We start from the raw sequence: 115343 nt of genomic DNA on the forward strand, positions 1-115343 counted from the left end.
CCAGAGGCGGCAGTGCAGAATGCGCTTTTCTCTGCGGAACTTTCTCTCGATGGAAACTGCCGTCCGATCAGCGGCATTCTCCCGATGGCGATTACGGCGCGGGAACATGGTCTCACAGAGTTTTACGTTGCACCGTCCAATGCAGATGAGGCACTTCTTATTGACGGACTGAAGGTCTATGCGGTCGAGAATCTGGCGCAGCTTGTGCGTCATCTGGCGGGCACGGAGAAGTTGACTCCTGCTGTGCCACACTCGACAGAGCAGAAAACGGATGCAGCCTTCACCGATGACTTTGCGGATGTGCAGGGACAGTATCAGGCGAAGCGTGCGCTTGAGATTGCAGCGGCGGGAGGGCATAACGTCCTAATGGTCGGCGTACCCGGTTCGGGCAAGACGATGCTGGCACGTCGGATGCCTTCGATTCTGCCGGAGCTGACGAAGGAAGAAGCCATCGAGATCACGAAGATTTACAGCATCTCGGGGCTGCTCGGAAAGGATACAGGGCTTGTGACGACGCGCCCCTTCCGCAGTCCGCATCATACATCCTCGACGGTGGCGATGATCGGCGGCGGGAGCATCCCGCGCCCGGGCGAGGTGACACTCGCGCATCACGGCGTGCTCTTTCTCGATGAGCTGCCGGAGTTCAGCAAGAAGACGCTCGAGGTGCTGCGCGAGCCGATTGAGGATCGCCAGATTACGGTATCGCGTGCGAATGCGACGCTGACCTTTCCCTCTAGTATCATTTTGGTAGCGGCAATGAATCCTTGACCGTGCGATTAACAGATACGGGTGATTCTCCAAAAACATAATGAACTTTGAGCGTTAAACCGTCCTCCGTAGAGATGGCAGTTATCTTTTTTATGAGTGTGTGGAAAATCTCAAACTTGAGATCGAGGCTAACAGTGGATGAATCTGTTAGCTTTTTTTTTATTTCGTTTAAAATCTCCAATGTAGTCTCCTGTTGGTCGAATGTCGCCGATGCTTCGCCACGGCTTTTCAGTGCGGATAGTTCAAATTGTACCGTGCTTTTCTTGTCTGCGACTTTTCTAAGCTGCTTTTCTACCTCTTCAAATGTAATCAGTTTTGCACGGTACACGTCCATAACGCGCTCGCGTTCGTTCTCACATTCTGCGAGCTGCATCTCTAACAGGTGTATTTGCTTGGCTGATTCTGTGGCCTTGCCTCGGTTTGCCGCTATCGCTTCGACAACCATGTTGGGATTGTTGATGTACTGCATACAATCTTCCCATACTTCACTTTCAACCCAGTCCATATTGACAGCTAAGGCGGTACATTTTTCTCTCCCCAGTTTTTTATACATGCGCTTTCCGTTGCATGTGTAATATCTTGTGCCCTTGTCGTTGACTCCGACATAGGTGCTGCCACATGCCGCACACTTAATAAGCCCGCGCAACAAGTATTTCGTTTTCGCGTTACGCATTGCAGTGAGCTGATTGTTGTGCATCACCTCCTGCGCCTCATCCCATATTTCCTTTGAGACGATGGCGGGTACTTCACGTTCAATCAGTTCTCTCCCGTGTGGAGAACGTTTGCCGTACCGATGCACGCCGTAATACGTTGTGTTTTTTGCGATACACAGGACGCGTCCCGTGAACCAAATACCGCGCGTATGATTGTGTCGCTTTCCTTTTATTCCACGAAGTACATAGGAAGGCGGGATTCCTAGACTATTAAGGCGGTGCGCTACTGCTATCGACGACATTTTTTCTTCGGCGATCAGATGGAAGATCAGACGGATAACATCCGCCTCGGACATCCCTGTTCCCGGAATCTCTGTTTCGTTGACTTCAAGGAACCGATCACCGTTGACAATGTATCCGTAGGGGACAATCCCGCCTAACCATTTGCCGGCCGCAGCGGCTCGGTTTGTTCCCAGCTGCATGCGTTGCAAGATATTGCTGCGCTCTAAGTCTGCGACTCCAGCGAGAATCGTCAACAAAAAGCGACCAGATGGGTCGCTTGTATCAAACGGCTCTGTCATAGACTTTAGCTTTACGCCGTATTGCTCAAGTTCATATATTGCATTGATGATTATGCGAGTTACACGGCCGAGACGGTCTAGCTTGAACACAAGGAGGGTAGAGAAAAGCCCCTCTTTTGCGTCTGAGAGTAGCTCTGTTCCAGCTGGACGCTCTTCGATCGGGAGCGTTCCTGTGATTCCGTCATCTTTGTAAATTTTGACGATGCGGATGCCGTTGAGATCACAGTACTTATTGGCGTACTCGATCTGTGATTCGATTGTTCCTCGTTCCGCCTGATCGTCTGTTGAGACACGGCAATATACTGCGGCTTCTTGAATTTGATTGGTGAAGTTCATGATGCGTGCTCCGTCTCAAATTACGTCCATAAAAGAGGAAATCTGTGGAGTTAATTCTTGTTAAGTCCATAAAACATATGATTTTGGTTCTTAGTGCACTGGGAAGAAATAGCGATATTTTCCTACTTAGAAAAATAACTAGGAAAAAACAGCCGATTTTTCCTAGTTATACATTCCTTGATCGAGTCAAGACATAGAGATAAAACAGAAGCGATAGGAGAACGCCAGTCAGTAGCACCACGGTTATGCCAACCAAGACAATATGCCATGTCTCTATGGGTATCAAGATGTTTCCAACACAGGAGATCAGCGTGTATGTAACGAGCATTTTTAGGCGATAGAGGTGATTGAGTACGCCCGCTTTTTTGAGCGTGACTGTGATGATCGTGGAAAGGAGCAAGAACAGGAGTGTTTGTCCTGCGCTTGCTCCAAGCAAATCAATCATGGGTTAACATCCACAAGTGGGGCTGAAGGTTCCGTCGCAGCACTTCGTCCGTCCGTTCTCGCATCCACATACACCTTTGTGGTGACTGCAGCAACCACGTTTGAGGTATATCATGCGATGGTTATAGGTGCCGACAATGGAGCCAAGCTCCGGTGGTGCCGCTTCAGAGGCAAGGACGAAGTTTGCAATAGATCCTTCTTCTGCTTGTGGGACTGCGGCAAATACTGTATGGGATAACAGCGCCACAAGCAATGTTGTGAGAATAGAGATGCATTTCATTATTCTTTCTCTCCCTTCATATCTACCATCGGCAGGCGACCTTTTTCAATATGTTTTGCGGCGTCTTTTAAGACCTTGACGTTCGTAAACCCATTTTGAAATAGAATCTGCGCTGCACGAATAGAATAACCGTCATCGGGGCATGAGCAAAAGATCATGTAAGCCTTTGCTTTATCTTGCTCAGCAATGAAGTCATCAAGAGGTTTCTTCTTGTATGGGTTAATCCATATCTCTCCGGGGACTTCTTTCTTACTCCGCGCTCTGCTCTGCTCGGAACGGACATCAATTACCTGCACGGCTTCTGGAGCTTTTAAGTATTCCTTTATCGTTATGAACGAATACTCAACTTGCTCCTTTTGTTGTGACTGCTCTGCTGATATAACACTGGCGTTCAGCAAAACGAGCAATAACATAATGGAGATGCGTAATAGGTTCATTTTCTTCCTCCCTTAGATAATGATGTAGAAGTCTGACATCACCTTTTGTTTAACTGCTTACGCAGATTGTATAGGTCTGATTCTAGGAGGTTGACTTTTCTCTCTAGATCAAAGCTGCTTGCCGTTACAGAAGAATCTACACTGTCGACATTATCCTCTAGGTTTGCAACTCTGTCATCGAGATCGTCGGTCTTCCCCTCGAGATCTAGGAGGTTGCTCTCTAGATCGCTGATTGAGGATTCCATGCTATCCACTTTCTTCAGGAGTTTTTTTGAGGGCGTGTTGTTCTTTTGAACGATCTCATGGAGGGACTTGATATAGTTTTGCTGCTGATAGGTGATAAAGCCGAGGATGATAGAGGATAGCAGAGAGAGCGAAGCGATGTAAAGGCAGATTTTATTGGTTTTATCCATGATGAAATTTTCCTAGTCATATATTGGGGCTAAAATCATAAAATCTGGAGTTGTGAACCAATTTGTCATGGAATAACTCCGCATAAAAGGAAATACCATAAGCAACAACGGTTCCTCGTGAATCAGGTGTTATCTTGATTACCATATTGATTTTGTCATCATTGAGAATATCTCCACGTTGGTTGTAGTATATAAATCGACGATAAGTCACTGTGTTTTGGATAATATCATATGTTTGCAATGTAAGAGCATAGTCTAACTCATTAAATCGGCTATCACCAACACGTTTGGCATATTCTTCTGCCCCCTCTTTAGTGAACACTTCCTTTTCCCAATATGTAATTTTTGTAGTATCCACCGTTTTTTTAGAATGTTCCATTGGATCGTTCTTTAACTCATAATGAATATCATCGAGATTGAAATAGATTGTGGATTTTTCGGTTTCCGACAGTTTCTCCCATGTAGCCTCCGCATATCCAACGTTTGCTGAGAGCATGACAAAGATAGTAATAACAAAGAAAAGTACTAACTTTTTCATGGTGATTACCTCCCTAATTAACCCCTACATAACTTAATCCAAAAAACTAAGGATGCCAGCCCTCAGCGAGAAAACGACTTACATAATATTCGCCTAAATCGTAACGATAGGACATGAGACACTCGGCAAATTCGTTTGCCTCATCCTCTATCCTACTGCTGGAAAAAGAAATGATATGCATGGAGAATGCAGCATATCCAGGGTGGCAAACGACATGACCAAGCTCATGGCAAAGTACTGCCGATTGCTGCCATTCTGCAAGATTTTCATTGATCATAATCAGCTTGCGACGCAAGATTCGTTTCCAGAACCCATTAACGGTCATAGGAAGATCAGAAAAAAGAACGACGCAATTAAGTTCTTTTGCCAGCCGATATGGGTCTGAAGTATCATACCGATCGACAAGGTTTCTCACTCGTAAAGGGATGTTCAGAGACAACAAACACACCTCCCTACATTTCTCTCTCGTTCCCTTATTTTTTATGCCGATTCTTCTCTTTGATATCCCAGAAGGCAAGCTCAAGTGCTTTCCTTACTCTTTCTTTGTCCTCTGCGTTTAGCACTACGCCGTTATATGTAAGTTCGTCGTCTTCAAGAATCTTTTCGAGCTGACGACGCGTGCGGGAATCCATGTGGGGGCGTGGGCGAGCTGGAGAAGATGAATTTTCCTTAATTAATTCTTCGACAGGGATACCGAAAACTCCGGACAGGACAACAATATCATCTTGATTAATTGTTGTAGTATAGCCACGCTCCCAGTTGGAGATAACTTGAGGGGACTTGTTGATCTTAAACCCAAGTTCTTTCTGCGTGAGGCCGTTTTCTTTACGGTAATATTTAATCCTTTCGCTGATGTTCATGGTTTCACCTCCGAAAAATATTTTACTTAATTATAGCATATATAACGGATTCTGTTATAAAAACTAACCGAATTTGAGATAAAAATTTAAAAACAACTTGACAATAACGGAATCCGTTAGTATTATATGAACAGTGGACTGTGTTTAAGGAGGTGATATAGTGTCTGTGAACGAAAATATTGGTCGTATTCGTCGCGCAAAAGGCGTTACTAAAACTCATGTAGCGAAAGCTTTGGGGATGAGCCTCCAAGGCTACCGTTATATTGAGAACGGTGATGTCCGGCTTGACGTCGAACGAATGAAGAAAATAGGAGATTCGTTGGGGGTGGATAGCACTGTTTTTTTGGATGATGAACTAACGGATTCCGTTATAGACGGGCAAAGGAGAAAATATGAAGGAGGTTAAGAAGACGCGAAAACCTCGCAAGCCGAGGCACAAGCTCACTCTCGTGAGCGAGCCCGGAACTGGCTCACCCGCTGAGATGTGGGAGAAGCTGGCGAAGATTGTCCTCGGGCGGGACGTGAAGTTCGTGGACAAGAGGAAGGAAGTGTGCAAATGAACGGATATGCTGAAGATATTATCCTCATGGCGGTTAAGGGCATCATCAGAACTGCTAAACAGATAGAAGATGTGCACTCGCATGAACTCGTAAAACGTGCTGCTGTCACATTACATGAAATCGCAGAGCTGATGGAGGCGGCGGCAAAAGAAAAAGCGCCCGAGGCGGCGGCAACCGCTCTGAGCGCAGAGAAATAAGATTTACACCGTGAGTATATCACGGATGAGGAGGAATAGCAAACATGAGATACAGGGTAAATTTCCGTATTGAGGGGGCTGTCGAGGTAACAGCCTCATCTGAGGAGGAGGCAGAGGAGATCGTCGAGGATATGGAGCGTAGCAAGATGCTCGAGCTTTTCGACTTCGATGAGCAGGGATTCTCGGCGGCGGCGTATGAGATGGATGAGGAGGAGTGATGGCTAAGCTGATTATGTCCGTCGCAGAGATGACGGACGAGAAGAAGTGGCTTGAAGCACGGAGCACAGGAATTGGCGGCAGCGATGCCGCTGCCATCGTTGGTCTCAACCGCTGGAAGTCGCCCTTTCAGCTCTGGCTTGAAAAGACAGGCAAGGCAGAGCCGGATGATCTCTCTGAGAACGAATACGTCTACTGGGGCAAGGTGCTCGAGGAGGCGGTCGCAAAACGATTCTGCGAGCTGACAGGAAAGAAGGTGCAGCGGCGCGGGCTCTTGCAGATGGATGGTTGTCCATACATCATAGCAAGCGTCGACCGTATGGTCGTCGGCGAGAACGCGGGCCTTGAGTGCAAGACTTGCAACGGCTTCGCGGCGAAGGAGTGGGAGGACGACGAAGTCCCCGCCGCCTACTATGTGCAATGTCAGCACTACATGATGGTCACGGGCTGCGAGCGGTGGTACATCGCGGTGCTCATCGGCGGGAATAGGTTCGTGTGGAAGGAGATTCCACGCAATGACAAAGAGATTGATCTCCTGTTCCAAGCAGAGACTGAGTTCTGGCATAAGGTGCAGGAGGGCATCATGCCGGAGGTGGACGGAAGCGAGAGCTGCAAGGATGCCCTCGTCGCAGAGTTTCAGGGCGGCATCGCTGAGCCGTTAACGCTTCCAGGCATGGCAGTGGGGATCATCGAGCAAATCCGTAAAATCGAGGATGCGAAAAATGACCTCGAAAACAACAGCGAGTTCTATAAGAATCAGCTCCGCAAGATGATGGGGAGCTACGAGCTCGGATATGCGGGAGATTACAAAGTCTCATGGAAGGCACAGGCGGGGCGCACAACCATCGACAGTAAGGCACTCAAAGAAAAGGAGCCGGAAATCTACGCCAAGTATGCCAAGCAGGGCAAGCCAACCCGAGTACTGCGGATCAGCTGACAGATAAAGAAGGGAGAAATCTATCATGGCAAGTGTAAAAGGCGGCGCAATCCAGAAAGCGCAGGAACAGAAGACCGTAGCGGCACAGCAGCAGAAGTCAATCAAAGACCTCATCATTTCGATGGAGGGGCAGATCGCGAAAGCACTGCCCTCCGTCCTTACTCCCGAACGCTTCACGCGCATGGTGCTCACGGCACTCAGCACGAATCCAACACTGCGTGAGTGTACGCCGGCCAGTTTTCTCGGAGCGATGATGCAGGCGGCGCAGCTGGGCGTTGAGCCGAATACACCGCTCGGACAGGCGTATCTTATCCCGTATAAAAACCACGGGACAATGGAGTGCCAATTCCAGCTCGGTTACAAAGGGCTTCTCGACCTTGCGTATCGGAGCGGTGAGGTCGTCATCATCCAGGCGCACGAAGTCTACGAAAACGATACATTTGAGTATGAGTTCGGGCTTGAACCGAAACTCAAACACATTCCGGCAACGGGAGAGAAAGGTGCGGTGACGCACTACTACGCTATGTTCAAGACCAAGAGCGACGGATATGGATTCCATGTCATGAGTCGCGCTGAAGTAGAGACTTTCGCGCAAAAGTACAGTTTCGCGTACAAGAAGGGCTATACATCTCCGTGGACGACAAACTTTGACGAGATGGCAAAAAAGACCGTTCTCAAGGCGTGCCTCAAATACGCACCGATCAAGACCGAGTTCGCGCGTACGCTGAGCGCCGACGAGACCATCAAGACATCGATCGCAGCGGATATGGTCAGTGAGGCGGACGAGACGGACTACATCGATGCTGAAGCCGTTGAAGTCGAGGACACACCCACTGAAGATTCGCCGAAGCCAAACAAGTTTATGAGTGCGGCAAAGGATGCGCCAGATAACGTTGACCCGGAGACGGGCGAGATCAAATGATTCTGGTTGGCAGCGTTGTCGGGGAGACGGACAGAGGTATTAATATCTTCGTCCCCTTCCCGGAGCGCATAGATAAGCTCTATGGCTGTCATGAGAGTGTTAGCGTCGAATTCGTGGACAAGCGGCGTATCAGTGCAGACCAGCGTAAGAAAGCCTATGTGCTGATCTCCTACATCGCTGCATGGTGGGGATATACCCCGCTGGAATGCATGAAGGAAATACTAAAGCTCATGTTCATCGGTGAGGCGGAAACGCTGCGAAGGTCATTCTCACTCTCGAACTGTGACATGACGACGGCCCGGCTGTTTATTACGTATCTCATCGACTTCTGTCTGCTTCACGGCGTGGACGTGGGAGAGCCGTTGTATCAGCTCTCAGAGGATATCCCACGCTATGTGTGGGCGTGCCTCATGAACAAGCGGTGCGCGGTGTGTGGGAGGAAAGCGGAACTGCATCACGTCGATGCGGTGGGTATGGGACGCAATCGCAAGGAAATATGCCACATTGGTATGCGGGCGCTGCCTCTTTGCAGGGAGCATCATACGGAGATACATGCAGTAGGGCGGGAGGATTTTCTAAGGAGGTACATCCTTGAGCCGGTGAAGATTGACGAGCGGATCGCGGATGTGTACCGATTGTGGAAGAATAGGAGGTAAAGATATTGTTTATCGTTAAAGACTTGGAACGGCTGAGAGAGTATGGATTTAAACCATTGGGATATAAAAATTCCAAGGGACTTGAAATCTATCAGAAGGAGATAGGTGTATCCAAATATGATGGCGCAATCGCAACTCTAGAACTTATTGTGAATGCTCAAGGGGCAAGAGAGAATGAAGTTATGATTTGCTGTGATGCAGATTTTGTCTCAAGTTTAGATGATACTCGCGCTGTCATGTGGGACTTTGAAGAAATTTCTGAGATGCTGAATGATGATGTGATTGTGTGGAGCAAGCTCCCTAGACCATAGAAAAGCGAGGTGAATGGTGTGTTGACGCTGATTGATCGGTTCAGAATGTTTGCGAGAGCTGCATCGGCGGACGATCGAATCGGCTCCATCGAAATAGCGGTTTATACAATGCTGCTGAGCATTGACAATGACCTGTTGTTTCAGGAGTGGTTCGGGTGCTCTGATCGTCGCTTGCAAGATATGACCAACGTCGGAAGCGTGAATACCATCACAAAAGCAAAGAATAGGTTGAAGCAGCTCGGGTGGATTGATTTCAAGACGGCCGGCAAAAAGACAACCTTGTATAAATTGACTACCCCTGTTGCGACAGTATGTGAGACAGATACTGAGACAGTATGTGAGACAGATACTGAGACAGTATGTGAGACAGATACTGAGACAGTATGTGAGACATTAATAAGACAAGACAAGACTGCTAGACAAGACAAGACTGCAGCAGCTGCAACGCGCGCGCGCGAGGAGGGCAACTCTCTCGCAGAGGTGGTGCAGGTGTTCGAGAATAACATCCACCCCGTCGCAGGGAAGATCGAGCAGGACGCTCTTGTTGACCTCACGGACGAATACAGTGCTCTCTGGGTGACAGAGGCGATCAAGGAGGCGGCGTTATCCAACGCACGAAATCTGCGTTATATCACAGCGATTCTCGAGCGGTGGAAGCGTGAGGGATTCAAGGCACCTCGGAAAGGAGTGAAGAGCAGTGGAACAGGCAGGAGCAATCGTCCAGCGGTTGATGCAAGCCGGTATCAAGATTTCATCGAGGCCGACAAAAACTATACCCCTCCGTGGGAAGTACGACCTAACGACGGAGGAGATACAGCGGCATCGGGATGAGATCGCGGACATCGAGGCAGCGCAAGATCTCTGTCGGGGGTGCAACGGTGAGAGCTGCAAGCAGCCGTCACGGGGGATGATTCCGGTCGTGGACACGTCCTATGGGCGATTCTGCCATGCTCTCCGTCCCTGCAAGCATGAGCGCAATCGGCGGGAGCGTATGCGGATTGCGCGGCTCTTTGCCTCTGCGCGGATTCCTCGGGCATACGAGGGAGACACGTTCGCGGATTATGACATCATGGACGGCAACAAGGGCGCGGTAGCTGCGGCACACCTCATGATCGCGGGGGAGATTGGCGGTCTGTTCATCCACGGTGTCCGTGGCACAGGCAAGACCAAACTTGCGGCGATCATTGCCAATGAGCGGGCAAGGGCGGGGCATCCTGTGCTCTTTGCTTCCGTGCCTGATCTGATGGCAGATATTCGCGGCTCGTTCAAGGACGGCAGTACTTCGGAGACGGTTCAGGCGGTCAAGGAGACGCCCTTCTTGGTTTTGGATGACCTCGGGAGCGAGAAGATGAGCGAGTGGGTCGGCGAGCAGCTCTTTTGCATCGTCAACTACAGGTACAACGAGCGCTTGCAGACGGTTGTCACAAGTAATTACAGCCCGACACAGATCATCGCGCACATGGCAACGGTGGACAGGGACGGCAACGTGATTGACGATATGCAGGGGCAGCGCATCATGTCCCGTATCTACGGGATGTGCGAGAGGGTAGAGATCAAGGGCGCCGACTGGCGCATGAAAGGAGCGTGCTGAGATGGCAGAGATTGACATGACAAAGCCGCAGCCGTGCAACATGTTTGACGTTGTGGATGGTGAGGCGTGGGCAAAGGAACTGGGCAAGCACATGTATGATGTCGTTAGAGATGTGATATACATGGATCAGTTCTTTGATTGTATAGAGCGTGCGGATGAAGAGGCTCTCGCCGAAAAACTCACGGATATCATCACGGTCTGCACGTCGTGGCTTGCCGCGCTCGGCTATGACGAGGAGATGCGCGGTGAGCTTCAAAAGCGAATCAACGAGAAGAACAAGGCGCGCGGGTATTTCTGAATGCGTGTCGGGTTGATCGATGTGGACGGGACAAAGTTCCCAAATATAGTGCTCATGAAACTATCGGCGTGGCACAAACAGCAAGGTGACAGTGTTCGTCTGCTGCGCCCCGAAGACGTTCTGCTCGGCGGTGATCTGTTCGGCGGCTATGACAAGCTCTATGCTGCGTGCGTATTCACGGCAAACGCTGAGACAGCGCAGCGGCTTGAGGACATCGGTGCAGAGGTCGGAGGGACGGGAATATCTCATGCGATCACTTTGCCTCACGAGATTGAGCACGTCTATCCCGATTATGCCCTCTACGGTGACACAGCGACCGCCTACGGATTCCTTACACGAGGATGTCCAAGGGCGTGTCCCTTCTGCATTGTCGCAGGGAAAGAGGGGAGGGAGAGCCGCAAAGTGGCAGACCTGAGCGAGTTTTGGAGCGGTGAGAAGACAATCAAGCTGCTTGACCCGAATTTGCTTGCAGCATCGGAGCACATGGAACTCCTCGGACAGCTTACAGAGAGTGGCGCGTGGGTGGACTTTACACAAGGGATAGACGCGCGGCTCCTCACGGCGGAGAATATCGACCTGCTGAATGTGTGCAAAGTCAAAATGCTCCATTTCGCATGGGACAATCCGCGTGATGAGATCGTTCCTCGTATGCTTCGGATGTTCGCGGAGAAATCGACGGTGACGGACTACCGCAAGCGTAAGGTGTACGTCCTCACAAACTATTGGAGCACGCACGCGGAGGATTTACGGCGGGTGTACTGGTTGAGAGAGAATGGCTATGACCCATACGTTATGATCTACGACAAGCCGCACGCGCCGAAAGAAACAAGGCAGCTGCAACGGTGGACGAACAACAAGATCATCTTTCGAAGCTGTGAACGATTTGAAGATTATCGGAGGTGAAGAACATGGATGAGTATCATCCCTGCAAGAAGCCTGACCCGACGGCGCGGGAGGCGATTGGGAATGTGATGCGGGCACAAAAACAGGAGACCGCAGGGGAGCGACGCCGGAAAGCTGTGCCGAAGGATATGCGCCGTGAGGTCTATGAGATGTACGACGGGCACTGCGCGTATTGTGGTAAGGAGATCGACATCAAGGACATGCAGGTCGATCATGTGCAATCCGTCAAACTCGGCGGCGCGGATGAGATCGAAAACTACCGCCCCGCGTGCCGCTCGTGCAATTTCTACAAGTCCACGATGAGTGTTGAGGGCTTGCGTGAACAGCTGGGACTTATCATCGGGCGGCTCGAAAAATTGTTGACGTTCCGCCTTGCTCTTGCACACGGTTTGATTCGGCTCACAGGCAGACCCGTCAAATTCTATTTCGAGGAGTATGACCGATGATTCTGCATACACGCAGGAAGCCAAACAAGTACAACGCACGCAAGACAACGGTCTATAGGCGCACCTTTGACAGCAAGCGCGAGGCGGAGTGGTATATGATGCTCCGCGAGAAACTGAGACTCGGCGAGATCAAGCACCTTGAGTGTCAGCCAACGTACACCTTGCTTGAGGGGTTCCGGGACAACCAAGGCAAGCCGCAGAAACCAATCACCTATACACCGGATTTCCTCGTCGAGTATGATGATGGCCGGCGCGAGGTGATCGAGGTCAAGGGTGTGCGGACGCGGGACTATCAGCTGCGAAAGAAGCTCTTTCTCCACATGATGCGGGAGACAGATATTGTTTTTAGGGAGGTACGGTGATGACGCTCGGTAGCTTGTTTGACGGAATCGGCGGATGGCTCCTTGCGGCGCGTCATGCAGGGGTAACACCTGTATGGGCAAGTGAGATTGAGCCGTTTCCGTGCTCTGTGACGGCGCGGCATTTCCCGAACGTGAAGCAGTTCGGGGACATTACGCAGATTGACCCAGACGAGATAGATCCTGTGGACATCATCTGCGCGGGCAGTCCATGTCAAGATTTGAGTATTGCCGGGAAAAGAAAGGGGCTGGATGGTGAACGCAGTGGCTTATTCCGAACAGCAGTTGAGCTTGTTCGAAGAATGCGAATACGCACGGGGGGGCGGTATCCTCGTTTCTTTGTCTGGGAGAACGTGCCTGGAGCATTCTCGAGCAACAAGGGCGCTGATTTTAGAGCCGTGCTTGAAGAAATCGGACAGATCGAGATTCCAATGCCTTCAAATGGGAAATGGGCGAACGCAGGACTGGCAGAACTGCCTAAGTGTGACATTGCATGGCGCGTCCTCGACGCTCAATATTGGGGAGTCCCCCAACGTCGCCGTAGAATCTTCCTTGTCGCGGATTTTGCAGCCGATGGAAGACGTGCCGGAGAAATACTATTTGAGTCCGAGGGCGTGTCTGGGGATACTGCGGAGAGCACAGAAGAGAGGAAAGGAACTGCCGGAGGAACTGCGGATTGCGCTCGAACGTCAAGCGATGCTGTGATGCCATTTGACACAACACAAATCACATCCCCTCTGAATGGCAATCGCCCACAATACGGAGATCCATGTCATCCACTGTGCGCTACCGCCCATATTCCCGCTGTTGTTATTAAGACGGCAGGTTTTATCGGGAAAGCTGCTCCCTCTGCGGGAAACATCGGCTATGCAAAAGAACTCGCCCCGACCCTGCTTGCAGGGAAAGAAATGCACGTCGCAGTCTACGACATGACGCACGCGGATGAGGTCATGCGTCCCGTCAAAGATGGCATTGTCCCGACGCTCAACGCGCGTATGGGAACAGGCGGGAATCAAGTCCCCGTGGTAAACGCTTACTGCATCGCAGGAAATACCATTGACCGCAAGATAGAGAACGGCGGTAACGGGAAGGGCGTACTTGTAGAGACAGCATACACGCTGAACACAGTTGACCGTCATGCGGTCGCAGAAATCTACGGAGCGAAGTCCTATAGCGAATACGAAGCGGGAAAAGTCGCAACTCTGCGTGCATCGGGGGGCGCATATGGCGGGGGCAGCGAAAACCTCGCGCTATCATACTCCATCGTGCGCCGCCTCACACCAACCGAATGCGAACGGTTGCAGGGACTAGAGGACGGATACACCGATGGCGGTAGCGACACAGCCCGCTACAAGGCACTCGGAAACGGCATGGCGCAGCCGTGCGCGGATTATGTGATTCGACGGATTGTTGAAGAGACGAAGGAGGCATGAGAAAAATGGCAGAACAGAAATATCCGCAGGACGAGGAACAGAACGAATACCGCTACATTTCGGCATCGTGGCTGGATGAAATTGCCAAGGGACTGACAAAGGGAGCAGCAAAACATCCGGGTGAAACGTGGCGAACCATCCCATCGGACGAACACCTTTCCCGTGCTATGCGTCACATCAACCTCTACCGAATGGGGGATAGGACTGAACCGCATATCATCAACGCGAGTATGCGCTTGATGATGGCGTTTTGCACTACACTTGATGATGATGTGATTCACGCACACAAGAGCAAGCATTATCACGAGGAGTTATCCAAACATTATTTACGTGAGATAGAGGAGAGCCGTGAAACAGATACTTGACGCTTGCTGCGGATCCAAAATGTTCTGGTTTGACCGCGAGCATCCGGCAGCCGTGTTTATGGACAATCGCAGCTTTGCAAAGACGCTATGTGATGGGCGCCGATTCGAGGTCAAGCCCGATCTGATCGCGGACTTTCGAGAGATTCCATTTCCCGACGGGAGCTTCCGGCTTGTTGTATTTGATCCACCGCACCTGTGCAGAGCTGGAAAGAGTTCATGGCTCGGCATCAAGTACGGTGTCCTCGATAGTACGTGGCAGGATGACCTGCGCCGGGGATTCGAGGAGTGTATGCGTGTACTGAAACCTCATGGGGTATTGATCTTCAAGTGGAGCGAAGATCAGATCAGCACAGCGGATGTATCGCAAAAATCTGGTTGAAGTTGCTGAATATCAACCAAAAACGGGAAATATGACACTTATCTACGCGGAAAACGAGATGAAGGAGCAAAGAACATGAATAAGAAATACGCCTACATCTACGACCTTTACGGGGAGGGGTATTGGACGGGATTTGCAAGCGTTGCGGAGGCTCTTGCGGCGGCGCGAGAGCGCGAACCTGATGCATTGATTGTCTACATCACCGAAACAGAAGAGTATGTGCCGCGTGTCTGGTATGACAGCGTGATCGACAATTTGCAAGAGGCGTGTGATGATGAGTGCGCAGGATGCTATGAGGGGTATCTTGATGACGCGTCCGAAAAAGACAAAAAGGAACTGGGTGATATGCTCACGGCTACATTCGTACAGTGGGCAAAGGAACGCGGTATCAAGTATTGGGTAGATATTCCTGCCACGAAAAAAGGTGTCCTGTATGATCTGCAAACAGGAAAGCCCGTAGAGGAGGAATCCGAATGAATCACTTTGTAGGAATCGGACGGCTCACGCGAGACCCGAATGTAAAGTACACGCAGAGCGGGAAGGCTTACGCCTCGTTTACGCTTGCGATTGACCGCTTCGCCTTTCGCTATGCTCTGCCCCGACAATCCTATGCGCTGTCTCTCGTGTCCGATCTCGTCCTGCGGCGCGTGGATGAGTTTGAGGATTGGCAGTTGCGAGATATGATTGGTGAGATCGAGGCACATTGGGAGGAGAACAATGAGATCCACCCGATAGACCGAGATGTGCAGCGGCTCTTTCGAGATCGGCTGCGAGGAGCACTTTTGGAACGCGGTGTAGCACAGGCGGTATAAGAAAAAAGAGCGGCACATAACCGCTCTTTTGGTGTGTAGACAGGAGGAAACAGAGTGAGAGAGTACGGCGACTATATCAGGGAGACAAAGCGGCTTTTGCAGAACTATGCAAAGATGAAGGTCGCCGTCACGAATCTCACAGAGGAGATTGAGGCACAGGAGATGATCTTGCGTGACGAATCCATATCCTCTATCCAATACGGAGATGACCGTATCTGTGGAGGTACAAGGGAACTGACGATTACGGAGGCGGCTGCTGCACGGCGCATTAAGTTAGAGGGGCATATCGCTGATATGCGGATCCGCAGAGATGAAATAGAGCGCACAATACGCGCGATCGATCGAGCCTTTGAGTCGCTGGATGATGCGGATATAGAGCTATTACGGGAGCGGTATATGCGCGGGCAGTCGTGGGTAGAGATTGCTGAGGCGCTGAGCTATACGGAGAAGTGGGTGCGTGATAAAGGCGGGAAGGCTCTCCGTGATGTAGCGCTCATGTTGTTTGGAGTTATTGTGACACCTGCACAATTGAAAATAGGATTTTGATATAATAGAATATAGCTTGTATATTGGAGGGGATTAAAATGATATATGTTTTGATTATTGCTGTGATATTTTCTTTCATGTGTTACAGAAACAATAGATCAGATATCGAAAGATGTATTACAGGGATATTGCTAATAATTTTTTCTATGGCGATTTATTTATTATGCTTGAATTTTGGAGCATATCTTTTTTCTAAAGATAATTTCTATATACTTGTGGGGGCCATTTCGGCATTTATGGTAACAATATCTAAATATTTATTTTCTGAATATCCACGAATATGGTATCCGTTATTAATGAGTGTTTCCTTTGGATGGGGAGCTTATTTCATATGTATTATATTTAATAAAGCTGACCTTGTTAGAGCTTTTTCTGGGTTATCAATAGGTTGTTTTGTTTGGTTTGTGGAATTATTAACAAAACTAATAGCTAAAAGGATAACATCAAGGCGTAGATGACTTATAAAGAACCTTCAACATACATTTTACTTCCGTTTTTGTTCCGTTTTACTTCCTTTTTTTCGATGGAAAATGTGATATGATACTATCATCGAAAACTGAACACAAGGGCATTGCTTGCGCGGTGTCCTTTTTGTATGCAGAGATTGTATCTATACATGGCAATTTTGACAGCAATAATGCATATTGCTGGTGCGAGATATAAATTTCTGCGATTTTTTATACTTCGTATTCGTGAAATGTAAAATATCCGGATTTTTTATAAGTAAGGAGGTGAGTATATGCAGCAGCTGCAGGAGAATTTTTGTGTGGAATTTGTACGTTGTGGAAGCAACGCGGAAGCCTACAAGAAAGCGGGTTACAAGGTCAATTCAGATAAAGCTGCTGCTGTTTGTGCTACCAAATTGCTAAAAAAGGCTAATATCCAAGCCCGAATTGCTGAACTTCGCAAAGAATTTGCTTCCAGCAAAATCATGGATGCGGCAGAAAGGCGTGAATTACTTACGCAGTTTGCCCGTGATGAGGAGACGGCAAAGCCGGATCGTCTCAAAGCAATGGATTTGCTCAACAAGATGGATGGGGTATACATCAACAAAACGCAGGTGAGCGGTACAGACGGTGGCCCCTTGACATTCCGATGGGAGGGCGGCACATGAGCGAGATTGTGATACCGTACACGCCGCGTCCGATCTGGAAAGACACGATTCATCCTGCACTCTCCAAGAATCGTTTCGCGGTGCTTGTCTGTCACAGGCGATTCGGAAAGACGGTCGGCACGGTCAATGAGATGATACGTAAGGCGATACTCAATGACAAAAAAGCGCCTGTATACGCCTATGTTGCACCATATCGCAATCAGGCAAAGCGTGTGGCGTGGGAGTATCTCAAGTACTACACGAACCCTATACCGGGGCGAGTAGTGAATGAATCGGAGCTCTATATCGAACTGCCGACACGGCACGCAAGATCACCGGGGGCAAGGCTCTATATCATCGGCGCAGATCATCCCGACGCATTGCGCGGCATCTACCTCGACGGTGTTATCCTCGACGAGTACGCAGACATCAAGCCAGAACTCTGGGGCGGTGTTATCCGTCCTGCGCTTGCTGATCGGCAGGGCTGGGCGGTATTTATTGGCACGCCGAAGGGGCAGAATCAATTTTATGAGATGTACCAGCACGCGGAGAAATCGGCGGGTTGGTACTCTTGCATTTATAGGACTGATGAGACAGGTGTGCTTCCTGCCGAAGAGCTCAAGGACATGCAGGCGCAGATGACAGAGATGGAGATTCGGCAGGAGCTTTTATGTGACTTCACGGCGTCTGCATCTGATGTGGTTATCCCGATTGACCTTGTTACGGCCGCCGCAAACAGGCTGCTCAAGGATGATGATGTACTCGGACAGCCTGTGATCCTCGGCGTGGATGTAGCGCGGTTCGGCGATGATCGTACCGTTCTTTGTGTGCGTCAAGGGCTATGGCTCAAAGAGGTGCGCACATTTACGGGGCTTTCCACGATGGAGACTGCAAGCCGTGTGATTGACTGTATCAATCAGCATCATCCGCATGCGACATTTATCGATGCGGGGGCGATGGGTGCAGGTGTGATTGATCGTCTGCGGCAGCTGCGCTATCAGGTGTCGGAGGTCAACTTCGGCGAGATGGCGATGGATGCGGCGCGTTACGCCAATATTCGCGCGGAGATGTATTTTAAGTGCCGCGCATGGCTTGAGGCGGGCGGCGCAATCCCGCAGAATGCGGAGCTCAAGACAGAGTTATCCACGGTAGAGTACAAGTTCAATCCGACTGGGCGCATCATTCTGGAGCCAAAAGACAAACTCAAGGAACGGACGGGGAAAAGCCCTGATCTTGCCGATGGGTTTGTTCTGACGTTCGCCCGACCGGTTTATATAAATCCGTCTGCGGGAGGGATTGGAGACGATGCCTCATCGGCAGAATACGATCCGTTTGCGGATATGTGACCCTTGAAAGGAGGAATGTGGTATGAAGTTTGATTTGCAGTTGTTCGGCGGCAGTGGAGGCGGTGGCAGTGCTCCGCCAGTGAAACAGAGTGCGCCGGGTTCTACTGCTGCTGCGACGATTGACAGCGCAACTGCGGGAGAGCGTCAGTCGATCCACGATAAGCTTGCAAAAGCAAGAGGTCGCGCGTCAACGGACAAGACGGGTGGCCTTTTTGGCGGGATGTCGGATATGATGAGCAACATCAAAAAAGCTCTGCTGGGTGAGTGATCTCTATGGCACAGATGCCAAAAGCAATACAGGAGATGCTGCGCGACAGCGATGCCATCCGCCGCAAGAAAAATCTTGTTACACAGATGATGACCGAGCGTACGCAGTTCGAGAGTACATGGAAACAACTCAGTAAGTATATCAATCCGACGCGCGGACGTTTTGACGATGAGGACAAGACACAGGACGGCAGACGCCGCGATTATTTCCTGCTTGACCCATATCCAATGGAGGCGAGCGGGAAGTGCGCAGCAGGGCTGCATTCGGGGCTTACGTCACCGTCTCGTCCGTGGTTTGCACTCGGACTTCAGGACAAGGAGCTCGCGGAGTATCACACGGTCAAGCTGTGGCTTGAGGAGTGTCAAGATGTGCTCATGGGAATCTATGCCAAGAGCAATATCTATAACATGCTGCTCAACATCGAGGCGGAGCTTACGCAGTTCGGCACGGGTGCAGCACTTCTTCTGGAGGACTTCAACACAGGCGTTTGGGCACGTCCCTACACCTGCGGTGAATATGCTGGCAACGTGGATGCACGCGGGCGCGTGGTGCAGTTTGCGCGAAAGTTCAAACTCAATGCGTGGCAGATGGTGGATGAGTTTGGGGAGGATGTTGTGAGTGATGCGGTGCGCAATGCGTATCGCGCGAAGAATCTCAAAGACTATTTCCCTGTGACAATGCTCATCGAGAAGAACGCCGACTATAACCCCGATTCAAATGCCCTGCTCAACTTCAAGTACAAGTCCTACTATTTCGAGGATTCGCAGACAGATGTGTTTTTGAAGGTCAGCGGGTATCACGAAGTCCCGTTTCTGATGCCGCGCTGGACGGTGATCGCCAACGGGATTTACGGCGTTGGACCCGGACACAATGCGCTCGGAAACTGTATGCAGCTACAGAAGATCGAGAAGATCAATATGCGTCTTTTGGAGCATCGCTCCGACCCCGCGTTGATTGTCCCGTCCTCGGTTGGCAAGGTCAACCGTCTGCCGGGCAAAGAAACACTTGTGCCGGATAGCATGATCAATGGGATTCGCCCGCTCTATGAGGCGACAGGTGATCGCGGAGAGGTCATGCAGACAATCCAGTACAAGCAGCAGCAGATCGGCGCGGCATTTTACAACGACCTCTTTGTGATGCTTGCACAGCAGGACAATCCGCAGATGACTGCCCGCGAAGTTGCGGAACGGCACGAGGAGAAACTTTTGATGCTCTCTCCTGTATTGGAGCAGATGCACAACGAGGTTCTTGCACCGCTCACACGGCGGGCGTTTGAAATTTGTTACCGCAACGGGCTTTTGCCACCGTTGCCGGAAGAACTGAGGGGACAGGAGGGGAGTATCAAGGCGGAATTTATTTCGCTTCTTGCACAGGCCCAGAAAGCAGTTGGAACAAACGCAATGGAGAAAACCCTTGCGATTGCAGGGAATCTCATGGGTGCGTCGCCTGAGATCATGGACAACCTTGATCTTGATGCGGCAATCCGCGAGCATGCGCAGATGTCCGGCACGCCTGAAACAATCATGCGTGATGAGCAGGATGTGCAGAAGATGCGACAGCAGCGTGCGCAGCAGATGCAGCAGGAACAGCAGATGCAGCAGGCGGCAGCGATGGCAAAGCCGCTGAGAGACAGCGTAGAGGCGGCAAGGCTTCTCTCCGAAACGCCGGTCAATGAAAACACGATTGGCAGCATTCTGGGGGGAGGTTGATGTATGGATTTAGATACACTCGAAAACATTATGCGGCGTCCGGAAGGGCGTCGTTTTGTTTTGGAGGTACTTGACCTCTGCGGCGTAGATCAACACTACACCACAGGAAACGGGCGTGAGGACATATTCTCCAACGGGCGGCGTTCGGTTGGTGATGAAATCCTGCGCTGCATCCGCCGCATTAAATCCGGCAATGAATCAACAGATGGTCTTGCGTTGGAATATGCCATGCGCCGTGAGCATCAAAGAAGAATGGAGGAATTAGAACATGGACGAGATGACGACGACTGACCCGCAGGGAGGAGAGGGCACACCACCCGCACGGCCGCTGGAGACACCCGCTGCGCCGCCGCAGAATCCGCCGGGTGGACAGCAGGACACACCTCCTGCAACACCCCCTGAAAATCCGTTTGGCTTTCAGCAGGAGGAGCCTGTTATTCCCGATGTGTATGAGTTCAATCTTCCCGAAGGTTTGACAGTCTCGGATGAGCAGAAAGAAGCGTTTACGGCCGTCGCAAAGGAAGCAAGGATGACGCAGGAGCAGGCAAACAGCCTGCTCAAGATGCATGCAGACATTGTGATGGAGCAGCAGCGGCAGGCGGAAGAGATCAAGAACCAGTGGATGAATGAGTGCGCTAAGCAGGGGCTCAATACCCCCGAGAATCTTGCGGCGGCAAAGATCGCTGTGGATACGTTCGGCGGCGGCGATGCCATGAACGCCTTGATTGAATCCGGTGCTGCGTATCATCCGGCGGTACAGGCGTTCTTGCAGCGCATCGGTCATCTTCTGAAGGAGGACAATGCGCCTGACGGCAAGGCGGCGACACAGCCGTCGGCAGCAGATGTGCTTTTTGCGAACAGTAAGTATTAAGAATTGGAGGAACAAAACATGAGTGATTGCGTAACTTTGCATGAGTGGGCGGCGCGTTTCGGTGCGCAGGGACAGCTTAAGGAGCAGAAGATCATCGAACTGCAGAGCAAAACCAACCGTATTCTGGACGTGATGCCGTTCAAGCAGTGCAATACAAAAACAATGGAGGAGGCTCCGGTTCGCGCAGAGCTTCCGGATGTGGCATGGCGTATCATCAACAAGGGCGTAAAGCCCAGCCACTCCAAAAGCAAGATGGAATCCTTCACGTGCGGTGGCATGGAGGCCCTTGCGCAGATTGATGAGAAGTTGATGCAGATCAACGGAAATGACAACGCATGGCGTCTTTCTGAGAACATTGCGCATCAGGAGGCAATGAACCAGGAGATGGCGGCCACCTTCTTCTACGGAGACGAAAAGGTCACCCCGGCGAAGTTCACGGGGCTTTCTTCCTACTATTACAGCAAGACAACACAGGATCGGATTTGGGCAGACCAGATCATCGACGCGGGCGGCACGGGAAGTGCCCTGACATCTCTGTGGCTCGTTGGCTACAGTATGGATACTATCTACGGCATTTTCCCTGAGGGTACGAGTGCTGGATTTAGGTATAAGGATAACGGTCGGCAAGCCCTGTTCGATAAGGAAGGGAATAAGTATTACGGCTACGAATCGCAGTACAACTGGGATATGGGGCTCTGCGTGCGTGACCCGCGCTATGTTGTGCGTGTTGCCAACATTGACACGAGCAAGCTTGCAGGGACGGAAGCAGATGCATTTGTCGAAAACCTCATTCGTGCGTACAACCAGATTGAGAATCCCGACAAGTGCACGATGGCATTCTTCGGCAATCGCGCCGTCCAGACGTATCTTGACATCCTCGCGTCCAAGAAGACAAATGTGCGTCTCTCGATCGACGAGTTCGGCGGCAAGAAGATCACGCATTTCTGGGGCGTCCCGGTTCTGCGTTGCGATGCAATCCTGAACACTGAGAGCAAGATTGACTAAGGAAGGAGTATAGGTTATGGCTTATATTGATAACGAATTGATCTTTTGCAATGACGTTGCAACGGCGGCATCCGTTACGAGTTCGGTGCTTGACATCGGGCTCGGCGGTGCGTTCGTACATCCGCTTTTTATCGACGTTAAGCTTACCGCGCCAGTCACGTCGGGCAAGGTGGAGACGATCACGGTTCAGTCCTCGGCGACGTCGGCGTTTGCTTCGCCGGTTACTGAGATGAGTGTAACTGTGCCGACCTCTATCAACCAGACGAAGAAGGCGGCGACGCTCGCGCAGTTCTATGCACCGATTCGCACGGGCAATCGTTATGTGCGCCTTGTGATTGCAGGAACTACGCCGACGGGCGGTAAGCTTACGGCGTACATGAGCTCTGGAACGGCGGTGAATCTCTAATGCGATATCGCGTGAATACGACCTGTCAGTTTCGCAACAGGCTCTATGAGAAAGACGAGGTTGTTGATCTTCCTGCGGAGGTGGAAGTGCCTCCGTATTTTGATGCGTTGGAAGAGGTTGCGCCGCCCGTGCAGGATACTCCGAATGAGGGCGATGTGAACGACGATACGCCGCCCGTGCAGGAGATTCCGACGACGGCAAAGAGAGGACGCAAGAAATAAGGAGTGGGGCTGATGTATGGGGACAAGTGTTTTCGTGCGTCAGCCCCTTTTCTCTTTAAGGAGGTGGAATGATGGATAAGATCGATGTTTGCAATCTCGCACTCTCGCGAATTGGGATTGATACAGTCGAGGCACTCACAGAAGCAAGTGAGCCGGCGCGTGTATGCAGTCAGTTTTACGATCATTGCCGCCGCGTCGTATTGCGAAAATATCCGTGGACGTGGGCAACGCGTCGAGTGCAGCTTGCAGAGCTCACGGATAAGCCGCAGGGCTATTCCTACGCCTATCGTTATCCTGCGTCATGCGTTGCGCTGCGCAAGCTCTATAATGGTCATTTCGACAACATCCCTGCGTATACGGGGTATCAGATTGTCAGTGACAAAGAAGGGCGCGTCATCTATACCGATGTAGCGAATGTCTCGGCAGAGTATACGGCAGACATCGAGGACACAGGTCTTTTTGATGATCAGTTTGTCGAAGCCCTCAGCTGGAAACTTGCTGGAGCTATTGCATTTAAACTCACAGGAAATGCACAGCTTCCGGGATATTGCGAAGAACAATATACGGCGCTCTTTCTGGATGCTGTGGCGAACAATGAGGACGAGCAGAATGCGGAGGAGAAAGAACCGTATACGCTCATTGCGGCGCGTTTCGGGGGTGACTTCTGATGGCGGGCGGGCAAATGTATCCCCTAAAGCCGAGTTTTGCTGGCGGCGAACTCACGCCTGCACTCTACGGGCGGACGGATTTACAGAAGTATGATGTAGGTGCGTCGACATTAAAGAATATGATTGTCCTACGCTATGGCGGGGCGACACGCCGCCCGGGCTTTCGTCATGTGGCAAAGACGCAGGGCGGGAAAAGGGCGCGCCTGATTCCGTTTCAGTATTCGACGGAACAGAGTTATGTGCTTGAGTTCACCGCTGGATGTATTCGAGTGTTTACAAAAGGTGGGATTGTTGTTAAGGATGATGCTCCTCTTGTGATCCCCACATCGTACACAGAGGCTGATCTATCGGATATCAAGTATACGCAATCTGCAGACGTGCTCTTTCTCGTACACGTCAATCATCCGCCGATGACACTCACACGCTATGGGGTCACGGATTGGAAGTTCGAGCGGATGGATATTGCGGGCGGACCGTTTGAGGATCCCAATACAAAAGATGGCTTAAAGATCGGAGCATCAGGTGTGCAGGGTGAAATCACGTTGAAGGCAAGCGTTGACTATTTCACAGAGGATATGGTCGGCAGTCTCATTCGTCTTGGGCATACAATGAGCGGACAACTTAAGTCAGGTATTCCAACCACACCGCTTGTCGTGCGATGCGTTCCGAGTGGAACAGTCTACGTGGAATCGTTCGGCTTCTGGAACGGCAGTTTTATTGTGGAGAAACATGATAAGTCCACGGATACATGGATTGCATTGCAAGAACAGCATGCCAACCGCACGCAGAACTACACACTCAACTATACAAACAAAGGTGATGATATCGTCGAGTATCGTGTGCGTAGTGAAAAGTTTGATACATCTGTATGGAGCAACGAGAACGAGCGGCAACGGGGATATGTGACCATCCAGACATTTGCGCAGGACTATTATGGCGTTGCGCGAATTACGGCAGTCAACTCCGCAACAAGCGCTGCGGCAACAGTAACGAGAGAACTTGCAGACACGGAGGCGACGAATGATTTCTCTCTCTCGGCGTGGAGCGCGAAAAAAGGCTATCCGCAAGCGGTGAGCTTCTTTGAAGACCGCCTTGTCTTTGCAGGGAGCAGAGCGAAGCCGCAGACCTATTGGGCATCGCAGTCGGGGGACTATTACAATTTCTGGGTCAATACCCCGCAGCAGGACAGTGACGCAATCACTGGAACGCTCTCGGGCGGGCAGATGAACGGTATTCGTGCCATTATCCCATTTGGTGAAATGCTCATGCTCACCTCGGGCGGCGAGTATAAGGTCGGCGGTGGCAACGAGACGTTCACGCCGACGAATCAAAAGGCAGAGCCCCAGGAGTATCGTGGCATCAACAATCTAACTCCGGTCGTCATCGGCGGGCGCATCGTCTATGTGCAGCATCAAGGCAGTGTTATCCGTGACCTCACATATAGTTATGATGTGGACAAGTACACGGGAGATGACGTATCTCTCCTTGCTGCGCATCTCTTTGAGGGGCATACGATTGTTGCGCTCGCCTATCAGCAGACGCCGAACACGGTTGTTTGGTGCGTACGGGAGGATGGCGCGCTACTGGGCATGACCTACATCAAGGAGCAGGACGTATACGCGTGGCACAAGCATACGACGGCGGGGAAATTCACGGATGTGTGCACGATCTCGGGCGATCGTGAAGAAGAACTTTGGGCGGTTGTAGAGCGTGACGGCGCGCATTATGTCGAGCAGATGGCTTCTCAGATACGCAATACCGCGCCTGAGGAGCAGTTCTATGTAGATGCAGGATATATTTATCACGGCACGGCAAAAGATACGCTTACGGGACTGCAGTGGCTCACTGGGAAGACTGTCTCCGTGCTTGCCGATGGGAATGTCCTTGCGGATATGCGTGTGAATGAGAGTGGTGTTCTACAACTGCCGAAAGCGTTCAGCAAGATTACAGTTGGTTTGCCCTTTGAGAGCACGATTCAGACAATGCCAATTGAGTTCAGCGTGCAGGACGGCTCCTATATGGGGCGCAAGAAACGCGTCTCACGTATGACAATCCTCTTCCGCGATACACGCGGTGGGCTCTATGGCGTGGGGGAAAAGAGACTTGATGCGATCAAGTGGCGCAGCACTGAGAAGTATGACAGCCCGATTGCACTTTACAGTGGGAAACGCCATGTCGTCATCCCGAGCGCAAGCTATGAGGATACAGTATATCTGACGATCAAGCAGACTGACCCGCTGCCGATGACGATCCTGTCCATTGTGCCGGAGGTGGAAGCGGGTGGCTAAGTTTACCTACCATGCGCCGACGGATGACGATCTCAGATATCTTGCCGCACATCTGCGCCCGGAGGATCGTCGCGAGATCGTCGGTATGACAGGACCAAATGTCGAAGCGGAGGTCATGCGCTGTTATTATAACAGTACGGCGGCGTACGCCTGTTACTGCGATGAGGTGATCATCTCGGCGTTCGGTGTCATTGAGACAAACCCGTTCCTGCGGCATGGTATCATCTGGATGCTTGCAACGGAGGAGACGGCAAAGCACAAAGTCTATACAGGAAAGAAGACGCGCGAAGGAATCCGCGCGTTTTTGCATGATTGGGAATATCTCTATAACTACGTCGACAAGGGGAATGATGCGACGATTGCATGGCTCAGGTGGCTTGGCGCGGTCGTCCATGAACCACAGCCGATGGGCCTCTATGGACTTCCCTATCACCTGTTCGAGTTTTTCAAAAAGGAGTGATGATATATGGGTGTAGTGCCAATGGTGATTGGAACGCTCTTTACCTCATGGATGCAGGGGCGTGCGCAGCAGGCGCAGGCAGAAGCGGCCGCTCGGCAGTCCGAACAGAACGCGCAGATCGCGCAGATGAACGCCGATAAGGCACAGGAGACCGCAGAGCGACAAGATGAAAACAACAAGATCAATGTCGAGAATGAACGGCGTAGGGCGCTCCTGCGGATGGGACAGCAACGGGCGGCAATCGGAGCGAGCGGGGTCACTGCCTCGGGCAGTGCTGCGGCGGCTCTTGCGGATACAGGATATGCGATCAACGAGCAGACAGGCATGGGCCTCTACAATGGTCGTCAGCAGGTCGATAATATGCTGCAGCAGTCGACAGACTTTCAGAATCAGTCCAATTTCCACAGTACAAACGCACGCAATTATCGGGCCGCCGGCAAGCGTGCAATGATGAACAGTATGCTCACAGGCGCATTCACTCTCGCGAGTAATCTCTATACAGGTGTAAGTTCTGCAGCACAGGAGACCGCAGAGGCGGCAGGCACACAGGTCGGTTCGTTCGGCGGAAAGGATTGGAGCACGGGATTCCACGGATGGGGCGGCAAGGACACGAGTTTCGGGCGTCACATCGGAAGTTATACCACGCGTGGTTATGGGATGCCGCGTCAGAGCACATTTTTTCAAATGAGATAAGAGGAGGTTTGCTTCATGGATTTTTCACCGTTTCAAAACAAAGAGGGCGTTGGTTCGCCTGCGGCACAAATTTCACGTGTGCAGTACAGTAACCAGGGGGAACAGGCACTTGTACAGGCGCAAGGTGAGACCGCCAACGTGCTTACCAAGGGCTTTACGGCGATGAAAGATCAGGTGGAGCAGACACAAGCGCTCGCTGCGAACAATATGTATAACAAGCTCATGAGTGAGGGTACATCTGAACTCATGCAGAAAAAAGAAGAAGGTGCCCTCAATCTCACGGATGACTACGACAAGCTCCAGAAAAAGACGATGGACACGGTATTTGCCAAGTATAGGGGCGTCCTTCGTTATGGCACGGGAGCTCGTGCGTTCAATGAGTTCACGGAGCGTGACAATGTAACACGTCGCGCGAATGTCATGCGGTATCAGCAGGAGCAGCTTGAGGCATATAAGAACACGCAGTATAAGAATGCTGTGGATGTTTGCCTTGACAATGTGCTTGAATACGGCGGGAATGACGCAGCTATCGACATGGCGATTAATCGTGGCAATGCTCTTGCTCTTGGAATGTACGGGGGGCATGGAGAAGAACGGGTCAAGTATGAAACGGAGCTGATTGCGCGGCAAGCCGTGGGGCAAGCAATGTCCCTTGCCATGCAGACGGCGGACTTTAAGCGCATGGATGAAATCAGCAATAAATATGGGAAGTATATGGATTCGAATCAGCGGACAGCGGCTCTCGGTGCAGTGCGCAAACATGCACAGCAGGAGATGGAGTTCAACGAGGCGCAGACAGCGATTAAGGAACTCGGGCTTGAGGCGACGCGGGAGCAGTATCGGGAGTGGTATATCAAGAATCATCATGGGAATGCGCCGAGTTTGGATGCTTTTGATGCCTTTTATAAAAATACAGAAGGTGCTGAATATCAGCTCGGTGCACCCCTCAATGGAGCGAATGGGAAATACGATTGTGGCTCGTGGGTTCTGCAAGCTGCTGCGCTCTATGGACTGAATCTTTCCAGTCGTTGTGCGGACGACCAATATGTTGAATTAAAGGGAATGGGCAGAGCGTTCAGCGACCCGAGTCAATTACGTTCTGGTGACCTAGTGTTCTGGACGGGGACGGGCGGCGAGGAAGGGCAATACGGCATTGCTCATGTCGGTATCTACAATGCGAAGACAGGAAAGGTAAGGCAGGCTGGTAATCACGGCGTTGCTGAGATTGATCTGAACACATATAAGGTCGTCGGCTTCGGGCGCGGCGTAATGGAGACCCCTCCGACCGAGATGGAGATCGAGGAGGGCGTTAATAAGATTTTTGCGGCAAAGGAACAACAGCTCGCAGTGCGTGATCGTGAGGATGGTCGACTCTATAATCAAGTGCTGAATGCAATGCTGGATATTCAAAGTGATGGGGCTTTTCATACGGTGGGCGAGTATCAGGCGATTGCTACGTCGATTGCGGGAGACAATCCGCGTGTTATTTCAAAGGCAATGAATCATGCTCTTAAAATGGGGCGTTCTGATCAGGCCTATGCAGATCAGCAGCAGGAGAAAGAAGAGCGTCGGCAGCTCAGAGCGATGCAGGCGCAGACGCTGGGCGAGTTTAGCTTCTACTTGTATAAGGAGGACTTTGCAAGAAAGCTCCAAAACGGAACGATGAAAGATAACGATGTTCTTGAATACCTTACCATAAATCCACAGCTTACCGAAAAGCAAAAGAAGGATCTGTTGGATATGTCGAAGGATTACCGAAACGGCGAAGGATTGTTTGCGTATGACCTCAATGCAATCAAGGGGGCGGTTAAGAATCGCTTCCCCGGTATGAATCAGGGGGACTTTGATGCATCCTATGCGATTGCACATAGTTCTGTTAATCAGCGTATACAGGACTATAAGTTGAAAAACAACGGACAAAGGCCGACACAAGAACAGGTGATTACTTGGGCGACGGAGGATATAACTACCGAAAGCTATTCGCCGGGCGGGTTCGGAGGTGGAAGTATCGACCTCAATAGAGCACAGCTCTATGACCGTGGAATCGAGAGCATTGTAGAGAGACCGGATGGAAAATATTCGGTTACGCTGACCAATGGATTGGGGACTTTCACTAAAACAAAAGAAGAGGTCACGAAAGGTCTTGTAGGCGGCAAAAACGGCTATGACATTGTGTTTGATAAATAACGGAGGGACGTATGAAACCGGAAGAAGCAGCAGAGCTGCATAAGAGAATACTCAGTGATGCGTTTAATCCTGAGACTGCGTGGTATCCGTATAATCCTGCATACCATAACAGCGACGAACTGAACGATATCGTAAACTATGCGCCGACAAGCGAATACGCGACCTATGACACGGGCAGACGTGACGACGCGGGCAATCCGATCATGAGCAGCGACGTGATGGATTTGATGATGACAAAGTCCTATGAGCCGCAAAAAGAACCGGATTGGTCTGTCTCTAATATCGCGGATGCGGTCTATACAAAGCTGCGGGACAACTTCTATGATGGCAGTGTTCAGCCCGTCGATTTTGACAATCCATATTACACAAAAGACATGACTGCACCGCCGGAGCCGATCACAGGGAAAGACCTCATCAAAGGGGCTATGCCCGAGAGTTTTCAGGCATCCAAACTCTATGCGGATTATTTCTACGGTGAGGACGAAAAACGCGAGCAGATCAAGAAAGCGCATGACCTGACGGGGATTCGCGCGGAGACGATTGCCAATGACCCAGATGTATGGGAAAAGGTCATGAAGATTGTCCAGCGTGCAGAAAAACTCAAAAAACTTCCTGGCATGGTAGATGCGAACGGCGATCTCAATATGAGCCGCGTCTATGAGGCGATGCCGTATCTTCGGGAAATCGTCGAAAAGCACGGAACCAATGAAGCTGTTATGATGCTCCAGAATGCCGAGGGGCTGCGGACTGTGGGCGATGCCTACAACAACGAATTTACCCGGTTTGCTGGAAGCGTAGCGACGGGTGTGGAGCGCGGCTATTATAACATTCGCAAGCAGTTGACTTACGCCAATGCGATGATTGGCAGGCGCAAACTCACCGAAGATGAGCAGAATTGGATTACGGCGCTTGACAAGAAGAAGGAGGAGTTGCCCGAATACTCCTATGGCGGTGTTGGGCAAGCAGTTGGTGCGATGATCGGCGGTGCCGCCGAGAATATCCCGATGATTGCTTCTTCGCAAGGTGCAGGAGGTACGGCGGGCGGTATCACTTTTGCTGTGACAAAAAGCCCGACCGCAGCGCAATGGGTCTACAGAATTGTTTCTACAGCCGTTATGGGGCTTGAGATCGGCGGCAGTCAGTATGAGGAGAATCTCAGCAAACTGGACGCAAAGGGACGCGCGATGTATACGCCGACAGAGGCGGCGGCGCTCTCTGCAACGCAGGGACTTGCCGAAGGTGTCATTGAGCAGCTTGCTTTGCAGAAGATTGCCCGCACGATTTTTGGACGTGGGGATGCAAAGGCACTGCGTGATCTCTATGCAGGTGCAGGAGCAAAAGATTTGGCACTGGCTGCAGAAGGGGCAACTGCAAACGAAGCGGCGCGTGCACTCATCAAGGAACGGATTCTTGGTGCGGCAAAAGCGGGCGCAATTACGTTTAATACGGAGCTGCAGGAGGAGTTTGCCCAGCAGGTCTCGGATATGGTCATCGAGAACATGGCGCAGATGGCACTCAAGGGGGACGATGCCGAGATTGCATCCGTCAGAGAAATCCTGCAGAAATCTACCACCGCCGCAATCGAAGCCGCGCCCTCTATCGCCGGATTCGGGCTTCTCGGCTTTGGCGGTCATGTGGGTGCCCATACGAATACGATGCTGAATGCTCGCTCTCACATGGAACAGCTCGTGAAGAATCGTCTCTATCGGAGTGTCAACGAGAATCAGAACCTCATCAACACCGTGGAGGCGGTCGGGGACAACCTGAAGAACGTGCAGGAACTCCAGGGCAAGGCCCCCGATCTTGTGAATGAGATGCTGGACTCGCAGAATCGCCGCTATGGGATAGAGACAACGGTCGTAGATATTGTGTCACTCAATCAGGAAGAGGGCGGCGCGGAGCTTGTGCAGGAGATTGCCGTCGCAAACAACATCAGTGCGGAGGAGCTGCAGGCGTGCGCGGACGGGACGGGGATGCTTCCCGTCAAAACGTCGACCCTCCAACAGATGACAACGAATCTGGACGAGGAGAAACGCAAGGCACTCTTTCAGAACATCACAAAGTCCTCTGATCTCTACACGGATAAGCAGACGCAGCAGGAAGCGAAGGTCATCAAGGAGATTCTGGGTGCATTCCGTGAGAAGACGGAGGCGGAAGTCGGCGATTCCGTTGACCGCTATGTCGAAAGCGCGTTCACGGAGGACGGGCACCGCGCCCTTGCACGGGATATCTTGCTCGCCGATGTGAATCACCCCGGAGCAGAGATTCAGCGACGTAAAAAGCAGCTGGATGATGCACTTGCAGAGCTGAATACCGCAGCACAGGAGACCGCAGAGGCGGCGGAGTATCTTGCACATATTCAGCCTGAGATTGACAAGATCAACGCGCAGAAGGAAGCTCTTTCGGCGGTCGAGGGCACAATAAAAAGCATCCAACCCGGGGACGTTGCTGCAACAGCAGAGCTGACCCCCGAGGCAAGAGGCGTATATCATGATCTTGCAGGACAGCTCAGTAATGCTAAGAGCAAGAAAGCCCGCACCGCTGCGCGTGCTTCTGCGCTTCTTACTGCGCGCTATGCTGAGCGTATGGCGAAAATTTACAGCGAGGTAAAGGGCGAGCCGTACACCGCCGCAGACTATATGCGCGAACATCTCCGTGTGGATGCGCGTGCGGATGACAAGAAAAGAGAGGCGGCGAAGAAAAAGGCAGAGGTCGTCAAGGATTTCATTGACACGCATTTCCCCGATGCCGCCGAACGCGAGATGGCAGTCATTGCAACGATGCAGGATGCCGTAAGCCCCGCGAAGGGATGGCGTAGGCTCTATAACGACTTTGTGGAAGATCGCGATGAACTTCTACGTCCTGCGCTGGATGCGCTGGGGCGCGGGATGGGCAACGGTGTCGATATTGTTCCGATTGATGATGATGGACGCGGAATACGTGTGTCCAATAATGAACCCTGGTATCGATACTTTTACAAGGAGAACGGGCGACCGCCGCGCAAGGGGGAACTCACCGACCTTGCCTATCGTCTCACCGTCGGTGATGCATCCGCACCGAAAATCGAAGGATGGGCGCCGGCATCGCAGGAAGATATAGACGCGATGGAGGCCACAAAAGGTCAGCTTGACGAACTGAACGGCTACATCCATACCCTTGAAAATATCAAGGAACGCATGATGCAGATGGATACGGAAGCGTTGAATCAGGATGAGGCGCAGACGGGAGTGTTCGGGGACAGGGAAAAAGCAATTGCTGTGCGTGAGATTCGTAATCTTGTTCCGCTGGAGGTTGTTCTAACGGGGAAACCTTTGGATAAGAAGGCGGCAGAAGCTGTTTTTTCGACCTTTGGCGAAGTAGAAAATCCGCGTTATGGAACGTATGCGACATTCCCGAAAAGTATGGTCGGCAAGATTATCAAGCATCGTGGTTTGGATGTATCTCAGATGCTTACTGATATTCCACGGCTGTTTTCTTCTTCTGTACTGGCCCTTGTTGAGCCGGAGTACAAAAAAGAAGGACATAAGGAACATCCTAATATACTTGCCTATCATCACTATGTCAATAAATTTACGGCGGATGGTACGACATACTATATACGTTTTTCGCTCAGAGAAGAGAAAACAAAGAACCGCGCAAAACCAAGCGCAAAACGCATTCTTCACTCGACGGGAATCAGTGATATTCAAATCTACGAGGAAAACAAAAAAGACGTTTCCTCTCAACGTATCCGGGTTAGTGACCCGGGCGAAGAGAGCAAAACGTCTTTTGTTGATCATAGATTAGCAGAACTTTTCGATTCTGTCAAGGATATTCCTGCGGATGAGAATGCAGAAACCTTAGAGCAATCCGCATGGCACGGCTCACCGTATGACTTCCGCGAGTTCCTGCTTGTGATGCTTGACACAGATGGGGAAAACGTTGAATTTGCACAGGAGGAGATTCGGCCACAGAAAGATGTTGTCCGCGCACAGTACGATGGTACAGCTCAGTGGATGAAAGCCCCGAACGGCGAGGACACGAATCTCACTGAAGATCAGTGGCTTGCCGTGCGTACGCCTGCGTTCAAGGCATGGTTCGGGGATTGGGAGAATGATCCCGCAAATGCGTCGAAGGTCATTGATGAGAATGGCGAGCCGCTTATTGTTTATCATGGAAGCGATGCAAACTTTGATGTTTTTGACAGGACAAAAGGGCGCGAAAATATGGACATTCAGGGAATGTTCTTTTCTCCGTGGGAGCTTGATTCAAAGGGGTATGGAAAAAATGTGCGTGCGTTCTTCCTCAACATCCGCAAACCTGCGGTAAATGGAAAGGCGTATGAGGCGTTTAGACGGTATGATGGACAAAACTATGCGGGCATCAAGGCACGCGAGGATTTGGAAAGCAACGGCTATGACGGCGCCATCGATGGGGACATGGAGGATGAGGATTTAGAGTTTGTCGCATTTGAACCAAATCAGATTAAATCTGCGACGGAGAACAGCGGTGCATTCTCTGCGGATGATGCGAATATCTATCATCAATCCCCAAAGGAAAAAGGATCTCCGAAAGGAAATATCACCGCGACGCGCGGCGGTATGCATCGGCTTATCTCTCTCATGCAGTCGGCAGATCAGTCGACGTTTATGCACGAGATGGCGCACAACTTCCTGTTTGATTTGGAGCACATCGCGGAGATTGCGCCCGAGAGCCGATACACGAAAGACCTTGCGACGATTCAGAAATGGGCGTCGTGGACGAAAGGTGCGGCAGATGAATACGCGGGGACTGCGTCTGCGGCAGAGTTCCGTGACCGTGAGGATAAGATTCTCGCGGCAGAGAAAGACGGCAACACGCTGGAAGCTGAACGCCTGAAGCATGAATGGGTTCAGGAGCGTTTTGCCCGTGGATTCGAGGAGTATTTGCGCAGCGGGGAAGCCCCTGCACAGGGACTGCGCGCCGTGTTCCGCCGTTTCAAGGCGTGGTTGACGCGGATTTACAAGGATGTAACGGGCGCGGGAGTACGTGCCTCTGCAGAGGTCGAGGCAATCATGGCGCGTATGATTGCAACAGACGAGGAGATCGAAGCGGCGGCGGTCGTCAAACGTGCGCAGCGTCTCCAAAAGATTGATCCTGAACTTCTCAATGCGGATTCTGCCGAGACGATGATTCAGTGGGAGACAGAGGCCAAGGAGCGCGCAAAGGAAACGCTGCTCAAAGAGCTTATCCGTGAGATGCAAGGGCGCGACGTTGACGCACACATGGAGGAATACGAAGCACAGCTGAAAGCTGAGATGCGGGAGAATCCCGTTTGGCAGGCGGAGGCGGTTGCGGAGACATTTGGCGTTGGTCAGGTCATCGCAAGCGGCTATTATCCTACGGTGGAGTCGTATGAAAAGGCACTCAAAGATGCCGGCGGCGGATTCGACGCAGCTTATAATCGTCAGATGCGCGAGGAGCGGGAACGCTACAAGACAGAAATGCCGAACGCAGAGGCGATTGCTCGGCGAGCAGAGGAGGTGCTTGCATCACAGGAATACACCGCGCGTCAGACGGCACTTGAAGGAGAGCTCCTGAACGAGTATATCAAGGCGTATGACAACGCCCCGCAGCGTCTCAAAGATGCGATGATCGGCGTTGCGCGTGCACTGGAACGTGAGGAGGATGCGCCGCTTGAAAAGGCGGTGACGGCTCTCAAGTATGCGTTCCGCTGGCAGGAGAAACAGGCAAAGGAGATTGAGGACTTGCGGATGCTCCTCTCTGCATCGAAAGAGGCGGGGGAGGAAGACCGTACAAAGATGCGCGAGAAGTTCGGGGAGGCGTTTAACCGACTCAAACTCTCTGCGGCGCAGAACCTCGAAGCCGTGCGCAGCCTCCGTGATTCGGCGGAGGGAAGAGTTGCTGCGATGCGTGTATATGCACAGCAGCACCTTGAGAACGCTCCAATCCACGAGGCGACGAATACGCGTCATTGGATGCGGCAGGTACAGAGCGCCGCAAAAGAGACAGAACGTCATCTCACGAATATGCTCCGCAAGAATAATGGAATTGAGAAGGAGGACAAAGGCGACAAAGACCTTGCGGCGGCACGCACGGCAAAGACCCGTCAGCTTGCGATGGAGGCAATGACGCACGAGAGCGTCAAGCTGAAGCGTGAGCTTGATCGTATGGTGAAATACTTTGCCCGCCGGGAGAAGAATCTTGCCAATGACAAGACGGGCAAGATTGACGGAAATCACCGCTATTTCATTCATCATTTACTCTATGTGTTTGGTCTTCGTCGCTCCGATGGTGTGCCTCTCATGGGAGAAGGTGCGCGTAGCTGGTCGGAATTGATGCAAGAGATCAAGGACTCCAACGATGGCTTTGATGGCGTGGATATTCCCGAATGGCTCACTTCTGCGGCAACGTCCCGCGATACGCAGCGAAAGTATACGGAACTTTCCATGCAGGAACTCCGTGATCTGCGTATGCTCGTTGAATATCTCTATGTGACGGGGCGCAACAAGAACACGCTCCTCACATCAGGTGAGAACATCGATGAGGTTTCGGCTCGTATGTATCAGAACTATGAGGAGCATATCGGTGAGCAGGACGGCGGAAAAGAAGCTCACGCCTATATGGTGCAGCTTTTGAAGCCGGAAACAATGCTCAAGGTCATCGGTGGCAAGAGCGGTGCGATTGTAGACTATCTCTACAATACGCTCTTTGATGCACAGGAAAAAAAGACGGAGGCACTTGAGGAGAACGCAAAACGATTGGAAGTGATCATTGGACAATACTACACGCAGAAAGACAGGCGCAAAGCGTGGAGCAAGAAACTGGGGATAAATCTCACGGATGGCACAGAACTGACAAAGGAGAATGTGCTCTCTATGGCTCTCAACTGGGGCAACGAGGGCAACCGTTCCCGCCTCGTCGCAGGTCTCTCGACGAAAACACCGTATATGGAGAAGGATGTCGAGGAGATTTTTGCAAAGACGATGACCAAGAAAGACTGGGCATTCGTGCAGGAGATATGGGATTATCTCAATGAGCACGGCGATGCGGTCAATGAGGTCGTCGAAAAGAGCGCCGGCACGCCGATGAAGCGTGTTGCACCGGATGAATTTACGATCGAGGCATCGACGGGAGAGTTGCTGACCATTCGCGGCGGGTACTATCCGATTCGGTATGACCCGAAGCGTTCTGAGCGTGCAGCAGATCAGGAGCTTGCAACTGTCGCCGAATCGGTTGGCGGCGCTATGGCGTTTGGGTCTGGAATGGGCTCAACGAAGAACCGTGCAAACGGGGCTCCGCTGGGGCGGCCGCTTGACCTCTCTTTGGATGTCATGTATCGCCACATTGATCAGCAAATACATATTGCTACGATGCGCCTTGCTTGCCGTGATGTCTATAAGCTGCTCAACCATTCGGCGGTTAAAGAACCGATCTTGCAGACGCTCGGAAAAGACGCCTATGACAGTCTGAAACGATGGGTTGAAAATACATGGCAAGAGCCAATGAATAACAATCTTTACATTGAGACTAAAGCGGAGGAGTGGCGCGCGAACACGGTGACGGCGATTATGGCGTTCCGTGTATCGACTGCACTTCTCAACGCATCCAATATTATGCCGATGGCAGATCGCCTCGGCACAGTCAATGCAATTCAGGCGATGTTGCAGTATCTCCGGCACCCGCAGAGGATCCGTCAATTCGTACTCAATGATTCGGCGTTTATGCGGAACCGTGCTCATAATATGGATCGCGATCTGAATACCAAAGGAAAAGACATTTTCGGCGGAAAGAACTCCGTTCGGAAGTGTCTTATTAAGTATGGGACATGGCTCATGGAGGAGACAGACATGCTCTGCAGTGTGCCAACCTATTATTGGACATATCAGGGGCGGTACAACAAGGAGGTAGCGGACGGGACAGATGAGATTATCGCCCGTGAGCGTGCGCACCGAGAAGCCCATGAAGCAGTACGTTCAATCTTCGGTTCTGCAGATTCGATTGACCGCTCGGCGGTGCAGCGTTCGCAGAGCGGGCTTGTCAAGGCGTTTACGCCATTCTTTAGCTTCTTTAACGCACAAATGAACGCGGTGTGGGAGAAGTATTATGCAGGGCGTTATGATAAGCACAAGAGCAGCTTTGTCGAGCGTTATTCCGGGTTTGTTCGTTCCTATCTTTTCCGTTTTGTCGCAATGGCCGCAATCGAAACGATGATTCGGCAAAGCCTTGAAGCTGTTTCGGCGGGAAGTGGTGATAAAAAAGATAAAGACGAATGGTATAAGAAATTTTTGAAGCAGTGGGCGGCAAATTCTCTCGGGAGCGTCGCAAGCGGATTCCCGGTGATCAATATGGTTGGCGAGATCGCACAAGGGATGATTACAGGAAAACTGCAACAAGGGCGCAATAGCGGCGTTGTATTCGCGGCCGTTGGGCGACTTACCGACCCAATACAGATGGCGTATTCGCTGCAAAGCGATAAGTCCAAGATTGACGCGATTGATTTTGGCCGCGCGCTGACAAAGGGAATCGCAGGAACGATGTATGCTGTTCCGGATACCTTGACCGATGGCTTCTGGAATACGGCGCGCTTCATGGCCGACAATTACCGTCTCAATAATCCAGATGATCTGCGTGAATTTATCGCAAAGACAATTCTGGATAAGAAACTCAAACAGAAATAGGAGGTATCAACATGACTGTTGAAAATCCGAATGTCAAGAATACGTATGGGGGGAACGGTTCTACAACCGTTTTCCCTTTTACATTTCTGCTCAACTCTGAGGACGTGAATAATGTTGTCGTCACGCTGACCAATGAGGACGGTGCGGAGACGACAACAACAGATTTTGTGTTGTCACTAAGCGATAAGAGCGTGCTCTATCCAAAGAGCGGAGCACAGCCGCTGCCGAACGGGTGGAAGATTACAATCCAGCGTCAAATCCCTTACACTCAAACACTCAATCTGATTAGTCAAGGGATATTCTATGCCGAGGACATAGAGGCACAGCTTGATCGACAGGAGATGCAGATACAGCAACTCGCAGAGATTGTCGAGCGCACTGTGCGCGTCGCGATCAGCTCTGACATTGACCCTGCCGAGCTGATTGCAAAAATCTTCCAGACGGGTGTTGATGTTGCTGCGCAGCTTCTCGCCGCACAGCAAAGCGCATCTGCGGCGCAGCAGGCCGCACAGAACGCACAGGAAAGCGAAAGCAACGCGTCGCTCGATGTTGTCCTCGCAACCAATGCAAAAAATACCGCAGAGGAACATCGGCGTGCCGCCGAATCCGCCGCGGGCGCAGCGCAAACGGCGCGAACGGAAGCAGAGCAGAGCAGACAGGAAGCCGGCAAAAGTCAAACGGCAAGCGCCGCATCCGAAACGCACGTCAAGGCAATGGAGGAAAATATTACCTCCATGAAACAGCACATCGACGGAATCAACGTCGAAGTCGACAAAGCCGAATCTGCCGCAAAGAGTGCACAGGAAAGCGCAAAAAGTGCCAAAGAATCTGCCGCCGCCGCACAAAAAGCCGTCGGTACCTATTCCAAAGCCGATCTGGATAAAAAATTCCAGGAGATCGACCAACAGAACGCCTCTAAATTTGTCGCGAAATCCGGCGACAGCATGACAGGTGCGCTCACGGTACCTGCTCTGACCGCTACCGGAAAGATCAAAGCTGATGGCGGAGTAGAGGGAAATGCCTCGACGGCGTCGGCACTCAGCACAAATGTCCTGACGTTTGCCAACGGAACAAAAATCTGGGTGGAGTGAGATCATGGCGGAACTGGTTAAAAAACTCAAACTGCAAAATACCAAAGGCGTCGTCGAATCCTGCACGCTCTACTCAACAAAAGAAGAAGCGAACGCAATGGGCGGTGTCCTGCCGCTCCATGTGGACGGCGTCGACTGCTTCACAGCGCTGGGGGCTGTCACCGAAAGCGAAGCGACCAGCGGCCGGCAGGAGAAAAACGGAGTATCGCTTGCGATCTTAAAGCAGGGTGGAATCACGCCGGGGAGTATCACCGTGCAAGGAACGGGAACATTTACCGTCCCGAAAGGTGTTGCTGTTTTGCAGCTGACATATTTAAACGTAAACCAACAGAAAATCACTAGCTATGTAAAAGTAGAAGCAGGGAAAACGTATGGATACGAATCAAATTATGTATTTGCGGGTCATGCTGGCGGTCGTATAGTCAAAACAGTGTTTGGTAATTTCACTTTTCAAGCAGGCGGCATACACGGAGAACCAATAGGAAGTGGACCATTACCAATCACCATCGCATGGTCAAACAGCATCAATAAAGAGACGCCCAACGGCACCGCATAAAAGGAGAGCACAATGAACAAATACGCAGAAATCCTATATGGCAAAGTCCGCTCCGTCCACGAAGATGAACGCGACTTTGATACATGGCGAAGCATATTCTCGCCCTCTACCTACTGGGTAGACGTCACGGGCGTGGAATGTAAAGTCGGCTACGTTGTCACATTTGACCCCAATATCGGACTTGTCCTTAGTCCTCCGAAAACGGAGACACCAAAGGGAGAGGATACGCACCCGACGGAAGAAACAGCCGACGAAGAACGCGTATCCATATTTGAAGCTGTCGCCGCACAAGAAGTGCGCCTCGCAGAAATCGAAGAGGCCCTGCAAACACTGAAAGGAGGTGAGAAAAAATGAAGAAGTACAGCTATATGATTCCCGTCTATGCATTCCTCGTGCGTCATGAAAAATACGCAATTTCTGAGGAGAGCAAGACGGAAGGACAAAAAGTCGTGCCTGTCATCTATCAAGAGGATGTCGCCCTCTACATTGCGGAGCATGCGGAGAAAGAAGTGTAATCACAGGGAGTAGGGGCGTTACTCCGTCGGAATAGCGCCCCTATGTATAAAGAAACAATTAGGAGGCGCAACGTGGCAAGAGGAGAAATACTGGCCGAGCTCGAGAGCATCAAAGCGCAGATTAAGATCCTTGCGGAAAAACTGCCGATGGGACGCGATCAGCTCTATGCAATCAATGAGCGGATTGCCCGTCTGGAAGAAAGCACAAAGTCCGCGCATCATCGGCTGGACGAATTTAAGCATGACGTCTGTTGGACGATTGGGATGAGTACGACCATCGTCGGCATCTTCGCGTCGATTCTGACGTGGGCGCTCGGAGGAAGGTGAGACGATGCTCAAAGTCTCACAGTGGCTCAGGAAAGGCAAAAAGTACCTGCGCAACATGACCAAAAGTCATGCGGCCATGCGTTACATAGTATGGTATGCGGCGATGCTCGTTATCGGCTGTACCATCTACGTTAGCGCATGGCTCTATGATTGGTATACTGCGCTGCGGCCCGATCTCGTGGAGTTCCGAAATTTTCTCCACGAGATCAGCGGGGCGGCATGGATTGCGGCGATTGGTTTTTTGGCCAAAGCGTTTATTGACCAAAATAACAACGGAATCCCGGACCAATACGAAGAGAAGGAGGACAAGGATAATGGAAAGAGTAAACCTGAAGGACCTGCATCTGACGTATGATGCGGGAAACCTGCAAACGCGCAGAGCAACCGATATGATTGTCCTGCATCACACGGGAAATCCCACGGATGATGATCTATCTGCGGAGGAGATCAACGCATCGCATCAGGCGCAGGGGTGGACGTGTATCGGCTATCACTATGTTGTGCGCAAGGATGGAACAGTGGAGATTGGCCGCCCGCATTGGACGATTGGTGCGCATGCGGCGGGAGAGAACTCGCACACAATCGGCATCCACGTCTGCGGCAATTTTGAGATCGGATATCCGACAGCCGCGCAGATTGAGAGTACCGCGATGCTGTTGGCTAACGTCTGCACGGATTACGGACTGCCGATTGACCGCGATCACATCGTCGGGCACAGAGAGCTGATGGGGACGGCGTGCCCCGGGCAGAATCTATTTGTGCAGATGGATGAGATTGTCGGCAAGGCGAATTTTTATGCCAATCAGTGAGGAGGTGAGCGAAATGCTCCAAAAAGCAAAAGACTTTGTGGCAAAACACAAAACAGCCGTGCTGGCGATCCTGTGCATCCTGCTCGTCGGCATCGCATACGCCGTCGGCAGACACTCCGCGGCAGATACGGAAGCCGAAAAACCTGCCGTCATGACGCAAGAGCAGACGCAGGATGTTAAGACACTGCGGGCGCAGCTGGACATCAGCAAGAGTAACGCTGAGACATTACAGCGGCGGCTTGCGGACGTGCAGGCGGGACAGCACGTTCCTGCGGCTACCTATTACGTACAGGCGCAGACTGTTGAGAGAGCTGCGAAGGCCGTCGAGCGGCAGATCAAGACGGACGACCCGACGCTGCCGAGAGCAGCACGCGAAAAGTCTGATCGGACGGTCGTAACACCAATCACGATGGACAAGGATGGCAAAGACCTGCCGCCCGAACAGCAGAAGGTTGACGTCTATAAGGTCAACCTGCGCAAAGATCACCGCATCAAGGCGGGGGCAACCGTGATTGACGGCAAGGCGCTTATGTCCGTTGGCTACGAGCAGGGGCGTTTTGAGGCGCTTGCTCACCTTGACGGCGGACGTTACAAAGGTGTGACCGTGATGTATAACATTGCCGAATGGTAAAATTTCCCCGGTGTAGAAAATCTACACCGGGGCTTTTTTGTTTTATAAAGATGTTTTATACTATGGGGGTAAATAACCTGTGAAAGGTAGAGATATTCAATGAAGCCTTATATAAAGAGAAAACATATTATCATTTTAGGTGGATTGGTGGTGCTTTTACCAGTAATACTTCAGTATACTGTTTTTGCAAACAACATCATATCAAATACATCAAATGACGGTTGGGCTTCCTTTTTAGGGAGTTATATTGGCGGGGTGTTTGGTGGTGGAATGACGTTGACGGCTGTTTTGATTAGCATTCAAGAAACAAGACGTATACAAGAGGAAAACAAAATAGAGAGTAGAACCCGTTTAGCCAGAACAGAATTTCGAGATTCTATAAGGACAAATAAAATCCAACATGAAAATGAGATTCTGCAGAAACGTAAAGAACGTATAGGTTTTTGTAATGAGATAGCTGAATTAATTGGACGTTATTGTGCTGATATATCACGATACTTTTATGACTGTAGATTTGAACCCAAATTGGCCGACAGAATCGTGAGTAACGAATGTTTTTTTATACTCAATATAAAATTAAAAGACATAGATATTGCGAAAAACTTACTCGATGAATTAAATGATGTTCATAATGCGGTATGGTCGAATGATAGAGAGCTCGAGTATATCACTGAAGCTACGTCTAATTTAATGACTATAACGGTCAGCTTTATCAATGCCTATATCGAGGATGTGGATTTGACATCATAGATCAGGTAACACCGTATTGAAATATATGTAAAAGTAGAAAACCCGTTTTTTGACAGAGGCTATTTCTTCGGTGTAGAATTACGAGGGTATGCACGCTGTGGAGTATATTTGAGAATGGTGACTATACCCGAGTTGTTATCTACATGCTTGTCCCTGCGGCTATCTCGGCGATAAGAACCATGTGTGTGAATGCGGTGCAGGGGAGATTAAGCGCTACGCGCGGAAGTTGTCCGGTCCGCTGCTGGACCGCATTGATCTTCATATTCGTGTGTCTCGTGTAGAGTATACAGATCTGCATAGTACCCGGAAAGCTGAGTCATCTGCCGCGATTCGGCAGCGGGTCGTGGCGGCACGTCTGATTGAGCAGGAGCGTCTGCGCCGTCATGGCCTCTTTTGTAATGCTCAGATGAACCACAGCATGATCAAAAGATACTGCACACTGGAGAAGGATGCAGAGAATCTGCTGGAAGCAGCGTTTCATCGAATCAATTTGTCGGCGCGCTCCCATGATCGCATCATCAAGGTGGCAAGAACCATCGCTGACCTCAATGCCAGCGCGTCCATCACGGCGGAGCATATCGCAGAAGCGATACAGCTGCGCAGCGATGTCGGACTGAATATTGAGTGACTGTTCGTGCGAAAGTGGGGGTATGATGACAGAGCAGAGGAAATATGTAAAGCTTGAGATCTTTATTCCGGAGACTCATTTCAGTGCGTTACGAAAGGCCCTCCAAGAGGCGGACGCCGGGCATATCGGAGCGTATGACTCCTGTCTTGCCTATTCACATGTAATGGGTACATGGCGCCCGCTTGCGGGAGCCTCTCCGTACGAGGGAACTGTGGGGGCGATTTCGGAGGCGCCGGAGCTCAAGGTCGAAGTGTGCGTCGAAGCGGCGCGCCTTGAGGAAACAATGGCCGCAATTCATGCCGTACATCCCTATGAGACACCGGCGGTCTTTGTTATTCCTTTGTGGAATTGAACGTGTTGACGGATACAACTTCTTTCGAGAGTATGATATAATAAAGCGGATATGTACTCAATAGAATGGAGGAGCAGTGCTTGGCTGAAAAAATTCGACCGGAACTCCTCTCTTTTTTACGTCCGGATACTGCTCCCCTGCGCATTCTTGTGGTCGAGAGCCTGGACTATCTGCCGCGGCTGCGCGAGATGTATCCACGAGCTGATCTCTATGCTGCAACAGCTGAGATTGATGCATGTGATGCGGATTTTCCCGAGGGGATTCATTGGCAGATCCTTGATTATCTTTCGGTTCCGCTTCCCTATATACGCGGATATTTTGACTATATTATCTCTGATCTTGCGTTGGAACAGGCGGATAATCCGCAGGATATCGCCGCAGGTTTTTCGATGTTCCTCAAAGAGACGGGTGCACTTCTTACCAGTTTTCGCAATATACGGCATTGGTCTGTTTTGCAGAATCTCATGGAGGGGCATTATTATAATGTGGTCTCGCGCCTCTATGCCAGACCAGAGTTCGAGAATCTGCTCTATGCATCGTTTTATAAAAGTGTGCGGGTTAAAATGCAGCGGCGCAATGCGCCGGAGGGATTCCTCAATCGTCTTATCGCGGCGGGGTTTGAGAATCAGCAGAGCGATCTCGAGGCGGAGTTCTATCTCGTTCGCGCAGACCGCTCCATGCCGGAGCTCTCTCTTTTAAAATCAATGTATACGACATCACAGCGCGAGCAGATGGTACGCTTGATTCACCGCATTGAGTACGATGTCGTATGTTCGGAATCCGTGCGGGCATTGTGGAAGCTCTTGGAGCAGCTTGCTGTTTTTCCGGCATATATCGCTTCTCTCGTTCATGAGACGGTAATCCATACGGACATTTTTTATCGCCGTTTGTCGGTGTATTCTGCGGACCGTAATTCCTTTATCGACGAGATGCTGGGCACGGCCGCGGATGAGAGCACCGATCCTATAGCTCGGAAGATGTACCGCGAATTGCAGAGAGAACTTGCGGAATGAAGAGAGACAGCAATATGAAAGATTTGGATCAAAATAGGATTGCCTTCATCACCTGCGTTAACGATGAAGATATGTACAGTGAATGCATTCTATATCTAAAGTCGCTCCATATCCCGAGCGGCATGGAGGTCGACTATGTCCCAGTTCGCGGCGCCGCATCCATGTGCGCCGGCTATAATAAGGGGGCACTCGCAACAGATGCGAAATACAAGGTATATTTGCACCAGGATGTGCTGGTCGTCAACAAGAATATCATATCCGATTTGCTCTCTATATTTGAGGATCCGACAATCGGTCTTATCGGCATGATCGGCTGCCGCAGTCTGCCGCGCTCCGGGGTCTGGTGGGATGGGCTGCGCACCTATGGACGCGTTCTGCATCACTGTGAGCCGGAGAGCGTTGTGGACTCGCACTGCATGGAGCCGGACGGCGCATATATTGACGTTGAAGCGGCGGATGGATTCTTCCTCGCAGCGCAGTATGGCATTCGATGGCGCGAAGACCTGTTCACCGGATGGCATCTCTATGACACGTCCATGTGCATGGAGATGAAGCGGCATGATCTTAAGGTGGTCGTGCCGAATCAGGAAGAGGACTTTTGGTGTATTCACTGCCCGCATGAGAAGCCGCTCGCTCCGGAATACAAACGTTATCAAAAGATATTTTTGCAGGAATATGGTGCGGAGCTGAATCCTGAAGTTTGAGAGGAAGATGGGGAAAGGGAGGATTTTCATATGCAGGGGCAGCCGCCGCGGGAAGAGCACGCGGCAGAAGAAAAGATCAATTGGCTGAAACTCGCGACAAAATTCTCTGCGGACGGCGATCTGAAGGGAATGCGTGCCTGCGCTCAAGAGGTTGAGCGGCTAAAGGAAGGGGATATCGATGCTGCTGCCGTCAACGCCGAAGTAGCACTCTACAGCGGGCGCGTTGATGAGGCAGAGGAACTTGCGGCCAAGGTGCTCCGTGTGCAGCCGCATCACCCGCGCGCACGTATGGTGCAGGCTGGACTTGCAGCGCTTGAGTTTCGTTTGGATGATGAAATTCCGCTCCTTGCCGATCTGATTGAGGAACTCTCCCGTAAGGAAAAAGTGCTTGGCAAGGAAGACCTTTCCTACACCATCTATCGTCAAATGCTGCGTCGTGCGCGCGGATGGCTTGCCGATGCGCTCTATCTTGCCGGGGAGCCAAAGGGTGCCGCACACGAGCTCCTCATGTCAAGCCGTCTTGCAGATGAGGCGTCCGAGACGGCAGAACTGTACAGCAAGTATCTCTTTATGCGCAACTACCGCTATCTCGGCGCAAAGGAGGGCCGACAGAAGGCAGAAGTCTATGACAGCCTGCTGGGTGTAGTCCCATATACACATGATACAGCTGCGCGCTCTTCCGATCGAAAGCTGCGCATCGGGTATATATCGCCGGACTTTCGCGAGCATGCCGTCTCCTATTTTCTGATGCCGTTTCTGCGCCATTTTAACGGGAGCCGTTTTATGGTATTTTGCTATGCGACCGGCAGAAGTGACGCTGTCACCGAGCGGCTTCGCACACGCCGCGTGACGTGGCGTGATCTGCGCGGTCGTTCGCCGCGGACGGCCGCACGCCTTATCACAGAGGATAAGATTGATATATTGGTCGATCTCTCAGGACATTCGCAGGACAGTGCTCTGCCTGTTATGGCATACCGTCCGGCACCAATTCAGGTATCGGGGATTGGGTATACCAATACGACGGGGCTGCGCGTCATCGATTACTTCCTTTCCGATGAGATCTGTATTCCCCGGGGGGATGTATCAGCTGAGGCCGGTTTTACCGAGCAGATTCTGCGCCTCCCGCATTCTCATCTTTGCTATGCACCGGAGGAGATCCGTGCGATGCCGGAGACAAGCTATGAAGCGCCGGTACGAAGAAATGGATATGTGACGTTCGGCAGCTTCAACAACTTTGCCAAGGTGACGGATGAGATACTGCTCCTTTGGCGTGGTATTTTGGAATCAGTTCGCGGAGCAAAGCTGGTCATCAAAGGAAAGATTGCGAGCATTGATTCCGGTCTGCATTTTGCCAAAAAGCGATTGTCGATACTGAATTATGATCTCACGCGCGTGGAGTTTCGTCCGTTTAGTCCGGACTATCTCGAGCAGTATCGGGACATCGACATTGCACTCGACACAGCTCCATACAACGGCGGATTGACGACATGCGAGGCGCTCTACATGGGCGTTCCGGTTATCGCGCTGCGCGGACGTACACATGGGGCGCGATTTGGTGCATCCATTCTGACAAATGCAGGGGTACGAGAGCTGGTCGCTGAAAATGACATCAACTACGTACGCCGTGCAGTCCAGCTCGCGGAATCGCCAAAGCTGATCGACGGCTACCATGCAGGACTTCGTACGAGTATGAAGAAATCTCCGCTCATGGATATCCAGGGCTATATGAACGCTTTGGAAGCGGCATATGAGGAGATTTGGAAGAAGTTTTGCGCGGTGCAGTCTTCTTCATAACGATATTATGGAACTGAACGGAAGGGAGGAAATCTATGGCATTTGCTCATCTCCATGTGCATACGGAATACAGTTTGCTGGACGGCGCAAGTCGGATCAAGGAGCTTGTGCGCCGCACGAAAGAACTCGGGATGGATTCGGTCGCTATGACCGATCACGGCGTCATGTACGGTGCGGTTCGATTCTATAAAGAGGCAAAGGCACAGGGGATCCATCCCGTTATCGGATGCGAGGTCTACCTCGCACCGCGTATGCGGCAGGAACGCGCAGAGGTGGATGGTCAGCGCTATTATCATTTGATCCTTCTTGCCGAGAATGAGCTGGGCTATCGTAACCTTGTTCAGCTCGTATCTCTCGCAAATATTGAGGGATATTATTATAAACCTCGCATTGATAAGGAACTTCTGCGCCGCTACCATGAGGGAATTATCGCGCTTTCCGCCTGTGTTGCAGGAGAGATTCCGCAGGCGATTCTGCGCGGGAATATAGAACAGGCGGATGAGATCGTTCGCGAATATATCGACATATTCGGGCATGCGAATTTTTTCTTGGAAATACAGGATCACGGACTCCCTGAAGAGAAAACGGTGAATCATGCTCTTCGTGATCTGGCAGAGAAGCATGGTGTCCGACTTGTCGCAACAAATGATGTCCACTATGTTCATGCGGATGACAGCGAGTTCCATGATATCCTGCTCTGTGTGCAGACGGGGAGAACAATCAACGATCCTGACCGCATGCGCTTTTCGGGACCCGACTACTATCTGAAATCTGAGCAGGAGATGGCGGAACTCTTTGCAGATTATCCGGGAGCACTTGAAAACACGGTGAAGATTGCCGAAAGATGTCAGGTGGATTTCACTTTTGGCGAACTGCAGCTGCCGTATTATCCAATGCCGAAAGGGTATGAGAGCGATGATGTCTATCTGCGTGCGCTCTGTGAGGAACGTCTTCCCCTGCGCTATCCGGATGCAGACGATGAGATCCGTCAGCGGCTTGATTATGAGCTTGGCGTCATTCACAACATGGGATATGCCAGCTACTTCCTCATCGTTTGGGATTTTATCAACTACGCGCGGGAACACGGCGTGGCCGTCGGACCTGGGCGCGGATCGGCAGCAGGCAGCATCGTTGCCTATCTGCTCGGCATTACGAACATCGATCCCCTCCAATACGCACTCCTCTTTGAGCGCTTTCTTAACCCCGAGCGCGTGTCGATGCCGGATATCGATATTGATTTTGACGACATTAACCGCGGACGGGTTATTTCGTATGTCAAGGAACGCTACGGCGAGGATCATGTCGCGCAGATTGCGACCTTCGGCACAATGGGCGCAAAAGGCGCCATTCGCGATGTCGCACGCGTACTCGAGATGCCGTTCAGCGAGGTGTCGACAATCACAAAACTCATCCCGGCAGAGCTTAATATAACGCTGGATCGAGCGCTTCAAGAATCGACGGACTTTCGCAAGCGCTATGAGGAGGATGAGGCGGCGCGCAGGGTCATCGATCTTGCGCGAAAGATTGAGGGACTGCCGCGTAATACCTCCATTCACGCAGCCGGTGTCGTGATCGCAAAATCTCCGCTTGCAGATCAGGTGCCTGTATGGGTCTCCGAGGGGACGCTTGTCACAGAGTTCGACAAAGACGATGTGGAGGCGCTCGGCCTCCTCAAAATGGACTTCCTGGGGTTGCGCACGCTGACCATCATTGCGGATACGGTCAACCATGTCCGCCGCTCCCATGGAGTCGAGCTGGATATTGATCAGATTCCGCTGGAGGATGCGCAGACGGCAAAGATGCTTTGCAATGGCGATACGGGGGCCGTGTTTCAGATGGAGTCGGCGGGCATGACGAACCTGGTCAAGGATCTCCAGCCAAAAGGCTTTGTCGATCTGATCCCGACGGTGGCGCTCTATCGTCCCGGCCCCCTCGGCAGCGGCATGGTGACGGATTTCATTGATGGTCTGCACGGGAAAAAAGAAGTTGTCTATATGCATCCGCTGCTTGAGCCGATTTTGAAGGAGACCTTCGGCGTTGTGCTCTATCAGGAGCAGGTTATGCAGATCGTCCAGGTGCTCGCAGGGTTCACTCTCGGTCAGGCAGATATCCTGCGCCGCGCTATGGGAAAGAAGAAGCATGAGCTGCTGATGGCACAGAAAGAAATCTTTCTGCAGGGCTGCGAAAAGAACGGGATCGAGGCTTCGCTTGCCAATCGTATCTTTGACCTTCTGACACATTTTGCAGACTATGGCTTCAACAAGTCTCACAGCGCGGCCTATGGGCTGCTCGCGTGGCAGACGGCATATCTCAAGGCGCATTACCCCGTGGAGTTCATGGCAGGGGTGCTGACGAGCATTATGGATAAGACCGATAAAATTCCCGTCTATATTCAGCTCTGCCGTCAGATGAAGATAAAAATACTTCCGCCCGACATCAATTCCAGCGTGGCAACCTTTGGCATTGAAGGCGGTGCCATACGGTTCGGTCTTGCCGCCGTCCGCAATGTCGGAGAGAACGCCATTGCAAGTATGGAGCGCGTTCGTGCAGAGGGAGGGAAGTTCCGTTCGCTTGTTGATTTCTGTGCGCGTGTGGATATGCGCACACTCAATAAAAGGGCGATTGAGAGCCTGATCAAATGCGGCGCATTTGACAGCATCGGCATGGAGCGAAATCAACTGCTCGCAGCACTTGATGCGGCGATGCAGGATGCTGCACGGCGGCAGAGGGATCTGATAAGCGGTCAGATTGGCCTGTTCGGTCAGGATACGATGGAGGAGGTCCAGCAGATTCAGATCTCCTCTGATGTCCCTCCGAGTACGACCCGTGAACGGCTGACATGGGAGAAAGAAGCAACGGGATTTTACATTACCGGGCATCCGCTGGATGATTACAGCGATACGCTTGCATGTCTCCTGCCGATTGGGGATATTCCCGGTACAATACGTAAGGACCGGCAGCTTGTACGCATCGGAGGCATACTGACGAATACGAAGCGCTTTACGACAAAAAAGGGCGATACAATGCTCTTTGCAGAACTCGAGGATTTCACAGGACGGATTGAGGTCACTATTTTTCCGCGCGTATTCTATGCGCATGTTTCTGATTTGGAGCCCGATAGTATTGTCGTCATACAGGGGCGCATTGATGCTGCAGGAGAGGAGCCGAAGCTGCTGGCAGATGAGATCTGGCAAATGAATGAATATCGCACCTCATTTTATCTGACTCCGCCTGCAGATGCAGAGAGGCGTAGATTATGGACACAGATGCAGGAACTGTTTGCCGGTCATCCGGGCGATCATCCTGTCTATGTGCAGAGTGAGGGGCGTTGGCGCCGGCTGGAATCCTCCTACTGGATCGACGGGTCTGCAGAGGTCCTGAAAGAACTTGCAGAACTCATGGGAGAACGGGGCGTCAAGATACGTTAGGAGGCGTCATGGAAGAACGACTGCAAAAAATCCTCAGCAATGCAGGCGTTGCATCGCGCCGCGCTGCAGAGGATTTGATTCGCGCCGGGCGGGTCGCTGTGGACGGTGTTGCCGTAACTGAACTCGGACGTAAATTCGATCCGGCAAACCATACGATTACTGTAGATAGCAAACCCATCCATTCAGATGAAAAGCGGTTTTATATACTGCTCAATAAGCCGCGCGGCTACCTCTCAACGGCTCGGGATGACCGAGGGCGAAAGACGGTTCTCGACCTTCTTCCAGATTTTCCGGCACGGCTTTATCCTGTGGGGCGTTTGGATGCTGATACGGAGGGGGTGCTGCTCATCACAAATGATGGGGCCATTACACAGGGCCTCCTTCACCCGCGCTTTGAGATCGATAAGGTCTACCATGCAGAGGTTGCGGGTCCTGTGACAGAAGGAGGGCTTACAAGGCTGCGCCGCGGGATTCTTCTCGAGGACGGCATGACAGCTTCGGCAAAGCTGCGTATTCTTCGAGCAGATAAGGGATACACTGTGGTTGAGACAATTATCCACGAAGGCCGCAATCGCCAGGTGCGCCGAATGTTTGCTGCAATTGGCTGCCGCGTGTGTGCGCTTCGCCGTGTTCGATTTGCGATGCTGACGCTGCGGGGGCTATCCTGCGGCTCATTTCGTCATTTAACACGGGATGAGATTCATGAACTTCGAATAATTGCGGGGGTGATGAGCAGTGAAGAGGATTGTCGTCGCGGGTGCAGGCCCAGCGGGCATGATGGCAGCGGCCGCAGCCGCGGAATGCGGCGGGCACGTCCTGCTCCTCGAGAAGATGCCGCGTGCCGGCCGCAAGATGATGATCACGGGAAAAGGCCGCTGCAACGTCACAAGCGCAGATGATATTCCGGACATTATAAAGAATACGGTCGGGAACGGCAGGTTTCTCAACAGCAGTTTGCGTGCCTTTGACAATGTTGACGTGATGACTTTTTTTGAGAGCCTTGGAGTACCGCTCAAGATCGAGCGCGGGAACCGTGTTTTTCCGCAGAGTGATCGTGCCTCTGACGTGGTCAATGCGATACTGCGACGTCTGCATGATCAGAACGTAGAGATTCGCACAAATGCTGCAGTAAGCGAACTGCTTGCTGCAGATCACAGTGTGCGCGGCGTTCGCCTGAAGGACGGCAGCGATATCGAAGCAGATGCCGTGATTCTTGCCGTGGGCGGCGCATCCTATCCGGCGACTGGTTCTGCGGGTGACGGTTATACTCTGGCGCGCGGAGCTGGACATACGGTTGTGCCGATATTCCCGGCGCTTGTCCCTTTGGTGACGGAGGAGGCATGGGTCAAGGAACTGCAGGGACTTTCTCTCCGCAATGTGCGCGCAACGCTCTATTATGCGGGGAAAAAGGCTCAAGAGGAATTCGGCGAGATGCTGTTCACACATTTTGGCGTCACGGGACCGATCATCCTGCAGCTGAGCCGCTGTGCCTCGGAACTCCTCTCCATGGGAGCCGATACACTTGAGCTCCGTTTGAATCTCAAGCCTGCTCTTACATATGAAGTCCTGTGTGAACGGGTGGAGCGTGATTTTGCGAAGTATGAACGTAAACAGCTCCGCAGCGGTATGATCGATCTCCTGCCCAAGCGACTCATCACACCCGTACTGAATACGGCGGGACTATCGCCGACATCCTCTTGCGGACAAATTTCAACAAAGGAGCGCAAGCGCCTTGTACACGTACTGCAGGCGCTGCCGATGACGGTTATCGGGACGCGTCCTATCGCAGAGGCGATTGTGACAGCCGGCGGAGTGGATACGCGTGAAATTAATCCGCGCACGATGGAATCAAAGATTGTGAGCAATCTGTATTTTGCCGGCGAACTTATTGATGTTGACGCCTATACGGGCGGCTATAACTTGCAGGCGGCGTTTTCGACGGGACATGCCGCCGGCTGTCACAGTGTATCAAATTTAGAGGGGCGTGAAGACGATGGCGGAACTGAGGACAATAGATCAGGCACAGCGCGGTTGGCAGGGGGAACTATCGATCCCGGGGGATAAATCTGTCTCGCACCGCAGCGTTATGTTCGCAGGACTCGGCGACACGCCCGTTCATATCAGGAACTTCCTTCATGCTGAGGACTGCTTGTCGACTGTCGGGGTCATGCGCGCGCTTGGAGTGGATATCGAATTTTTGAATGAACATGAGCTTGTAGTCAAGGGAAATGGGCCGCATGGCTTATCCGAGCCCTTTTCCGTGCTTGATGCGGGAAACTCCGGGACAACGCTGCGCTTGATGATGGGGCTCTTAGCCCCACAGCCATTCTTCTCGACATTCAGCGGAGATGATTCGCTGACGCGACGCCCAATGGGGCGAGTACTCCTTCCGCTCGCACAAATGGGGGCAAAGATTTTTGGACGCAGCGGGAACAATAATCTCCCGCTTACCATTCTGCCGGCAGAGGGAAAACTGCACGGCATATACTATGAAAGTCCCGTTGCAAGCGCCCAGGTCAAGTCTGCAATTCTGCTTGCGGGACTCTATGCAGATGCTCCGACCACCGTCACGGAGCCCTACATCTCACGTGATCATACGGAACAGATGCTTGCGAACTTTGGTGTTCGCCTCGAGCGCAGCCGAACGAGTGTTACAATCTTCCCCGTGGAAACGGAAACATATCGGGCTCCAAATGAGATTATAGTGCCGGGGGATATCAGTTCGGCCGCATATTTCCTCACTGCGGGAAGTATTATTCCCGGCAGCCGGCTCCTGCTGAACAATGTGGGCATCAATCTGACACGCACAGGAATTTTGGATGTGCTCTCGGAGATGGGGGCACATATTACGCTGCGAAATAAACGTCAAAGCGGCGGAGAGCCCGTTGCCGATATTGAGGTGCAGGCAGCGCAGCTGCACGGCGTGTCCTTTGGTGCGGAGATCATGCCGCGTCTGATCGATGAGATCCCGATCCTTGCCGCGGCCGCTTTCTTTGCCGAAGGCGATACCGTCATTTCGGGGGCCGAGGAGCTTCGCGTGAAGGAGACAGATCGGCTGGATGCGATTGCCGCGGAATTCTCCAAAATTGCTCCCGGCAGTATCGAGGAACGGGAGGACGGATTGGTAATCCATGGGCAGCGGAAGCTTCGTCGGGCGAAGGTCAGCAGCCGGGGTGACCATCGCATGGCGATGTCACTTGCCGTTCTTGCGGCGGCTGGGAAGGGGGCTGTCTTAGAGAATCCGGACAGCGTGAATATTTCTTACCCAACATTTTTTTCTGAGATGGAGCGGCTCAGTGCAGCTAGGAGGAAATCTGTATGAAGCGTGTGATTGCCATTGACGGGCCTGCAGGTGCGGGCAAGAGTACCGTTGCAAAGATTGCGGCGGAAAAGCTCGGCTATACTTATATCGACACGGGGGCCATGTATCGCGGTGTCGCATGGAAGACCCTTCGGGAGGAGGGGGACACGAGCGATGCTGCAATCCTGCGTGCGGTCCGTGATATTGATGTGCGCCTTGCCTGCACAGAGAGCGGAACCCGGGTCACCGTCGACGGAACGGATGTGACGTCAGAGATTCGCACGCCGGAGGTCACGCATATCGTCTCTCGTGTTGCCGCGTTGGCTCCTGTGCGGGAGAAAATGGTGGAACTGCAGCGTGTGATGGCGCGTGATGGCGCAGTTGTAATGGACGGACGCGACATCGGGACGAACGTGCTGCCGGATGCCGATGTAAAGATTTTTCTGACGGCCTCCGTAGAGGAGCGCGCGCGGCGCCGCTATGAGGAGATGAAGGAGAAAGGATATGCGGTGGATTTTGACGAGCTGAAAGGGGAGATCGCATCGCGCGATAAGCAGGACAGCGAACGCGCAATTTCTCCGCTGCGTCGGGCGGACGATGCCGTATTGCTGGATACAACCGCGCTTTCGATTGATGATGTTGTTGCGCGAATTCTCGAACTCTGTGAATAGGTGGGCCAGACATGTTTTATGCTTTTTTTCAGCATCTTTTTCGTTTGCTCTTCTATACTGTTTTTCGTGCGCGGGTCTATGGACGCGAGAATATCCCGCAGGAGGGGGCTGTCATCCTTGCTGCCAACCATGCGAGCAATATTGATCCGCCCCTGATGGCGAGTCTGATCGAGCGGCCCGTCAGCTATATGGCAAAGATTGAACTGTTTGAGAATCCGATCTTTGGTGCTGCGATCCGACGCTGCCATGCTTTCCCTGTAAAGCGCGGAGAATCCGACCGCGGGGCGATCAAAGCAGCGGTTGGAGTGCTCAGAGAAGGACGTATCCTTGGACTTTTCCCAGAGGGAACACGCAGCAAGACCGGTGAGCTGCAGAAGGCGGAGGCCGGCGTTGCTCTTATCGCTGCTATGACGGGAGCGCCGATTGTTCCTGTTGCCATACTGAACTCACATCGTATCTTTGCCAATGGAGGATTTTTGCCGCAGCTGCGTATTATGTACGGAGTGCCGATTTCATTTCATGGTGATCGAAAGAGTAAGGAGGCGCTGGATGCATTTTCCTCCGAGGTTATGGGTCATATTGCGCAGATGAAGGATGAACTGAAGAATAAATAGGATGATATGGCCGCAGTTTCTGTTTGGAACAGCGGTTTTTTCTATTTCAATAGAAGAATAATCTTAACATCGTCCATAGAAATTTTGCAGGAAATTTACAGAAAAATGGAATATCATGATGAACATGAGAGGGGGCTGTTCGTTGCAGGTATCCATACTGGCGAGCGGAAGCAAAGGGAATTCGATTTATGTTGAGCTCAACGGAGCGCATCTGCTCATCGACGCCGGCATCAGCGCAGCATGTATTACAGAACGTTTGAAAGAGCACGGTATTGAACCGCAGAGTCTGGATGCGGTACTGGTGACCCACGAGCACATTGACCACGTACGCGGACTTAAAACGCTTGCCAAACAATATCATCTGCCGATCATTGCAACGCGGGGAACGCTTGCCGGAATTGATGGAGGAGCAGCATTTGCAGATAATATGCAAAGCATCACAGATGATTTTACAATCGGTGATGTTACGGTGCGGCCGTTCGCCATCTCTCACGATGCCGCGGAACCCTGCGGTTTCCGTATTGAGGGAGGGTACTGCTGTACAATCGCCACGGATCTCGGTGTCGTTACGGAGACGGTGCAGCACGCAATGGAGGGGGCGGATGTTCTTGTCCTTGAGGCGAATCATGATGCGGATATGCTCCGTCAGGGAAGTTACCCGTGGCCGCTTAAGCGGCGTATTTTGTCGAACCGCGGACATCTTGCCAACGGGGATGCAGCATGGGCCCTTACACGTATGAAAAAATACCCGCGCAAGGTCTATCTGGCGCATCTCTCGGAGGAAAACAATCGTCCCGGGCTCGCCCTCGATACGGTGAATGATATTCTCGCATCACGCGGCGTTGTCCTTGATATAGAGGCTTGTCTGCCGCAGGGCGGCGCAGAAATAATTATGTGAAAAGGAGATGCTTTTATGAACATCCGATTGAAGCGCGGCAAGGGGATTGTCGTTACGGCTGCCGCGGTTCTGGCTTCTCTTGTCATCTTTGGCGGCTGCTCGATGGGAACGGCTGCCGACAACAGTGTCGGCGGGATAAAGCCGGCGCAGTCCGTTGACGTTTCCGGGCTTTCCGATGCGCGAAATACCCCTGTGGTCCGTGCTGCAAAAGCGGTGGGACCTGCTGTCGTCGGGATCACGAACAAGGCAGTCGCACGCGACTGGTTCAATAATCCCGTTGAGACAGAGGGCGTCGGCTCCGGCGTGGTTTTCCGCAGTGATGGTTATATTGTAACGAACTACCATGTTATCAGCGGAGCAAAGGAGATCATTGTTTCTCTCTCCGACGGACGCAGCCTCAAGGGAAAACTCATCGGACAGGACGAATTCACCGATCTTGCCGTTGTCAAAGTAGATGCGAATGATCTTCCAACTGCCGTATTCGGCAACTCAGATACGGTGGTAGTCGGCGAACCCGCCATTGCTATCGGAAATCCGCTGGGGCTGGAGTTCCAGGGCAGCGTCACGGTAGGGGTCATCAGTGCACTGAATCGTACACTCGATGTCAGCGACAAGCGTGTAAAGCTGCTTCAGACCGATGCGGCGATCAGTCCGGGTAATTCGGGTGGGGCTCTTGTTAATGCCGACGGTGAAGTCATTGGCATTAACAGTGCCAAGGTAGCAGCAGCCGCTGTTGAGGGGATGGGCTTTTCCATCCCAATCAATACGGTGCAGACCATTATTAATGAACTGATTGAAAAGGGATATGTGGCACGTCCTTATCTCGGCGTTTCCGTCTTTGACCCGACGACGGCTGCACGCTATGGCTATCAGCTTAATATTGACAAGGGCGTTTACATTTTCCGACTGGCACTTGATGGACCGTGCGGAAAGGCAGGCTTCCAGCGAGGCGATATCATTTTGGAGATCGATGGCGAAGAGGTCAACAGCGTGGCGGACCTGCGCAATAAAGTCGCCTCGTACAAGGTCGGCGACAAGATAACGATCACCTATGATCGCAACGATACGAAGCACAAGGCCGAGGTCGTTCTTGAAGAGATGCCGCAGGATGATCGATGAAGATCACCATTGTCTGTGCCGGTAAACTCAAAGAAAAGTACCTTCATGACGGGATCATAGAGTATGAAAAGCGTTTGCGTTCCTATGCAGATGTAAGTATCATCGAGATCAACGAAGAGCGCATGAAGGAAAGGCCCTCTGCGGCAGAACGAGAGGAGACGCTGCGCCGCGAGGGAAAGCGGTTGCGTGCGAAGGTCCCTCGGGACGCATATCTCATTGTATTGGATATTTCGGGGGAGGCCTATACGTCGGAGGAACTCTCGGCCAAAATAGATCGCATCGGCCTTGAGGGACAGAGCCACATTGTCTTTCTGATCGGCGGCCCCTTTGGCCTCTCAGAAGAGGTGGGCCGCGTTGCTGATCTGCGGCTCTCCTTCTCTCGATTTACATTCCCGCACCAGCTTATTCGGCTTTTTCTCATGGAGCAGATTTATCGCTCCTTTAAGATTAGCCGCGGAGAGCCATATCATCTATAGAATACAAAGAGGTCTCTGCAGAATATGCAGAGACCTCTTTTTGTATTTTTGGTGCATATTGTATTCATTGCCATAATGTCTATACAAACTTCCATTCCCTGTGCTATACTCTGTCACGTTCGCTGAATAGCCATCGAGCAAACAAAAGGAGGAAATACCATGTCCGACATGAAACAGTATGTAAATGAAATTCTCGATCTTGTATCGAAGCGCGATCCTGATCAAAAGCAATTTAAAAACACAGTCGCGGAGGTTCTGACATCTGTCGTCCCCCTTTTGGAAAAACATCCGGAATACAAAGCACATAAGATCCTGGAGCGTATGATTGAGCCGGAGCGCATTGTCTCATTTCGTGTGCCATGGGTGGATGACAAGGGCGAGATTCAGGTCAACCGCGGTTACCGCGTGCAGATGTCCAGCACAATTGGACCGTATAAGGGCGGTCTTCGCTTCCATCCGAGCGTAACGCTCGATATTCTGAAATTCCTTGCCTTTGAGCAGGTATACAAGAATGCACTGACTGGACTCCCGATCGGCGGAGCCAAGGGTGGTTCGGACTTCGATCCGCACGGTCGTTCGGACAATGAAGTGATGAAGTTCTGCCAGAGCTTCATGACGGAACTCTATCGGCATATCGGTCCGAATGTCGATGTTCCGGCAGGCGATATCGGCGTCGGCGGACGCGAGATCGGCTACCTCTTTGGCCAGTACAAGCGTATTCGCGACTCCTATGACGCGGGCGTTCTGACCGGAAAGCGTATCGATTATTGGGGCAGTCTCGCACGTACGGAGGCGACGGGATACGGTCTTCTCTACTTCGTAAAGAATATGCTGGACGCGAAGGGCATTGACCTTGCGGGAAAGACGGTTGTGGTCTCCGGTGCCGGCAATGTTGCGACCTATGCTATCGAAAAGGCGCAGGAATTTGGGGCGAAGGTTGTGACCTGCTCGGATTCCAACGGCTATATTTATGATCCTGACGGAATCGATCTTGCGGCGCTCAAAGAGATCAAGGAAGTGCGCCGCGCCCGCATCAAAGAGTATGCAGGTACGCATCCGAATGCCGAGTATCATGAGGGCTGCCATGGGATCTGGTCAGTCAAATGTGATATTGCACTCCCCTGCGCGACGCAGAACGAAATCGATCTGGAGGCGGCAAAGCTGCTTGTTGCGGGCGGTGTTCAGGCAGTCGGTGAGGGAGCTAATATGCCTTCGTCTCTTGATGCCATTGCATATTTTCAGAGCCATCACGTCCTCTTTGCCCCGGCAAAGGCTGCCAATGCGGGCGGTGTCGCAGTCTCTGCCCTCGAAATGTCGCAGAACTCTGAGCGCCGTCAGTGGACGTTTGAGAAGGTGGATACCCGTCTCAAGAAGATTATGGCAAATATTTACAACAGCGCAAAGAAGAACGCCGAGCTCTATGCGGATCCCGATGATCTCGTCGCCGGCGCAAACATTACTGCCTTTGCAAAGGTTGCAGATGTTATGCTTGCACACGGCTTGGTGTAAGAAAAGCATATTAAAAAATCGTATTGAAAAAAGCTGCTGTGGCAGCTTTTTTTGTGCAGAATACCGGGAACTATGCTATAATAGGCAGGATTTTATCGGCGTTTTCCTTATGAGGGAGGATTATATTTACTGTGGGTATTGCATTTATGGAGCTGGTGAAGGTTGCTGTTCTGGGGATTGTAGAGGGGGTGACGGAATGGCTGCCGGTATCCAGTACGGGCCATATGATCCTCGTCGATGAGTTCATCCGTCTCGACGTGTCGACGGCGTTTATGGATATGTTTCTCGTCGTAATCCAACTTGGCGCAATTCTCGCTGTCGTAGTCCTGAATGTCGGCAAGCTCAACCCGTTTCTCACGAGTAAATCGAGGCAGGAGCGGCGCGAGACATTTGATCTCTGGGGAAAGGTTATTGTTGCATGTCTTCCGGCAGCAGTGATCGGACTTGCTTTTAATAAATATATGGAAGAGCATTTTATGAATGCCCCAGTCGTTGCCGCTATGCTGATCCTCTATGGCATCCTGTTTATCATTGTCGAACGATGGAACAAACGACGCGTGCCGCGTGTAGAGAGCCTTGCCCAACTGGATTATCGCACGGCATTCATCATCGGCATATTCCAGGTGCTCTCTCTCGTACCTGGAACGAGCCGTTCGGGTGCAACCATTCTCGGCGGCATTATCTTCGGTGCGAGCCGTTATGTTGCAACAGAGTTTACCTTCTTCCTTGCGATTCCCGTCATGTTTGGGGCGTCTTTTTTGAAGCTTGTGAAATTTGGATGGAATTACTCTCGGACGGAACTCGTAATTCTTGGCGTTGGCATGGCAACGGCGTTCATTGTGTCCATCCTCTCGATCCGTTTCCTCCTCCGTTATATCAAACGCAACGATTTTACGGTGTTCGGCTGGTATCGCATTGCGCTCGGCATCGTCGTATTCGCCTATCTCTTTATTATCGGCGATCCGACGAAAGGGTAATACATGAAAATTATTGCAGGACTCGGCAATCCCGGTGCGGAATATGCCAAGACAAAGCACAATGTTGGCTTTATGCTCATGGATGCGCTTGCGGCGCATCTGAATGCAGCGTCATGGAGGGAGGCTTTTCATTCTCTTGTTCTGGAAGTTCGCATCGGCGGGGAAAAAGTATTCCTTGTAAAGCCGCTGACCTATATGAATAACAGCGGGGAAGCTCTCGGACCAATGCTTTCCTATTATAAACTCGATACGGAGGATCTCGTTGTCGCTCACGATGATATGGATATCCCGGCAGGCACGGTTCGTATCCGGAAGAAGGGCGGCTCGGGCGGACACAACGGTATTAAGTCCATTATCGCCCATGTTGGGAGCGAGAATTTTGCCCGTGTCCGTATTGGCATCGGTCGTCCGCCTGCAGGGTGGAGCGTCATCAATCACGTGCTTGCGCCGTTTTCGGCAGAAGATGTGCCGCGGATTCGCGAGGCGATCGACTATTTGCTGCCCGCGATGGAGTGCATCGCGCAAGACGGTACAGATCTCGCGATGAATCGCTACAATCCGCATAAGAAAAAGGCGCGAAAACAAGAGGGAAGCCATGAAGCCCAACAAGAAGAAAATTCGTCCGCGTCGGGCGAATGAGATCACAGCCGTCTATGCGGACCGCAGCGGCAGTATCTGCGAGGCAGACGACCTGCGCGCACTTGGACGCATCGGTGCCCACAATGTTCCCATCACGTCTGGGGAATTGATCCCTCTTCCTGACAGCGCTGATCTCATGTTTATGCCGGCACACACTGCCGTTGGGATGAACGGTGCAGGAGAGGAGGCGGAGATTGTCGGGACTGCCGTCGCAGCGATTCTTCCGCAAGGCTATACGCGCACCTATCTTCCTGCATTTCACCGTGCGCCGGACGCTGCGCCCCTGCCGCTCTACGGATATACGGCTGTCGTCTCCTATCGCGGAGAACTGTGTGTTACAGCGGTCTATACGGACGAAAATGAGAAATGGGACCCTGCCAACTATAATGGAAAAGAATTGAAGAGGCTCGTGCGCAGAACGATGAAGGAGCTGCCGGATAATCGGATTGTGGAGCAGGTGGGGAACTGTTCAATAAACTATCACTGCCTGACTGCTCAAAATCTCTTTTATCGGCGTTGGGAGTGCGGTGTTCCGACATCTCCCGTGTGCAATGCGAATTGTCTCGGCTGTATCTCCCTTCAGAGTTCGGAGTGCTGTCCCTCTCCGCAGGAGCGGATTACATTCGCCCCGACTGCAGAGGAAATCGCCGAGGTCGGTATCTACCATCTCTCGATTGCACCGGACGGCATTATCAGTTTCGGACAGGGATGTGAGGGAGAGCCGTCGCTTGCAGCCGACCGCATCGCAGAGGGCATTCGAAGAATCCGTGCCGTAACGCCGCGTGGTCAGATCAATATGAACTCCAACGCCGGATTCCCGCAGGGAATGAAGAAGATTGTCGATGCAGGATTGGATTCGCTGCGCGTCTCCATTATCAGTGCACGCGAGGAAAGTTATGACGCATATTATCGTGCAAGCTATCCGCTCGACAATGTAAAGGAATCCTTGCGCTATGCGCTTGACCACGATGTCTATGTCTCGCTGAACTTGCTCCATTTTCCGGGGTTTACGGACCGTGTGGAGGAACTGGCGGCCTGGCAGGAGTTTTTCCGCGTGCTGCCGGTTCAGATGATACAGATGCGGAACCTGAACATTGATCCGACGCTGTTTCTCCGAACCATGCCGGAGGCGGAGAGCGATCCCGTCGGAACAAAGAACTTTATGGACACACTGCATGCTGAGTTTCCGCAGCTTGTCATCGGCAGTTTCAGTCACTATGTCAATGTGTAATTAATTGACTTCTCGTGCGATATCGGATAGAATGTCCCTGTGTATCATAGATACATAGGGATTTCTTTTACGGAAAAGGGATAGGTTCTTACTATTTCTTAGCGCTGGCTCTGGAATGCAATTGGGTATTTCAGAGGACGAGGAGAAGGTTGTCGAGCCGTCAGCGGATGCCTTCCGGCATTACTCTGCCGAGAGTCTGCAGTCAAAGCGCAGGAGTGATCCTGCGGACAAAGCTGCAGTCGGAGTGAAATCCCTGAGCGAAGTGTTTTCGGTCAGGAGGTATTTTGTATGTGTGGAATTGTTGGTTATGTCGGGGACCGTCAGGCGGCGGAGTTCCTCTTGGACGGACTGTCCAAGCTGGAGTATCGCGGCTACGATTCAGCAGGGATTGCGGTCTACGACGGCGAGAAGATCTGTGTTGAAAAGAGCGTCGGGCGCCTTGCGGCACTGCGTGAGCAGATCAAAGGGCATGTGCCGATGGGGACTCTTGGTATCGGGCATACGCGCTGGGCTACGCACGGGCGTCCGTCGGATGTAAACGCTCATCCGCATACGGATTGCCACGGCGATTTTGCAATTGTCCATAACGGCATCATCGAGAATTACCTTTCGCTTAAGGAAGATCTTGCGGCAAAGGGGCATGTGTTTAAGTCCGAGACAGATACAGAAGTAGTTGTGCACCTCTTGGAGGAGGTCTACAGCGGGGACTTCATTGCTGCGGTGCGTGAAGTCCTGCATCGGATTGAGGGCTCATATGCACTGGTATTTATGAGCCGCAGGCATCCGGATATGCTCCTGTGCACGAAGCAGGATAATCCTTTGATCATCGGACTCGGTGAGGGAGAGAACTTCATCGCCTCTGATATCCCTGCGATCATCGCACGCACGCGCCGCACCTATATTCTGGGCGACGGTGAGCTTGCCGTTGTCCGCAAGGACAGTGTCGAGGTTATGGATCGTTCGGGAGCGCCCGTCTCAAAGAAAATCTTTGAGGTCACGTGGAATGCCGAGGCTGCAGAGAAGGGCGGATACGAGCACTTTATGCTCAAGGAGATTCACGATCAGCCCAAGGCGGTGCGCGATACGATGAGTCAGCGCATTACGAGCGGCAAGAAGGCGATCTCCTTTGAAGAACTCGGATGGGACGCTGCATATCTTAATTCGTTCAACAAGATCTATATTGTTGCCTGCGGTACAGCATACCATGCGGGGCTTGTCGGCAAGTATTATATTGAAAAGCTGGCGCGCGTGCTCGTTGAAGTGGATGTCGCCTCGGAGTTCCGCTATCGCGATCCGATCGTTGATGAAAAGACACTTCTGATTGTGGTTTCGCAGTCCGGCGAGACGAGCGATACGCTTGCGGCGCTGAAGGAGTCGAAACGCCGCGGAGCCAAGACGCTTGCCATTACGAATGTGGTCGGCTCATCCATTGCGCGTGAGGCGGATCAAGTTGTCTATACATGGGCCGGTCCTGAGATTGCTGTCGCGTCGACCAAGGCATATACGACGCAGCTTGTCCTCTTCTTTATGCTTGCGCTTTATATGGCAGAGATCAAAGAAACGATTGCGCCGGAGCATACGGCTGAGCTTGTGACGCGTCTGCAGGAGATTCCGTCGCAGATCTCGGAGATCCTGTCGGATGTTGATCCGATTAAGACCTTTGCAAAGCAGTATGGATTCAACGAGGACGTATTTTATATCGGCCGTGGACTGGACTATGCCGTTTCTCTGGAAGGTGCGCTCAAGCTTAAGGAGATTTCTTACATTCATGCCGAGGCATATGCTGCGGGTGAGCTAAAGCACGGCACGCTTGCACTGATCGTTGAGGGGGTTCCTGTGATCGCGCTTGCTACGCAGCGAAATGTTTACGAAAAGACGCTCTCCAACATCAAGGAAGTCAAGGCACGCGATGCCCTTGTTATCGGCATCGCCGCTGTAGGCGATACAGAGCTGCAGAAGTATGTCGACCATGTCATGCATGTGCCGGCATCGGATGAGTTTATCATGCCGATTCTCTCCGTCATACCGCTCCAGCTTCTTGCTTACTACGCTGCGATTACGCGCGGCTGTGACGTGGACAAGCCGCGCAATCTTGCGAAGTCAGTAACGGTAGAGTAAATAACGGATGAAATATGACAGCAGAGTGCAGAAGTGCACCTCTGCTGTTTTTCTTCTGTAAAAAGGCGTGACAAGAGAGCCGAGTCATGCTATAACTATGTTCATTATGATCAATGAAACAGCAAGAGCAAATATTAATAATATTCTCGAGCGCGCCATCGATATCGGTCAGCGCATGCTCGTGACGGGGGCAGAGGTCAGTCGCGTGGAGCGTACGATCACCTTTATCTGCCGCGCTTACGGAGTGCGCCATGTGGACGTAATGGTCATTACATCCAGTATAATTGTGACAATTCGAGGGAACGATATTGGCGTCATGACACAGATGCGCCGCGTGCCGGGACAAAATTTTGATTTTCAGCGCCTCAAGTCACTGAATCAGCTTTCACGCGAGATCTGTGCACACCCAATGACTTCAGATGAAATCAAAGAACGCATTCGTGCAATTGATACGACGGATACGATTTCTCTCAAAGCTTCGCTCTTCTATTGGGCTTTGATTGCAGCCAGCTTCTCGGCCTTTTTCGGGGGGCGTTTGGAGGATGCTGTTTGCGCGGGGATCGTTGGAGTGTTTCTCCGCCTTTTGCAATACCTGCTCAGCCAAACAAAGCTGAATCCATACTGCGTGCTTGTCCTGCTCAGTTTTGTTGGGGGGATGCTTGCCAATTCCTTTATGTGGTTCGGGATGGATATTCACCCGGCAGCGATCAATATGGGCAATATCATGCCCGTAATTCCGGGCCTTGCACTGATGAATTCGATTCGTGATATGTTCAGTCAAGAGACCATATCAGGGCTCCTAAAGAGTGCTGAGGCAATTACTCTGAGCCTTCTCATTGCAACTGGTTTTGCGTTCAGCGCAGCAGGTACGATTATTGCCTTCCAAACATTGTGGTGGGTATATCTGCTGACGTCATTCGTCGGCGGCTTTTGCTTCCATTTGCTCTGGCATGGTCATGTCAAGGATGCTGTTGTGGGGGCAATCGTATGTATGGGTGCATGGGGATGTACCATGCTCTTTCTTGCGCTTGGCTGGAATGAGTTCGCGGGATACTTTGCAGGTGCAGTTTTTGCGACAATAGCGGCGGAGATATTGGCGCGCTTTTACAAATGTCCTGCGACGATCTTTCTCATCATTGGTGTCATTGCGATGGTGCCCGGCGGTGCCCTCTACCGTACAATGTTCTACGCTGTTTCGGGGGAGTGGGGGATGTTCGGCACGCAGGGGATCAAGACCTTCCTCTATGCCGTGTCGATTGCGGCGGGGATTGTGATTGCAACGGCTGTCTGGGAGACTGTTAAGGCATGGCTGACGATCCAGAAGAACGGGGGATATCCATCAGAGGAGTGCTGTTCTCTGCGTAACTGATATCGAAAGAAGGGGGGGGCGCGGCAATGAGCGCACGCAGGCGTCTTTGGCTGACGATATTCTTAGGAGTGATGACGGCGATAGCACCGCTCTCAACAGATATGTATCTGCCGGCATTGCCGGAAGTGCAGCAAGATTTTGCCGTTTCTACCTCACTCGTTCAGATGACGCTGACCATGACGACGCTCGGCATGGCACTCGGACAAATCCTCGTGGGGCCTCTGAGTGATCTGTTCGGCCGCCGCCGACCGCTTTTTATCGGCATGCTGGTATTTATCGGCGCAACCCTCGGCTGCGTTCTTGCAGCGGATATCTATCTGTTCCTTTTCTTTCGTTTTTTCGCGGGCTTTGCCGGTGCGAGCGGGATTGTTATTGCGCGTGCAATTGCTCGAGATGTGTGTGTGGGCGCGGAGCTCACGCGATTTTTTTCCGTTCTCATGATGGTGAATGGTCTTGCGCCGATCATCGCACCCGTGATCGGCGGGCAGATTCTCCTTTTTTTCGAGTGGCGCGCGACCTTTGTACTGCTCACGCTCATCGGTGTGTTTCTTGCAGGAGCAACGCTGATCTATCAGGAGACGCTGCCGAAAAATGAGCGAAACAAAAACATAACGGATTCACTGAAGAAATTTCCTGCGCTCCTTCACGATCGCTACTTTCTGGGACACTGCCTTCTGCAGTGTTTTGTGTTCGGTGCATTTTTTTCCTATCTTTCGGGATCTTCGTTTATTTTTCAAAATATCTATGCAGTGTCGCCGCAGGTTTACAGTATCATCTTTGCTGTGATCGGAGCAGGGTTACTGCTCACAGGCGCTTTGCCTGCGCGTCTTGCGGGGCGTGTGCCGGACATTGTCATGTTGAAATATGCCGTACTGGTACCGCTGATCGGTAGTGCGCTCCTTCTTCTGGGATTTTATTTCTCTGCGCCGCTTGTTATTATTCTTATTGTTCTCTTTATCACAATCGTCCCTCTTTCCGTAATGGGAGCAGCTAGTTTTTCGCTGGCGCTTTCGCGGCAGGGAAAGAATGCCGGGAGTGCGTCCGCACTCATCGGCTGTTTTTCTATGCTGCTCGGCGCCTGTATGATGCCTCTGGTTGGCATTGCGGGAGATTATACCGCGATTCCGATGGCAATAATCATGTTGGTTGGGCACGGACTGGGGACTTTCGTTTTCTATCGCATGATCACGGCAGATCATCCGCAGTAAAACGGGAGGTAAAAACATATGATGAGAGCATTTATCTACGACATGGACGGCGTCATTGTCGACAGTGAGATCATTCACATGAAAGCGGAAAAAATCTTGTTGGAACATTATGGCATTCAGGCGGATGAAGCTTTGCTGATGCCGTATCGCGGGACAAGCGATGCGGCTATGTTTGAAGATATCCGGTTGAAATACAATGCTGCCTACGATGTGGAGGGAATCGTGGCGGAAAAGGATGTGCTGATGCGGCGTCTGCTCCAAGAGGAAGAGCTGGTACCCATCGACGGATCCTTGGCACTCATTGAAGCGACCAATGCGCTGCGTGCACGCGGCATCTATACGGCGATTGCAAGCTCCAGCCCTCATGAAGTAATCTCTCATGTAACCGAGAGCTTTGGGATTGCAGATAAGTTTGATGTCATCGTATCAGGCGCAGAGCTGCCGGTGTCGAAACCGGATCCCGCAATTTATCTGCAGACGGCACAACTTCTTGGCGTTCATCCGGGCGATTGTCTTGTCCTTGAGGATGCGGCGGCAGGTGCGCAGGCGGCGACGGCCGCGGGAATGACATGCATCGGCTTTCGCAGCCCGCACAGCGGCATGCAGGATTTTTCGGCCTGTGCACGCATTATCAACCATCCTTTGGAGATCTGTCTGAACGATTATTTTGCTTGGTGACGGGATCCTGTTTTCAGCTATCTTTCACCCCATTTGCATATAATTCATAATATAGTACAATAACGGGAGATGATACCATGCGCGTGCTTCTTGCTGAAGATGATATGCGTCTCGGAAAGCTCATTCAATATATGCTCGAACAGAACGATATCGATGTGGAGTGGGTGACGGACGGCAATGATATCTATTCGTATGCGACATATGCAGAATATGATATTCTGATCCTAGATTGGATGATGCCGGGCGAGACGGGCGTCGAGGCTTGCGCGCGGCTGCGCCGCAACGGATACGACCGCGCAATTCTCGTGTTGACGGCACGAGATGCTGTAGAGGATCGCGTGACGGGGCTTGATGCAGGGGCGGATGACTATCTTGTCAAACCGTTTGAGTTTTCTGAACTGTTGGCGCGTTTGCGTGCGCTTGGTCGCCGTACGACACAGCGCATCCAGCATGAGGTCGATGAGATTGGCGGGTTCAAGCTGAACCGAACGGCAAATATCCTCGAAAAAAATGGGAAGATGATACAACTCTCGCCGCGCGAGTTTCAACTCTTTGATCTCCTCGCACAGAATATCGGCATCGTCGTTCCGCGCGATATTATCCTGGATCGTATCTGGGGGTTGGAGTCAGATGTCAGCTCCAACAACATTGACTCCTATATGAAGATGTTGCGTAAAAAACTGGATGCAGCAGGGGAAGGCTCTGTCATTAAGACGATCCGCGGGGTCGGATACAAGTTGGAGACATCGGATTGAATAAGCAGAATGTATTCGGCCGCAGCCGTCTGCGGCTGATGCTGCGTTATGCGCTTGTTATGGGAGGACTGGTCATCGTCCTTCTCTTTGCTATGCACAAGACAATGGAGTGGGCAATCACCTCAGAGCAGGCCCGGGAACTGCTGGATACGGCGGACAGCGTCGCAGAGTCGCAGGCTTATTATGAGCTCCACGCAGGCGCGGATGATGAGACGCAGCTCTATCGGAGTACAAACGATCGTCTCTTCTACTATGTTTTTGACGGTCAGGGAAGGCTGATTAATTTTTCCCGCGCATCGCTACGCATCGAGTCATTCGTTCTTGATATTGTCACTGCATGGGATGCGCCGGAGGGCGAGGTGCGTGTCTTTACCAAGACGAATGAGCGCGGAGGGAAGACGCGGGTGATGATGACGTCGCAGACGGTGTTTAGTCCGCCGCTTCCCGTCCAGACCGTTTACGTCGGCAAGGACGTTACTGCCATGTACAATGGAATGGATAAAGCAACCTCGGCACTTGCTGCTCTCGGGGGGCTCGCGCTTATCTTTGCCGCTGCCATTGGCTACATACTTTCAGGCGGTGCAATGAAGCCTGTGCGTGAGGCATATGAGCGTCAGCGTCAGTTTGCCGCTGACGCTTCGCATGAGCTTCGTACGCCGCTTGCCGTTGTACTTGCATCGGCAGACCTCCTACGGAGCGATACCTCGATTACATCGCCGTTTTTGAAGCAGGTTATTGAGGATGTGCGTGATGAGGTTAAAAAGATGACCAAGTTGGTCGGTGATCTCCTCACAGTTGCACGTACGGATGGCAGTGCCAATCAGATCAAACCTGTGCGGATGGATCTGGTTGCCGCTGCACAGAAGACGATTCGCATTATGCGGCCTTTTGCTGAGAAGAAGGATATCGTCATTGAGGAGATTCTCCCAAAGCAGGCGGAACTGTATGCGGATGAACAAAAAATTCGGCAGCTGATCCTGATTCTGGTTGATAATGCCGTGAAGTATACGCCGGAACATGGGCGCATTACACTGTGTATCGACCAAGCGGAGAAGGGGTATATTCACCTGTCGGTCGCCGATACGGGCATTGGGATTGAGCCGGAACATCAGGAACGTATTTTTGACCGTTTCTACCGCGTTGATAAGGCGCGGTCGCGCCGTATGGGGGGCAATGGCCTCGGGCTTGCGATCGCACAGGAGATTGTTGAGGCGCATGACGGTACGATTTCGGTTGAGAGTGAGGTCGGCAAAGGAACGACATTTCATGTGAGCCTAAAGGCACGAATAAAAAAATAGCGAGATGATAGGACTTTATGCAGGCAGATAATTTTTTTGAGCTGGATCGTGTTACCCACGTCTATCAAAGCGGGGCAGAGAAGACGCATGAGGCACTGCGCGGCATCACACTTTCGATTGCCGCAGGAGAATTCGTTGCCGTTCTCGGGGCAAACGGCTCCGGGAAATCCACCCTCGCACGCCATCTGAATGCTCTTCTTTTTCCAACGGAGGGGCGTTGCCTCGTATGCGGATGGGATACAAAAGATGAATCCAAACGATGGGATATCCGTCAGGAAGTCAGCATGGTATTCCAGAACCCGGATAATCAGCTCATTGCCGCGGTAGTCGAGGATGATATCGCATTCGGTCCTGAGAATCTCGGTATTCCGTCAGAAGAGATACGCGAGCGTGTGCGTTCTGCCCTTGCGCTCGTCGGCATGGAGGCCTATGCACATGCTGCGCCGCACCTTTTATCGGGCGGACAGAAACAGCGGATTGCCATTGCAGGCGCGATCGCCATGCAGACGCACTGCCTTGTGCTGGATGAACCGACGGCGATGCTCGATCCGCGCGGGAGGGCAGAGGTGCTGGCCGCTGTAAAAAAACTGCACGACGAACATGGGATGACTATTGTCTACATCACACATTTTATGGAGGAAGCGATTGCAGCAGAGCGTATCGTATTGATGGACGACGGACATATTGTGATGGATGGAACGCCGCGGAAAATTTTTTCACAGTCGGAGCGTGTTCGGGCGTTGGGACTTGATATCCCTCTGGCCGCCGATCTAGCGCAACGGCTGCGGCAAGGCGGATATGACCTCCCGCAGGATATTTTGACGGATGAGGAGTTGGTACAGTGTCTATCGAGATAGAATCGATTTCCTACACTTATATGGAGGACACGCCGCTCTCTCATACCGCTCTGCACGATGTGACCTTAACCATTGCGGAGGGAGAATTTACAGCAATTGCGGGAGAAACCGGCGCGGGAAAATCCACTCTCATGCAGCTAATCGGAGGACTGATTCAGCCGACGGCGGGCAGTATTGCAGTGGACGGTGTTCCTCTCCGCGGGAAGAACAAAGAAGAGCGTGAAGCAGCGCGGCAGGCGCGCTTTCGGGTCGGTATGGTCTTTCAATATCCGGAGCATCAGCTCTTTGAAGAAACCGTCTATGCGGACATTGCCTTCGGTCCGCGCAACCAGGGACTCAGCGAGTCAGAAGTGGAAGCACGTGTCAAGGAAGCGATGGATCTCGTTCATCTTCCCGCTTGTTATCGAGACCGTTCTCCCTTTGCACTTTCCGGCGGAGAGCGCAGACGTGCAGCCATTGCGGGGGTACTCGCTCTTGCGCCTCGTTATCTTGTATTAGATGAGCCTGCTGCAGGGCTTGATCCCCGCGGGAGAGAAGAGCTGCTGTCCATGTTGTCTATGCTCCATCGGGAGCACAATATGAGCATTATCCTTGTATCGCACAGCATGGAGGACATTCTCCGTACGGCAACCCGTCTTGTTATTCTCGCTGCCGGCCGTCTCGTCGGTGAGGGCGTACCGTATGAACTTTTTCGGGATACTGCGCTCATTGAGCGGGCCTCTCTTGACATTCCGCACATTCTGCGTTTGGAACGGCAGCTCGAAGCCGCGGGCTATTCTGTCAAAGAGTGCACGACGGTAGAAGATTTGGCGGATAGAATTCTCGCGTCAAGATAATCGGCACAACAAAAATCCGGACAGATTATTCTGTCCGGATTTTTGTTCGTCAGGCTCTTTGTCTTCTCATCGTGGGCGGCAGCCATACACCGGATGATTTTATTCCCGCTGCTGGGTCCTTCTTGCGCTCTTCCTCCAGATAATAGGAGGGGTCTACGCCGAGTTCGTGGATGAAATGATAGAGATCATTTCCTGTCGGGACAACCTGTATCGATTCCGATCCGTTCGGTACATCAGAGAGATCAATCACAGAGCGCTGTTTTAGGAGCTTTCCGTTCGTATCAGCAAAGAGAATAATGATCGGTGTTGTCGTTCTCCCAAACTTACTTTCTTTGACAACAGCAAAGCCAAATGTCGTTTTTAATACGGAGCCTTCCGGATACAATGCCACATTGTTGAAGAAGGTATCCAAAAGTTTACGGTCAAATTGCCCTTTGTTGATATTATGCATAATATTGTAGGCAATATTTGGCATGTACGCTTTTTTATAGGGACGTTCGCTGGTCAGCGCATCATAAACGTCCGCAACAGCTGTGATCTTTGCGAATCGGTGTATCTGCTCACCTTTGATTCCACGCGGATAGCCGGTTCCGTCAATGTGCTCATGATGCTGTCCTGCAATGGCGGCAAGGAGGCTTGATTTGGGAAGGCCGCTCATTTTTAAAATACGCCGTGCGCCCGTTGCAGGATGCTGGCGCATAATATCAAATTCGCTGGTGCTCAGACTGCGTTTTTTATTGAGAATATCGGTATGTACATCGATTTTTCCAAGATCATGCAGCAGCCCGCCTAACGTAATAAGCGAAACATCCTCTTTCGGGAGATGGCAAAGCATGCCTATCATAGCAGACAGTACGGCGACATTGACGCTGTGTGCAAAGGTGTAAGAGTCATGGGTTCGAATATCCGTGAGCTGAACAAGATTTTCGTGATTTTCGAAGAGATCAAAAACAATAGAGTCGGTTACCTTCTGCAGAGTGTTTACATCCAACGTGCCGTTTTCCTCGATGGATTGAAATGTATTGTAGACCGCGCCGATTGCTTTGATGCGTGTCTTTTCTTCGATTACGTCGGGCGGAGGCGGCAGTTTATATTTCGGGTCCATGGAAGTTACGGTCACAGATTGAATGCCGAGCTCGTGCAGTTTACGGATATAATCGATTGTAATCGGCTGACCCTTGACAAGATAACTGCCTCCTGCAGTATTGAACAAACTCTGTCCAAGAACCATACCGCCCTCTAGTTTTGAGACGGGAAGTCGCAGCATATTTTCCTCCCTATTGTAATGGAACGCATGTCGCCGAATTCTTCCGCAAACAGGAAATACTCTTTGCTCCCCAGCGACTATAAATTAAAATAATATGTGTTTTGTATGTAGTTAGTTTACATGAATTGTTTTTTTTTGTAAAGATAAACTCTCTCGATTTGCATAGAACTCTTGTTTCTGCTATACTGATATGAAATTTCTTTGCAGAGAGGGCGGCGCGCAGTGTGATGGAACAAGAACCTAAAATCGATTCGGAACAGGAGAACAGCGATAACCGTACTTTTATCAAGTATGCGGGAGCTGTTTTTTTCATTTCTTTTATATTGGTGTGTTCTGTCTACTATTTGGGCGGATATTTTATGTCGGGATCGCTGCGCGGTATGAGCGGTATTGATGATGCGGCAGGGGACAATCTGACCTATGTTCTCCTTATGGGGGTTGACCGCAGAAATGGGGACAGCGGGCGGAGCGATACATTGATACTTGCCGCAATCAATGAGGAGCAGGGACGGGTATCGTTGCTTTCGATTCCGCGTGATACACGCATCAAGGTCGGTGATTACGGCTATGATAAGATCAATCATGCCTATGCGTATGGCGGCCATGACATGGCTCTTTCAGCGGTCAGCGGACTGCTTGGTGTCCAGGTGCGCCATTACATCATTATTGACACCTCGGCGTTTGAGCGCATTGTGGATGCGGTCGGCGGTGTGGATATCAATGTGGAAAAGCGCATGTATTATGAGGATCCCTGGGACGACAATGGAGGTCTTATCATCGATCTTATTCCCGGCGAGCAGCACATGGATGGTGCGCATGCAATTCAATACGTACGCTATCGTGACGGAGAAGGAGACATCGGACGTATCGGACGGCAGCAGCGCTTTATGCGGGCATTCTTTGCGCAGCTTATATCCCCGGAGGTGTTTCCGCGGCTTTCAGCCGTAATGGAGGAAGTGAAGAGTGCCGTCGAGACAGATTTGTCCGTACGGCAGCTTATTACACTTGTGAATCGGTTCAAGAATGCCGCATCCGACGGCACCGCTATCCAAATAGCTGCGGGAACACCGGCATATCTTGGGGATGTGAGCTACTGGATTCCGGATATCCAAAAGACACGAAAAGCATTGTTTGAAGGAGTGGGCAAAGAACTGTCCGACAGCATGTATGCAGCGGCAGAACATGACGCAGCCGTATATCGGGCGGATATGCCTGAACGCCTGCGTTTGATGGCGAAACAGGATGCCCGTGAACTCCTGCCTTCCTCAGAGGAGCTGCTCGCGGAGGGAGACCGTGTGATCAGTAAACAACGCGATTCTGCTGAAAATATGTCTGAAGAAGTGCAGACGGAGAAAAAACAAGAGGAAAAGAGAACAGCGGAGAAGAAAGCCGGCGTTCAAGATCAATCGGGGGATATCTCCGTCATGGTTATCAACTCAAGCGGTATTGACGGAGCGGGAGCTGAGGTTGCTGATATCCTGCGGACAAAGGGGTTCCGTATATCGAGCGTTGAGACGGGGCACTCTTCGGATCGTCCAAAAACGGCCATAATGACGGCTGATGCGCATGTGAACATGTTCTACGGGATGCCGTTTCCCTGTGTTATCATGCCCGTCGATGGCGCGGGAGAGAAGCAGGCGATTGTAATTATCGGCCGCGACTATCGGCCGGATGCCGCGGACAAGGATGGAGAAGAGTGATATGGGCAGTTTGAAGGTGATAGGACTTGAAAAGTCCTATGGCATACGTACACTTTTTTCCAACGTGAACTTCGAAGTGATGCATGGCGATAAGATTGGGCTTGTCGGTGCGAATGGGAGTGGAAAGACAACACTCATGCGAATCCTGCTCGGACGGGAGGAGTCTGATGGCGGACGAGTAGTGATGGATTTCGCCGATACTGTCGGTTATGTAGAGCAGCAAGCAGATTTTTCCGGCGATACGCTCTATGATGAGCTGCGCGGTGCTTTTTCCGATATCATTGCACTCGGAGACGAAAAGGGGCGAATGGAGCAGCATATAGCATCGGGGAGGGCCGATGCTGCCGAGATGGCTGCTTACGGAAATCTGGTGACGCGGTTTGAGGCGATGGATGGGTATGATTTTGAAAGCCGCATCCGCCGTGTTGCATTCGGACTTGGATTCTCCGAAGCGGATCTCATGAAGGATGTTCGACATTTTTCCGGCGGGCAGACAACGCGGATCTGTCTCGCAAAGGCACTTCTGCGCGAGCCGGATTTTCTCTTTTTGGATGAGCCGACGAATCATCTGGATATTGGGATGATCGAGTGGCTGGAGAAGTTCCTGCAGTCCTATCGCGGCGGGGTACTCCTGATCTCACATGACCGCTATTTTCTCGATCGTATCGCAACGCGTATTTTGGAACTTGACCACGCGGAAATCGCGGCGTATACGGGAAACTATACGCATTATATGCGGGTAAAAAATGAACGGCGGGCAGCTTTGCAGAACGCCTATAAGAAACAGCAGGAGCATATTCGAAAGACAGAAGAGTATATCAGCAGGTACAAAGCGGGGATTAAGGCGAAGCAGGCGCGCGGACGTCAGAGTCAGCTGAATCGTCTGGATCGGATTGTACTGCCGCCCGAGGCGGCGCGTTTCAAATATTTTTCCTTTACGCCGCCGGCAGAATGCGCCCAGAGGGTGGCAGAGCTGGAGGATATCACATTCTCTTATCCCGGAGGCCGGCGTGTTCTCGACAACATTTCTCTTCTCATACGAAAGGGGGATGGTGTGGCGCTTATCGGCGAGAACGGCGTCGGAAAGACGACGCTCCTGCAGATTCTCACAGGTGAGCTCGAGGCAAGCGGGCGTGTTAAAATCGGCAGCCGCGTTAAAATCGGATATTTCTCACAGCAGCATGAGGGGCTCGATCCATCGAAGTCGATATTGGATGAGATCTGTTATACCTATGGACTGGATGAGGAGACGGCGCGCAGTTATCTGGGCGCGTTCCTCTTTCACGGCGACGACGTACTGCGTCTCATCGGGGCGCTCTCAGGCGGCGAACAGGCGCGCGTAGCATTCCTCAAGCTGATGCTGACGGGGGCGAATTTCCTTGTGCTGGATGAGCCGACGAATCATCTCGATATTCCTGCACGTGAGGCTGTGGAGGAAGCGCTGATGGCGTTCCCCGGCACCTTCATTGCCGTATCGCATGACCGCTATTTTCTCGATAAAACAGCAAACTGCACGCTGGAACTTAAAGACGGAAAGCTCACAGAGTATCTTGGCAGCTATGGATACTATCTCATGAAGAAAGCCGCCGAAGAGGAGGAATCCCAGCGAGCAGAGAAGAGTACCGGAAATCGGATCTCACCTGCCGAAAGGGAGAAGGCTCCTGCAGAGAAGGCATCCTCTGCAAAACAGACGGCGCACAGTGCATTGTCTCCCGGCAGGAGGCAGGAGATGATCGAGCGGACTGAGGCAGAGATCGCGATGGCAGAGGCTGAGCTCAAGGGGCTCGAGTATGAGATGAATCTGTCAGAGACACAGGAAGACCCGGAGCAAAGCCGTGCTATTGCCGAAGCGTATGCGGAAAAGGAACGCGAGATCATGCAGCGCTATGAAAAATGGGAACAGCTGACGGAGGCATAAGTATGGAGCGCCGGCAAAATCTTGATTTTCATCCTGCAGAGGAGAAACTGTCGGGCGTCGTCGAACATATTATCTTCGCATCAAATGACGGTGCATTTTCCGTGTTTCGTTTGCGTTTGGAGCAGCAGGGAAAATGCACGGTGACGACAAAAGGGGCTGCACCTCTGGTTGGACAGGAGGTCCTCCTGAGCGGCACATGGATCACGCACCCGCGCTTCGGCCGACAGTTTCAGGCGATGCATATGAAAGTCAGCGCACCGACAAATTCAGCAGGCATTGAACGATTTCTTGCTTCCGGTGCAATTGATGGAGTCGGGCCTGCGATGGCACGCCGTATTGTGGAACACTTCGGTACAGAGGCACTTCGCATCATCGAGTCTGTACCGCACCGTCTCAGGGAGATTTCTGGCATTGGACCCAAAACTGCCGAGAAGATTGCTTCCTCCTATATGCGTCAGTCGGAACTGCGGGATATTATGCTTTGGTTGGAGGAACATGGGGTTACAGGAACATATGCTGCACGTATTTTCAAAGCATATGGTTCGCTTGCAGTAAAAGTGATGGAATCTGCCCCTTACCGCCTTGCGCAGGAGATCGACGGGATCGGCTTCATTACGGCGGATACCATTGCCATGGTAGCAGGCTGGGAAAGAAATTCTTTCGAGCGGATTGAGGCGGGACTATCCTATGAGCTTTCTCAGATATCTTCCGGCGGACATTGCTGCATTCCCGAAGGGATACTTGCGGATCGTGCGGCACAGCGACTTGGTGTTGCACGAAACGAGATTATGGAGGTGCTTAGCCGCGCGGTAAAGATGAATCGCCTCTATGCGGTAGATGATATGGGAGAACGCCTCATCTATGCGCCTCAACTCTATAAGGCGGAGGAGGAAACGGCGCGTCTGCTTCGGATGATTCAGCGCAAGGCAGAACGCATTCACGTCAATGATACCGCTTCTCTTGTCTCCGCATGGGAAGAGCATCATCATATGAGGCTCGCACCCGCTCAGAGGGAAGCCGTGGCTGCCTCGCTGCTGCACGGTGTCCTGGTCTTGACCGGCGGTCCCGGAACGGGGAAGACCACGGTCATCCGGAGCATTATTGACATCCTTGGGGCCCAGGGGATGGAGATCCTTTTGGCTGCACCGACGGGACGTGCGGCAAAGCGCCTTGCGGAGGCAACGGGCTATCCGGCGGCGACCGTTCATCGCATGTTGGAAGCGCAGGGCCGGGAAGATGGGGAGATGCGTTTTGCACGAGACGCAGAGACACAGCTTGAGGCAGATATTATCATTGTTGATGAAGTGTCGATGATGGATATTGTACTCATGCAGCATTTGCTCGTTGCCGTTTTGCCCGGGGCACATGTCATATTTGTCGGCGATGTCGATCAGCTCCCTGCCGTCGGCCCCGGTTCTGTGCTCAAAGACATCCTGCGCTCGGGCGTAATCCCAAGCGTACGTCTTACGGAGATCTTTCGTCAGAATAATACAGGGACGATTGTGCTCAATGCACATGCAATCAACGCCGGACGTGTGCCGTCATTTACGGAGGCGGACTTTTCTTTTATTCCTGCGGTTTCGAACGAGGATGCCGCAGGACAAATTGTCGCTCTGTGCAGGCAGTTTATGAGGGAAGGGATTTCTCTCATGGATATGCAGGTGCTCTCTCCCATGCGGCGTGAAGCCTGCGGCGTGGATATGCTCAATCGAAGCCTCCAGTCCGCCCTCAATCCCCGCACGGCGAACGCTGTGGAAACAGTGGGATTTCGTCTTGGCGATAAGGTCATGCAGATGCGGAACGACTACACGAAAAATGTGTTCAACGGGGATATTGGGATCGTTGTCCGAATTGATACAGAACATATGGATGTGCAGTTCTCTGATGATCTGGAGGTATCCTATGCGAGAGATGAATTTGGCGCACTCACGCTTGCCTACGCAATGAGCGTCCATAAGAGTCAAGGGAGCGAATACGATATCATAATTCTCCCGCTTGTGCGCGCACATCACATTATGCTGCAGCGGAATCTTCTCTATACGGCGGTGACCAGAGCGAAGAAGCGCGTCGTCATTATCGGTGATCGTGCGGCTCTCTATGCCGCCGTGAGCAATGATCGGACGCGGCGCCGCTACACGCTTCTTGCAGAACGCCTTGCAGAGCGTCTCTAAGAGGATCAATGTCGATTTATTTCACAGGAGCTCTACGGGGACAGTTGATTTTTGAAGAGGAAAACGCTATAATAGGAAAATAAAGTGAAGGGTCGAATCGGCACTTCCATACACATTACCTTTTAAGAGGTCCTGTGAGGCCTTAAAGGAGTCTTCAATGAAATATGATATGCAGTCCGTCTATCCTATTTTAGAATACAGAGCTTTCTTATGCCTTTCTTTAGGTATGGGAAAGCTTTTTTATTGAAGGGGGATGCACATGGGTCAGGAGTTATCGCTTAAGGGCCGGGACATTCTTGCGCTCAAGGATTTTACTGCGGAGGAAATTCGTCTCATTCTGAATACGGCACAGGAGATGAAGAATATCGTTGGCCGCGATATCAAGAAAGTGCCGGCATTGCGCGGAAAGGCAATTGTGACGCTGTTTTATGAGCCAAGTACGCGTACGCGGACATCATTTGAACTGGCAGGCAAGTATCTCGGCGCAGACGTCGTAAACATTACAGCGAGCACATCAAGTGTTGTCAAAGGTGAAAGCCTCAGGGACACACTCTATACAATCGAGGCGATGGGCGTGGATGCTATCGTCATGCGGCATAAAGCAGAAGGAGCAGCGGCATATGCAGCGGCAGCGGTATCCCCAGTCATTGTCAACGCAGGCGACGGCGCACATGCACACCCTTCGCAGGGGCTGCTGAATCTCTATACAATCGAGGAAAATAAGGGGAAGCTTGCGGGGCTTAAAGTCGCCATCCTCGGTGATATTCTGCACAGCCGTGTTGCACGTTCGGATATTCAAGGCATGCGAAAGATGGGCATGGATGTTCACATCGCAGGTCCAAAACCTTTGATGCCGCGTTTTTTGTATGAGGAAGAAGGCATCACAATTCATGATCGAATTGAGGATGCACTGGAGGGGGCGGATGTCGTTGAGGTGCTGCGTATCCAGCTTGAGCGAATGAAGGGCGGTATGTTCCCGACAACACGTGAATATGCTCGTATCTATGGACTCAACGAAGAACGTCTGGCACTCGCAAATAAGGATGCGCTTGTGCTGCATCCGGGGCCGATGAATAAGGGGTGGGAAATCTCTGAATCCGTCGCCTATGGCATACAGTCACGGATTCAGGAAGAAGTAAAGAACGGCGTTGCCGTTCGTATGGCGCTGTTTACCCTTGTCTTGATGGGAGGGAAGAGCTGAATGAGTGCATTATTGCTGAAGGGCGGCAGAGTTATTGATCCTGCTGCAAAGTTAAATCAAGTCTGTGATGTTTTGATCGAGGACGGCATCATTCAGAAGGTCGGGCTAGATATTCGAGCAGATCAGGCCGAAGTCTATGACGCCTCCGATAAGATTGTTGTACCTGGTCTTATTGATATGCACACACATCTTCGTGAGCCCGGACAGGAGGCGAAGGAAGATTTTGCCTCGGGGTCTCGTGCAGGGGCTGCCGGCGGTTATACCACAGTTGCGACAATGCCGAATACTTCGCCTGTGGTTGATACAGCGGCGCTTGTCACGAGCCTGCAGAAACGGGCGGAGGATGTCGCCATAATCCATATCCATATCATAGGTGCAGTGACGAAGAACCAGGAAGGCAAGGAACTCGCAGAATTGGGGGATATGGTCGCCGCAGGAGCTGTCGCCTTCTCGGATGACGGACATTTTGATCCCTCGGCAAAAGTTTTGCTCAGTGCGTATGACTACCTTGTTCCCTTCAATAAGGCGATTATCAATCACGAGGAGGACACATCTCTCGTTGAAGACGGAGCGATGAACGAGGGCCATCGAAGCGCTATGCTCGGCTTCAAGGGGCGCCCGATTGTGGCAGAGGATATTGCCGTTGCACGTGATATTATGCTTGCTGAGTATGCAGGGGCGCACGTCCACGTAGCACATATCAGTTCGGGACGCGCCGTAGAGCTGGTACGTGAGGCAAAGAAACGCGGCGTACATGTGACAGCGGAGGCCACACCGCATCACCTTACAATGACCGATGCGCTTGTCGATCCTGCCGACAGTTCGACTAAGGTCAATCCGCCACTGCGTACAGCGAAGGATGTCAATGCAGTGGTCGCAGGACTTTGCGACGGTACCATTGATATGATTGCAACGGATCATTCACCGCATGCGGCTGAAGAAAAGGACCGCGAATATATTTATGCGCCCAGCGGATTCCCAGGACTGGAGACGGCAATTGGCGTGCTGATGACCGATCTGGTCCATACGGGAAAGCTTCCCTTGGAGACATTGATTGAGCGCATGACCTATGCACCTGCACGCGTGTTCCAACTGAATGCCGGGACACTTCGTGAGGGAGGTCCTGCCGATGTTACCGTCATTGATCCGAATCTTGTTTGGACTGTTGATGAAAAGAAGTTTTATACAAGGGGAAGCCATTCTCCGTTTGTTGGACGTGAGCTTACAGGAAAAGCTGTCCTGACTGTTGTTGACGGTCAAATTGTTATGAAGGACGGTGTTATAATCGTATGAAAGGAAAACTTATCCTCGAGGACGGTTCAGTTTATATGGGCGAACTTCTTCAAGACAATACAAAGATCGTGGGAGAGGTCGTATTTACTACGACTATGACGGGATATCAGGAAAGCCTGACGGATCCGTCTTTCTGCGGACAGATTCTCACCATGACATATCCGCTCATCGGAAACTATGGTATTGCGCAGAAATTCATGCAATCGCGTCGTTCCTTTGTGCGCGGATTCGTGATTGGTGAACTCTGCGATGCGCCGAACAACTGGCAGTCAGAGGAAAACTTGGCAGCTTTTTTGGAGGAAAACAAAATTCCATGCCTGTATAATGTGGATACGAGAGCTGTTACGCGTCATATACGTTCTGCAGGCGCGATGAAGGGGGTAATTGTTCCTGCGGATACAGAGGAATCGGAAATCAATGCTCTGCAGAAAGAGGACCTTCCTCGCAATGTGGTAGAGATCGTGACAACACCAGAAATCTATACGCTCGAAACGGAACAGTCCAATGCACCGCATATTGTGGCGATGGACTTCGGCGTTAAGCGCAGTATTCTACAAAATATCAACCGAATCGGTGCCAAGGTAACCGTTGTTCCGGCGCATACAAGTGCTGATGAAGTCCTTTCGTTGAATCCCGATGGTATTTTTTTGTCGAATGGTCCTGGTGATCCCGCTGATGTTCCTGAAATCGTTGAGGAAATCCGCAAGCTTGCGGGAAAGAGGCCAATATTCGGCATATGTCTCGGACATCAGCTGCTTGCACTTGCTTTTGGTGCAAAAACCTACAAGATGAAATTTGGGCACCGTGGCGGAAATCAGCCGGTCAAGAATCTGAAGATGGGAAAGGTACATATTTCTGCACAGAATCACGGCTATGCTGTTGATCCGGCATCTCTTGAGAAAACTCCTCTTATTGTTACACATTTGAATGTCAACGACAATACAATTGAAGGCTTACGACATACATCTCTTCCTATATTTTCGGTGCAGTACCATCCTGAAGCCGCACCGGGACCAGATGACAATATGTATCTTTTTGATGAGTTCTGGAACCTCATGAAAGGGGCGTGACATATGCCGCGCAAAGAAAATTTAAGGAAGGTCATGGTCATTGGGTCGGGGCCTATTATCATCGGGCAGGCAGCAGAATTTGACTATGCAGGTTCGCAGGCCTGTCGTGCTCTGAAAGAAGACGGGCTGGAAGTAGTGCTTGTCAACAGCAACCCTGCGACCATTATGACCGATACTAATATTGCGGATCGTGTTTACATAGAGCCATTGACCGTGGATTTTCTTGAAGAGATCCTCTCTAAGGAAAAGCCGGACGGTTTGCTTGCGACACTTGGCGGGCAGGCAGGTCTCAACCTCGCTGTTCAGCTTGCCGAAAAAGGTATATTGGAACAGCATGGAGTGGAACTCCTCGGCACCTCTCTCGACGCAATTGAAAAAGCGGAGGATCGGGAACGCTTCAAGGAGACAATGGAGAAGCTCGGTGAACCGATTCCGGAAAGCACAATCGTCGAAGATGTTCGCTCTGCAGTAGAATTCGCAAACTCCATCGGATACCCGGTTATTGTTCGCCCTGCCTATACCATGGGGGGGACCGGCGGCGGTATAGCGGAAAACGAAGAAGAGCTCATTGCTATTGTGATCAAAGGACTTAATTATTCGATGATCGGGCAGGTGCTTATTGAACGCAGTGTTGCCGGATGGAAGGAAATCGAGTTCGAAGTCATTCGCGACGGCAATGACAACTGTATTACTGTCTGTAGTATGGAGAATTTTGATCCTGTTGGTGTACATACGGGAGATAGTATTGTAGTTGCTCCTGCACAAACATTGACGGATCATGAGTATCAGATGCTTCGAAGTGCAAGCCTGAGGATCATTCGTGAACTGGGGATCGAGGGCGGCTGTAATGCTCAGTATGCTCTGGATACGATGAGCGACAAATATTACGTCATTGAAGTCAATCCGCGTGTCAGCAGGTCCTCTGCACTTGCATCGAAGGCTACGGGTTATCCCATTGCAAAGGTATCCTCAAAAATTGCGATCGGCTATACTTTGGATGAAATTGTCAACTCCGTTACCAAAAAGACAAAAGCCTGTTTTGAGCCGACAATTGATTACTGCGTTGTCAAGTTTCCACGTTGGCCATTTGATAAATTCATATACGCTGACCATACACTTGGGACACAGATGAAAGCGACAGGCGAAGTTATGTCCATTGATCGTAGCTTTGAAGGGGCAATCTTAAAGGCTGTACGATCCTTGGAGATCGGTGTTAATCGGCTTTTTATCGATCGCTTCGCCGAATGGGATAACGAGCGCTTAGAGAAACAATTGTCTTTTGTCAACGACGAGCGAATCTTTGTTATTGCGGAGGCGTTGCGCCGCGGAACATTGTCCGTGGATAAGATTTCGAATATCACTAAGGTAGATAAATGGTTCATTTATAAACTCAAGCACATTGCAGATGTGGAGAATCAACTCTCCTCGTTGCCGCTGACGCCGAAGCTTCTCGCTGCAGCAAAATGGGTCGGCCTCGCAGATATTTCGATTGCTGAGATCACGAATAAAACAAGGGATGAGATCCGCACGATGCGGCGCAGTAACAATATCCTGCCCTGCTATAAGATGGTGGATACATGTGCTGCAGAATTTGAGGCAATGACACCGTACTATTACTCCACTTTTCGCGCAACAGAAGATGAGGTCACTGTATCCAATAAAAAGAAGGTGATTGTGCTCGGATCCGGACCGATACGAATCGGTCAGGGGGTTGAATTCGATTACTGTTCGGTGCACTCAGTATGGGCGCTGCGCGAAATGGGGATCGAGGCGATCATTATCAACAATAATCCGGAGACGGTGAGTACGGATTTTGACATTTCAGACCGCCTTTACTTTGAGCCACTGACAGTAGAAGATGTGCTCAATATTGTTGATAAGGAAAAGCCGGATGGAATCATCGTGCAGTTCGGTGGGCAGACGGCTATCAATCTGGCGGCAGAACTTGAGCGTGCGGGGCTAAGGATCTACGGAACCTCTGTCAACGATATTGATCGTTCCGAAGACAGAGAGCGCTTTGATGAGGTGCTGACCCAGACGGGAATTTCACGTCCGGAGGGCATCAGCGTGACAAATCTCGAGGATGCCATAGCGGGGGCAGAACGCATCGGATACCCTGTAATGGTGCGCCCGTCCTATGTACTCGGCGGACGAGCAATGGAGATTGTCTACAATGAGGAAGAACTGCGGGATTACATGGGGCGTGCCGTAAAGGTGACGCCGGATCACCCTGTACTTGTGGATCGCTATATGCAGGGAACAGAGGTTGAGGTCGATGCCATTTCAGATGGGGTTGATGTCGTTATTCCCGGCATTATGGAGCATATTGAGCGTGCAGGCATTCATTCAGGCGACAGCATTGCGGTCTATCCGCCGCAGACGCTTCCTGCGCGTGTGATCTATACAATCATCGACTATACGAAGCGCCTCGCCGTCGCTCTCCATGTGAAGGGGTTGCTTAACATACAGTTCGTCGTTGTACGCGACGAGGTGTTTATTATTGAAGTGAATCCGAGGTCCAGCCGCACAGTTCCATTTCTGTCTAAGATTACAAATGTCAATATGGTAGGTGTGGCAACGCAGGTAGCGATGGGAGCGACGCTCAAAGAACTTGGTTTCCATTCCGGACTAATCCCGCCGCGCCCGTATGTTGCGGTTAAGGCCCCTGTGTTCTCGTTTGCAAAGATGACGGATGTCGATATCTCCCTCGGGCCCGAGATGAAGTCGACGGGCGAAGTCATGGGCGTGGATTATCACTATGCGCGTGCACTCTATAAGGCAATTGTCGGCTCGGGGCTCAATATTCCAACCAAGGGCTGTCTGCTTTTTACTGTTGCAAATAAGGATAAAGAGGAATTGAAGCAGCTTGCCAAGGCATTTTCCGAATTCAACTTCGATATCGTTGCGACAGAGGGAACAGCAAAAGCGATCGCTTCGCTTGGAATTGATGTCGAAGTTGTCGGCAAGGTGCATGAGCGAAGTTCAGATATCATTGAAATGATCAAGAGCGGGAAAATTAATATGGTCATCAATACGCTGACCCAGGGCAAACATTCTGCCCGCGACGGATTTAAGATCCGACGCGCAACCGTTGAGCACGGGATTGCCTGCCTCACCTCGCTGGATACGGCGTGGGAGGTGTTGCGCGTGCTTGAATTTATGCAGAAAAGGCGTCTTGTATATACATTGGCTATTCAAGATTATGTCGGTGGAGGGGATGATCTTGCCTAAGGTGATCGAAGAGGCTCGAGTTTTATCGCATGCATATCCGATCAGCGGCGTGGATATTCTTACCATAGAAGCCCCCATGATTGCACGCGGCGCACTTCCAGGGCAATTTGTACAGATTACCGTGCCGGTAGGCGGTGGATTTTTACGTCGTCCACTCGGAATTGCCGAAGTTTCGCGAGATAAGGGATGGATACGCCTCATCTATCGACAGGTGGGACGCGGCACAGCGTCATTGGCGGCGGCGAACACGAGGGAAACGGTTTCGGTTCTTGGTCCGCTTGGACATGGGTTTAATACCTCCTTTCGTCATCCACTGCTTGTCGGGGGGGGGATGGGGCTCACACCGCTCCTATTCTTTGCGGCAGAGCATCGTCGTACGTCGATTCTCATGGGAGGGCGTACAAAAGAAGAGCTCTTTTGGGAGAAAATCTATCAGCCCTATGTGCGTGCATGCTTTATAACAACAGATGACGGTTCATACGGAAACACGGGGGTTGTGACGACGCTCCTTCCAGAGCTGCTTCAGCGCGGAGATTACGACAGTATTGCCGTTTGCGGACCATCTGTCATGATGGAGCGTGTTGCCGCCATCGCTGCGCAGCACGATATTCCATGTGAAGTATCTCTCGAGCGCCGTATGGCGTGCGGGCTTGGGGCCTGCCTTTCCTGTGCTGTGAATACAAAGAGCGGTCGGCGAAAGGTCTGTAAGGACGGTCCCGTATTCTCTGCTGCAGAGGTATACGATAATGTTTCATAATAATTCGAACTATGCCTATGACAACCTCCTTCATACAAATATTGCGGGGATTGAGATGCAAACACCTGTCCTGGCTGCATCCGGAACCTTTGGTTTTGGTGAAGAGTTTGCCGACTTTGTCGATCTCGCACGACTTGGCGGAGTTATGGTTAAAGGGACAACGCTTTTACCGCGGTGCGGGAATGATGGTGTTCGGATCGCAGAGACGCCGGAGGGAATGCTGAACTGCATTGGGCTTGAAAACCCGGGCGTAGATGTCTTTTTGACAGAGATACTGCCGCGCATCAGGAACTATGGCATGAATGTCATTGTCAATATATCAGGCAGTTCTGTTGATGATTATGCACATATAGCCGCAAGACTTAACGGTTCTGATATAGCTGCCCTCGAAATTAATATTTCCTGCCCGAATGTTAAGGAGGGGGGGATTGTTTTTGGTACGGACCCGCATGCTGCAGCTGCCGTCGTTCGTGCAGTCTGTGTACAAACGAATAAGCCGGTCATCGCCAAACTCTCACCGAATGTTACCAGTATTACGGAGATGGCGCTCGCAGTCGAGAATGCCGGAGCAAATATTATATCTCTGATCAATACCCTTGTTGGTATGCAAATAGACATAGACCGTCGTCGGCCAGTTCTTGGCAACTGTACGGGGGGGCTTTCCGGACCTGCGGTCAAACCGATCGCTTTGCGCATGGTATGGGAGACCGCACACGCAGTTCACATTCCTGTCATAGGGATGGGCGGGATTGCTTCATGGCAGGACGCCGTCGAGTTCTTCCTCGCAGGAGCATCTGCTATTGCGGTCGGAACAGCGAACTTTATCGATCCAAATATTACGATGAAGATATGTGATGGTCTCGGACATTACTTACATAAAAATAATATCTCTAACATACGTGAGTTGATTGGTAAAGCATGGGATCGTGACGACGTATAGAAAAAGCCTTATTTCTAATGAAAAAAATTTATACTAAAATCGTTTTTTTGTTCGCTAATCGAAGATCTATCCTATGTATTACAAGGGCCTGAGAATATTTTGACACCTGTACTCCACATGTGGTATAATCTTTGCGTTGGTATGAGAAACCGAGACAATCGCGCTTATTTTATTAAATGAGTGAGGAAAGTCCGAGCTCCGCAGGGCAGTGTGCTGGATAACGTCCAGCAAGGGCAACCTTAGGGACAGTGCCATAGAAATTTAAACCGCCGATCTGATCGGTAAGGGTGGAAAGGTGCGGTAAGAGCGCACCAGCAGTCAGGTGACTGGCTGGCTTGGGTAAACCCCACATGGAGCAAGACCAAATAGGGAGGGATTCTGACGGCCCGTCAGCCTTCCGGGTAGAGTCGCTTGAGGCACCCGGTAACTGGTGTCCCAGATAAATGATTGTCGCCGCCGTAATGGCGGAACAGAACTCGGCTTATTGGTTTCTCACAGCCAATACCATTTCGTATCTTCGTGTGGAAGGAAGTGTTTGCTTGCGAAAGAAAATCAAGATTCTTGCTTTATCCGCAATGCTCCTCTGCTCCGCATCTATTGTGAGCGCAGAGTCATTCCAGATTGGTGATCAAGGAACGGATGTTGCTGAGATTCAAGGACAGCTTTCCAGTTTTGGATATGATGTTGTTGCTGACGGTGATTTCGGCCCGGCAACGGCAGAAGCTGTTAAGGAATTCCAAGCAGCGAATGGTCTGGCCGTCGACGGTATGGTTGGCCCGGTCACCTATCAGGCACTTCTCGGGAAATCGATGCCGCAGGTCAGCCGAGGTTCCAACTACATTGTTCGGCGCGTGATTTCCGACTCCATGCAGTACATTGGCGTTCCATACTCCTTTGGCGGAACGACGCCGTCCGGGTTTGACTGCTCTGGATTTGTGCGCTATGTATTTGCAAACGCAGGCATCTATCTTCCGCGTACTGCAGATGCACAGTACGATGTCGGATATCCGGTTTCATCGGCTGAAATGGTGCCGGGAGATCTCGTATTCTTTTCCACCTATGAATATGGACCGTCGCATGTGGGCATTTATCTTGGAAATGGAAATTTCATTAATGCCTCGTCAAGCCGCGGCGTTGCGATTGACAACCTGTACGGCGGTTACTGGGGCGCATGTTATATCGGAGCGCGCCGCGTTATGTGATAATGCAGAATCTGGGGAGGGGCATAGCCCCTCTTTTTTTATAGGAGTACAGTTATGTCAGATTTGTTCCTAATCCTCCTCATTTTCTTGATGCTCTACTATGTCTTTGGTGATGAATTATTTCCAAGATAATAAATGATGCTGGTTGCAATCTTATATGAATTTATGTAATATGGGGAGCGTGTGAACATCAATGGAGGATCGATGGTATTTGGCAGCGTTGCTCCAATGCCGCCATATCGGGAGTGTGCGCATGCGCCGCTTGTATGCGGCCGTATCTTCAGCGAAGGAGATATGGTCGCTGTCCTTTGGGGATCTTAAAGCAACGGGTGCTCTTTCGCCGACTCTGGCCGAGGAGCTTATCCAACACATCGAAGGGCATCCTGATCTGCCGGAACAAATTGAGGAAGACTGCACACGGCAGAGAATTGCTGTGTGCACGATTAATGATGATTTATATCCGATCGTTTTGCGGGAAATCTTCGATCCACCACTGGTGCTCTATTATCGTGGTACGCTGATTCCGGATGCACGCCGGATTGGCATTGTCGGCGCACGTAAATTCACAGCTTACGGCGAAGCTGCAGCGATGGAGTTCGCCGAGCGGCTTGCGCGGTCAGGAGTGACTATAACCAGCGGCGCAGCGCGCGGGATTGATACCCGTGCACACCGTGGAGCACTCCGCGGAGGGCGGACAGTCGCTGTCCTCGGATGCGGTGTTGACATTGCCTATCCGCCAGAAAATCGCCGCTTGCTGTCGCAAATTGTCGAGTCGGGGGGCGCGGTCCTTTCAGAGTATGCGCCTGGTACTCAGCCTCTGCCTGCCTTTTTCCCTGCACGCAATCGCATCATCAGCGGATTATCGGAAGGTACGCTCGTTGTCGAAGCGGCAAAGCGCAGCGGGTCTCTCATCACAGCAGAAATGGCCCTCAGTGAGGGCAGGGATGTATATGCCGTTCCGGGCAGCATCTACTCTCCTCAGAGTGGCGGGTGCCACAATCTCATTCGTGCAGGAGCTCGGTTGGTAGAGTCGCCGCAAGAGATATTGGAGGAAATGCATTTGGCAGAACCCCCGCGTCGTCCTGTGCGTGAACAGATGACTCCGGAAGAGGCTCGTATCTTTCAGGTCTTGTCTTTCGAACATGCGCTGACCATGGATGAAATAATGGATAGTCTTCCGGATACCATAACGACAAGCATCCCGCTTCTGTTACTTCAAATGCAGCTCAAAGGGCTTATTACAGAAAATGAAATGCATGCCTACCGGCGTGTCGAAAGGAACTGACAGATTGGCTACGCTGACATCTGCGCAAAAAACAAAAAAGTCGAACACAAAATCGGTGAAAAATCTAAAAACAACAGGAAAAAAATTGCCCCAAAAAATACTTGTCATTGTAGAATCTCCTGCAAAGGCGAAAACAATTGAACGGCATCTCGGGAAGAACTATGTTGTCAGAGCATCTATGGGACACCTCCGAGATTTGCCGAAGAGCCAGTTTGGTATTGATGTGGAGCATGATTTTTCTCCGAAATACATTAATGTTCGCGGCAAAGGAGAATTGATTCGCTCCCTAAAAAAAGAAGCAAAAGACGCGGATAAAATCTATCTGGCCAGTGATCCAGATCGAGAGGGCGAGGCCATTGCTTGGCATCTTGCCTTTATTCTTGGCATAGATCCAAAAAAAGATTGCCGTATTGTTTTTCATGAAATAACAAAGCCTGCCATCGAAGAAGCCGTTCAGCACCCCCGTCCCATTGATATGGAGCAGGTTGACGCCCAACAGGCGCGACGTATGCTTGATCGCATCGTGGGCTATAAACTCTCACCGCTCCTTTGGCGCAAGGTGCGCAAAGGGCTCTCCGCCGGGCGCGTGCAGTCTGTGACTGTACGGTTGATTTGTGATCGTGAACGCGAGATTGATAGTTTTCAGTCCGAGGAGTATTGGACAGTTGAAGCAAAACTTAAAAAAGGGGAAAAATCCTTTGCGGCAGAAGTAACGCATGCACACGGGAAAAAACTGTCTTTGCACAGCCAAGCAGATACGAAAACTCTGACTGACGATCTGGCACAGCAGAAGTTTCTCGTCAAAGAAGTCAAACAGAGCGAGCGGCGCAAAAAGCCGGCGCCACCGTTTACAACGAGTTCTCTCCAGCAGGATGCCGCGCGTAAACTGGGATTTACCTCCGGGCGTACGATGATGATCGCACAGCAGCTCTACGAGGGAATCGTGTTGGGAAGACAGGGCGCAACTGGACTGATCACATACATGCGGACAGATTCAACACGCATCTCTAATCTTGCTGTGGACGAGGCACGCGGCTATATCAGTGCCGAATACGGAAAAGAATATATTCCGATGCGTCCCAACATCTACGCGATGGGAAAGAAGGCCCAAGATGCCCATGAGGGAATTCGCCCGACGAGTATTTTGCGGACACCGGCAGATGTTGAGCACTATCTCAACCGTGATCAGCTGCGCCTCTATACACTCATATGGCAGCGATTTGCCGCGAGCCAGATGTCTGCAGCCGTATATGATACAATATCGGCACAAATTGCAGCAGGCGACTATCAGCTGCGCGCACACGGATCAAAACTCAAATTCAGAGGCTATACTGCGGTTTATGTGGGGGCTGAGATATCGAAAAAGGAAAAGGACACTCTTCTGCCTGAGCTTGCGGCAGGCGATTCTCTTGCACTCTCAAAACTGAATCCGGAGCAGCATTTCACAGAGCCTCCGCCGCGCTACAATGATGCATCAATTGTAAAGACGCTTGAGGAAATGGGCATCGGGCGCCCGAGCACGTACGCGCCTATTATTGAAACTATACAGAAACGCGGCTATGTTGAACGTCGTGAAAAGCAATTTCACCCGACGGAGCTCGGCTTTATTGTGACCGATATGCTCGAGGAATACTTTAAGCATATTGTAGATGTGAAGTTCACTGCAAATCTTGAGGGAGAGCTGGACGAAGTCGCGGATGGGAGCCTTGACAAGAACGATTTACTCCGAAATTTTTATAATCCATTTGAGGAGACGTTGAAAAAAGCAGAGAGCGTCATCGGCGAGGTGGATATTCCCGATGAGGTCACGGATATTCCCTGTGATAAATGCGGACGAATGATGGTCGTGAAGCAGGGACGTTTCGGTAAGTTCCTCGCCTGCCCTGGATTTCCGGACTGCCGGAATGCAAAGCCTCTTCTGCGTGATACGGGCGTTTCCTGTCCCAAATGCGGAGGGAAGATTGTCGAGCGCAAGAGCCGTCGCGGGCGTTCTTTCTTTGGCTGTGACAATTACCCGGCATGTGATTACACCACATGGGATGAACCACAGAAAGAGACCTGCAAAACCTGTGGTGCGTTCATGCAAAAGCATCGTTACCGTACGGGACGCGCCATTCTCTATTGCAGCAATGAAGCCTGCACCACGCGCATCGGCAGTCCGATTGAAAAAGAGCTTGCACGTCAGAGAGCTCGCACACAGGCCCCCGGAGGGACTGATGAGAAAGAGCAGAAGCGTGCGGCGGTAAAAAAGAAAACATCAGGCCGAAAAGGAACGCGTTCGTGAAAAAAGTCATTGTTGTCGGTGCAGGACTTGCCGGAAGCGAGGCAGCATGGCAGGCTGCTAGAGCCGGCGCATCGGTGGAGCTCTTTGAAATGCGCCCCCTGCGCAGATCACCTGCACATAAGACGGACGGATTTGCAGAACTTGTATGCAGCAACTCTCTGCGTGGAGCGGGCCTTGAAAATGCTGTTGGTGTGCTCAAGGAGGAAATGCGCCGCCTCGGATCTCTTATCATGCAGGCAGCAGATGCAACCGCTGTGCCTGCCGGCGGAGCGCTTGCTGTTGATCGTGCTGAATTCAGTGATTATATCACACAACATATTGTGCAGCATCCCAATATCAGTGTTCACCATGCGGAGATTACAGAGATTCCTTCTGTGGATGACAGTGTTGTCATTATTGCCTCAGGGCCTTTAACGGACGGCGCTCTTTCCCTTGCGATTCGATCGCTGCTGGGGGATGCTGCCCTGTACTTTTATGATGCCGCTGCTCCTTTGGTGAGTTCTTCAAGTATTAATATGACGGCGGTATATCGTGCCTCGCGCTACGGAAAGGGAGAGCCCGCATACATCAACTGCCCGATGAATGAGGAGCAGTACGATGCTTTTTGGGATGCTCTCGTCCATGCAGAGAAGGCCGAGGTACATGATTTTGAAAAAGAGATTTTCTTTGAGGGGTGCATGCCAGTCGAGGTCATGGCGGCACGCGGAAAGGACACTCTTCTCTATGGACCGCTCAAGCCGATCGGCTTAGAGCATCCAGTGACGGGAGAGCGCCCCCACGCCGTCGTCCAGCTTCGGCAGGACAATACGGAGGGGACGATCTATAATATCGTTGGATTCCAGACGCGGCTCAAGTGGCCGGAACAAAAGCATGTTTTTCAGATGATTCCAGGACTGGAACAAGCAGAATTTCTGCGCTACGGTGTCATGCACCGGAACACTTACATCAATGCACCGCGTCACCTGCGCCCAACCTTTCAGCTGAATGTGAACGAGTGCATTTTTTTTGCGGGGCAGATGACCGGAGTAGAGGGATATGTCGAGTCTGCAGCATCAGGACTTATGGCGGGGCTGAATGCTGCACGTCTTGCACGGGGGGAATCGCCCCTTGCATTCCCGCGGATGACCTGCCACGGAGCCCTTGCGCATTATATTACCTCCTGTGATTCGGCTCATTTTCAGCCGATGAATATCAATTTTGGGCTGCTTCCTCCGCTTACAGATCTGCCGCGGCGCACGCGCAAGCCGCAGAAAAAGCTTCTGCTCGCCGAGCGGGCACTGAATGTGCTGGAGCATTTTCATGAGAGCATGTGAAAGGAGTATGTGCGAAATGATATTTCACGCAACAACGATAGTGGCGGTTAAAAAGGGGAACAAAGTTGCCGTCGCGGGCGACGGACAGGTCACCTTTGGCGAACGTGCAATCATGAAGGCAAACGCGCGCAAAGTTCGCCGCCTCTATCATGGGAAGATCCTCGCCGGATTTGCCGGCTCTGTTGCAGATGCGTTCACCTTATTTGAAAAATTCGAAGTAAAACTCGAGTCATACAGCGGAAATCTCCAGCGCGCAGCTGTGGAGCTTGCAAAGGATTGGCGTACCGACAAAATTCTGCGCAAACTCGAGGCGCTTCTCCTTGTGGCAGATCAAAGCAGCATTCTTATGATCTCCGGCAATGGCGAAGTCATAGAGCCGGACGGAGACTGCACGGCAATCGGCTCGGGCGGATTCTTCGCACTCGCCGCAGCTCGTGCTCTCACCGCGCACAGCGATATGGATGCTTCTGCAATTGCCAAGGAAGCTCTTTCGATTGCCGCAGATATCTGTGTCTATACGAACCATAATATTACAGTGGAGGTGCTGGAATCATGAGTCCTGTCGGAGTCAATGAGCAGACGCCGCGTGAGATCGTTGTCGAGCTTGATAAATATATTGTGGGCCAGCATGAGGCGAAACGATCTGTTGCCGTCGCCCTTCGCAACCGATGGCGCAGCCGACAGCTGGATGCGGAGCTGCGGGACGATATCATTCCGAAGAATATTCTCATGATCGGCTCAACTGGCGTTGGCAAGACAGAGATCGCCCGTCGACTGGCACGCCTTGTCCGTGCGCCGTTTTTAAAAGTAGAAGCGACGAAATTTACGGAGGTCGGCTATGTCGGCCGAGATGTCGAGTCGATTGTGCGGGACCTTGTGGAAACTGCTGTGCGAATGGTGCGTCAGCAAAAAATAGAGGAAGTCCAAGAGAAGGCGGAGGAGAATGCAGAGGAGCGGCTCATTGATGTCTTTGTTCCGGTTCAGAAGAAGTCCAGTAATCCGCTCGGAAGTCTCTTTTCATCGGAACAGGAAGAAAAGATCGAGGCACAGGAGCCTCCCAAATATCAGGCCGGTCGTGAATGGGTACGCAAGCGTCTGCGCAGCGGAGAGCTGGAGGATGACCTGATCGAGATTGATGTAGAGGAATCTGCCCGTCCGATGGGTGGAATGTTTGCCGGATCATCTCTTGAAAGCATGAGTGATAATCTGCAGTCCATGATCGGAAAGCTCGTTCCGAAACGTCATCGAAAGCGTAAGGTTACTGTCAATCAGGCCCGCAAAATCTTTGCAGCAGAGGAAGCAGACAAACTCGTCGACATGGATGTCGTTGCCGAGGAGGCGGTGCGCGCTGCAGAGTATAGCGGTATTGTATTTTTGGATGAGATCGACAAGGTTGCTGTCAGCAGCGGACACAGTACAGGCGCAGATATCTCGCGCGAAGGTGTGCAGCGCGACATCCTGCCCATTGTAGAAGGATCTACGGTGGTGACAAAGTATGGTCCCGTGAAAACCGATCATATCCTCTTCATCGCAGCCGGAGCGTTTCATATCGCAAAGCCGTCAGATCTCATTCCTGAACTGCAGGGGCGTTTTCCCATCCGTGTGGAACTGAAATCTCTCGTCAAAGAGGATTTTGAACGCATCCTTACAGAGCCGAAGAACGCGCTGATCAAGCAGTACAGTGCGCTTCTCGGTGTGGAAGGCGTATCTCTTCACTTTGAGGAGGATGCAGTCGGGCGCCTTGCTGAGCTGGCGGAAACAGTCAATGAACAAACAGAGGATATCGGCGCGCGGCGTCTTTATACACTGCTTGAAAAACTCCTTGAAGAGGTTTCCTTTAATGCGCCGGATCTCAAAGAGAAAGAGATTGTCATAGATACTGCATATGTGGATCGCTGCCTTGCCGATATTGCCGGCGATCACGATGTGTCACGCTTCATTTTGTAAACGCATAAACGCAGACGGTTCGGGGAATAATCATGAATCCCGGGCCGTTTTTGCTATTGCCTAAGTTTCTTTTTTATGCGATAATCCATAACAAGAGCATACGGATATCGGAGGTGGAGACGGAGATGGACGAACAGGGCGGACTTTTTGAACGCACGGCATATCAGCCCTTAGCAGAACGTGTTCGCCCGCAGTCGCTCGAAGAGTTTGTCGGGCAGGAACATCTCTTGGGGAGCGGAAAAGTGCTCCGCCGCCTTATCGAAAGTGACCATATCACCTCCATGATTTTTTGGGGGCCGCCGGGAGTTGGTAAAACGACACTTGCGCAAATTATTGCAGCGCAGACCAAAGCAAAATTCATTACCTTTTCTGCGGTGACGAGTGGGATTAAGGATATTCGTACAGTCATGCAGGAGGCCGATCGCCGCCGTATCTACGGAGACCGGATCATTGTTTTCGTCGATGAGATACATCGCTTTAATAAGGCTCAGCAGGATGCCTTTCTTCCGTTTGTCGAAAAAGGGAGTATTGTTCTCATTGGCGCGACGACAGAGAATCCTTCTTTTGAAATCAACAGCGCCCTTTTGTCACGCTGTCGTGTTTTTGTCCTTCAGGGCTTGACAATCGATGATATCAAGCGCCTGCTGCAGCATGCACTTTCTTCGGACCGTGAACTTAGGGTACTTCGGATTCATCTTTCCGATGAGGGGATTGCAGCGATTGCCGCCTTTGCCAACGGTGACGCGCGAAGCGCTCTGTCAACGCTTGAGATGCTGATTCTGAACGCAGATGAAAGAGACGGCGAGATCTATGTGACAGAAGAAAATCTCGCACAGTGCATCACACGAAAATCGCTGCTCTACGACAAGAGCGGAGAGGAGCATTATAATCTGATCTCCGCCCTGCATAAATCTATGCGCAACTCTGATCCAGATGCTGCAGTCTACTGGCTTGCCCGGATGCTTGAGGCAGGTGAGGATCCTCTCTATGTTGCGCGGCGCGTAACTCGATTTGCTGCCGAGGATGTGGGACTTGCAGATCCACGGGCACTTGAGATTGCCGTTGCGGCATATCAAGCATGCCATTACATTGGTTTTCCGGAGTGCAACGTCCACCTCACAGAAGCCGTGATCTATCTTTCTTTGGCGCCGAAATCGAATGCCATGGAGACGGCGTATCTGTCGGCAGCTGCAGATGCACGGAACATGCTTGCGGAACCTGTTCCGCTTGTGATCAGGAATGCGCCCACGAAGCTCATGAAAGAACTTGACTACGGCAGAGGTTATCAATATGCTCATGATGCTGCTGAACGTATAACAAATATGCAGTGCCTCCCAGATTCACTCGTTGGGAGATCTTATTATCATCCCACAGAACAAGGGATGGAAGCGCGTTTCCGTGAACGCCTGGATTGGATAAAAAAATGGAAGATGGAACATTCATCCAAATAATTAAAAATCGAAATAACATATAAACGACTGTAAAGCGAGATATGTGGTGCATATTTGTATCTGTCACAGAGAGAAAGGAAGGAACTTCGGCATTGGATGGGAAGCTGAAATTATATGGGTTTAACAATCTCACAAAAGCGTTAAGCTTCAATATCTACGATATATGCTATGCAAAATCAGCGCGTGAGCAGCGAGATTATATCAAGTACATTGATGAACAATATAATTCGGATCGTCTCACTAAAATTCTTTCGCAGGTAACCGATATGATCGGCGCACGAATTCTCAACATTGCGAAGCAGGATTATGAACCGCAGGGGGCAAGCGTCACAATGCTGGTCGCCGAGGAGGCAGCAGTAGTTTCAGGAAGCAAGACTCCTGTGAAAACGGAAACTGTGTCACCAGAGACGATTTTGGCGCATCTCGATAAAAGTCATGTGACCGTACACACGTATCCGGAATATCATCCCGATACAAGCATTGCGACCTTTCGCGTAGATATTGACGTTGCTACCTGCGGAGAGATCACACCGCTGCAAACGCTTGACTATCTCATCAGTCAGTTCGATTCGGATATCATTACAATGGACTATCGAGTGCGTGGTTTCACCCGGGATCTTCAGGGGCGGAAGCTGTTTATGGACAGTAAAATGACCTCCATTCAGGAATTCATCAAACAAGAGACTTTGGATGAATACGATGCCGTGGACATCAATCTTTATCAGGCAAGTCTTTTTCATACCCGTATGCTGATTAAGGAGCCGCAGCTCCAGAACTATCTCTTTAATACCGATGCTGATGAGATACCACCAAAAACGCGGCTCCTAATCAGCACCAGTCTGCGTCGTGAAATGATTGAGATCTTCAGCGGAAGGAATGTCTACTAGGAGTCAGTCTTATGCCAATGTTCAAGAAGTCGCTTATCATCCTTCTTGTTCTTGCTCTTGCGACGCTCTGCGGAACAATGTACGGCTATTATACGCAGCAGGAGACCATCGTGCTGGATGAGGGAACGAGCGCCAAAGCAGAAACGCCGCGTACAATTATTGTCTATGTGACAGGGGAAGTGAAAAAGCCAGGATTGGTTTCTCTGACCGAAGGTCAGCGTGTTGCTGATACTGTGAACGCCGTCGGCGGCGTCATCGAAACAGCGGATATCGACCGCGTCAATATGGCGGCACTTTTAGAGGACGGTATGCAAATACGCGTACCGGAGCGTCTTGCCGGATCGGCTGAGGGCGCCAAAGCTCCGATTGCGGGGAAGAATGCTGAGAAACAGATTAATCTCAATACGGCGAGTGAGAAAGAGCTGCAGGAGCTCCCCGGAATCGGTCCTGCGATGTCTGCACGCATTATTGAATATCGCGAAACGAATGGTCCTTTTCAAAAGATTGAAGACATCAAAAAGGTGCGCGGCATCGGCAATGCAAAATTTGAAAAACTGAAAGATCAGGTGACCATATGAAGGTGGGGCAGTATCAACTCTTCTTTCTCATAGGGTTGCTCATGGCGTTTTGTCTCGGCATTACATGCAGTGCATGGTGGAATATCTCGTTCTCCGCATGCCTGCCGCACTTCATTATTCTTCTGCTCGTTTTTTCCACTGCCTCCGGCATCCTTGCTCTCAAACAGCATGAGTATACATGGATTGCCTTTGCGGGGCTTTTTTTCATGTTGGGAGCATTTCGATTTGCTGCGGCTTATGAGCTTCCGGCACAGGATATCTCACATGAGCTGCAAAATAATATTTCCATTGTAGGGAGCATCTTGGATGCGCCTCGAATTACCGTGGATGCAGATGGTGTGCAGCATATAAGATATACAGTATCTGTACATGGAGTTCGACAGGGGAAGGAAGAACATTCTCGAAGCGGAAAACTTTTTATTTATACAAGAGGCGCCGATCAAGACCTTTCGGAAATAGGGAATATCGGAGATGAGCTCAGAGCAGACGGAAAAGTTCGCCGCCCGCACGGCTATCAGAACCCAGGTCAGATCGACACAGTGTTTCTTCTTCGGACACAGGGGATAACGGCATCCCTCTCTGCGAAGAAAAACAGCGTATCGATTACACCAAATGGAGATATATCTTATCAGCAGCAATTCATGCGTTGGGCCGCGGAATTGCGTGCGCACTATCTTGAGCGTATGTCTGCAATCATGCCGCGCACAGATGCTGCGGCAATCTTTGCGATGCTATTCGGCGGCTATGAGGGAATTCGTCCTGAGCTTCTCGAGTCATTTACAACGACCGGAATTGTGCATATTCTCTCCGTTTCCGGCTCTCATATCAGTCTTCTCGCTGCTGTCATCGCTTGGCTCGCAGCATTTTTTCGGCTGCCCAAATGGATCGGCGCCGCTGCGGTTATTTCTGCTGTTGTTGTCTATGTTATTCTTGCGGGGGGTGTTCCCCCTGCTGTACGCTCAGGAATTATGGGCGGTGTTGCTTTTCTCGGGCTTGTGCTTGGGAGAGAGAAAGATGCGCAGTACCTTCTGATTGTAACCGGACTTTTTATGCTCATTATTTCACCGCTTCTCTTCTTTCATATCAGTTTTCAGCTGTCTTTCTTAGCGACTGCCGGTTTGCTTTTTTTAGCGCCTCTTTTGAATCGATGGATGAAACGTTTGCCGCATGTGCTTGCAGGAAGCCTCTCTATCACGATTGCTGCACAGCTCGCTGCTTTGCCGATACTCGCATGGCATTTTAACCAAGTATCTTTTTCCTCGTTGTTTTCGAACTTATTTGTTGTTCCTCTGGTTGAACTCATTATTATTCTTGGGCTAGCCGGCGGGCTGGCAGCATTTATTGTACCGATCCTCGGCAATATCGTTTTTTCCTTTGACAGTATATTGCTTGGTGCTGTATTTGAAATGACACGGGCACTGGCTGCGCTTCCGTTTTCCAAAATATGGCTGCCGTCGATGGGGATTCTGCCGGGAATTTGTTATTACATACTGCTTGTATTTATATGTATGCCGAAAGAATACCGCACACGGATATATTCGGTTTTCAAGGAGTACCGACAAGCAATTGGGATCGCATGCTGTGTACTTTTGATCTCCGTGGTTTTTTGGCGTGCGTTACTTCCGAATGAGATGGAAGTACATTTTATTGATGTCGGTCAGGGGGATTGTGCTCTTGTTTTGACACCGCATGGACATGCCATGTTTTTTGATACCGGGGGAACAAAAGATGGTTCGTTTGATATTGGTGCCCGGGTTGATATTCCATATCTTTTGCACTATGGAATCCGTGAGGTAGACTATATTTTTCTTTCCCATGCGCATGAAGATCATGCAGCAGGTGCAGGGGCCATCCTCTCTCGCATTCCGGTAAAACATGTTTATACGGCGGATGAAGGAAGGGCTGCATATGCGAGAAGCATGCGGTTCGGAGACAATAATCCGCTCCTCTCGAAGATGAGCAGAGCCGTGGCAGGTCAGACGATTGTTATTGATGGTGTCAGCGTAGATATCTTGTATGCGCCGCCCTATGATAAAATGGACAGCGCAACGGGAAATGAAGTGTCCAATGTCTATCGTGTGCGTTACGGGAATTGCTCTTTTCTCTTTACCGGCGATCTTATCAAAGAACATGAGGAGAAAATGATTTCGATGTTGGGAGACCTTCATGCAACAGTTGTCAAGGTGCCGCATCATGGCTCGGATACATCCAGCTCGGAGGATTTTGTCGCGGCCACAAGCCCCCTCTATGCTGTTTACTGTGTCGGTGCAGATAACAGCTTCGGGCATCCGCGTAGCTCCGTTGTTGAGCGCTATGAGCGAAACGGGGCAAAGACGCTTCGTACAGATCGAGATGGCGCCATTGTCTTTCGTACGGATGGAAATCGTTTGACTGTCCATACATTCGCCGAAGGAAAAATTTTTGGGGACTAATTGCACGGGATGGCTACTTCCCTTATAATATGAAAACAGGTACAGTATATGGAATGAGGACATTATGGACATTCGCGGCGTAGTATTTGATGTCGATGATACCTTATATGATATGGCACAGCCCTTTTTCAGTGCATATCATGCGATCTATGGGGCAAAGCATCATTTGCCGATGCAGAAGCTTTTTCTTTCCTTTCGTCGTTACAGTGATGAAAAATTTGTGGATTCGCAAATGGGGAAGATGACAATGGACGCTTTATATATTTATCGCATACGTATGGCTTTACGCGATTACTGCGTTGAAACAACAGATGCAGAGGCCATGGAATTCCAACGTTTCTATATGGGATTGCAGTATCAAATAAAACTATCTTCGGGTATGACAAGTTTTCTTGATAAACTCAGGAAACATGCGGAAATCGGCGTTATTACCAACGGAGAATCCAAGCATCAGCGAAGAAAAATACATTCTCTCGATATATCTCCGTGGGTGTCGGAGGAGCGGATCATTGTTTCCGGAGATTATGCGTTTCGCAAACCGGATGTTCGGATTTTTCGCGAGATGGAACGCCGTTTAAATCTCGCGTCGGAACATCTTCTCTACATTGGAGATGCTTTTGACCTCGATATTGCAGGAGCGCAGGGGGCAGGGTGGAAGTCGATATGGTTCAATCATCGCCGACGAAATCGGCCCGATGGCGAACAAATTTATCCGTATGCTGAAGCGCATACGGAGGAGGAACTTTTCACAGCTGTTATGCCGATGATCGAAAAATAAATACTTGATTTTTAGGTTAAAAGTTGATAGAATACATATCGTTGTCGGGATGTGGCACAGTTTGGTAGCGCGCATCGTTCGGGACGATGAGGCCGCAGGTTCGAATCCTGTCATCCCGACCATTTTGTTCGACATACAAAGACCAGCCGAGGGGCGGGTCTTTTTCTGTTTTCAAACGACTGCGAGGGCTCTTATGACATCTGAAGAAAAGAATTGTGCCGAAGAATTGATTGCATTCATTGATGCGGCAACATCGCCCTATCATGTAGTGGACAGCAGTGATGGAGAATTTTTACCGCCTAATAAAATGAACGGGGAAGATCTGCTTCCGGGACAAAGTTACTGTTTTTCATTATTCAATACGGGAGCTGTCGTTGTTTCGATTGGAGAAAATCCCCGCGGGCCGCTTCGCATTGCATGCGCCCATACGGATTTTCCATGCCTTCGTATTAAGCCCAATCCCGTACTTAAAGAACATGGATATGGTAAGCTGAATGCTGAGGTATATGGCGGAATGATCCGCAATACATGGCTGGATCGTCCGCTCTCCCTCGCCGGGGCAGTTTCGCTGCGCGGAACCGACCCATTTGCGCCGCGGCTGAGGCTCGTGGATTTTCGCCGCCCGCTCATGATTGTTCCAAATCTCGCGATCCACATGAATCGTAAGGTGAATGAAGGAGTCGAGTTAAAGCCGCAAAAGGACCTTCTTCCCATCTTCTTTCAAAGCAACAGCAGCGACACCGATGATTCGAAGAAATTGCTTTCTCTGCTCGCAGATGAATTGGGGGTTCTGACAGAGGATATTCTCTCTTATGATCTGAATGCCTACCCGTGTGAGCGCGGATGCATGCTGGGCTGCGACGATGTATTTCTCTCGGCGCCGCGTCTCGATAACCTGTCATCGGTCAAGGCATGCCTGGATGCAGCCAATGCGTGGAAAGGTACAGACGGCATCCGCATTGTTGCGCTCTTTGACAATGAAGAAGTGGGCAGCAGGACGAAGCAGGGGGCTGGATCGACCGTTTTATCCATGATCATGGAGCGTATCTATATGGCGCTTGGCTTTTCTCGAGACGAATATCTGCATCAGATTTTGGACGGATTCTGTTTCTCAGTGGATGTTGCTCACGCGCTGCACCCCAATGCACCGGAGAAAGCAGATCCGACCAATCAGCCGCTTCTGGGCGGAGGTATTGTTCTGAAGGTGGCAGCAAACCAGTCCTATGCCGGAGATCCGGAAGCTTATGCTGTAGCCGCAGATCTGTGCGAAAGGGAAGATATTCCTTATCAGGTCTTTGCAAATCATTCGGATGCACTGGGAGGAGCAACGCTTGGCTCCATTCTCTCCACACAAATCCCCATGCGAACAATGGATATCGGCGTTCCTGTTCTAGGCATGCATTCGGCCAGGGAAACGATGGGCACTAGGGATCAAATGTCTCTTTCTCGTTTCCTTATATCTTTTTTCTCTGCTTGAGAAAGACATCTATAATAAAGCGTGCTATAATAAGGCACATTGAGCAGAAAGAGGGAGTTTTCTTGCGTGCCGTAGTTACACGAGTGAAAGAAGCGTCCGTTCGAATCGATGGAATCATATGCAGTCAGATCTGCGTGGGTTATCTTATTTTACTTGGTATTGCGCCGAAGGATACCGATGCCGATGCGGTACATCTGGCAGAGAAAATCGTGCATCTTCGCATATTTTCTGACGAGAAAGGAAAAATGAATCGCTCGCTTGCCGAAGTAAACGGTCGTGTTCTAGTGATTTCGCAATTTACGCTTTTTGCAGATTTAAAAAAAAGAAGACCCGGCTTCTCCAAGGCGGCAAAGCCAGACCATGCAATCCTTTTGTATGAGAAATTCATGAAGCAGCTCACCGAGCGCGGTGTTCATGTTGAACACGGAGAGTTTGGCGCCGATATGCAGGTGTTTTCTATTAATGACGGTCCTGTAACTCTTATTTTTGATACGGCCGAGGTATGAGAAAAATGAAAAAAGATTTACTCAAAAAATATGCATCTCTGGTTGTTCGTGTCGGCGTGAATTTACAGGAGAATCAGCCCCTTGTTATCCACGCGCCGATCGCTTGTGCCGACTTTGTGCACACACTTGCGAAGGAGGCGTTCTGTGCAGGGGCGTATGACGTCTCTGTCAATTGGAATGATGAAGTGTTTTCACATATTCGCTATAAAAACGCGCCTCTGGAACGGTTTCGCGAATTCCCCGCATGGCGAAAACTCTTTTACGATGATCATGCAGAACGAGGGGCCGCATTCATCTCGATTTCCGCTGCGGACCCTGATATATTTTCAGATGTGGAACCGAAACGTCTCACGGAGGCGGGAGTGTCAGCAGGAAAAGCTCTTATGGAATACCGCACGCGGCTGATGAGCAATAAGAACAGCTGGTGCGTTGTATCAGTCCCCACGCCCGCATGGGCGCATAAAGTCTTTCCGGATGTTTCAGCTGATCAGGCAATGGAGCGACTATGGGCAGAAATTTTAAAAGCAGTTCGTATTTCTGCCGAGGAAGATCCCATATCTGCATGGATGAATCATATTGACCATCTGCAAAAGATTACAGAGTTTCTCAATGCGCATGACTTTGCCGAGCTTCACTATACAAATTGTCTCGGCACAGATCTCCATGTTGAATTGCCTCCGGGACATATCTGGATGGGCGGTGCTGAGCAATCAGCCGCGGGGCATCTCTTCGCTGCGAATATACCGACAGAGGAGGTATATACACTCCCGCAACGAAATGGAGTAAATGGGATCGTAGCTGCGTCGAAGCCTCTGCACTATAACGGAACCTTAATCCATGATTTTACGCTTACCTTTCGTGATGGAAAAGTGGTGGATTACACAGCCCGAAAGGGAGGAGAGCAGCTGAAGGAACTCTTGGAAACAGATGAAGGGGCGTCCTTTCTTGGCGAAGTGGCCTTAGTACCGCATACATCTCCTATTTCACAAAGCGGTATTCTCTTTTACAATACCCTCTTTGATGAGAATGCATCCTGTCATCTTGCTCTTGGCAAAGCTTATCCGACTTGCATGCAAAATGGAGAAAACATGACCGAGGATGAATTGTGTCGGCATGGCGTAAATCATTCATTGGTTCACGAGGATTTTATGATTGGGACAGCGGATATGTCCGTCATTGGACGAATGCGTTCCGGCAACAGCATTCCCGTCATAGAAAATGGGGACTTTTCCTTTTAATATTTTGAGGTAGAGACTATGCAGAGATATTTTCTTCGTATCGGCTTCCTTATTGTGGTACTTTTCCTTTCATTGGCGTGTTTTTCACATGTATTTGCCTCCGGGAAGATCAAGGCAGAAGATTTTTCATATCATAAAATCTCATTGGGAGATCCTGAAGTGAATATTCAAAAACAATGGGGAGAGCCTGATTTTGAAAATACGCAGTCAATCTGGGGAATCCATCTCAAAACTTTTACTTACGGGGACATTGTTGTATCGACCTCCATTGCGAGCGGAAAAGTTGTTGACATCAATCTCATCGGCGATAATTATCAGCTTCGAAAAAACGTGCGTTATGGCACAACAAGCAGTTATCTTCTCAATGTATACGGGAAAGCTTCGCGCCAATTCTTAGATGATCGTACCTGCTATATCTATGCGCATCCGGCACACCCGCACCGGCATCTGATTCTGAACATAGATTCAGAAAACGGTTCTCTGGTGTCTGCGCGGATTACCATGCTTCCGCTCACGGATGAGGAGGCTGACGAAATGGCTTTATCGGACGATGATTCCTTTGTTGAGCTCGATCTGAATAGAGGATTGATCAGTACAAAGGAAATTGACATATCAGCTCTTCCGAAAGGCGAAAACGCCAAGCTTGGAGGCTATGGGAAATGATGCATAATCTGCATATGCGGGTCCTGGGACATCGTGTCATGCGCTATACTGGAATGACTCTCGGATGCCTCATTGCAAGCTGTGCGATTAACCTATTTTTGATACCAGCGCATCTTCTGACCGGAGGCGCAACCGGTATTGCCATGATTGTTTATTATCTTTTCGGTCTTCCCATCGGTCTTCAGACCTTCATTTATAATATTCCTCTCCTTTTTATGGCATGGAAATTAATGGGACGGACCTATACAATAGATATTATCATAGGAACGGCCATTTTTTCCTTTTTCCTCGATCTAACCCGTCCGCTTAATGCGTATGCACCTGTCAGTGACATGATGCTGACGACTGTGTATGGGGGCGTATTTGCGGGCCTCGGATATGGTCTTGTATTTCGAATGAACGGCAGTACGGGAGGTTTTGATATCCTTGCTGCTATTGTTCGCAAATACTATGACCTGCATATGGGAGGCGTACTGTTTTCGCTCAACTGCCTGATTATGCTTGTTGCGGCATTTCTGTTTGGTATGGCTCCTGCAATGTTCACGCTGATCTATATGTTTATCAATGCAACTGTGATGGATAAGATCGTTGCAGGATTCAACCACCGCAAAGCCGTTTTGATTGTTTCGGATAAACATCAGGGAATTGCTGCAGCAATCATCGACCAAATGCACCGCGGCGTAACATTTTTACATGGGCAGGGGGCATATACGCGCCGTGAGCGTAATGTGGTCTTTGTCGCCGTCGGGACGACACAGGTGGGAAAGCTGAAATTCATTGTCCACAATGTAGATCCGCATGCCTTTGTCATCATAATGTCTGCTAATGAAGTCATGGGACGTGGATTTGGGCGCATTAATCAAAATGATGCTTCGGCATCGGATGATAATTTCGATGATGAAACAGAGAGGAGATGACATATATCACAATGGAAGCAACATATTTGCTGAACAGCGGTTTTTTAGTTCGTGTCCATGATGTTCTGCTTGTTTTTGATGCATTTGACGACCCTGCAGATGTGCTTTCCCGCACATTGGAAGAAGAGATATATACAAGGCTTTATTTTTTTGTGTCCCACGCACATTTTGATCATTTTAATCCGGAGATTGGCAAATTTGCATCGAAGGCAACGCGCTATATCCTGAGTGAAGATATTCGCGCACATGGAGAATCCGGTCGTATCCCTAGTGATCAGATAAGCTGGATGGGGACATATGACTCTTGGCAGGATGACAGAATAACAGTGACATCCTTTTCATCGACAGATGAAGGAACTTCCTTTTTGGCAGATGTGAACGAACAGAAGATCTTTCATGCCGGAGATTTTAACTGGTGGGATTGGACAGGGGATACAGCAGAGAACCGAAAACTCGCAGAAAATGCTTTTCGTAAGCAAATGAAACATCTTGCGGGACGCAGTTTTGACCTTGCCTTTTTCCCTGTAGATGGCCGTCTCGGACCATCTATGGAGCGCGGAGCAAAGGTTTTCTGCGAACAAACGTATCCGAAGGCCCTCGTCAGCATGCACTCTGTCGGTTATCCCGCATGGCAGCCGTCGATCGGGTTTTTCTCAGAGGGACATGAAATTCCTATATGGTCGCCGTGCATCGCTGGGGAACACCATACTTTTTGAAATTTATGTTGAAATATGGGAGGGCTTTCGGTAGAATGGGGAAGAAATTTTATATCCTTATGCTATGTTTAGCTGCCGCCGCTGTCACTACATTCTTTGCGGCGCACAGCGGAATTGCAGGAATGTCATTCAATACGCTGTTGGATCAGCAAAAAGGAGAGAATAGAACCGTGGCAAATCGTATTGCAGTATTTACAACGAATAAGGGAACTTTTGAGGTTGAACTATTCGAAGATAAGGTGCCCATTACGACAAAGAATTTTATCGACCTTTCTGAAAAGGGATTTTATGACGGCCTCATCTTCCATCGCGTCATTGACGGATTTATGATTCAAGGCGGTGATCCGAAAGGGAATGGGACCGGCGGTCCCGGCTATACTATTCCGGATGAGTTCGACCCGACGCTTAAACACAACGGGGAAGGAATTCTCTCCATGGCAAATGCCGGGCCGAATACCGGCGGCAGTCAGTTCTTCATTACGCTCGCCGCGACGCCGTGGTTGGATAACCATCATGCAGTCTTTGGAAAAGTGATTGATGGCATGGATGTCGTACGTGATATAGGACATACGAAGACAGAATACGGTGATCGACCGATACATGATGTTGTGATTGAGAAGATTACCATCAAAGACGCAACAGAATGAACTACGCATATCTTTTATTGTGTGCGGATGGAAGTCTGTATGCCGGCTGGACAAATGATCTCAGACGGCGCCTCCATGCCCACAATGAAGGAAATGGCGCGAAATACACGCGTTCCCGCAGACCGGTTCGCCTCGTTTATGCTGAGTCTTTCGATACAAAAGAGGAAGCGCAAAAAAGAGAGTGTCAGATTAAAAAAATGCGGCGCATCCAGAGATTGGCGCTGATCCAATCAGGGATGGAACATGAGGCGTTGACCGCGTTGTTGGAAGATATTAATAAAAAAGAACAATAAAGGAGAGTATTATTTCATGACAGAGAAAAAGGTCATGCTGACCGAGGATGGCTATAATAAATTGGTGGAAAAGCTCGACTATCTCAAGAGTGTTCGACGCATAGAAGTTGCCGAGCGTCTGAAAGCTGCGATCGCGCTCGGCGATCTTTCGGAAAACTCTGAATACGATGATGCAAAAAATGAACAAGCCTTTCTCGAAGGTGAGATTCAGGAGCTCGAAACAAAGATCAGAAACTCTGATATCATCAAAGCAGGAGACGGAAAAAGCGTTACTATGGGCAGCCGTGTAAAGGTGAAAGATCTGGAATTCGATGAAGAGGAGACCTTTTTGATTGTCGGCTCTACGGAAGCTGATCCTGATGAGGGGAAGATCTCGAACGAATCGCCTCTCGGGATGGCTCTTCTGGGGCAGAAGATTAACCGGGTGATCAAAGTCAATGCACCTGCGGGCATCATCCAGTACAAGATCATTGACATTAAAAAGTGAGAGGAGAACCGATGGTTGAGGAAAAGGAAATCGTGTCTTGTCCGCCAGAGCAGGATCTCAATGAGATGATGCGTGTCCGACGTGAAAAAATGGACGCATTTCGCTCCATAGGGGTTGCTCCGTTTGGGCATCGTTTCGAAGTCACGGACTACGCAGCGGATCTGAAGGAAAAATACGATTCCCTCGCAGAAGATGAAGAAGGAAAAGAAGTTTATATTGCAGGACGCCTTATGGCGATACGGGGACACGGCAAAGCGTCCTTTTCTACGCTCAATGATCGTACGGGAAACATACAGGTATATTTCAAACTGGATGTGCTGGGCGAGCAAAAATACAAAGAGGAATTCAAACGCCTTGATATTGGCGACATCATCGGAATTCGCGGAGTTGTATTTAAAACGAGGCGCGGAGAGATCACTGTCCGTGTCGAGGATTTTAACCTGCTCTCAAAAGCGCTTCGGCCACTGCCTGAGAAATTCCACGGATTAAAGGATGTAGATACACGCTATCGTCAGCGTTATATTGATCTTATGGTCAATTATGAGGTCCGTGATACTTTCCGCAAAAGGACAAGGATCATACAGTCCATTCGTCGCTATCTCGATGAGCGCGATTTCCTCGAGGTGGAGACGCCGGTGCTTTCGACGATTGCCGGCGGAGCGGCGGCACGTCCCTTCATAACACATCACAACGCGCTTGACATTGATCTCTATCTCCGTATAGCAACGGAGCTTAATCTCAAGAGGCTGATTGTCGGCGGATTGGATCGTGTCTATGAGATGGGGCGTATTTTCCGCAACGAAGGGATGGACGTACGACATAATCCTGAGTTTACTACCATTGAGATCTATCAGGCCTTTGCCGACTATCGTGATCTTATGGAAATCACGGAGGGAATTGTCCGCCACGCTGCTAAGAGTGTCCTTGGGACGACGCAGATTGCATACCAAGGAGTTAACATTGATCTGGACAATGTCCGCACGATCAGCATGAATGATTCCGTACGTCAAGCAACGGGGAAAGACTTCCTCTCTTGTCAGACTGTTGACGAGGCACGCGCGATGGCGCGTGCGATTGGCGTGCCTTTCGAGGAACGTTACGGCATCGGCGGCATTCTCAATGCCGCCTTTGAGGAAAAAGTAGAAGAGACACTGATGCAGCCTACCTTTATCACAGGGCATCCAACCGAGATCTCACCGCTTGCCAAGCGCAATCCGGATGATCCGCGCATCACGGATCGCTTTGAGTTCTTTGTTTACGGACGTGAACTTGCCAATGGATTTACGGAGCTCAATGATCCTATTGATCAGGAGCAGCGTTTTCTGGAGCAGCTTGAGCAGAGACAAGCAGGCGATGCCGAGGCACACGTTATGGATCGGGATTATATTACAGCACTCGAATACGGGCTTCCTCCGACAGGCGGACTTGGTATCGGCGTTGATCGACTCGTGATGCTGCTGACAGACAGCCCGTCGATTCGCGATGTTTTGCTCTTCCCAACAATGAAACCTCTTGCAGAGTAAGACCGAAAAATGCCTTGACAAATTCTTAGATTATCGCATATACTTGTCGAGGCTCATGGGTAGGTGGCCGAGCGGTTAAAGGCAACAGACTGTAAATCTGTCATCTTCGGATTACGATGGTTCGAATCCATCCCTGCCCACCATCGGCGGCATAGCTCAGTTGGCTAGAGCATGCGGTTCATACCCGCAGTGTCCGGAGTTCAAATCTCTGTGCCGCCACCATACGATCTTTAAAAACTCAGTCCATTTAACGGGTAGGGGCTGAGTTTTTGTATGTAAAAATAATGTGACAATGTTATATTATAACAAAAAGGAATTATTTTCTATGAAATATTGAATAATTCATTACAACACAATTGCTTTTTCTAAATGAGAATGCTATAATATCTCCATAGTTGCAGTTTATTGGTATATTCTGTTTCACATTGTGTTACTTATCGTCGAAAATGAGTTGCGAGACGCTCTTTAAGGAGGAAATACGGATGAAGGTAACTGTTGTTGGCGCAGGCAATGTAGGTGCTACGGTGGCAAATGTCATTGCCCTCAAGAAATTTGCGAGCGAAGTTGTTCTCATTGACATTAAAGAAGGTGTTTCCGAAGGAAAAGCAATGGACATGATGCAGTCTGCACATGCCCTTGGTTATGATACGACCGTGGTTGGCGTTACGAACGACTATGCAGCTACGGCAAACTCTGATGTCGTCGTTGTTACCTCCGGTTTGCCGCGTAAACCCGGAATGACCCGTGAAGAGCTTGTCGGAGTTAACGCAAAGATTGTAAAGAGTGTTGTAGAGCAAGCACTTAAGTATTCTCCAAACACAATTTTCATTATTATCTCCAATCCGATGGATGCGATGACCTATCTGACACTGAAATCGACTGGACTTCCCCGCAATCGCGTCATTGGTATGGGCGGAATGCTTGACAGCAGCCGATTCCGTTATTATCTTTCTGAGGCGCTCAATAAAGCAGGGCATCCTGCAACGCCGACAGACATTGATGGTATGGTCATCGGCGGACACAATGACAAGACGATGGTTCCCCTCGTCAGCATTGCAACGCTTCGCGGCATTCCCGTCACGCAAATGCTCTCGAAGGAAGCTCTTGATGATGTCGTACAGAAAACGAAGGTTGGCGGCGCTACGTTGACGGGACTTCTTGGAACGTCCGCATGGTACGCGCCGGGAGCCTCTGCAGCAGCCTTGGTCGAGGCAATCGCACTTGATGCTAAGAAAATTATTCCGTGCTGCGTTTATCTCGAAGGTGAGTACGGAGAGAAGGAACTCTGCGTCGGTGTTCCCATTGTTCTTGGTAAGAACGGCTTTGAAAAGGTTGTCAATGTAAAACTTGAAGGCGAAGAGAAAGCAAAGTTCGACGAGAGTGTTCGGGCGGCACGCGAAGTCAATGATCAGCTTAGTGAGGCGCTGAAGTAAGCTGCTTATCAAATAGAAGGAAAGGGCTTTGCGGAAATGCAAGGCTTTTTCATTTGCTTGAGCCCGGATTTCCCTATAAATCCGATGTAAAGTCCTTGACAGAGGTGTTGTATTTCCACTATAATAGCACTGCGCTTCACGCGCGTATCCGACTCACTAGCTCAACTGGCAGAGCAACTGACTCTTAATCAGTAGGTTCACGGTTCGATTCCGTGGTGGGTCACCATGCATTTAATCCGCCAAGACGGTTTTGGAGAAAGCAGGTTGGAGCAGCTTCAGCCTGCTTTTCGTATATTCTGGGATGATTATGGGAGATATATCTTTGAATATCCTAATATTAAATGATGATGGCATTGCAGCAGAGGGACTGCGGACACTCGCGAAGCATCTTGCCCGAAGACATTGCGTTACGGTTGCTGCGCCGATGCATCAGCAGAGCGGCACATCGCACGCATTGACGATCGGCAGCGCAATTGAAGTGCGTTCCGATAAGACATTCGATGAGGTGTATGATATTGCAGCTTGGGCGATTGACGGCACGCCAGCAGATTGCGCAAAGCTCTATTTGGATGCGATTGCGGAAGAGTTGCCTGATGTTGTCCTCGCCGGCATTAATCATGGCTCAAATCTTGGTACAGATGTGATATATTCCGGCACAATCGGAGCGGCATTTGAGGGATTCTTTCACGGAATTCCATCATTTGCGCTCTCTCGGACAGAAGATAGCCGTATTTCTTTTTCCGAGGCGTCTGCTTGCTTTGAGCCGTTTATGGAAAAGGTCATAACGTTGAATGAGAAGCCCTTTCTGCTCAATGTCAATTTTCCCAAAGAGTTTGCCGGAGATACCCCTCGATTCATCTCCTGCCGCCAAGGCGGACGCGACTATATCAATGCCTTTGAAAGGATTGAGGAAAATGGACGTATACATTATAAAGTAGAAGGGGAAATATCCGATACAGATAAAGGCGCGGGAACTGACATTTATGCAGTAGAACACGGACTCATCTCTGTTACGCCGGTCGGAATTGATATGACGGACTATCCTTTGCTTGAAAAATTAGGAAAATCTGTATGACAGAGGAGGCATCCGTTGATAATCACTATAAAAGAGAAGGGATCCTGTCGACTCCTCTTTTTTTTTGAGAGCATTTGGGGTATAATAACGAATATGAATAATATTCACGTTTTGTTCGGGGGGAGTCTGCGTGCTGTATCCGCTGAATATTGATCTGAGTGGACGGACGATCATTGTTGTCGGCGGCGGTAAAGTTGCAGAGCGTAAGGTATGCGGTATCCTAGCTGCGGGTGCGGATGTATCTGTGCGTGTGATTGCACCCGATATGTCGGCGCGACTCCGAGCGTTGGCGCGTACAGGTAAAATTGCATGGATGAAAGAAAGCTATTCGTATCGTATGCTCGAAGGGGCTTTTCTTGTCTATGCGGCGACAGATAAGCGAGAGATCAATGCATCAGTGGCTGCTGAAGCAAAAGAATGCGGAATTTTAGTCAATATTGCCGATGATCCGTATGGCTCTTCGTTTCAGATTCCCTCCTCAGTTCGTCGCGGAGATCTCTTGCTGACCGCATCGACAGGCGGCGGGAGTCCTGCACTGGCACGCAGCATACGAATGGAGCTTGAGCAACTCTATCCAGCGGCTTTTGGACTGTGGCTGAAGCGTGTCGTAATTCTGCGTTCGGAACTACAGGCGATGCTTCCAATCGGTAAAGACCGCCGCTTGTATTGGCGCATGGCACTGCGCCCTGATATTTTGGCAATGGTTCGCAATGGAGAGTTAGAGAAAGCAGAGGTTGAATTACGAAATGCAGCTCTTGATATTGGGGCTCAATCATCGGACGGCTCCGGTTGATGTACGTGAGTGGGTTTCATTTTCTCGCGAGGAACTGCGTTCTGGCCTGCTGAGTTTGGGGGAATATGACGGACTGAGCGGTTTGGTCGTGCTTTCCACCTGTAATCGAACGGAACTCTATGCTGTTGCAGATGATTATGAGCAAGGAATGAAAGCCCTAAGGCAGTTTCTTAATGATTTGGCGCAGGGCGGAGATGATCTGGATGAGTATCTGTATACCTATGTTGATGATGCTGTCATACGCCATCTTTTCCGCGTTGCATCCAGTCTAGACTCCCTTGTCCTCGGAGAGGGGCAGATTCTGTCGCAAGTAAAAGAAGCCTATGCAATTGCCCGTGAGGCAGGGACAACGAGTACAGTGCTTAATCTGCTTTTCCATCGTGCGATTGCAACAGGAAAGCGTGTGCGCACGGAAACACGCATTGCGCATCGCTCTGTATCTGTGAGTTATGCAGCAGTGGAACTTGCCGCTGCATCGCTCGGGGGCCTTGGGGGATGCAGTGCACTGATTTTTGGTGCAGGCAAGATGGCAGAGCTGACAGCCGAGCATCTGCGCGCACACGGGATCGAGACGATATTCGTAGCAAATCGGCATATCGAACGCGGCAAGCGTCTTGCTGAGCGTATTGGCGGCGAGGCAATCCCATTTGATCGCGCAATGGACTACGCGTCCTGTGTTGATGTAGTCGTTACCTCGACGGGCGCTCCGCATTATGTGATCAAAGCATGGGAGGCACGCAGGTTGATGGCGCGGCGTCAGGGCCGGAGAATTTTCCTGATCGATATTGCTGTTCCGCGTGATGTAGATCCAGATGTTGCCGGAATCAAAGGGATTGAGCTCTATAATATCGATGCATTGGAAGCCGTGGTAGATGAGCACCTCGGTGAACGGCAGGCCGAGGCAGTCGAAGCTGAACGCATTGTGGATGAAGAGGTAAGTACTCTCTTGGAACGGTTCAAATATCTTTCATTTCAGCCGTTGATGGCGCTTTTGTCAGGTCGTTGTGAGCGCATACGAGAGCGCGAGATTAAGAGGGTGAGTGCAAAGTTGCCGGATCTCTCGGAGGAAGAGGAGCGACAGGTAGAACATATGAGCCGTATGATTGTGCGCAAGATCCTTCGTATTCCGATGATGAAGCTTCGAGCATCCGCAGGGACTGCCGACGAAGCATTTTATATTGAGGCAATGCGTGCACTTTTTAAACTGGATGCAATAGGAGAAACGGGAACCAGTGAAAAACGGCATAATCAATATCGGTACGCGGGCAAGTAAACTTGCTCTGTGGCAGACTGAATATGTAGCGGCAGAGATCGAGAGACACCATCCATCCTATCGTACAAAGCTGAAAAAAATGACGACAAAAGGAGACCGCATCCTTGACGCGCCTCTGGCTAAGATCGGAGGAAAGGGACTCTTCACGAAAGAGTTGGAGCAGGCGATGCTTGCCGGCCAAATCGACATCGCCGTGCACAGTTTAAAAGATATGCCGACGGAGATTCCGAAAGGGCTGATCATCGGCGCGATTACGAAGCGGCTTGATCCGGGGGATGCATTTGTCAGTGTAAACTATACGTCAATAGAGGAACTTCCCATTGGAGCCAAGGTTGGAACATCAAGCCTTCGGAGACGCGCGCAGCTGCTCGCTGTTCGGCCGGATTTGCAGCTCCTTGATTTGCGCGGCAATGTCAATACACGGCTGGCAAAGCTCGACGCAGGAGATTTCGACGCGATTATACTGGCTGCTGCCGGATTAAAGCGTCTTGGCCTGGGGAATCGAATCCGCAGTATTCTTTCGCAAAGAATGATGCTTCCTGCAGTAGGACAGGGGACGCTGGCCATTGAATGCCGTGCAGATGATACCCGGATCCTCTCTGTGATAGATTTTCTCCATGATCGCAATATGAGCGCGGCAGCGATGGCAGAACGTGCATTTCTGTGCCGTGTCGAGGGTGGATGCCAGATTCCTGTCGGCGTTTATGCAGATTTAAAGGAAGACGGGCTTCTTCATGTCGATGCAATGATCGCTTCCGTTGACGGTATGCGTGTCTGTCGTTCGCGATGCACGGGATCTGCAGAGCGGGCGGAGGAGCTGGGTATCTCTCTCGCAGAGGAATTGCTCGATGCCGGCGGTCGTGAGATTTTAAAAGAGATAGGAATTGCAGTATGAACGGAAAAGTATTTCTTGTTGGCGCGGGTCCCGGAGATCCGCGCCTTTTGACGGTCGGTGCGATGCAGTGCCTAAAGAATGCGGATGTCGTTGTCTACGATCATCTCGCGGATGAGAGCATTCTTTCTTATGCGCCTGCTTCAGCAGAAATTATCTATGTCGGAAAGCAGTCATGCAAGCATACGATGCGTCAAGAGGATATTAATTTGCTGCTTGCTGATAAAGCGGAAGAAGGCAAGACGATTGTTCGCCTCAAAGGCGGTGATCCCTTCGTCTTCGGACGCGGCGGAGAAGAAGCACTTCTACTCTTAGAGAGAGGAATTCCCTTTGAAATTCTGCCGGGAGTGACCTCTGCGATCAGTGTTCCAGCGTATGCAGGAATTCCTGTGACACATCGCGGAATTGCTGTATCTTTTGCAGTCGTTACCGGACAT

General features: G+C 50.9%; 112 protein-coding genes, 4 tRNA genes, 1 other RNA gene and 3 pseudogenes (1 of these 120 only partly in view). 113 read left to right on the forward strand and 7 right to left on the reverse strand.

The features are described from left to right. Nucleotides 1-768: YifB family Mg chelatase-like AAA ATPase (locus tag HMPREF7545_RS02350; protein WP_006694072.1), on the forward strand; the 768-nt coding region annotated here is incomplete at its 5' end. Here HMPREF7545_RS02350 and HMPREF7545_RS02355 read toward each other — a convergent pair. The 6 genes from HMPREF7545_RS02355 to HMPREF7545_RS02385 form a co-directional block, all read right to left on the reverse strand. Then, entirely contained in the window at nucleotides 740-2338 is a 1599-nt protein-coding gene (locus tag HMPREF7545_RS02355) for a recombinase family protein (RefSeq protein ID WP_006694073.1), read from the reverse strand. The two genes, HMPREF7545_RS02350 and HMPREF7545_RS02355, sit on opposite strands and share 29 nt — an antisense overlap. Before the next feature lie 723 nt (nucleotides 2339-3061). Next, nucleotides 3062-3499: a rhodanese-like domain-containing protein gene (locus HMPREF7545_RS02365; protein ID WP_006694075.1), complete on the reverse strand. Its 438-nt coding sequence runs from the start codon at nucleotides 3497-3499 to the stop codon at nucleotides 3062-3064. Nucleotides 3500-3537: 38 nt separating this feature from the next. Further along, on the reverse strand, nucleotides 3538-3912 hold the full coding sequence (locus HMPREF7545_RS02370; protein WP_006694076.1) for a hypothetical protein: 375 nt from the start codon (nucleotides 3910-3912) through the stop codon (nucleotides 3538-3540). A 16-nt stretch (nucleotides 3913-3928) separates the two neighbouring features. Further along, nucleotides 3929-4450 carry a hypothetical protein gene (locus HMPREF7545_RS02375; protein WP_006694077.1) on the reverse strand — a complete coding sequence of 174 codons (522 nt, stop codon included), beginning with the start codon at nucleotides 4448-4450 and terminating at the stop codon, nucleotides 3929-3931. Nucleotides 4451-4496: 46 nt separating this feature from the next. Beyond that, nucleotides 4497-4889 (reverse strand): ImmA/IrrE family metallo-endopeptidase, encoded by a 393-nt coding sequence (locus HMPREF7545_RS10015; protein WP_081443563.1) that lies wholly within the window; start codon nucleotides 4887-4889, stop codon nucleotides 4497-4499. 34 nt (nucleotides 4890-4923) lie between these two features. Then, a complete protein-coding gene (locus tag HMPREF7545_RS02385) occupies nucleotides 4924-5310 on the reverse strand; it encodes a helix-turn-helix domain-containing protein (protein WP_006694079.1) in 387 nt (128 codons plus the stop codon). Between the two features lie 160 nt (nucleotides 5311-5470). On the opposite strand from HMPREF7545_RS02385, the gene HMPREF7545_RS02390 reads away from it, so the two are divergent. The 71 genes and pseudogenes from HMPREF7545_RS02390 to HMPREF7545_RS02730 all read left to right on the forward strand — a co-directional run bounded on the left by HMPREF7545_RS02390 (nucleotide 5471) and on the right by HMPREF7545_RS02730 (nucleotide 71268). Further along, on the forward strand, nucleotides 5471-5716 hold the full coding sequence (locus tag HMPREF7545_RS02390; RefSeq protein WP_211204977.1) for a helix-turn-helix domain-containing protein: 246 nt from the start codon (nucleotides 5471-5473) through the stop codon (nucleotides 5714-5716). After that, the gene (locus HMPREF7545_RS10130; protein ID WP_006694081.1) at nucleotides 5703-5870 is read left to right on the forward strand and encodes a hypothetical protein; all 168 of its coding nucleotides are present in this window, start codon (nucleotides 5703-5705) and stop codon (nucleotides 5868-5870) included. Before HMPREF7545_RS02390 ends, HMPREF7545_RS10130 begins: the two co-directional genes overlap by 14 nt. After that, the gene (locus tag HMPREF7545_RS02395; RefSeq protein WP_006694082.1) at nucleotides 5867-6067 is read left to right on the forward strand and encodes a hypothetical protein; all 201 of its coding nucleotides are present in this window, start codon (nucleotides 5867-5869) and stop codon (nucleotides 6065-6067) included. The genes HMPREF7545_RS10130 and HMPREF7545_RS02395 overlap by 4 nt, the downstream gene beginning before the upstream one ends. 44 nt (nucleotides 6068-6111) lie before the next feature. Further along, complete coding sequence (locus HMPREF7545_RS10135) at nucleotides 6112-6285, forward strand: hypothetical protein (protein ID WP_006694083.1); 174 nt, start codon at nucleotides 6112-6114, stop codon at nucleotides 6283-6285. Continuing rightward, on the forward strand, nucleotides 6285-7220 hold the full coding sequence (locus HMPREF7545_RS02400) for a YqaJ viral recombinase family nuclease (RefSeq protein WP_006694084.1): 936 nt from the start codon (nucleotides 6285-6287) through the stop codon (nucleotides 7218-7220). The genes HMPREF7545_RS10135 and HMPREF7545_RS02400 overlap by 1 nt, the downstream gene beginning before the upstream one ends. Before the next feature lie 25 nt (nucleotides 7221-7245). After that, entirely contained in the window at nucleotides 7246-8142 is an 897-nt protein-coding gene (locus HMPREF7545_RS02405; protein WP_006694085.1) for a recombinase RecT, read from the forward strand. Next, nucleotides 8139-8798: a putative HNHc nuclease gene (locus HMPREF7545_RS02410; protein ID WP_006694086.1), complete on the forward strand. Its 660-nt coding sequence runs from the start codon at nucleotides 8139-8141 to the stop codon at nucleotides 8796-8798. The genes HMPREF7545_RS02405 and HMPREF7545_RS02410 overlap by 4 nt, the downstream gene beginning before the upstream one ends. A 5-nt stretch (nucleotides 8799-8803) precedes the next feature. Further along, nucleotides 8804-9109, forward strand: coding sequence for a hypothetical protein (locus tag HMPREF7545_RS02415; RefSeq protein ID WP_006694087.1), 306 nt, complete (start codon nucleotides 8804-8806; stop codon nucleotides 9107-9109). Between the two features lie 198 nt (nucleotides 9110-9307). Beyond that, nucleotides 9308-9940 (forward strand): DnaD domain-containing protein, encoded by a 633-nt coding sequence (locus tag HMPREF7545_RS09930; protein ID WP_169303776.1) that lies wholly within the window; start codon nucleotides 9308-9310, stop codon nucleotides 9938-9940. An 88-nt stretch (nucleotides 9941-10028) separates the two neighbouring features. Further along, nucleotides 10029-10700, forward strand: coding sequence for an ATP-binding protein (locus tag HMPREF7545_RS02430; protein ID WP_248681272.1), 672 nt, complete (start codon nucleotides 10029-10031; stop codon nucleotides 10698-10700). Between the two features lies 1 nt (nucleotide 10701). Further along, nucleotides 10702-10998 (forward strand): hypothetical protein, encoded by a 297-nt coding sequence (locus HMPREF7545_RS02435; protein WP_006694090.1) that lies wholly within the window; start codon nucleotides 10702-10704, stop codon nucleotides 10996-10998. Further along, nucleotides 10999-11901, forward strand: coding sequence for a radical SAM protein (locus tag HMPREF7545_RS02440; RefSeq protein WP_006694091.1), 903 nt, complete (start codon nucleotides 10999-11001; stop codon nucleotides 11899-11901). A 5-nt stretch (nucleotides 11902-11906) separates the two neighbouring features. Then, nucleotides 11907-12347 (forward strand): HNH endonuclease, encoded by a 441-nt coding sequence (locus HMPREF7545_RS02445; RefSeq protein ID WP_211204978.1) that lies wholly within the window; start codon nucleotides 11907-11909, stop codon nucleotides 12345-12347. Next, nucleotides 12344-12709, forward strand: coding sequence for a DUF1064 domain-containing protein (locus HMPREF7545_RS02450; RefSeq protein ID WP_006694093.1), 366 nt, complete (start codon nucleotides 12344-12346; stop codon nucleotides 12707-12709). Before HMPREF7545_RS02445 ends, HMPREF7545_RS02450 begins: the two co-directional genes overlap by 4 nt. After that, a complete protein-coding gene (locus HMPREF7545_RS10360; protein WP_006694094.1) occupies nucleotides 12709-14139 on the forward strand; it encodes a DNA cytosine methyltransferase in 1431 nt (476 codons plus the stop codon). The genes HMPREF7545_RS02450 and HMPREF7545_RS10360 overlap by 1 nt, the downstream gene beginning before the upstream one ends. Nucleotides 14140-14144: 5 nt before the next feature. Continuing rightward, the gene (locus HMPREF7545_RS02460) at nucleotides 14145-14504 is read left to right on the forward strand and encodes a dATP/dGTP diphosphohydrolase domain-containing protein (protein ID WP_248681273.1); all 360 of its coding nucleotides are present in this window, start codon (nucleotides 14145-14147) and stop codon (nucleotides 14502-14504) included. Then, on the forward strand, nucleotides 14488-14883 hold the full coding sequence (locus HMPREF7545_RS02465) for a class I SAM-dependent methyltransferase (RefSeq protein WP_248681274.1): 396 nt from the start codon (nucleotides 14488-14490) through the stop codon (nucleotides 14881-14883). Before HMPREF7545_RS02460 ends, HMPREF7545_RS02465 begins: the two co-directional genes overlap by 17 nt. A gap of 75 nt (nucleotides 14884-14958) precedes the next feature. After that, nucleotides 14959-15360, forward strand: coding sequence for a hypothetical protein (locus HMPREF7545_RS02470; RefSeq protein ID WP_006694097.1), 402 nt, complete (start codon nucleotides 14959-14961; stop codon nucleotides 15358-15360). Then, nucleotides 15357-15458: pseudogene (locus tag HMPREF7545_RS10020) on the forward strand (single-stranded DNA-binding protein); the annotation flags it as partial. The gene HMPREF7545_RS02470 and the pseudogene HMPREF7545_RS10020, both read left to right, overlap by 4 nt. 291 nt (nucleotides 15459-15749) lie before the next feature. Further along, nucleotides 15750-16241 carry a hypothetical protein gene (locus HMPREF7545_RS02480; protein WP_006694099.1) on the forward strand — a complete coding sequence of 164 codons (492 nt, stop codon included), beginning with the start codon at nucleotides 15750-15752 and terminating at the stop codon, nucleotides 16239-16241. A 38-nt stretch (nucleotides 16242-16279) separates the two neighbouring features. Then, nucleotides 16280-16699 (forward strand): hypothetical protein, encoded by a 420-nt coding sequence (locus tag HMPREF7545_RS10225; RefSeq protein ID WP_169303777.1) that lies wholly within the window; start codon nucleotides 16280-16282, stop codon nucleotides 16697-16699. A gap of 281 nt (nucleotides 16700-16980) precedes the next feature. Then, the gene (locus HMPREF7545_RS02485) at nucleotides 16981-17355 is read left to right on the forward strand and encodes a terminase small subunit (protein WP_006694100.1); all 375 of its coding nucleotides are present in this window, start codon (nucleotides 16981-16983) and stop codon (nucleotides 17353-17355) included. Next, entirely contained in the window at nucleotides 17352-18680 is a 1329-nt protein-coding gene (locus HMPREF7545_RS09935) for a terminase large subunit domain-containing protein (protein ID WP_006694101.1), read from the forward strand. Before HMPREF7545_RS02485 ends, HMPREF7545_RS09935 begins: the two co-directional genes overlap by 4 nt. A 22-nt stretch (nucleotides 18681-18702) precedes the next feature. Further along, the gene (locus HMPREF7545_RS02495; protein WP_006694102.1) at nucleotides 18703-18948 is read left to right on the forward strand and encodes a hypothetical protein; all 246 of its coding nucleotides are present in this window, start codon (nucleotides 18703-18705) and stop codon (nucleotides 18946-18948) included. Between the two features lie 5 nt (nucleotides 18949-18953). Then, nucleotides 18954-20657: a portal protein gene (locus tag HMPREF7545_RS02500; protein WP_006694103.1), complete on the forward strand. Its 1704-nt coding sequence runs from the start codon at nucleotides 18954-18956 to the stop codon at nucleotides 20655-20657. A 3-nt stretch (nucleotides 20658-20660) separates the two neighbouring features. Further along, nucleotides 20661-20948 carry a Bbp19 family protein gene (locus HMPREF7545_RS02505; protein ID WP_006694104.1) on the forward strand — a complete coding sequence of 96 codons (288 nt, stop codon included), beginning with the start codon at nucleotides 20661-20663 and terminating at the stop codon, nucleotides 20946-20948. After that, a complete protein-coding gene (locus HMPREF7545_RS02510) occupies nucleotides 20926-21528 on the forward strand; it encodes a hypothetical protein (protein ID WP_006694105.1) in 603 nt (200 codons plus the stop codon). Before HMPREF7545_RS02505 ends, HMPREF7545_RS02510 begins: the two co-directional genes overlap by 23 nt. 18 nt (nucleotides 21529-21546) lie before the next feature. Next, nucleotides 21547-22533, forward strand: coding sequence for a major capsid protein (locus tag HMPREF7545_RS02515; RefSeq protein ID WP_006694106.1), 987 nt, complete (start codon nucleotides 21547-21549; stop codon nucleotides 22531-22533). Between the two features lie 16 nt (nucleotides 22534-22549). Next, nucleotides 22550-22939: a hypothetical protein gene (locus HMPREF7545_RS02520; protein WP_006694107.1), complete on the forward strand. Its 390-nt coding sequence runs from the start codon at nucleotides 22550-22552 to the stop codon at nucleotides 22937-22939. Further along, on the forward strand, nucleotides 22939-23160 hold the full coding sequence (locus HMPREF7545_RS02525; protein WP_006694108.1) for a hypothetical protein: 222 nt from the start codon (nucleotides 22939-22941) through the stop codon (nucleotides 23158-23160). The genes HMPREF7545_RS02520 and HMPREF7545_RS02525 overlap by 1 nt, the downstream gene beginning before the upstream one ends. Before the next feature lie 68 nt (nucleotides 23161-23228). After that, nucleotides 23229-23828, forward strand: coding sequence for a phage connector family protein (locus HMPREF7545_RS02530; RefSeq protein ID WP_006694109.1), 600 nt, complete (start codon nucleotides 23229-23231; stop codon nucleotides 23826-23828). Next, nucleotides 23828-26116 (forward strand): phage tail protein, encoded by a 2289-nt coding sequence (locus HMPREF7545_RS09940; RefSeq protein ID WP_006694110.1) that lies wholly within the window; start codon nucleotides 23828-23830, stop codon nucleotides 26114-26116. The genes HMPREF7545_RS02530 and HMPREF7545_RS09940 overlap by 1 nt, the downstream gene beginning before the upstream one ends. Further along, the gene (locus HMPREF7545_RS02540) at nucleotides 26109-26576 is read left to right on the forward strand and encodes a hypothetical protein (RefSeq protein ID WP_006694111.1); all 468 of its coding nucleotides are present in this window, start codon (nucleotides 26109-26111) and stop codon (nucleotides 26574-26576) included. The genes HMPREF7545_RS09940 and HMPREF7545_RS02540 overlap by 8 nt, the downstream gene beginning before the upstream one ends. Before the next feature lie 6 nt (nucleotides 26577-26582). Continuing rightward, nucleotides 26583-27269: a virion core protein, T7 gp14 family gene (locus HMPREF7545_RS02545; RefSeq protein ID WP_155812202.1), complete on the forward strand. Its 687-nt coding sequence runs from the start codon at nucleotides 26583-26585 to the stop codon at nucleotides 27267-27269. A gap of 15 nt (nucleotides 27270-27284) precedes the next feature. Beyond that, nucleotides 27285-29456 carry an NlpC/P60 family protein gene (locus HMPREF7545_RS02550; protein WP_006694113.1) on the forward strand — a complete coding sequence of 724 codons (2172 nt, stop codon included), beginning with the start codon at nucleotides 27285-27287 and terminating at the stop codon, nucleotides 29454-29456. Nucleotides 29457-29467: 11 nt separating this feature from the next. Further along, the gene (locus HMPREF7545_RS02555) at nucleotides 29468-38116 is read left to right on the forward strand and encodes an ADP-ribosyltransferase-containing protein (protein ID WP_006694114.1); all 8649 of its coding nucleotides are present in this window, start codon (nucleotides 29468-29470) and stop codon (nucleotides 38114-38116) included. 11 nt (nucleotides 38117-38127) lie between these two features. After that, nucleotides 38128-39207, forward strand: coding sequence for a hypothetical protein (locus tag HMPREF7545_RS02560; protein WP_006694115.1), 1080 nt, complete (start codon nucleotides 38128-38130; stop codon nucleotides 39205-39207). Between the two features lie 4 nt (nucleotides 39208-39211). After that, nucleotides 39212-39763: a hypothetical protein gene (locus HMPREF7545_RS02565; protein WP_006694116.1), complete on the forward strand. Its 552-nt coding sequence runs from the start codon at nucleotides 39212-39214 to the stop codon at nucleotides 39761-39763. Nucleotides 39764-39775: 12 nt separating this feature from the next. Further along, complete coding sequence (locus HMPREF7545_RS02570; protein WP_006694117.1) at nucleotides 39776-40117, forward strand: hypothetical protein; 342 nt, start codon at nucleotides 39776-39778, stop codon at nucleotides 40115-40117. After that, nucleotides 40114-40278 carry a CD1375 family protein gene (locus tag HMPREF7545_RS02575; protein ID WP_006694118.1) on the forward strand — a complete coding sequence of 55 codons (165 nt, stop codon included), beginning with the start codon at nucleotides 40114-40116 and terminating at the stop codon, nucleotides 40276-40278. Before HMPREF7545_RS02570 ends, HMPREF7545_RS02575 begins: the two co-directional genes overlap by 4 nt. A 72-nt stretch (nucleotides 40279-40350) precedes the next feature. Continuing rightward, complete coding sequence (locus HMPREF7545_RS02580; protein ID WP_040571146.1) at nucleotides 40351-40605, forward strand: hypothetical protein; 255 nt, start codon at nucleotides 40351-40353, stop codon at nucleotides 40603-40605. Nucleotides 40606-40609: 4 nt separating this feature from the next. Beyond that, a complete protein-coding gene (locus HMPREF7545_RS02585) occupies nucleotides 40610-40960 on the forward strand; it encodes a hypothetical protein (RefSeq protein ID WP_006694120.1) in 351 nt (116 codons plus the stop codon). Then, nucleotides 40920-41414 carry a peptidoglycan recognition protein family protein gene (locus HMPREF7545_RS02590; RefSeq protein ID WP_040571147.1) on the forward strand — a complete coding sequence of 165 codons (495 nt, stop codon included), beginning with the start codon at nucleotides 40920-40922 and terminating at the stop codon, nucleotides 41412-41414. The genes HMPREF7545_RS02585 and HMPREF7545_RS02590 overlap by 41 nt, the downstream gene beginning before the upstream one ends. A gap of 13 nt (nucleotides 41415-41427) precedes the next feature. After that, complete coding sequence (locus HMPREF7545_RS02595; protein ID WP_155812203.1) at nucleotides 41428-42045, forward strand: glycoprotease; 618 nt, start codon at nucleotides 41428-41430, stop codon at nucleotides 42043-42045. 99 nt (nucleotides 42046-42144) lie between these two features. Then, the gene (locus HMPREF7545_RS02600; RefSeq protein ID WP_006694123.1) at nucleotides 42145-42795 is read left to right on the forward strand and encodes a hypothetical protein; all 651 of its coding nucleotides are present in this window, start codon (nucleotides 42145-42147) and stop codon (nucleotides 42793-42795) included. Nucleotides 42796-42934: 139 nt separating this feature from the next. Next, a pseudogene (locus tag HMPREF7545_RS02605) lies at nucleotides 42935-43423 on the forward strand (magnesium chelatase subunit ChlI family protein); the annotation flags it as partial. 25 nt (nucleotides 43424-43448) lie between these two features. Continuing rightward, nucleotides 43449-43775, forward strand: a complete 327-nt coding sequence (locus HMPREF7545_RS02610) for a YqfO family protein (protein WP_040571195.1) — start codon at nucleotides 43449-43451, stop codon at nucleotides 43773-43775. An 80-nt stretch (nucleotides 43776-43855) separates the two neighbouring features. After that, on the forward strand, nucleotides 43856-44788 hold the full coding sequence (locus tag HMPREF7545_RS02615) for a hypothetical protein (RefSeq protein WP_040571148.1): 933 nt from the start codon (nucleotides 43856-43858) through the stop codon (nucleotides 44786-44788). Continuing rightward, entirely contained in the window at nucleotides 44785-45492 is a 708-nt protein-coding gene (locus tag HMPREF7545_RS02620) for a glycosyltransferase family protein (RefSeq protein ID WP_006694127.1), read from the forward strand. Before HMPREF7545_RS02615 ends, HMPREF7545_RS02620 begins: the two co-directional genes overlap by 4 nt. Nucleotides 45493-45522: 30 nt before the next feature. After that, complete coding sequence (locus HMPREF7545_RS02625; protein ID WP_006694128.1) at nucleotides 45523-47286, forward strand: O-linked N-acetylglucosamine transferase, SPINDLY family protein; 1764 nt, start codon at nucleotides 45523-45525, stop codon at nucleotides 47284-47286. Nucleotides 47287-47321: 35 nt separating this feature from the next. Further along, nucleotides 47322-50714 carry a DNA polymerase III subunit alpha gene (locus HMPREF7545_RS02630; protein WP_006694129.1) on the forward strand — a complete coding sequence of 1131 codons (3393 nt, stop codon included), beginning with the start codon at nucleotides 47322-47324 and terminating at the stop codon, nucleotides 50712-50714. Between the two features lie 8 nt (nucleotides 50715-50722). After that, nucleotides 50723-51346, forward strand: a pseudogene (locus HMPREF7545_RS02635) (pseudouridine synthase); the annotation flags it as partial. Nucleotides 51347-51449: 103 nt separating this feature from the next. Next, the gene (locus HMPREF7545_RS02640) at nucleotides 51450-52778 is read left to right on the forward strand and encodes a BaiN/RdsA family NAD(P)/FAD-dependent oxidoreductase (protein WP_006694131.1); all 1329 of its coding nucleotides are present in this window, start codon (nucleotides 51450-51452) and stop codon (nucleotides 52776-52778) included. Continuing rightward, complete coding sequence (gene aroA, locus HMPREF7545_RS02645) at nucleotides 52708-54036, forward strand: 3-phosphoshikimate 1-carboxyvinyltransferase (RefSeq protein ID WP_071585632.1); 1329 nt, start codon at nucleotides 52708-52710, stop codon at nucleotides 54034-54036. The genes HMPREF7545_RS02640 and aroA overlap by 71 nt, the downstream gene beginning before the upstream one ends. Then, nucleotides 54033-54686, forward strand: coding sequence for a (d)CMP kinase (cmk, locus tag HMPREF7545_RS02650; protein ID WP_006694133.1), 654 nt, complete (start codon nucleotides 54033-54035; stop codon nucleotides 54684-54686). The genes aroA and cmk overlap by 4 nt, the downstream gene beginning before the upstream one ends. 11 nt (nucleotides 54687-54697) lie before the next feature. Next, entirely contained in the window at nucleotides 54698-55300 is a 603-nt protein-coding gene (locus HMPREF7545_RS02655; protein WP_006694134.1) for a lysophospholipid acyltransferase family protein, read from the forward strand. A gap of 142 nt (nucleotides 55301-55442) precedes the next feature. Then, nucleotides 55443-56198, forward strand: coding sequence for an MBL fold metallo-hydrolase (locus HMPREF7545_RS02660; protein WP_040571149.1), 756 nt, complete (start codon nucleotides 55443-55445; stop codon nucleotides 56196-56198). Nucleotides 56199-56213: 15 nt separating this feature from the next. Next, nucleotides 56214-57317 carry a S1C family serine protease gene (locus HMPREF7545_RS02665; RefSeq protein ID WP_006694136.1) on the forward strand — a complete coding sequence of 368 codons (1104 nt, stop codon included), beginning with the start codon at nucleotides 56214-56216 and terminating at the stop codon, nucleotides 57315-57317. Beyond that, the gene (gene rlmH / locus HMPREF7545_RS02670) at nucleotides 57314-57793 is read left to right on the forward strand and encodes a 23S rRNA (pseudouridine(1915)-N(3))-methyltransferase RlmH (protein WP_006694137.1); all 480 of its coding nucleotides are present in this window, start codon (nucleotides 57314-57316) and stop codon (nucleotides 57791-57793) included. The genes HMPREF7545_RS02665 and rlmH overlap by 4 nt, the downstream gene beginning before the upstream one ends. A gap of 159 nt (nucleotides 57794-57952) precedes the next feature. Further along, nucleotides 57953-59302 carry an NADP-specific glutamate dehydrogenase gene (gene gdhA / locus HMPREF7545_RS02675; RefSeq protein ID WP_006694138.1) on the forward strand — a complete coding sequence of 450 codons (1350 nt, stop codon included), beginning with the start codon at nucleotides 57953-57955 and terminating at the stop codon, nucleotides 59300-59302. A gap of 146 nt (nucleotides 59303-59448) precedes the next feature. Beyond that, a complete protein-coding gene (locus tag HMPREF7545_RS02680) occupies nucleotides 59449-60279 on the forward strand; it encodes an undecaprenyl-diphosphate phosphatase (RefSeq protein WP_006694139.1) in 831 nt (276 codons plus the stop codon). A 3-nt stretch (nucleotides 60280-60282) separates the two neighbouring features. Beyond that, a complete protein-coding gene (gene pth, locus HMPREF7545_RS02685; RefSeq protein ID WP_006694140.1) occupies nucleotides 60283-60918 on the forward strand; it encodes an aminoacyl-tRNA hydrolase in 636 nt (211 codons plus the stop codon). Next, nucleotides 60875-62149 carry a radical SAM family protein gene (locus HMPREF7545_RS02690; protein WP_006694141.1) on the forward strand — a complete coding sequence of 425 codons (1275 nt, stop codon included), beginning with the start codon at nucleotides 60875-60877 and terminating at the stop codon, nucleotides 62147-62149. Before pth ends, HMPREF7545_RS02690 begins: the two co-directional genes overlap by 44 nt. Before the next feature lie 288 nt (nucleotides 62150-62437). Next, nucleotides 62438-64267 carry a glutamine--fructose-6-phosphate transaminase (isomerizing) gene (gene glmS, locus HMPREF7545_RS02695; protein ID WP_006694142.1) on the forward strand — a complete coding sequence of 610 codons (1830 nt, stop codon included), beginning with the start codon at nucleotides 62438-62440 and terminating at the stop codon, nucleotides 64265-64267. Nucleotides 64268-64364: 97 nt separating this feature from the next. Then, nucleotides 64365-65636: a threonine/serine exporter family protein gene (locus tag HMPREF7545_RS02700; protein ID WP_006694143.1), complete on the forward strand. Its 1272-nt coding sequence runs from the start codon at nucleotides 64365-64367 to the stop codon at nucleotides 65634-65636. Between the two features lie 26 nt (nucleotides 65637-65662). Then, nucleotides 65663-66844: a multidrug effflux MFS transporter gene (locus tag HMPREF7545_RS02705; protein ID WP_006694144.1), complete on the forward strand. Its 1182-nt coding sequence runs from the start codon at nucleotides 65663-65665 to the stop codon at nucleotides 66842-66844. An 18-nt stretch (nucleotides 66845-66862) separates the two neighbouring features. Next, nucleotides 66863-67522 carry an HAD family hydrolase gene (locus tag HMPREF7545_RS02710; protein WP_006694145.1) on the forward strand — a complete coding sequence of 220 codons (660 nt, stop codon included), beginning with the start codon at nucleotides 66863-66865 and terminating at the stop codon, nucleotides 67520-67522. Nucleotides 67523-67599: 77 nt separating this feature from the next. Further along, nucleotides 67600-68277: a response regulator transcription factor gene (locus HMPREF7545_RS02715; RefSeq protein WP_006694146.1), complete on the forward strand. Its 678-nt coding sequence runs from the start codon at nucleotides 67600-67602 to the stop codon at nucleotides 68275-68277. Further along, a complete protein-coding gene (locus HMPREF7545_RS02720; protein ID WP_006696167.1) occupies nucleotides 68274-69575 on the forward strand; it encodes a sensor histidine kinase in 1302 nt (433 codons plus the stop codon). Before HMPREF7545_RS02715 ends, HMPREF7545_RS02720 begins: the two co-directional genes overlap by 4 nt. Nucleotides 69576-69592: 17 nt before the next feature. After that, nucleotides 69593-70432 (forward strand): energy-coupling factor transporter ATPase, encoded by an 840-nt coding sequence (locus tag HMPREF7545_RS02725; protein WP_006694148.1) that lies wholly within the window; start codon nucleotides 69593-69595, stop codon nucleotides 70430-70432. Next, on the forward strand, nucleotides 70417-71268 hold the full coding sequence (locus HMPREF7545_RS02730; protein ID WP_040571150.1) for an energy-coupling factor transporter ATPase: 852 nt from the start codon (nucleotides 70417-70419) through the stop codon (nucleotides 71266-71268). The genes HMPREF7545_RS02725 and HMPREF7545_RS02730 overlap by 16 nt, the downstream gene beginning before the upstream one ends. 49 nt (nucleotides 71269-71317) lie before the next feature. On the opposite strand, the gene HMPREF7545_RS02735 is transcribed toward HMPREF7545_RS02730, so the two are convergent. Beyond that, entirely contained in the window at nucleotides 71318-72535 is a 1218-nt protein-coding gene (locus tag HMPREF7545_RS02735; protein ID WP_006694150.1) for an HD-GYP domain-containing protein, read from the reverse strand. Between the two features lie 227 nt (nucleotides 72536-72762). On the opposite strand from HMPREF7545_RS02735, the gene HMPREF7545_RS02740 reads away from it, so the two are divergent. The 41 genes from HMPREF7545_RS02740 to cobA form a co-directional block, all read left to right on the forward strand. Next, on the forward strand, nucleotides 72763-74235 hold the full coding sequence (locus tag HMPREF7545_RS02740) for an LCP family protein (RefSeq protein WP_006694151.1): 1473 nt from the start codon (nucleotides 72763-72765) through the stop codon (nucleotides 74233-74235). Between the two features lies 1 nt (nucleotide 74236). Next, nucleotides 74237-76153: an ABC transporter ATP-binding protein gene (locus tag HMPREF7545_RS02745; RefSeq protein WP_040571151.1), complete on the forward strand. Its 1917-nt coding sequence runs from the start codon at nucleotides 74237-74239 to the stop codon at nucleotides 76151-76153. 2 nt (nucleotides 76154-76155) lie between these two features. After that, on the forward strand, nucleotides 76156-78324 hold the full coding sequence (recD2, locus tag HMPREF7545_RS02750) for an SF1B family DNA helicase RecD2 (RefSeq protein ID WP_006694153.1): 2169 nt from the start codon (nucleotides 76156-76158) through the stop codon (nucleotides 78322-78324). A gap of 253 nt (nucleotides 78325-78577) precedes the next feature. Next, a complete protein-coding gene (locus HMPREF7545_RS02755; RefSeq protein ID WP_006694154.1) occupies nucleotides 78578-79525 on the forward strand; it encodes an aspartate carbamoyltransferase catalytic subunit in 948 nt (315 codons plus the stop codon). After that, nucleotides 79526-80818 carry a dihydroorotase gene (locus tag HMPREF7545_RS02760; RefSeq protein ID WP_006694155.1) on the forward strand — a complete coding sequence of 431 codons (1293 nt, stop codon included), beginning with the start codon at nucleotides 79526-79528 and terminating at the stop codon, nucleotides 80816-80818. Further along, on the forward strand, nucleotides 80815-81888 hold the full coding sequence (carA, locus tag HMPREF7545_RS02765) for a glutamine-hydrolyzing carbamoyl-phosphate synthase small subunit (RefSeq protein WP_006694156.1): 1074 nt from the start codon (nucleotides 80815-80817) through the stop codon (nucleotides 81886-81888). Before HMPREF7545_RS02760 ends, carA begins: the two co-directional genes overlap by 4 nt. 3 nt (nucleotides 81889-81891) lie before the next feature. Beyond that, a complete protein-coding gene (gene carB, locus HMPREF7545_RS02770; protein ID WP_006694157.1) occupies nucleotides 81892-85119 on the forward strand; it encodes a carbamoyl-phosphate synthase large subunit in 3228 nt (1075 codons plus the stop codon). Further along, a complete protein-coding gene (locus tag HMPREF7545_RS02775) occupies nucleotides 85091-85876 on the forward strand; it encodes a dihydroorotate dehydrogenase electron transfer subunit (RefSeq protein ID WP_006694158.1) in 786 nt (261 codons plus the stop codon). Before carB ends, HMPREF7545_RS02775 begins: the two co-directional genes overlap by 29 nt. Beyond that, entirely contained in the window at nucleotides 85866-86816 is a 951-nt protein-coding gene (locus HMPREF7545_RS02780; protein ID WP_006694159.1) for a dihydroorotate dehydrogenase, read from the forward strand. Before HMPREF7545_RS02775 ends, HMPREF7545_RS02780 begins: the two co-directional genes overlap by 11 nt. 142 nt (nucleotides 86817-86958) lie before the next feature. Next, nucleotides 86959-87315, forward strand: an RNA gene (gene rnpB / locus HMPREF7545_RS09945) — RNase P RNA component class A. Between the two features lie 40 nt (nucleotides 87316-87355). Next, a complete protein-coding gene (locus tag HMPREF7545_RS02785; protein WP_040571152.1) occupies nucleotides 87356-88018 on the forward strand; it encodes a C40 family peptidase in 663 nt (220 codons plus the stop codon). 193 nt (nucleotides 88019-88211) lie between these two features. Beyond that, nucleotides 88212-89303, forward strand: a complete 1092-nt coding sequence (gene dprA, locus HMPREF7545_RS02790) for a DNA-processing protein DprA (RefSeq protein ID WP_006694161.1) — start codon at nucleotides 88212-88214, stop codon at nucleotides 89301-89303. Continuing rightward, nucleotides 89266-91587 carry a type I DNA topoisomerase gene (gene topA / locus HMPREF7545_RS02795; RefSeq protein ID WP_155812204.1) on the forward strand — a complete coding sequence of 774 codons (2322 nt, stop codon included), beginning with the start codon at nucleotides 89266-89268 and terminating at the stop codon, nucleotides 91585-91587. The genes dprA and topA overlap by 38 nt, the downstream gene beginning before the upstream one ends. Beyond that, entirely contained in the window at nucleotides 91584-92900 is a 1317-nt protein-coding gene (trmFO, locus tag HMPREF7545_RS02800) for a methylenetetrahydrofolate--tRNA-(uracil(54)-C(5))-methyltransferase (FADH(2)-oxidizing) TrmFO (RefSeq protein ID WP_006694163.1), read from the forward strand. The genes topA and trmFO overlap by 4 nt, the downstream gene beginning before the upstream one ends. Nucleotides 92901-92916: 16 nt before the next feature. Continuing rightward, nucleotides 92917-93456 carry an ATP-dependent protease subunit HslV gene (hslV, locus tag HMPREF7545_RS02805; RefSeq protein WP_040571154.1) on the forward strand — a complete coding sequence of 180 codons (540 nt, stop codon included), beginning with the start codon at nucleotides 92917-92919 and terminating at the stop codon, nucleotides 93454-93456. After that, complete coding sequence (hslU, locus tag HMPREF7545_RS02810) at nucleotides 93453-94847, forward strand: ATP-dependent protease ATPase subunit HslU (RefSeq protein ID WP_006694165.1); 1395 nt, start codon at nucleotides 93453-93455, stop codon at nucleotides 94845-94847. The genes hslV and hslU overlap by 4 nt, the downstream gene beginning before the upstream one ends. Nucleotides 94848-94972: 125 nt before the next feature. Continuing rightward, nucleotides 94973-96298 carry a replication-associated recombination protein A gene (locus HMPREF7545_RS02815; protein ID WP_081443565.1) on the forward strand — a complete coding sequence of 442 codons (1326 nt, stop codon included), beginning with the start codon at nucleotides 94973-94975 and terminating at the stop codon, nucleotides 96296-96298. Between the two features lie 92 nt (nucleotides 96299-96390). Continuing rightward, complete coding sequence (speD, locus tag HMPREF7545_RS02820) at nucleotides 96391-97185, forward strand: adenosylmethionine decarboxylase (RefSeq protein WP_006696148.1); 795 nt, start codon at nucleotides 96391-96393, stop codon at nucleotides 97183-97185. Between the two features lie 11 nt (nucleotides 97186-97196). Next, entirely contained in the window at nucleotides 97197-97763 is a 567-nt protein-coding gene (locus tag HMPREF7545_RS02825; RefSeq protein ID WP_040571155.1) for a helix-hairpin-helix domain-containing protein, read from the forward strand. After that, nucleotides 97760-100195: a DNA internalization-related competence protein ComEC/Rec2 gene (locus HMPREF7545_RS02830; protein WP_006694169.1), complete on the forward strand. Its 2436-nt coding sequence runs from the start codon at nucleotides 97760-97762 to the stop codon at nucleotides 100193-100195. Before HMPREF7545_RS02825 ends, HMPREF7545_RS02830 begins: the two co-directional genes overlap by 4 nt. A 64-nt stretch (nucleotides 100196-100259) precedes the next feature. Then, entirely contained in the window at nucleotides 100260-100973 is a 714-nt protein-coding gene (locus tag HMPREF7545_RS02835; RefSeq protein WP_006694170.1) for an HAD family hydrolase, read from the forward strand. A gap of 45 nt (nucleotides 100974-101018) precedes the next feature. Further along, nucleotides 101019-101095, forward strand: a tRNA-Pro gene (locus HMPREF7545_RS02840). A 71-nt stretch (nucleotides 101096-101166) separates the two neighbouring features. Next, nucleotides 101167-102450 carry a M18 family aminopeptidase gene (locus tag HMPREF7545_RS02845; RefSeq protein ID WP_040571156.1) on the forward strand — a complete coding sequence of 428 codons (1284 nt, stop codon included), beginning with the start codon at nucleotides 101167-101169 and terminating at the stop codon, nucleotides 102448-102450. A gap of 62 nt (nucleotides 102451-102512) precedes the next feature. Beyond that, a complete protein-coding gene (gene dtd / locus HMPREF7545_RS02850; protein WP_006696145.1) occupies nucleotides 102513-102956 on the forward strand; it encodes a D-aminoacyl-tRNA deacylase in 444 nt (147 codons plus the stop codon). 5 nt (nucleotides 102957-102961) lie between these two features. Beyond that, the gene (locus tag HMPREF7545_RS02855) at nucleotides 102962-104194 is read left to right on the forward strand and encodes an aminopeptidase (protein ID WP_040571157.1); all 1233 of its coding nucleotides are present in this window, start codon (nucleotides 102962-102964) and stop codon (nucleotides 104192-104194) included. A gap of 18 nt (nucleotides 104195-104212) precedes the next feature. Then, entirely contained in the window at nucleotides 104213-104857 is a 645-nt protein-coding gene (locus HMPREF7545_RS02860; RefSeq protein ID WP_006694173.1) for a hypothetical protein, read from the forward strand. After that, entirely contained in the window at nucleotides 104854-105774 is a 921-nt protein-coding gene (locus tag HMPREF7545_RS02865) for a YitT family protein (protein ID WP_006694174.1), read from the forward strand. Before HMPREF7545_RS02860 ends, HMPREF7545_RS02865 begins: the two co-directional genes overlap by 4 nt. A gap of 11 nt (nucleotides 105775-105785) precedes the next feature. Then, nucleotides 105786-106490 (forward strand): MBL fold metallo-hydrolase, encoded by a 705-nt coding sequence (locus HMPREF7545_RS02870; RefSeq protein ID WP_248681275.1) that lies wholly within the window; start codon nucleotides 105786-105788, stop codon nucleotides 106488-106490. A 35-nt stretch (nucleotides 106491-106525) separates the two neighbouring features. Then, nucleotides 106526-107137 carry a peptidylprolyl isomerase gene (locus HMPREF7545_RS02875; protein WP_006696142.1) on the forward strand — a complete coding sequence of 204 codons (612 nt, stop codon included), beginning with the start codon at nucleotides 106526-106528 and terminating at the stop codon, nucleotides 107135-107137. Beyond that, a complete protein-coding gene (locus tag HMPREF7545_RS02880) occupies nucleotides 107134-107430 on the forward strand; it encodes a GIY-YIG nuclease family protein (RefSeq protein ID WP_006694177.1) in 297 nt (98 codons plus the stop codon). Before HMPREF7545_RS02875 ends, HMPREF7545_RS02880 begins: the two co-directional genes overlap by 4 nt. Nucleotides 107431-107446: 16 nt before the next feature. Next, a complete protein-coding gene (gene greA / locus HMPREF7545_RS02885) occupies nucleotides 107447-107917 on the forward strand; it encodes a transcription elongation factor GreA (RefSeq protein ID WP_006694178.1) in 471 nt (156 codons plus the stop codon). A gap of 11 nt (nucleotides 107918-107928) precedes the next feature. Beyond that, complete coding sequence (gene lysS / locus HMPREF7545_RS02890; RefSeq protein ID WP_006694179.1) at nucleotides 107929-109440, forward strand: lysine--tRNA ligase; 1512 nt, start codon at nucleotides 107929-107931, stop codon at nucleotides 109438-109440. Between the two features lie 57 nt (nucleotides 109441-109497). Further along, nucleotides 109498-109583, forward strand: a tRNA-Tyr gene (locus HMPREF7545_RS02895). Nucleotides 109584-109585: 2 nt separating this feature from the next. After that, nucleotides 109586-109662 (forward strand) — tRNA-Met (locus HMPREF7545_RS02900). A gap of 260 nt (nucleotides 109663-109922) precedes the next feature. Beyond that, nucleotides 109923-110873, forward strand: a complete 951-nt coding sequence (locus tag HMPREF7545_RS02905) for a malate dehydrogenase (protein WP_006696140.1) — start codon at nucleotides 109923-109925, stop codon at nucleotides 110871-110873. A gap of 150 nt (nucleotides 110874-111023) precedes the next feature. Continuing rightward, nucleotides 111024-111099, forward strand: a tRNA-Lys gene (locus tag HMPREF7545_RS02910). A 96-nt stretch (nucleotides 111100-111195) separates the two neighbouring features. After that, entirely contained in the window at nucleotides 111196-111948 is a 753-nt protein-coding gene (surE, locus tag HMPREF7545_RS02915; protein WP_211204979.1) for a 5'/3'-nucleotidase SurE, read from the forward strand. 130 nt (nucleotides 111949-112078) lie between these two features. Next, nucleotides 112079-112741 carry a precorrin-2 dehydrogenase/sirohydrochlorin ferrochelatase family protein gene (locus tag HMPREF7545_RS02920; RefSeq protein ID WP_006694182.1) on the forward strand — a complete coding sequence of 221 codons (663 nt, stop codon included), beginning with the start codon at nucleotides 112079-112081 and terminating at the stop codon, nucleotides 112739-112741. Further along, nucleotides 112695-114014, forward strand: coding sequence for a glutamyl-tRNA reductase (hemA, locus tag HMPREF7545_RS02925; protein WP_040571158.1), 1320 nt, complete (start codon nucleotides 112695-112697; stop codon nucleotides 114012-114014). Before HMPREF7545_RS02920 ends, hemA begins: the two co-directional genes overlap by 47 nt. After that, nucleotides 113974-114909 (forward strand): hydroxymethylbilane synthase, encoded by a 936-nt coding sequence (gene hemC / locus HMPREF7545_RS02930; protein ID WP_040571159.1) that lies wholly within the window; start codon nucleotides 113974-113976, stop codon nucleotides 114907-114909. Before hemA ends, hemC begins: the two co-directional genes overlap by 41 nt. Continuing rightward, nucleotides 114906-115343, forward strand: partial view of a uroporphyrinogen-III C-methyltransferase gene (cobA, locus tag HMPREF7545_RS02935; protein ID WP_006694185.1) — the beginning only. The gene runs 1080 nt beyond the window's last position; 438 of the gene's 1518 nt are visible here — the first part of the coding sequence; its start codon is at nucleotides 114906-114908; the stop codon falls past the right edge of the window. Before hemC ends, cobA begins: the two co-directional genes overlap by 4 nt.

The organism is Centipeda noxia ATCC 43541 (genome assembly GCF_000160555.1).
Taxonomy (GTDB): Bacteria; Bacillota; Negativicutes; order Selenomonadales; family Selenomonadaceae; genus Centipeda; species Centipeda noxia.

What these genes read in the sequence shown, in the direction of transcription:
- HMPREF7545_RS02740 (WP_006694151.1), top strand. Translation starts at nt 72,763, where the DNA reads ATGGAACAAGAACCTAAAATCGATTCGGAACAGGAGAACAGCGATAAC.
- hemA (WP_040571158.1), top strand. Translation starts at nt 112,695, where the DNA reads ATGCAGCTCTTGATATTGGGGCTCAATCATCGGACGGCTCCGGTTGAT.
- HMPREF7545_RS10135 (WP_006694083.1), top strand. Translation starts at nt 6,112, where the DNA reads ATGAGATACAGGGTAAATTTCCGTATTGAGGGGGCTGTCGAGGTAACA.
- pth (WP_006694140.1), top strand. Translation starts at nt 60,283, where the DNA reads ATGAAAATTATTGCAGGACTCGGCAATCCCGGTGCGGAATATGCCAAG.
- HMPREF7545_RS02505 (WP_006694104.1), top strand. Translation starts at nt 20,661, where the DNA reads ATGGATTTAGATACACTCGAAAACATTATGCGGCGTCCGGAAGGGCGT.
- HMPREF7545_RS02550 (WP_006694113.1), top strand. Translation starts at nt 27,285, where the DNA reads ATGGATTTTTCACCGTTTCAAAACAAAGAGGGCGTTGGTTCGCCTGCG.
- HMPREF7545_RS02435 (WP_006694090.1), top strand. Translation starts at nt 10,702, where the DNA reads ATGGCAGAGATTGACATGACAAAGCCGCAGCCGTGCAACATGTTTGAC.
- HMPREF7545_RS02725 (WP_006694148.1), top strand. Translation starts at nt 69,593, where the DNA reads ATGCAGGCAGATAATTTTTTTGAGCTGGATCGTGTTACCCACGTCTAT.
- HMPREF7545_RS02575 (WP_006694118.1), top strand. Translation starts at nt 40,114, where the DNA reads ATGAAGAAGTACAGCTATATGATTCCCGTCTATGCATTCCTCGTGCGT.
- HMPREF7545_RS02400 (WP_006694084.1), top strand. Translation starts at nt 6,285, where the DNA reads ATGGCTAAGCTGATTATGTCCGTCGCAGAGATGACGGACGAGAAGAAG.
- hslV (WP_040571154.1), top strand. Translation starts at nt 92,917, where the DNA reads ATGATATTTCACGCAACAACGATAGTGGCGGTTAAAAAGGGGAACAAA.
- HMPREF7545_RS02510 (WP_006694105.1), top strand. Translation starts at nt 20,926, where the DNA reads ATGGACGAGATGACGACGACTGACCCGCAGGGAGGAGAGGGCACACCA.
- HMPREF7545_RS02560 (WP_006694115.1), top strand. Translation starts at nt 38,128, where the DNA reads ATGACTGTTGAAAATCCGAATGTCAAGAATACGTATGGGGGGAACGGT.
- HMPREF7545_RS02700 (WP_006694143.1), top strand. Translation starts at nt 64,365, where the DNA reads ATGTTCATTATGATCAATGAAACAGCAAGAGCAAATATTAATAATATT.
- HMPREF7545_RS10225 (WP_169303777.1), top strand. Translation starts at nt 16,280, where the DNA reads ATGATATATGTTTTGATTATTGCTGTGATATTTTCTTTCATGTGTTAC.
- HMPREF7545_RS02385 (WP_006694079.1), bottom strand. Translation starts at nt 5,310, where the DNA reads ATGAACATCAGCGAAAGGATTAAATATTACCGTAAAGAAAACGGCCTC.
- HMPREF7545_RS09940 (WP_006694110.1), top strand. Translation starts at nt 23,828, where the DNA reads ATGGCGGGCGGGCAAATGTATCCCCTAAAGCCGAGTTTTGCTGGCGGC.
- HMPREF7545_RS02570 (WP_006694117.1), top strand. Translation starts at nt 39,776, where the DNA reads ATGAACAAATACGCAGAAATCCTATATGGCAAAGTCCGCTCCGTCCAC.
- HMPREF7545_RS02495 (WP_006694102.1), top strand. Translation starts at nt 18,703, where the DNA reads ATGAAGTTTGATTTGCAGTTGTTCGGCGGCAGTGGAGGCGGTGGCAGT.
- cmk (WP_006694133.1), top strand. Translation starts at nt 54,033, where the DNA reads ATGAAGCGTGTGATTGCCATTGACGGGCCTGCAGGTGCGGGCAAGAGT.
- HMPREF7545_RS02680 (WP_006694139.1), top strand. Translation starts at nt 59,449, where the DNA reads ATGGAGCTGGTGAAGGTTGCTGTTCTGGGGATTGTAGAGGGGGTGACG.
- HMPREF7545_RS02515 (WP_006694106.1), top strand. Translation starts at nt 21,547, where the DNA reads ATGAGTGATTGCGTAACTTTGCATGAGTGGGCGGCGCGTTTCGGTGCG.
- HMPREF7545_RS02445 (WP_211204978.1), top strand. Translation starts at nt 11,907, where the DNA reads ATGGATGAGTATCATCCCTGCAAGAAGCCTGACCCGACGGCGCGGGAG.
- dprA (WP_006694161.1), top strand. Translation starts at nt 88,212, where the DNA reads ATGGAGGATCGATGGTATTTGGCAGCGTTGCTCCAATGCCGCCATATC.
- HMPREF7545_RS02585 (WP_006694120.1), top strand. Translation starts at nt 40,610, where the DNA reads ATGCTCAAAGTCTCACAGTGGCTCAGGAAAGGCAAAAAGTACCTGCGC.
- HMPREF7545_RS02855 (WP_040571157.1), top strand. Translation starts at nt 102,962, where the DNA reads ATGAAAAAAGATTTACTCAAAAAATATGCATCTCTGGTTGTTCGTGTC.
- glmS (WP_006694142.1), top strand. Translation starts at nt 62,438, where the DNA reads ATGTGTGGAATTGTTGGTTATGTCGGGGACCGTCAGGCGGCGGAGTTC.
- HMPREF7545_RS02485 (WP_006694100.1), top strand. Translation starts at nt 16,981, where the DNA reads ATGCAGCAGCTGCAGGAGAATTTTTGTGTGGAATTTGTACGTTGTGGA.
- HMPREF7545_RS02835 (WP_006694170.1), top strand. Translation starts at nt 100,260, where the DNA reads ATGGACATTCGCGGCGTAGTATTTGATGTCGATGATACCTTATATGAT.
- gdhA (WP_006694138.1), top strand. Translation starts at nt 57,953, where the DNA reads ATGTCCGACATGAAACAGTATGTAAATGAAATTCTCGATCTTGTATCG.
- HMPREF7545_RS02355 (WP_006694073.1), bottom strand. Translation starts at nt 2,338, where the DNA reads ATGAACTTCACCAATCAAATTCAAGAAGCCGCAGTATATTGCCGTGTC.
- HMPREF7545_RS02555 (WP_006694114.1), top strand. Translation starts at nt 29,468, where the DNA reads ATGAAACCGGAAGAAGCAGCAGAGCTGCATAAGAGAATACTCAGTGAT.
- recD2 (WP_006694153.1), top strand. Translation starts at nt 76,156, where the DNA reads ATGGAGCGCCGGCAAAATCTTGATTTTCATCCTGCAGAGGAGAAACTG.
- hslU (WP_006694165.1), top strand. Translation starts at nt 93,453, where the DNA reads ATGAGTCCTGTCGGAGTCAATGAGCAGACGCCGCGTGAGATCGTTGTC.
- HMPREF7545_RS02655 (WP_006694134.1), top strand. Translation starts at nt 54,698, where the DNA reads ATGTTTTATGCTTTTTTTCAGCATCTTTTTCGTTTGCTCTTCTATACT.
- HMPREF7545_RS02610 (WP_040571195.1), top strand. Translation starts at nt 43,449, where the DNA reads ATGACAGAGCAGAGGAAATATGTAAAGCTTGAGATCTTTATTCCGGAG.
- HMPREF7545_RS02450 (WP_006694093.1), top strand. Translation starts at nt 12,344, where the DNA reads ATGATTCTGCATACACGCAGGAAGCCAAACAAGTACAACGCACGCAAG.
- HMPREF7545_RS02565 (WP_006694116.1), top strand. Translation starts at nt 39,212, where the DNA reads ATGGCGGAACTGGTTAAAAAACTCAAACTGCAAAATACCAAAGGCGTC.
- HMPREF7545_RS02460 (WP_248681273.1), top strand. Translation starts at nt 14,145, where the DNA reads ATGGCAGAACAGAAATATCCGCAGGACGAGGAACAGAACGAATACCGC.
- HMPREF7545_RS02845 (WP_040571156.1), top strand. Translation starts at nt 101,167, where the DNA reads ATGACATCTGAAGAAAAGAATTGTGCCGAAGAATTGATTGCATTCATT.
- carA (WP_006694156.1), top strand. Translation starts at nt 80,815, where the DNA reads ATGAAAGGAAAACTTATCCTCGAGGACGGTTCAGTTTATATGGGCGAA.
- HMPREF7545_RS02665 (WP_006694136.1), top strand. Translation starts at nt 56,214, where the DNA reads ATGAACATCCGATTGAAGCGCGGCAAGGGGATTGTCGTTACGGCTGCC.
- HMPREF7545_RS02735 (WP_006694150.1), bottom strand. Translation starts at nt 72,535, where the DNA reads ATGCTGCGACTTCCCGTCTCAAAACTAGAGGGCGGTATGGTTCTTGGA.
- HMPREF7545_RS02780 (WP_006694159.1), top strand. Translation starts at nt 85,866, where the DNA reads ATGTTTCATAATAATTCGAACTATGCCTATGACAACCTCCTTCATACA.
- HMPREF7545_RS02755 (WP_006694154.1), top strand. Translation starts at nt 78,578, where the DNA reads ATGCACATGGGTCAGGAGTTATCGCTTAAGGGCCGGGACATTCTTGCG.
- HMPREF7545_RS02860 (WP_006694173.1), top strand. Translation starts at nt 104,213, where the DNA reads ATGCAGAGATATTTTCTTCGTATCGGCTTCCTTATTGTGGTACTTTTC.
- HMPREF7545_RS02880 (WP_006694177.1), top strand. Translation starts at nt 107,134, where the DNA reads ATGAACTACGCATATCTTTTATTGTGTGCGGATGGAAGTCTGTATGCC.
- rlmH (WP_006694137.1), top strand. Translation starts at nt 57,314, where the DNA reads ATGAAGATCACCATTGTCTGTGCCGGTAAACTCAAAGAAAAGTACCTT.
- HMPREF7545_RS02530 (WP_006694109.1), top strand. Translation starts at nt 23,229, where the DNA reads ATGATGGATAAGATCGATGTTTGCAATCTCGCACTCTCGCGAATTGGG.
- HMPREF7545_RS10130 (WP_006694081.1), top strand. Translation starts at nt 5,703, where the DNA reads ATGAAGGAGGTTAAGAAGACGCGAAAACCTCGCAAGCCGAGGCACAAG.
- HMPREF7545_RS02500 (WP_006694103.1), top strand. Translation starts at nt 18,954, where the DNA reads ATGGCACAGATGCCAAAAGCAATACAGGAGATGCTGCGCGACAGCGAT.
- greA (WP_006694178.1), top strand. Translation starts at nt 107,447, where the DNA reads ATGACAGAGAAAAAGGTCATGCTGACCGAGGATGGCTATAATAAATTG.
- HMPREF7545_RS02715 (WP_006694146.1), top strand. Translation starts at nt 67,600, where the DNA reads ATGCGCGTGCTTCTTGCTGAAGATGATATGCGTCTCGGAAAGCTCATT.
- HMPREF7545_RS02365 (WP_006694075.1), bottom strand. Translation starts at nt 3,499, where the DNA reads ATGAACCTATTACGCATCTCCATTATGTTATTGCTCGTTTTGCTGAAC.
- HMPREF7545_RS02865 (WP_006694174.1), top strand. Translation starts at nt 104,854, where the DNA reads ATGATGCATAATCTGCATATGCGGGTCCTGGGACATCGTGTCATGCGC.
- HMPREF7545_RS02620 (WP_006694127.1), top strand. Translation starts at nt 44,785, where the DNA reads ATGAAGAGAGACAGCAATATGAAAGATTTGGATCAAAATAGGATTGCC.
- HMPREF7545_RS02440 (WP_006694091.1), top strand. Translation starts at nt 10,999, where the DNA reads ATGCGTGTCGGGTTGATCGATGTGGACGGGACAAAGTTCCCAAATATA.
- HMPREF7545_RS02600 (WP_006694123.1), top strand. Translation starts at nt 42,145, where the DNA reads ATGAAGCCTTATATAAAGAGAAAACATATTATCATTTTAGGTGGATTG.
- HMPREF7545_RS02590 (WP_040571147.1), top strand. Translation starts at nt 40,920, where the DNA reads ATGGAAAGAGTAAACCTGAAGGACCTGCATCTGACGTATGATGCGGGA.
- HMPREF7545_RS02410 (WP_006694086.1), top strand. Translation starts at nt 8,139, where the DNA reads ATGATTCTGGTTGGCAGCGTTGTCGGGGAGACGGACAGAGGTATTAAT.
- HMPREF7545_RS02815 (WP_081443565.1), top strand. Translation starts at nt 94,973, where the DNA reads ATGGACGAACAGGGCGGACTTTTTGAACGCACGGCATATCAGCCCTTA.
- HMPREF7545_RS02870 (WP_248681275.1), top strand. Translation starts at nt 105,786, where the DNA reads ATGGAAGCAACATATTTGCTGAACAGCGGTTTTTTAGTTCGTGTCCAT.
- HMPREF7545_RS02830 (WP_006694169.1), top strand. Translation starts at nt 97,760, where the DNA reads ATGAAGGTGGGGCAGTATCAACTCTTCTTTCTCATAGGGTTGCTCATG.
- HMPREF7545_RS02690 (WP_006694141.1), top strand. Translation starts at nt 60,875, where the DNA reads ATGAAGCCCAACAAGAAGAAAATTCGTCCGCGTCGGGCGAATGAGATC.
- carB (WP_006694157.1), top strand. Translation starts at nt 81,892, where the DNA reads ATGCCGCGCAAAGAAAATTTAAGGAAGGTCATGGTCATTGGGTCGGGG.
- HMPREF7545_RS02625 (WP_006694128.1), top strand. Translation starts at nt 45,523, where the DNA reads ATGCAGGGGCAGCCGCCGCGGGAAGAGCACGCGGCAGAAGAAAAGATC.
- HMPREF7545_RS02745 (WP_040571151.1), top strand. Translation starts at nt 74,237, where the DNA reads ATGGGCAGTTTGAAGGTGATAGGACTTGAAAAGTCCTATGGCATACGT.
- HMPREF7545_RS02520 (WP_006694107.1), top strand. Translation starts at nt 22,550, where the DNA reads ATGGCTTATATTGATAACGAATTGATCTTTTGCAATGACGTTGCAACG.
- lysS (WP_006694179.1), top strand. Translation starts at nt 107,929, where the DNA reads ATGGTTGAGGAAAAGGAAATCGTGTCTTGTCCGCCAGAGCAGGATCTC.
- HMPREF7545_RS02710 (WP_006694145.1), top strand. Translation starts at nt 66,863, where the DNA reads ATGATGAGAGCATTTATCTACGACATGGACGGCGTCATTGTCGACAGT.
- HMPREF7545_RS02405 (WP_006694085.1), top strand. Translation starts at nt 7,246, where the DNA reads ATGGCAAGTGTAAAAGGCGGCGCAATCCAGAAAGCGCAGGAACAGAAG.
- HMPREF7545_RS09935 (WP_006694101.1), top strand. Translation starts at nt 17,352, where the DNA reads ATGAGCGAGATTGTGATACCGTACACGCCGCGTCCGATCTGGAAAGAC.
- topA (WP_155812204.1), top strand. Translation starts at nt 89,266, where the DNA reads ATGAAATGCATGCCTACCGGCGTGTCGAAAGGAACTGACAGATTGGCT.
- HMPREF7545_RS02775 (WP_006694158.1), top strand. Translation starts at nt 85,091, where the DNA reads ATGTCGGTGGAGGGGATGATCTTGCCTAAGGTGATCGAAGAGGCTCGA.
- HMPREF7545_RS02375 (WP_006694077.1), bottom strand. Translation starts at nt 4,450, where the DNA reads ATGAAAAAGTTAGTACTTTTCTTTGTTATTACTATCTTTGTCATGCTC.
- HMPREF7545_RS02545 (WP_155812202.1), top strand. Translation starts at nt 26,583, where the DNA reads ATGGGTGTAGTGCCAATGGTGATTGGAACGCTCTTTACCTCATGGATG.
- HMPREF7545_RS02875 (WP_006696142.1), top strand. Translation starts at nt 106,526, where the DNA reads ATGGGGAAGAAATTTTATATCCTTATGCTATGTTTAGCTGCCGCCGCT.
- aroA (WP_071585632.1), top strand. Translation starts at nt 52,708, where the DNA reads ATGGCGGAACTGAGGACAATAGATCAGGCACAGCGCGGTTGGCAGGGG.
- HMPREF7545_RS02395 (WP_006694082.1), top strand. Translation starts at nt 5,867, where the DNA reads ATGAACGGATATGCTGAAGATATTATCCTCATGGCGGTTAAGGGCATC.
- HMPREF7545_RS02760 (WP_006694155.1), top strand. Translation starts at nt 79,526, where the DNA reads ATGAGTGCATTATTGCTGAAGGGCGGCAGAGTTATTGATCCTGCTGCA.
- HMPREF7545_RS02525 (WP_006694108.1), top strand. Translation starts at nt 22,939, where the DNA reads ATGCGATATCGCGTGAATACGACCTGTCAGTTTCGCAACAGGCTCTAT.
- HMPREF7545_RS02595 (WP_155812203.1), top strand. Translation starts at nt 41,428, where the DNA reads ATGCTCCAAAAAGCAAAAGACTTTGTGGCAAAACACAAAACAGCCGTG.
- HMPREF7545_RS02905 (WP_006696140.1), top strand. Translation starts at nt 109,923, where the DNA reads ATGAAGGTAACTGTTGTTGGCGCAGGCAATGTAGGTGCTACGGTGGCA.
- HMPREF7545_RS02825 (WP_040571155.1), top strand. Translation starts at nt 97,197, where the DNA reads ATGCCAATGTTCAAGAAGTCGCTTATCATCCTTCTTGTTCTTGCTCTT.
- HMPREF7545_RS02370 (WP_006694076.1), bottom strand. Translation starts at nt 3,912, where the DNA reads ATGGATAAAACCAATAAAATCTGCCTTTACATCGCTTCGCTCTCTCTG.
- HMPREF7545_RS02470 (WP_006694097.1), top strand. Translation starts at nt 14,959, where the DNA reads ATGAATAAGAAATACGCCTACATCTACGACCTTTACGGGGAGGGGTAT.
- HMPREF7545_RS02630 (WP_006694129.1), top strand. Translation starts at nt 47,322, where the DNA reads ATGGCATTTGCTCATCTCCATGTGCATACGGAATACAGTTTGCTGGAC.
- HMPREF7545_RS02705 (WP_006694144.1), top strand. Translation starts at nt 65,663, where the DNA reads ATGAGCGCACGCAGGCGTCTTTGGCTGACGATATTCTTAGGAGTGATG.
- HMPREF7545_RS10360 (WP_006694094.1), top strand. Translation starts at nt 12,709, where the DNA reads ATGACGCTCGGTAGCTTGTTTGACGGAATCGGCGGATGGCTCCTTGCG.